Source organism: Streptomyces winkii (assembly GCF_032248595.1).
Classification (GTDB): Bacteria; Actinomycetota; Actinomycetes; order Streptomycetales; family Streptomycetaceae; genus Streptomyces; species Streptomyces winkii.
Genome location: NZ_JASTTH010000005.1, coordinates 57,308 through 172,650, shown reverse-complemented (window position 1 = coordinate 172,650; position 115,343 = coordinate 57,308). Strand labels below are relative to the sequence as shown.

92 protein-coding genes, 2 tRNA genes and 3 pseudogenes (2 of these 97 running past the window's edge) are annotated in these 115,343 nt (G+C 72.0%); 58 read left to right on the top strand and 39 right to left on the bottom strand.

Going from position 1 to position 115,343, the window contains the following annotated elements; translation table 11 throughout:
* A protein-coding gene (gene rsmI / locus QQM67_RS16505) for a 16S rRNA (cytidine(1402)-2'-O)-methyltransferase (protein WP_314174641.1) crosses the window boundary here: on the bottom strand, positions 1-199 show its beginning. The gene continues 653 nt to the left of window position 1, outside the view; the window shows 199 of its 852 coding nt (coding positions 1-199); its start codon is at positions 197-199; its stop codon lies off the left edge, out of view.
* A 187-nt stretch (positions 200-386) separates the two neighbouring features.
* On the opposite strand from rsmI, the gene QQM67_RS16500 reads away from it, so the two are divergent.
* The 11 genes from QQM67_RS16500 (at position 387) to QQM67_RS16450 (ending at position 17,008) form a co-directional block, all read left to right on the top strand.
* Complete coding sequence (locus QQM67_RS16500) at positions 387-2,237, top strand: dolichyl-phosphate-mannose--protein mannosyltransferase (RefSeq protein WP_314174640.1); 1,851 nt, start codon at positions 387-389, stop codon at positions 2,235-2,237.
* Positions 2,238-2,516: 279 nt separating this feature from the next.
* A complete protein-coding gene (locus tag QQM67_RS16495) occupies positions 2,517-4,148 on the top strand; it encodes a penicillin-binding transpeptidase domain-containing protein (RefSeq protein ID WP_314174639.1) in 1,632 nt (543 codons plus the stop codon).
* Between the two features lie 171 nt (positions 4,149-4,319).
* On the top strand, positions 4,320-4,832 hold the full coding sequence (locus QQM67_RS16490) for a YbaK/EbsC family protein (RefSeq protein ID WP_314174638.1): 513 nt from the start codon (positions 4,320-4,322) through the stop codon (positions 4,830-4,832).
* A complete protein-coding gene (locus tag QQM67_RS16485) occupies positions 4,829-5,755 on the top strand; it encodes a DMT family transporter (RefSeq protein ID WP_314174637.1) in 927 nt (308 codons plus the stop codon). The genes QQM67_RS16490 and QQM67_RS16485 overlap by 4 nt, the downstream gene beginning before the upstream one ends.
* Before the next feature lie 175 nt (positions 5,756-5,930).
* Positions 5,931-7,802 carry an ABC-F family ATP-binding cassette domain-containing protein gene (locus tag QQM67_RS16480; protein WP_314174636.1) on the top strand — a complete coding sequence of 624 codons (1,872 nt, stop codon included), beginning with the start codon at positions 5,931-5,933 and terminating at the stop codon, positions 7,800-7,802.
* 1,326 nt (positions 7,803-9,128) lie between these two features.
* Positions 9,129-10,925 (top strand): outer membrane protein assembly factor BamB family protein, encoded by a 1,797-nt coding sequence (locus QQM67_RS16475; RefSeq protein WP_314174635.1) that lies wholly within the window; start codon positions 9,129-9,131, stop codon positions 10,923-10,925.
* Positions 10,926-11,197: 272 nt separating this feature from the next.
* On the top strand, positions 11,198-11,881 hold the full coding sequence (locus QQM67_RS16470; RefSeq protein WP_314174634.1) for a response regulator transcription factor: 684 nt from the start codon (positions 11,198-11,200) through the stop codon (positions 11,879-11,881).
* A gap of 315 nt (positions 11,882-12,196) precedes the next feature.
* The gene (galT, locus tag QQM67_RS16465; RefSeq protein ID WP_314174633.1) at positions 12,197-13,408 is read left to right on the top strand and encodes a galactose-1-phosphate uridylyltransferase; all 1,212 of its coding nucleotides are present in this window, start codon (positions 12,197-12,199) and stop codon (positions 13,406-13,408) included.
* Entirely contained in the window at positions 13,362-14,408 is a 1,047-nt protein-coding gene (gene galE, locus QQM67_RS16460) for a UDP-glucose 4-epimerase GalE (RefSeq protein ID WP_314174632.1), read from the top strand. The genes galT and galE overlap by 47 nt, the downstream gene beginning before the upstream one ends.
* Positions 14,405-15,559 carry a galactokinase gene (galK, locus tag QQM67_RS16455; RefSeq protein WP_314174631.1) on the top strand — a complete coding sequence of 385 codons (1,155 nt, stop codon included), beginning with the start codon at positions 14,405-14,407 and terminating at the stop codon, positions 15,557-15,559. The genes galE and galK overlap by 4 nt, the downstream gene beginning before the upstream one ends.
* Before the next feature lie 513 nt (positions 15,560-16,072).
* Complete coding sequence (locus QQM67_RS16450) at positions 16,073-17,008, top strand: response regulator transcription factor (RefSeq protein WP_314174630.1); 936 nt, start codon at positions 16,073-16,075, stop codon at positions 17,006-17,008.
* Between the two features lie 246 nt (positions 17,009-17,254).
* Here QQM67_RS16450 and QQM67_RS16440 read toward each other — a convergent pair whose 3' ends face one another.
* Complete coding sequence (locus QQM67_RS16440) at positions 17,255-18,022, bottom strand: SDR family NAD(P)-dependent oxidoreductase (RefSeq protein WP_314174629.1); 768 nt, start codon at positions 18,020-18,022, stop codon at positions 17,255-17,257.
* Positions 18,023-18,168: 146 nt separating this feature from the next.
* Positions 18,169-18,666 (bottom strand): MarR family transcriptional regulator TamR, encoded by a 498-nt coding sequence (gene tamR, locus QQM67_RS16435; protein WP_314174628.1) that lies wholly within the window; start codon positions 18,664-18,666, stop codon positions 18,169-18,171.
* A gap of 26 nt (positions 18,667-18,692) precedes the next feature.
* Here tamR and QQM67_RS16430 point away from each other — a divergent pair, with 26 nt between their 5' ends.
* From QQM67_RS16430 to pip, 3 genes are all read left to right on the top strand, one after another.
* Positions 18,693-19,607, top strand: coding sequence for a methyltransferase domain-containing protein (locus QQM67_RS16430; RefSeq protein WP_314174627.1), 915 nt, complete (start codon positions 18,693-18,695; stop codon positions 19,605-19,607).
* The gene (locus QQM67_RS16425; protein WP_314174626.1) at positions 19,604-20,023 is read left to right on the top strand and encodes a VOC family protein; all 420 of its coding nucleotides are present in this window, start codon (positions 19,604-19,606) and stop codon (positions 20,021-20,023) included. Before QQM67_RS16430 ends, QQM67_RS16425 begins: the two co-directional genes overlap by 4 nt.
* A 66-nt stretch (positions 20,024-20,089) precedes the next feature.
* Positions 20,090-21,061, top strand: coding sequence for a prolyl aminopeptidase (gene pip / locus QQM67_RS16420; RefSeq protein WP_314174625.1), 972 nt, complete (start codon positions 20,090-20,092; stop codon positions 21,059-21,061).
* 49 nt (positions 21,062-21,110) lie between these two features.
* Here pip and QQM67_RS16415 read toward each other — a convergent pair whose 3' ends face one another.
* Together QQM67_RS16415 and QQM67_RS16410 are read right to left on the bottom strand one after the other, a co-directional pair.
* Complete coding sequence (locus tag QQM67_RS16415; protein ID WP_241058758.1) at positions 21,111-21,809, bottom strand: TetR/AcrR family transcriptional regulator; 699 nt, start codon at positions 21,807-21,809, stop codon at positions 21,111-21,113.
* Positions 21,806-22,816, bottom strand: coding sequence for an acyl-CoA desaturase (locus QQM67_RS16410; protein WP_314174624.1), 1,011 nt, complete (start codon positions 22,814-22,816; stop codon positions 21,806-21,808). Before QQM67_RS16410 ends, QQM67_RS16415 begins: the two co-directional genes overlap by 4 nt.
* Positions 22,817-23,085: 269 nt before the next feature.
* Between QQM67_RS16410 and ppc the strand changes: the two genes are divergently transcribed.
* Positions 23,086-25,881 carry a phosphoenolpyruvate carboxylase gene (gene ppc, locus QQM67_RS16405; protein ID WP_399066893.1) on the top strand — a complete coding sequence of 932 codons (2,796 nt, stop codon included), beginning with the start codon at positions 23,086-23,088 and terminating at the stop codon, positions 25,879-25,881.
* 136 nt (positions 25,882-26,017) lie between these two features.
* On the opposite strand, the gene QQM67_RS16400 is transcribed toward ppc, so the two are convergent.
* The 7 genes from QQM67_RS16400 to QQM67_RS16370 form a co-directional block, all read right to left on the bottom strand.
* Complete coding sequence (locus QQM67_RS16400; protein WP_314174623.1) at positions 26,018-26,563, bottom strand: hypothetical protein; 546 nt, start codon at positions 26,561-26,563, stop codon at positions 26,018-26,020.
* A gap of 150 nt (positions 26,564-26,713) precedes the next feature.
* Positions 26,714-27,352: an aminoacyl-tRNA hydrolase gene (pth, locus tag QQM67_RS16395; RefSeq protein WP_314174622.1), complete on the bottom strand. Its 639-nt coding sequence runs from the start codon at positions 27,350-27,352 to the stop codon at positions 26,714-26,716.
* Positions 27,353-27,609: 257 nt separating this feature from the next.
* Entirely contained in the window at positions 27,610-28,218 is a 609-nt protein-coding gene (locus QQM67_RS16390; RefSeq protein ID WP_314174621.1) for a 50S ribosomal protein L25/general stress protein Ctc, read from the bottom strand.
* Between the two features lie 319 nt (positions 28,219-28,537).
* On the bottom strand, positions 28,538-29,515 hold the full coding sequence (locus QQM67_RS16385) for a ribose-phosphate diphosphokinase (protein ID WP_314174620.1): 978 nt from the start codon (positions 29,513-29,515) through the stop codon (positions 28,538-28,540).
* A 96-nt stretch (positions 29,516-29,611) separates the two neighbouring features.
* On the bottom strand, positions 29,612-31,126 hold the full coding sequence (gene glmU, locus QQM67_RS16380; protein ID WP_314174619.1) for a bifunctional UDP-N-acetylglucosamine diphosphorylase/glucosamine-1-phosphate N-acetyltransferase GlmU: 1,515 nt from the start codon (positions 31,124-31,126) through the stop codon (positions 29,612-29,614).
* A 125-nt stretch (positions 31,127-31,251) separates the two neighbouring features.
* Positions 31,252-31,322 (bottom strand) — tRNA-Gln (locus tag QQM67_RS16375).
* Positions 31,323-32,024, bottom strand: coding sequence for a hypothetical protein (locus tag QQM67_RS16370; RefSeq protein WP_314174618.1), 702 nt, complete (start codon positions 32,022-32,024; stop codon positions 31,323-31,325).
* A gap of 196 nt (positions 32,025-32,220) precedes the next feature.
* On the opposite strand from QQM67_RS16370, the gene QQM67_RS16365 reads away from it, so the two are divergent.
* On the top strand, positions 32,221-33,741 hold the full coding sequence (locus QQM67_RS16365) for a histidine kinase (RefSeq protein WP_314174617.1): 1,521 nt from the start codon (positions 32,221-32,223) through the stop codon (positions 33,739-33,741).
* Between the two features lie 374 nt (positions 33,742-34,115).
* Here the strand turns inward: QQM67_RS16365 and QQM67_RS16360 are convergent.
* Positions 34,116-34,610 (bottom strand): annotated as a pseudogene (locus QQM67_RS16360) (SUKH-3 domain-containing protein); the annotation flags it as partial.
* Positions 34,607-35,245 carry a YwqJ-related putative deaminase gene (locus QQM67_RS16355; RefSeq protein WP_314174616.1) on the bottom strand — a complete coding sequence of 213 codons (639 nt, stop codon included), beginning with the start codon at positions 35,243-35,245 and terminating at the stop codon, positions 34,607-34,609. The gene QQM67_RS16355 and the pseudogene QQM67_RS16360, both read right to left, overlap by 4 nt.
* A 330-nt stretch (positions 35,246-35,575) precedes the next feature.
* On the opposite strand from QQM67_RS16355, the gene QQM67_RS16350 reads away from it, so the two are divergent.
* From QQM67_RS16350 to QQM67_RS16335, 4 genes are all read left to right on the top strand, one after another.
* Complete coding sequence (locus tag QQM67_RS16350) at positions 35,576-36,331, top strand: hypothetical protein (RefSeq protein WP_314174615.1); 756 nt, start codon at positions 35,576-35,578, stop codon at positions 36,329-36,331.
* A 222-nt stretch (positions 36,332-36,553) separates the two neighbouring features.
* Positions 36,554-37,624: an HNH endonuclease gene (locus tag QQM67_RS16345; RefSeq protein ID WP_399066884.1), complete on the top strand. Its 1,071-nt coding sequence runs from the start codon at positions 36,554-36,556 to the stop codon at positions 37,622-37,624.
* Between the two features lie 141 nt (positions 37,625-37,765).
* Positions 37,766-40,351 carry an SUKH-4 family immunity protein gene (locus tag QQM67_RS16340; protein ID WP_314174613.1) on the top strand — a complete coding sequence of 862 codons (2,586 nt, stop codon included), beginning with the start codon at positions 37,766-37,768 and terminating at the stop codon, positions 40,349-40,351.
* Between the two features lie 440 nt (positions 40,352-40,791).
* The gene (locus tag QQM67_RS16335; RefSeq protein WP_314174612.1) at positions 40,792-41,772 is read left to right on the top strand and encodes a cellulose-binding protein; all 981 of its coding nucleotides are present in this window, start codon (positions 40,792-40,794) and stop codon (positions 41,770-41,772) included.
* Positions 41,773-42,047: 275 nt separating this feature from the next.
* Here QQM67_RS16335 and QQM67_RS16330 read toward each other — a convergent pair whose 3' ends face one another.
* Together QQM67_RS16330 and QQM67_RS16325 are read right to left on the bottom strand one after the other, a co-directional pair.
* Entirely contained in the window at positions 42,048-43,664 is a 1,617-nt protein-coding gene (locus tag QQM67_RS16330) for a sodium/solute symporter (protein WP_314174611.1), read from the bottom strand.
* Entirely contained in the window at positions 43,661-44,122 is a 462-nt protein-coding gene (locus QQM67_RS16325) for a DUF485 domain-containing protein (RefSeq protein ID WP_314174610.1), read from the bottom strand. The genes QQM67_RS16330 and QQM67_RS16325 overlap by 4 nt, the downstream gene beginning before the upstream one ends.
* 600 nt (positions 44,123-44,722) lie before the next feature.
* Between QQM67_RS16325 and QQM67_RS16320 the strand changes: the two are divergent.
* The 15 genes and pseudogenes from QQM67_RS16320 to QQM67_RS16250 all read left to right on the top strand — a co-directional run.
* Positions 44,723-45,478: pseudogene (locus QQM67_RS16320) on the top strand (ABC transporter ATP-binding protein); the annotation flags it as partial.
* A gap of 239 nt (positions 45,479-45,717) precedes the next feature.
* Positions 45,718-48,300 (top strand): ABC transporter permease, encoded by a 2,583-nt coding sequence (locus QQM67_RS16315; RefSeq protein ID WP_314174609.1) that lies wholly within the window; start codon positions 45,718-45,720, stop codon positions 48,298-48,300.
* Between the two features lie 180 nt (positions 48,301-48,480).
* Positions 48,481-48,843, top strand: coding sequence for a hypothetical protein (locus tag QQM67_RS16310; RefSeq protein WP_314174608.1), 363 nt, complete (start codon positions 48,481-48,483; stop codon positions 48,841-48,843).
* 455 nt (positions 48,844-49,298) lie between these two features.
* Positions 49,299-52,883, top strand: a complete 3,585-nt coding sequence (gene mfd / locus QQM67_RS16305; RefSeq protein ID WP_314174607.1) for a transcription-repair coupling factor — start codon at positions 49,299-49,301, stop codon at positions 52,881-52,883.
* A 301-nt stretch (positions 52,884-53,184) separates the two neighbouring features.
* Positions 53,185-53,883: a SurA N-terminal domain-containing protein gene (locus QQM67_RS16300; protein ID WP_314174606.1), complete on the top strand. Its 699-nt coding sequence runs from the start codon at positions 53,185-53,187 to the stop codon at positions 53,881-53,883.
* Between the two features lie 93 nt (positions 53,884-53,976).
* Positions 53,977-55,029 (top strand): nucleoside triphosphate pyrophosphohydrolase, encoded by a 1,053-nt coding sequence (locus QQM67_RS16295; protein WP_314174605.1) that lies wholly within the window; start codon positions 53,977-53,979, stop codon positions 55,027-55,029.
* A gap of 260 nt (positions 55,030-55,289) precedes the next feature.
* Positions 55,290-55,670: a DUF6479 family protein gene (locus tag QQM67_RS16290; protein WP_314174604.1), complete on the top strand. Its 381-nt coding sequence runs from the start codon at positions 55,290-55,292 to the stop codon at positions 55,668-55,670.
* A 278-nt stretch (positions 55,671-55,948) separates the two neighbouring features.
* Positions 55,949-57,202 carry a cytochrome P450 family protein gene (locus QQM67_RS16285; RefSeq protein ID WP_314175110.1) on the top strand — a complete coding sequence of 418 codons (1,254 nt, stop codon included), beginning with the start codon at positions 55,949-55,951 and terminating at the stop codon, positions 57,200-57,202.
* Between the two features lie 347 nt (positions 57,203-57,549).
* Positions 57,550-58,491: a transglycosylase family protein gene (locus QQM67_RS16280; protein ID WP_314174603.1), complete on the top strand. Its 942-nt coding sequence runs from the start codon at positions 57,550-57,552 to the stop codon at positions 58,489-58,491.
* A 292-nt stretch (positions 58,492-58,783) separates the two neighbouring features.
* Entirely contained in the window at positions 58,784-60,064 is a 1,281-nt protein-coding gene (gene eno / locus QQM67_RS16275) for a phosphopyruvate hydratase (RefSeq protein ID WP_314174602.1), read from the top strand.
* A 212-nt stretch (positions 60,065-60,276) separates the two neighbouring features.
* Positions 60,277-60,735: pseudogene (locus QQM67_RS16270) on the top strand (FtsB family cell division protein); the annotation flags it as partial.
* A gap of 216 nt (positions 60,736-60,951) precedes the next feature.
* Positions 60,952-61,500, top strand: a complete 549-nt coding sequence (locus QQM67_RS16265; protein ID WP_314174601.1) for a DUF501 domain-containing protein — start codon at positions 60,952-60,954, stop codon at positions 61,498-61,500.
* 94 nt (positions 61,501-61,594) lie between these two features.
* Positions 61,595-62,521 (top strand): Ppx/GppA phosphatase family protein, encoded by a 927-nt coding sequence (locus QQM67_RS16260; protein ID WP_314174600.1) that lies wholly within the window; start codon positions 61,595-61,597, stop codon positions 62,519-62,521.
* A 431-nt stretch (positions 62,522-62,952) separates the two neighbouring features.
* The gene (locus QQM67_RS16255) at positions 62,953-64,374 is read left to right on the top strand and encodes an NAD(P)/FAD-dependent oxidoreductase (RefSeq protein WP_314174599.1); all 1,422 of its coding nucleotides are present in this window, start codon (positions 62,953-62,955) and stop codon (positions 64,372-64,374) included.
* 246 nt (positions 64,375-64,620) lie between these two features.
* Positions 64,621-65,961: a cyclopropane-fatty-acyl-phospholipid synthase family protein gene (locus QQM67_RS16250; RefSeq protein ID WP_314174598.1), complete on the top strand. Its 1,341-nt coding sequence runs from the start codon at positions 64,621-64,623 to the stop codon at positions 65,959-65,961.
* A gap of 121 nt (positions 65,962-66,082) precedes the next feature.
* Here the strand turns inward: QQM67_RS16250 and QQM67_RS16245 are convergent, their stop codons facing one another.
* Complete coding sequence (locus QQM67_RS16245; protein ID WP_314174597.1) at positions 66,083-67,261, bottom strand: ROK family transcriptional regulator; 1,179 nt, start codon at positions 67,259-67,261, stop codon at positions 66,083-66,085.
* 211 nt (positions 67,262-67,472) lie between these two features.
* Between QQM67_RS16245 and QQM67_RS16240 the strand changes: the two genes are divergently transcribed.
* The 4 genes from QQM67_RS16240 to QQM67_RS16225 are packed head-to-tail and all read left to right on the top strand — an operon-like array spanning position 67,473 to position 72,023.
* Positions 67,473-68,384: an ABC transporter permease subunit gene (locus QQM67_RS16240; protein WP_399066872.1), complete on the top strand. Its 912-nt coding sequence runs from the start codon at positions 67,473-67,475 to the stop codon at positions 68,382-68,384.
* A 28-nt stretch (positions 68,385-68,412) separates the two neighbouring features.
* Positions 68,413-69,360 (top strand): ABC transporter permease subunit, encoded by a 948-nt coding sequence (locus QQM67_RS16235; protein WP_399067095.1) that lies wholly within the window; start codon positions 68,413-68,415, stop codon positions 69,358-69,360.
* An 11-nt stretch (positions 69,361-69,371) separates the two neighbouring features.
* Entirely contained in the window at positions 69,372-70,760 is a 1,389-nt protein-coding gene (locus QQM67_RS16230) for an ABC transporter substrate-binding protein (RefSeq protein ID WP_314174595.1), read from the top strand.
* 51 nt (positions 70,761-70,811) lie between these two features.
* Positions 70,812-72,023, top strand: coding sequence for a Gfo/Idh/MocA family protein (locus QQM67_RS16225; RefSeq protein WP_314174594.1), 1,212 nt, complete (start codon positions 70,812-70,814; stop codon positions 72,021-72,023).
* A 178-nt stretch (positions 72,024-72,201) separates the two neighbouring features.
* On the opposite strand, the gene QQM67_RS16220 is transcribed toward QQM67_RS16225, so the two are convergent.
* Together QQM67_RS16220 and QQM67_RS16215 are read right to left on the bottom strand one after the other, a co-directional pair.
* On the bottom strand, positions 72,202-74,763 hold the full coding sequence (locus QQM67_RS16220) for an ABC transporter permease (protein ID WP_314174593.1): 2,562 nt from the start codon (positions 74,761-74,763) through the stop codon (positions 72,202-72,204).
* Positions 74,764-74,857: 94 nt separating this feature from the next.
* Complete coding sequence (locus QQM67_RS16215; RefSeq protein ID WP_314174592.1) at positions 74,858-75,649, bottom strand: ABC transporter ATP-binding protein; 792 nt, start codon at positions 75,647-75,649, stop codon at positions 74,858-74,860.
* A gap of 454 nt (positions 75,650-76,103) precedes the next feature.
* On the opposite strand from QQM67_RS16215, the gene QQM67_RS16210 reads away from it, so the two are divergent.
* Positions 76,104-76,189, top strand: a tRNA-Leu gene (locus tag QQM67_RS16210).
* 123 nt (positions 76,190-76,312) lie between these two features.
* Here QQM67_RS16210 and QQM67_RS16205 read toward each other — a convergent pair.
* Both QQM67_RS16205 and QQM67_RS16200 read right to left on the bottom strand, forming a co-directional pair.
* A complete protein-coding gene (locus QQM67_RS16205) occupies positions 76,313-78,748 on the bottom strand; it encodes a SpoIIE family protein phosphatase (protein ID WP_314174591.1) in 2,436 nt (811 codons plus the stop codon).
* 320 nt (positions 78,749-79,068) lie between these two features.
* Positions 79,069-79,395 carry a hypothetical protein gene (locus tag QQM67_RS16200; protein ID WP_314174590.1) on the bottom strand — a complete coding sequence of 109 codons (327 nt, stop codon included), beginning with the start codon at positions 79,393-79,395 and terminating at the stop codon, positions 79,069-79,071.
* Positions 79,396-79,685: 290 nt separating this feature from the next.
* Between QQM67_RS16200 and QQM67_RS16195 the strand changes: the two genes are divergently transcribed.
* On the top strand, positions 79,686-80,597 hold the full coding sequence (locus QQM67_RS16195) for a DMT family transporter (RefSeq protein WP_314174589.1): 912 nt from the start codon (positions 79,686-79,688) through the stop codon (positions 80,595-80,597).
* 129 nt (positions 80,598-80,726) lie between these two features.
* On the opposite strand, the gene QQM67_RS16190 is transcribed toward QQM67_RS16195, so the two are convergent.
* The 4 genes from QQM67_RS16190 to QQM67_RS16175 all read right to left on the bottom strand — a co-directional run bounded on the left by QQM67_RS16190 (position 80,727) and on the right by QQM67_RS16175 (position 84,892).
* Positions 80,727-82,295 carry an MFS transporter gene (locus QQM67_RS16190; RefSeq protein WP_314174588.1) on the bottom strand — a complete coding sequence of 523 codons (1,569 nt, stop codon included), beginning with the start codon at positions 82,293-82,295 and terminating at the stop codon, positions 80,727-80,729.
* Between the two features lie 190 nt (positions 82,296-82,485).
* A complete protein-coding gene (locus tag QQM67_RS16185) occupies positions 82,486-83,166 on the bottom strand; it encodes a DUF305 domain-containing protein (protein ID WP_314174587.1) in 681 nt (226 codons plus the stop codon).
* An 89-nt stretch (positions 83,167-83,255) separates the two neighbouring features.
* Positions 83,256-83,723, bottom strand: coding sequence for a DUF6153 family protein (locus QQM67_RS16180; RefSeq protein WP_314174586.1), 468 nt, complete (start codon positions 83,721-83,723; stop codon positions 83,256-83,258).
* A 146-nt stretch (positions 83,724-83,869) separates the two neighbouring features.
* Positions 83,870-84,892 carry a helix-turn-helix domain-containing protein gene (locus QQM67_RS16175; protein ID WP_314174585.1) on the bottom strand — a complete coding sequence of 341 codons (1,023 nt, stop codon included), beginning with the start codon at positions 84,890-84,892 and terminating at the stop codon, positions 83,870-83,872.
* A 51-nt stretch (positions 84,893-84,943) separates the two neighbouring features.
* On the opposite strand from QQM67_RS16175, the gene QQM67_RS16170 reads away from it, so the two are divergent.
* The 8 genes from QQM67_RS16170 (at position 84,944) to QQM67_RS16135 (ending at position 90,697) form a co-directional block, all read left to right on the top strand.
* Positions 84,944-85,414, top strand: coding sequence for a cupin domain-containing protein (locus QQM67_RS16170; RefSeq protein ID WP_314174584.1), 471 nt, complete (start codon positions 84,944-84,946; stop codon positions 85,412-85,414).
* Between the two features lie 110 nt (positions 85,415-85,524).
* On the top strand, positions 85,525-85,764 hold the full coding sequence (locus QQM67_RS16165) for a hypothetical protein (protein ID WP_314175144.1): 240 nt from the start codon (positions 85,525-85,527) through the stop codon (positions 85,762-85,764).
* Positions 85,761-86,303, top strand: coding sequence for a monovalent cation/H+ antiporter complex subunit F (locus QQM67_RS16160; protein ID WP_314174583.1), 543 nt, complete (start codon positions 85,761-85,763; stop codon positions 86,301-86,303). The genes QQM67_RS16165 and QQM67_RS16160 overlap by 4 nt, the downstream gene beginning before the upstream one ends.
* A complete protein-coding gene (locus QQM67_RS16155) occupies positions 86,296-86,580 on the top strand; it encodes a Na(+)/H(+) antiporter subunit B (RefSeq protein ID WP_314174582.1) in 285 nt (94 codons plus the stop codon). Before QQM67_RS16160 ends, QQM67_RS16155 begins: the two co-directional genes overlap by 8 nt.
* Positions 86,577-87,356, top strand: coding sequence for an MnhB domain-containing protein (locus tag QQM67_RS16150; RefSeq protein WP_314174581.1), 780 nt, complete (start codon positions 86,577-86,579; stop codon positions 87,354-87,356). Before QQM67_RS16155 ends, QQM67_RS16150 begins: the two co-directional genes overlap by 4 nt.
* A complete protein-coding gene (locus QQM67_RS16145; RefSeq protein WP_314174580.1) occupies positions 87,353-87,697 on the top strand; it encodes a sodium:proton antiporter in 345 nt (114 codons plus the stop codon). Before QQM67_RS16150 ends, QQM67_RS16145 begins: the two co-directional genes overlap by 4 nt.
* A gap of 15 nt (positions 87,698-87,712) precedes the next feature.
* Positions 87,713-89,614: a complex I subunit 5 family protein gene (locus QQM67_RS16140; RefSeq protein WP_314174579.1), complete on the top strand. Its 1,902-nt coding sequence runs from the start codon at positions 87,713-87,715 to the stop codon at positions 89,612-89,614.
* 210 nt (positions 89,615-89,824) lie between these two features.
* Entirely contained in the window at positions 89,825-90,697 is an 873-nt protein-coding gene (locus tag QQM67_RS16135; protein WP_314174578.1) for a Bax inhibitor-1/YccA family protein, read from the top strand.
* Between the two features lie 117 nt (positions 90,698-90,814).
* Here QQM67_RS16135 and QQM67_RS16130 read toward each other — a convergent pair whose 3' ends face one another.
* Complete coding sequence (locus QQM67_RS16130) at positions 90,815-91,042, bottom strand: DUF4287 domain-containing protein (protein ID WP_070013933.1); 228 nt, start codon at positions 91,040-91,042, stop codon at positions 90,815-90,817.
* A gap of 98 nt (positions 91,043-91,140) precedes the next feature.
* Here QQM67_RS16130 and QQM67_RS16125 point away from each other — a divergent pair, with 98 nt between their 5' ends.
* Positions 91,141-91,479 (top strand): hypothetical protein, encoded by a 339-nt coding sequence (locus QQM67_RS16125; protein WP_314174577.1) that lies wholly within the window; start codon positions 91,141-91,143, stop codon positions 91,477-91,479.
* Here QQM67_RS16125 and QQM67_RS16120 read toward each other — a convergent pair.
* The 3 genes from QQM67_RS16120 to QQM67_RS16110 form a co-directional block, all read right to left on the bottom strand.
* Positions 91,463-92,353, bottom strand: coding sequence for a hypothetical protein (locus QQM67_RS16120; protein WP_314174576.1), 891 nt, complete (start codon positions 92,351-92,353; stop codon positions 91,463-91,465). The two genes, QQM67_RS16125 and QQM67_RS16120, sit on opposite strands and share 17 nt — an antisense overlap.
* A 215-nt stretch (positions 92,354-92,568) precedes the next feature.
* A complete protein-coding gene (locus QQM67_RS16115) occupies positions 92,569-93,789 on the bottom strand; it encodes an acetyl-CoA C-acetyltransferase (protein WP_314174575.1) in 1,221 nt (406 codons plus the stop codon).
* Positions 93,790-94,152: 363 nt separating this feature from the next.
* Positions 94,153-95,181, bottom strand: a complete 1,029-nt coding sequence (locus QQM67_RS16110; protein WP_314174574.1) for an SGNH/GDSL hydrolase family protein — start codon at positions 95,179-95,181, stop codon at positions 94,153-94,155.
* 422 nt (positions 95,182-95,603) lie between these two features.
* On the opposite strand from QQM67_RS16110, the gene QQM67_RS16105 reads away from it, so the two are divergent.
* Positions 95,604-97,004: a cystathionine beta-synthase gene (locus QQM67_RS16105; protein ID WP_314174573.1), complete on the top strand. Its 1,401-nt coding sequence runs from the start codon at positions 95,604-95,606 to the stop codon at positions 97,002-97,004.
* Positions 97,005-97,445: 441 nt separating this feature from the next.
* Here the strand turns inward: QQM67_RS16105 and QQM67_RS16100 are convergent, their stop codons facing one another.
* The 6 genes from QQM67_RS16100 to QQM67_RS16075 are packed head-to-tail and all read right to left on the bottom strand — an operon-like array spanning position 97,446 to position 103,124.
* The gene (locus QQM67_RS16100; protein WP_314174572.1) at positions 97,446-97,886 is read right to left on the bottom strand and encodes a hypothetical protein; all 441 of its coding nucleotides are present in this window, start codon (positions 97,884-97,886) and stop codon (positions 97,446-97,448) included.
* 10 nt (positions 97,887-97,896) lie between these two features.
* Complete coding sequence (locus tag QQM67_RS16095; RefSeq protein ID WP_314174571.1) at positions 97,897-99,414, bottom strand: purine-cytosine permease family protein; 1,518 nt, start codon at positions 99,412-99,414, stop codon at positions 97,897-97,899.
* 32 nt (positions 99,415-99,446) lie between these two features.
* Positions 99,447-100,406, bottom strand: a complete 960-nt coding sequence (locus QQM67_RS16090) for an ABC transporter substrate-binding protein (RefSeq protein WP_314174570.1) — start codon at positions 100,404-100,406, stop codon at positions 99,447-99,449.
* A 28-nt stretch (positions 100,407-100,434) separates the two neighbouring features.
* Positions 100,435-101,106, bottom strand: a complete 672-nt coding sequence (locus tag QQM67_RS16085; protein WP_314174569.1) for an ABC transporter permease — start codon at positions 101,104-101,106, stop codon at positions 100,435-100,437.
* 3 nt (positions 101,107-101,109) lie between these two features.
* Complete coding sequence (locus QQM67_RS16080) at positions 101,110-101,847, bottom strand: ABC transporter permease (RefSeq protein ID WP_314174568.1); 738 nt, start codon at positions 101,845-101,847, stop codon at positions 101,110-101,112.
* Entirely contained in the window at positions 101,844-103,124 is a 1,281-nt protein-coding gene (locus tag QQM67_RS16075; protein ID WP_399066853.1) for an ATP-binding cassette domain-containing protein, read from the bottom strand. Before QQM67_RS16075 ends, QQM67_RS16080 begins: the two co-directional genes overlap by 4 nt.
* A gap of 136 nt (positions 103,125-103,260) precedes the next feature.
* On the opposite strand from QQM67_RS16075, the gene QQM67_RS16070 reads away from it, so the two are divergent.
* Together QQM67_RS16070 and QQM67_RS16065 are read left to right on the top strand one after the other, a co-directional pair.
* On the top strand, positions 103,261-104,769 hold the full coding sequence (locus QQM67_RS16070; protein ID WP_314174566.1) for an aromatic amino acid ammonia-lyase: 1,509 nt from the start codon (positions 103,261-103,263) through the stop codon (positions 104,767-104,769).
* Positions 104,770-104,839: 70 nt separating this feature from the next.
* Positions 104,840-105,700 (top strand): MurR/RpiR family transcriptional regulator, encoded by an 861-nt coding sequence (locus QQM67_RS16065; RefSeq protein ID WP_314174565.1) that lies wholly within the window; start codon positions 104,840-104,842, stop codon positions 105,698-105,700.
* 49 nt (positions 105,701-105,749) lie between these two features.
* On the opposite strand, the gene QQM67_RS16060 is transcribed toward QQM67_RS16065, so the two are convergent.
* Positions 105,750-106,445 carry a TIGR03086 family metal-binding protein gene (locus QQM67_RS16060; protein WP_314174564.1) on the bottom strand — a complete coding sequence of 232 codons (696 nt, stop codon included), beginning with the start codon at positions 106,443-106,445 and terminating at the stop codon, positions 105,750-105,752.
* A gap of 84 nt (positions 106,446-106,529) precedes the next feature.
* Entirely contained in the window at positions 106,530-107,915 is a 1,386-nt protein-coding gene (locus tag QQM67_RS16055) for an amino acid permease (RefSeq protein ID WP_399067093.1), read from the bottom strand.
* Positions 107,916-108,098: 183 nt separating this feature from the next.
* Here QQM67_RS16055 and QQM67_RS16050 point away from each other — a divergent pair, with 183 nt between their 5' ends.
* Both QQM67_RS16050 and QQM67_RS16045 read left to right on the top strand, forming a co-directional pair.
* Entirely contained in the window at positions 108,099-108,629 is a 531-nt protein-coding gene (locus QQM67_RS16050; RefSeq protein WP_314174562.1) for a pyridoxamine 5'-phosphate oxidase family protein, read from the top strand.
* 177 nt (positions 108,630-108,806) lie between these two features.
* Entirely contained in the window at positions 108,807-109,976 is a 1,170-nt protein-coding gene (locus tag QQM67_RS16045; RefSeq protein ID WP_314174561.1) for a 5-methyltetrahydropteroyltriglutamate--homocysteine S-methyltransferase, read from the top strand.
* A 23-nt stretch (positions 109,977-109,999) separates the two neighbouring features.
* Here the strand turns inward: QQM67_RS16045 and QQM67_RS16040 are convergent, their stop codons facing one another.
* The gene (locus QQM67_RS16040) at positions 110,000-110,263 is read right to left on the bottom strand and encodes a hypothetical protein (protein WP_314174560.1); all 264 of its coding nucleotides are present in this window, start codon (positions 110,261-110,263) and stop codon (positions 110,000-110,002) included.
* 174 nt (positions 110,264-110,437) lie between these two features.
* On the opposite strand from QQM67_RS16040, the gene QQM67_RS16035 reads away from it, so the two are divergent.
* Positions 110,438-111,361 carry a LysR family transcriptional regulator gene (locus tag QQM67_RS16035; protein ID WP_314174559.1) on the top strand — a complete coding sequence of 308 codons (924 nt, stop codon included), beginning with the start codon at positions 110,438-110,440 and terminating at the stop codon, positions 111,359-111,361.
* A 33-nt stretch (positions 111,362-111,394) separates the two neighbouring features.
* Here QQM67_RS16035 and QQM67_RS16030 read toward each other — a convergent pair whose 3' ends face one another.
* Positions 111,395-112,792: a type III PLP-dependent enzyme domain-containing protein gene (locus tag QQM67_RS16030; protein WP_314174558.1), complete on the bottom strand. Its 1,398-nt coding sequence runs from the start codon at positions 112,790-112,792 to the stop codon at positions 111,395-111,397.
* Positions 112,793-112,931: 139 nt separating this feature from the next.
* Between QQM67_RS16030 and hutU the strand changes: the two genes are divergently transcribed.
* Together hutU and QQM67_RS16020 are read left to right on the top strand one after the other, a co-directional pair.
* On the top strand, positions 112,932-114,674 hold the full coding sequence (gene hutU, locus QQM67_RS16025) for a urocanate hydratase (protein WP_314174557.1): 1,743 nt from the start codon (positions 112,932-112,934) through the stop codon (positions 114,672-114,674).
* A 221-nt stretch (positions 114,675-114,895) separates the two neighbouring features.
* Positions 114,896-115,343, top strand: partial view of an allantoate amidohydrolase gene (locus QQM67_RS16020; protein WP_314175108.1) — the 5' end (the start) only. The gene runs 794 nt beyond the window's last position; only the first 448 of its 1,242 coding nucleotides appear in the window; the start codon lies at positions 114,896-114,898; its stop codon lies off the right edge, out of view.

Genomic DNA, 115,343 nt, shown 5'->3' with positions numbered 1-115,343 from the left:
TGCGCGCCGCCTCGTTGCCCTCGAAGTAGGAGACGACCCGGCCCTGCGGACGTACGTCCAGCGCCTGCGCGAGACGCCGCAGCCGCCGGGTGTCCTCGGCGGCGACGATGTCGGCCCCGGCGAGTTCGCGTGCGAGGCGCGGCGGCGCGTCCGCGACGTCGCCGATGGGCGTTCCGGCCAGTACGAGCGTCCCTGTCACGGGCCCATCCTCGCAGGGGCGTGACGACCGCGGTGACGCCCGCCTCACCTCCGTCCCCGGCCGCCCCGCCCGCGCCCGGCGCGCACGGCCGCATCACGCCGGGCCCCCGAGCGGCGCGAACTCCGCACAATTGCGCGGAGTTCGCGTGGCGGCACTCGCGCGCGGGACGGTTCCTTACCATGGCCCGGTGACGACCAGCGACACCGCGGCGGAGAGCCCTCCCACGCAGACCCAGGACCCCGCGCCCACGTGGCAGGCCCGCCTGCGCCGCTTCGGCTACTCCGCGCGCCCCCGGGTCGGCACCCGCGAGCGGCTGCTGGCGCCCTTCCCGAAGCCGGACCTGCGCGTCGGCGCCGTCTTCGGCCTCTCGCCTCTCGCCGCCGTCCGGCTGGCGCGCTGGTCGGCGTGGGGCGCCCCGCTCCTGGTGGCGCTCGTGGCCGGAGCGCTCCGCTTCTGGCAGCTGGGCTCGCCGCACGCCGTGATATTCGACGAGACGTACTACGCGAAGGACGCCTGGTCCCTCTTCCGGTACGGCTACGAGGGCAGCTGGCCCGACAAGGCCAACGACCAGATCCTCGCCCCGCACCCGAAGATCCCCCTCTCCCCGGACGGCGCCTACGTCGTCCACCCGCCCGCCGGGAAGTGGATCATCGGCATCGGGGAGTCGGTCTTCGGCCTGGACCCCTTCGGCTGGCGCTTCATGACGGCGCTGCTCGGCACCTTGTCGGTGCTGATGCTGTGCCGCATCGGACGGCGCCTGTTCCGCTCCACCGCGCTCGGATGCCTCGCCGGTGCGCTGATGGCCGTGGACGGGCTGCACTTCGTGATGAGCCGTACGGCGCTGCTCGACCTGGTGCTGATGTTCTGGGTGCTGGCCGCGTTCGGCTGTCTGCTGCTGGACCGGGACAGAACACGGGCGAAGCTCGCGGACGCGCTGCCCACGGAGGCGTCGGCGGATCTGCCTCCGGGGGGCGCCGCCATTCCGTCCCCTCTCGCCCCGTCCCCTCTCACCTCGGCGTCCGGAGCCCCGTCGTCCGGAGCCCCGCCCACCGGTGCTCTGTCCGGCGCACCGTCCGGCGGCGCGGACGTACGTCCCGACCCGGAGACCGGAGCGCGCCTGCGCCTCGGCCTGCGCCCGTGGCGGCTGGCCGCCGGGCTCTGCCTGGGCATCGGCTTCGCGACGAAGTGGAACGGCCTGTACATCCTCGCGGCCTTCGGCCTGCTCACCGTCCTGTGGGACATGGGCGCCCGCCGCACCGCCGGGGCGCCGCGGCCCTTCGCGGCGATGCTCCGGCGCGACGCCCTCCCGGCGTTCGCCTCGACGGTCGTCGTGGCGTTCGGCACCTACATCGCGTCCTGGACGGGCTGGTTCGCCACCTCGGGTGGCTACTTCCGGGACTGGGCGGAGAAGGACGGCGCCGGCGGCCCGTGGGGCTGGCTGCCCGGGCCGCTGCGCAGCCTGTGGCACTACGAGTCGGAGGTCTACGACTTCCATGTCGGCCTGACCTCCGGTCACACCTACGAGTCCAATCCATGGAGCTGGCTGATCCTCGGCCGTCCCGTCTCGTACTTCTACGAGTCGCCGAAGGCGGGCCACGACGGCTGCACCTCACGGGCGGAGGGCTGCGCCCGCGAAGTGCTCGCGCTGGGCACGCCGTTGCTGTGGTGGGCGGCCTGCTTCGCGGTGCTCTACGCGCTCTACCGCTGGGTGCTGCGGCGCGACTGGCGGGCCGGTGCCGTGCTGTGCGGCATCGCCGCGGGCTATCTGCCGTGGTTCATGTACCAGGAGCGCACGATCTTCCTCTTCTACGCGGTCGTGTTCCTGCCGTTCCTGTGCCTCGCGGTGGCCATGATGCTGGGCGCGCTCGCCGGGCCGCCGGGCGTGGGGGAGCGCAGACGAACCGCCGGGATCGTCGCCTCCGGAGTCCTGGTGCTGCTCGTCGTATGGAACTTCGTGTACTTCTGGCCGATCTACACGGGGCAGACGATCCCCATGGACGCGTGGCGCAACCGGATGTGGTTCGAGACGTGGATCTGAACGTTCCGTACGCGACCCCCGAGTGACACCCGAGTGAAGCCAGGTGAACGTGAGTTGACTCAGAACTGGACATCGCGGCGGCCCACGTAACGTTCCTGTACGCTCCCGCCCCCTGATCCGGTGATTATTCGAATCAGCATCCCGTCCATATGCCCCCTAACAGGGATACCGGGGGCACGTGATGTTGCACGCGTGCTCTAGGGTGCCTCGGACAGGTCCTCGGCCGCATGGCCGAGGCGGGGTGGAGGGGCAGATTCTCAGATGCGTGACACTCAGAAGATGGCGCTTATCGGTGGCGCCGCGGCAGTCGTCGTCGGTGCGACCGGCTTCGGCGTCTACGCACTCGTCGGAGGTGACGGCAAGGCAGGCGGCAACGGGAGCGTCGCCGCAAGCGCGGACGGCAAGGGCGAGGCGAAGGTCGACAAGAGCCCGCCCAGCGCGGCCGAGGTCCGCACGACCGCCAAGCGCTTCCTGACGGCCTGGTCTTCGGGCGACGCGAAGAAGGCCGCAGCGCTCACGGACGACAAGGCGGAGGCGGCCCGCGCCCTCAAGGGCTTCCAGGACGACGCGCACGTCACGAAGGTCAAGCTGACGCCCGACACCGCTTCGGGCAGGCAGGTGCCGTTCGGCGTGACCGCGCAGGTCTCCTATATGCAGCAGAGCTCCACCTGGTCCTACCCCTCCTCGCTGGAGGTCGTGCGGGACGAGAAGACGGGCGACCCGGTCGTGGAGTGGAAGCCGTCGGTGCTGAACCCGAAGTTGAAGAAGGGTCAGGCCATAAAGACCGGCAAGGCGGGCACGCCGCCGATCAAGGCCGTCGACCGCAAGGGCGCCACGCTGTCGAAGGAAGAGCACCCGATGCTCGGCAGCATCCTCGACGACCTGCGCAGGCGCTACGGCGACAAGACCGACGGCACGCCGGGCGTCGAGACGCGCATCGTCGACGCCAAGGGCCAGGACACCGGCACCACCCTGCGCACCCTGTCCAAGGGCAAGCCCGGCACGCTCAAGACGACCCTCGACAAGGACATGCAGGTGGCCGCCGAGCAGTCCGTCAAGGGGAAGCCGAAGGCCTCGGCCGTCGCCGTGCAGCCCAGCACCGGCGAGGTGCGCGCCGTCGCCAACTCCCCGGCGGACGGCTACAACAACGCCTTCCGCGGCTCGCTCGCGCCCGGCTCCACGATGAAGGTGATCAGCTCCGCGATGCTGCTCGACAAGGGGCTGGCCTCGCCGGACAAGCCGCACCCGTGTCCCAAGTACGTGGAGTACGGCGGCTGGAAGTTCCACAACGACGACAAGTTCGAGATCAAGAACGGGACGTTCGCGCAGAGCTTCGCCCGCTCCTGCAACACGGCCTTCATCAGCCAGGCCAAGGAGCTCAAGGACGACGACCTGAGCAAGGAGGCCCGCGACGTCTTCGGCATCGGCGCCAACTGGCAGGTGGGCACCGGCACGTTCGACGGCAGCGTGCCCGTCCAGTCGGACGCGCAGATGGCCTCGTCGCTGATCGGCCAGGGCGGTGTGCGGATGAACCCGCTCAACATGGCGTCCGTCGCGGCGACGGTGCAGAGCGGCACCTTCAAGCAGCCCGTGATCGTCTCGCCGGACCTGGACGACCGTACGATCGCGAAGGCCGGGCGCAGCATGAAGCCGCAGGTCCACAGCGATCTGAAGGGCCTGATGAAGCTGACGGCCAACAGCGGCACCGCCGCGGAGCCGATGGCCGGGCTCGGAGGTGACGTCGGCGCCAAGACGGGCTCGGCGGAGGTCGACGGGCAGAAGAAGCCGAACGCGTGGTTCACCGCGTACAACGGCGACATGGCCGCGGCCGCGGTCGTTCCGGCCTCCGGGCACGGCAACGAGAACGCCGGCCCGGTCGTACGCAAGATGCTCGACGCGGCCACGGGCTGAACCGCCCCGCCCGTCCGCCCCGTCGCGCGAGCAGCGACACCACGAGCGGTGCCCTTCCGGTGAGGCCGGGAGGGCACCGCTCGTCTGTGTGGGAGGCGGGCGACGGGCGGCCCCGCGATGCGCTGGAAACGGCGTCGCGCGCCGCGCCGTCCGGCGGGTAGCGTCCGCCCCATGAGCAAGGCGCCCGCACCCCACCCCCGTTTCGCCGAGGCCCTCTCCGCCCTGGGCCTGCTGAACGGCACAGAGATCCGTGTCTTCCCCGATGCCACCCGCACCGCGGCGCAGGCCGCCGATGCGATCGGCTGCGAGCTGAGCCAGATCGTCAAGTCGCTGGTCTTCGACGCCGACGGCGAGCCCGTCCTCGTCCTGATGGACGGTGCGTCGCGCGTCGATGTCGCCCTCGTACGCGCCGAGTTGGGTGCTCAGGCCGTACGGAGAGCGAACGCGGACCTCGTGCGTGAGGCGACCGGCTACGCGATCGGCGGCGTGCCGCCGTTCGGCCACGTCACCGAGATGCGCGTGCTCGCCGACCGCGGGCTGCTGGCGCACGAGGTGGTGTGGGCGGCCGCGGGCACCCCGCACACGGTCTTCGCCCTCGCCCCCGGCGAGCTGATCGAGCACGCACGCGGCTCGCTCGTGGACGTACGCGAGGAGACCGCCGGCGACGCCGCCGTCGCTCCGTGACGCCCCTGGTCGTCGCGGCGGTGCTGGTCGCCGCGGTCACACACGCGTCGTGGAACGCCCTCGCGCACCACATCAAGGACCAGCTGCTCGCGTTCACCCTCGTCGGCGGGGGCGGCGCGCTGTGCGGCCTCGCGCTCGCGTGCTTCGTGCCGCTGCCGGCCCGCGGGGCGTGGCCCGCGCTGGTGGTCTCCGTGGTGCTGCACGTCGTCTACCAGCTGCTGCTGATGCGGTCGTTCGGGCTCGGCGACTTCGGGCAGATGTATCCGATCGCGCGGGGCACGGCGCCGCTCGTCGTCACGGTGCTCGCCGCGGTCTTCCTCCAAGAGCTGCCGGACGCCTGGCAGTTGACGGGTGTCGCCGTCGCCTCGGCGGGGCTGCTGGGCGTCGCGCTGTGGGGGATACGGCGGAGGGGCCCGGCCGCGGGCGGGCGGCGGCCGGAGCCCGGGAAGCCGGGGGAGCCCTCCGCGGGGCCGGCGGGGGAGCCCCGGGGGTCGTCCCGGCGTCCCGCGCTGATCGCCGCCGTGCTGACCGGCCTGGCGATCGCCTCGTACACCGTCGTCGACGGCGCCGGGGTGCGTGCCTCGCACTCCGCGGCCGGCTACGTGGCCTGGCTGATGCTGCTCCAGAGCCTCGCCATCCCCGCGTACGCGATCGCCACCCGGAGGGGCGTGCTCCTCGCGCAGCTGCGCCCCCTCGCACTGCGGGGCCTGACAGCCGGTGCGCTCTCCCTTGTGGCGTACGGCCTCGTGCTCTGGGCGCAGACCCGCGCGCCGCTCGCGCCGGTCGCGGCGCTCCGCGAATCGTCGATCATCGCGGGCGCGGCCATAGGCGCGCTCTTCTTCAAGGAGCGCTTCGGCACGCCGCGCGTGGCCGCGTCCGCCCTCATGGTCGGCGGCATCGCCCTGATGCTGCACGGCGGTTGAGCGCGGGGAGAGCCCAGGAGAGCCCGGGAGAGCCCGGGGACAGCGGGGGGGGGAAGGGGCGGGTCCGCGCCCCCGTTCACCTCAGTACCCTGGAGGGCTGATGCGGGGCCCTCCGGCCGGGGGCCGGGAGGGGTTCCCGCGCCGCAGGCCAGGGGAAGCGCGCGACAGGAGTGAGATGGCCGTCAACCTCGTGAATCTGGAAGCCGTGGGCAAGGTCTACGGCACCCGGGCGCTGCTCGACGGCGTCTCGCTCGGGGTGAGCGAGGGCGACCGCATCGGCGTCGTCGGGCGGAACGGGGACGGCAAGACCACGCTGATCCGGCTGCTGTCCAAGCTGGAGCCCGCCGACGACGGCCGCGTGACGCACTCGGGCGGGCTGCGCCTCGGCGTGCTGACCCAGCACGACTCCCTCGACCCGGCCGCGACCGTACGGCACGAGGTCGTCGGCGACATGGCCGACCACGAGTGGGCGGGCGACGCGAGGATCCGCGACGTGCTGACGGGGCTCTTCGGCGGCCTCGGCCTGCCCGGCTTCCCGCAGGGCCTCGACACCGTCATCGGGCCCCTCTCCGGCGGCGAGCGGCGCCGCATCGCGCTCGCCCGACTCCTCATCTCCGAACAGGACTTGATCGTCCTCGACGAGCCCACCAACCACCTGGACGTCGAGGGCATCGCCTGGCTCGCCGCGCATCTGCGCGCCCGCCGCTCGGCGCTGGTGTGCGTGACGCACGACCGCTGGTTCCTCGACCAGGTGTGCACGCGGATGTGGGACGTGCAGCGCGGCTCCGTCCACGAGTACGAAGGCGGCTACTCCGACTACGTCTTCGCCCGCGCCGAGCGTGAGCGCATCGCCGCGCAGGAGGAGGCCAAGCGCAAGAACCTGATGCGCAAGGAGCTGGCCTGGCTGCGCCGCGGCGCCCCCGCCCGTACGAGCAAGCCGCGCTTCCGCGTGGAGGCGGCGAACGCGCTCATCGCGGACGAGCCGCCGCCCCGCGACGACGCGGAGCTGATGCGGTTCGCCAACTCCCGCCTCGGCAAGACCGTGTTCGACCTGGAGGACGTCACGGTGCAGGCCGGGCCCAAGGTGCTGCTGAACCACCAGACCTGGCAGCTGGGCCCGGGCGAGCGGATCGGCCTCGTCGGTGTCAACGGCTCCGGCAAGACCTCGCTCCTGAAGGCGCTCGCGACGGCTGCGCGCAGCGGCGGCGAGCAGCAGTCCGAGCTGGTCACGGGAGGCCGCGTCAAGGTCGGCAGGACGGTGAAGCTGGCGTATCTCTCCCAGGAGGTCGACGAGTTGGGGTCGCCCGGCGGGAAGGGCGACCTCCGGGTGCTGGAGGCCGTCGAGCAGGTCCGCTCGCGCGTCGACCTCGGCAAGGGGCGCGAGATGACGGCGTCGCAGCTGTGCGAGCGCTTCGGCTTCGTCAAGGAGAAGCAGTGGACGCCGGTATCCGATCTCTCCGGCGGCGAGCGCCGGCGCCTTCAGATCCTGCGGCTGCTGATGGACGAGCCCAACGTGCTCTTCCTCGATGAGCCCACCAACGACCTCGACATCGAGACCCTCACGCAGCTGGAGGACCTGCTGGACGGCTGGCCCGGCTCGCTGATCGTCATCTCCCACGACAGGTACTTCGTCGAGCGCACCACGGGCACGGTGTACGCGCTGCTCGGAGACGGCGCGCTGCGGATGCTTCCGCGAGGCATCGACGAGTACCTCGAACGCCGCGCACGGCAACGGGAGTCGGCACCGGGGAGCGCCAACGCGCCCGACGCGCCCCGCACTTCGGCGCCCTCGCCCGCTCCGGCGGGACCGGGGCAGGAGACCTCCCGCAAACCCGCGGCGATCGCGCGGGCGGGGCAGAAGGAGATGCAGCGCATCGAGCGGCAACTGGACCGCATCGAGGACAAGCAGTCCGAACTGCACCAGGCCCTCGCCGACCACGCGACGGACTTCGAACGCGTCGCGAACCTCGACGCGGAGCTGCGCGAACTGGACTCCCAGCGCGAGGACTTGGAGTCCCGCTGGCTCGAACTGGCGGAAAACGGCTGACGCGGCGCCTTCCCGGGCACACGACGCCGCCCCGGGGGCGGGGCGCCCGCACCCGCCACGGCCACCTGCGAACTTCCGTCCCAGTCATCAACTCCCGGCGGCCGCATCCGGTTCGGCTCACCGGCCCGTCCGGGTTGCCCGGCCAGACGCGTGCCACCGCGCATCCCGCCCGGCCATCTCTGGATTCGGGCCCACGGGCCAACTCCCCGGCGGCCGCATCCGGTTCGGCTCACCGGCCCGTCCGGGTTGCCCGGCCAGACGCGTGCCACCGCGCATCCCGCCCGGCCATCTCTGGATTCGGGCCCGCGGGCCAACTCCCCGGCCGCCCCGGCCGGTTCGGCTCCGCGGCTCGCGTGCGGTTCCGTTGTGGTCTTGCGTCGTGCGGGCTTGGCTCTGGCCGCGCGTAGGCACCCGCGACCGGCAGCCCGTGCCGGGCACTGGGGAGGCGGCCGGGACCGGCCCTTCCTCGGGCAGCCCGGGTGCGCCGCTTCGCGGCCCGCGGCAGCTCCGGGCCCGCCCCCCCCCGCTAGCGGTGGCGCACTCCCGTGGACGCATGGGCGACCCGTGCGCGCGGCGGGGGCGACTCGCGCCCCGCCCAGCCACCTGCGGACTCCCCGCCCACGGGCCAACTCCCCGGCCCCCCGGGCGGTTCGGCTTCCCGGTGGTCGCGGGCGGGCGGAGCCCGGGCTGCCGCGGTTTGCGCGGTGCCGTCGCGGCGGCGCGCGTCCGCGTGGCGGCGGTCGATCGCGAGCGCGAGGGTCCCGCCGCGCGGAGGCAGCCGGGACCGGCAGGTCCGGCTGGTTCCCGTGGCTGTCGGCCGTCACGTCCCGACCGTCAACTCCCCAGCCGCCCGGCCAGTTCGGCTTGCCGCGGTCAGCGGCGAGGCGGAGGCTCGTCCGGTGGGGGTTCGCGGCGTCGCGGCGCATCCTGCGCCGGCGCTTGGGCGGTTGATCGCGGGGGCCAGACGCAGCGGTGCGGAGGCGGGGCGGCCCGGCCGCCCCGGCCGGCCGCCCCGGTCGGCACCCTCCGGCCGGTCTTCCCGGGCTTAGCCCGGGGGAGCCCGGAGGCCCAACCCCCGGGACACCAGCCCGGCTTTGCTGCGGGCCCGCCGGGCCCGCCCCGCTAACGGCGGCGCAACGGGTGCGTCTCGGGCGCGTCTCGGCCAGTGGTGCCCGGCTGGAACCGGACCGCCGGTTCGTGGTGTCCGGTGGTAGAAAGACATCCGCGTACAAGCCAGCCGAAGGCGGGCCTGATGTCCGATTCGCTCCGCCCTACGGGGGTTTGAGGGGCGGACGTCCGGTCTGTTCGTCAACGAGGGAATCGCTCATGTCGCAGCCGCCTCCGCCCCCCAGCCAGCCCCCTAGAGGGGATTCACCCGATCCGGAGAAGCCGGAAGGCACCGGATCGGACAACGAGGCGCCGCAGCAGCCGCCCGGCGGCTTCGGCGCCCCGCCGCAGCCCCCGGCCGGAGGCTATGGCTACCCCCAACAGCAGCCGCCCGCAGGCGGTTTCGGCGCGCCCCCGCAACCGCCGGGCGCGGGCGGGTACGGCTACCCGCAGCAACCGCCCCAGGGTCCTGGCGGCCCCGGCTATCCCCAACAGCCGCCCCCGGGCGGCGGATACGGCTACGGCTACGGACAGCAGCCGGGCGCGCCGGGGCAGCCCTACGGCCAGCCCGGCCCCGGCATGTACCCGACGGGGCCGCAGGGCGGCCCGTACGGACCGGGCGGTCCCGGCGGCCCGGGCGGGCCCGGATCGGGCGGCGGCAACGGCAAGGTGATCGCCGTCGTCAGCGCGGCGGTCGTCGCGGTGCTCGCCGCCGTCACCATCGGCTTCTTCGTCGTGAACCGGGACGACGACACCGAGGCCAAGGACAGCGGAGGGAGCGGTACGAAGGACGTCGGCGGCAAGCCCGCCTCGACCGAGGGCAAGGAACTGTTCAAGATCCCCTCGCCGAAGCTCACGGACGAGGAGACGGTCAGCACGACCGGCGCCTGGGCCACCGACAAGGTCTTCGCCAAGAGCACCGTCAACGGCATCATCGGCATGGACGCGGCCAGCGGGAAGCAGGCCTGGAAGCTCTCCCTCGACGGCCAGATCTGCGCGGCCTCCCGGCAGACCACGGACGACGGCAAGGCCGCCGTGGTGTTCGCCGAGACCAAGTCCTCCCGCGCGAAGTGCAATCAGATGGCCGTCATCGACATCGACAAGGGCAAGAAGGCCTGGCAGGAGAAGATGCCGAACAGCGACAGCGCCGTGTCGCTCGGCATGAATCTGGCCATCGGCGACGACGTCGTCGCGGCCAAGTGGATCGGCGGCTCGGTCGCGTACAAGATGTCCGGCGGCTCGCCGCTGTGGGCGTCCGAAGGCGGCGGCGCCTGCGAGGACGAGGGCTTCGCGGGCGGCAAGGAGCTGATGGCGGTCGTGCAGTGCGGCAGCTACAGCGATCCGAAGCTGAAGGTGCAGAAGCTCAACCCGCAGACGGGCAAGGCGAATTGGGAGTTCGACGTGCCCAAGGGCGTGCAGAGCGCCCGGGTCGTCTCCTCCGACCCGGTGGTGATCGCCGTGAGCGCGGGCACCAGCTCCGTCACCGACCTGATGACGGTCGGAGAGGACGAGAAGCTCAAGGCCAAGATCTCCCTGGGCGACAACAAGTACGACCCGGGGTGCAGCACCGGCGTCGAGTCGTGCTCGTCCGTGGTCGTCGACGACGACTACATCTATCTGCCCTCGGCGAGGCACCAGGGCGACACCGCGTCCACGAACGAGATCATCGCGTTCGACGTCGACAGCGGAAGCCCCAAGTGGAAGTCCGACGCGGGCGAGAAGCGCACCATCGTCCCCGTGCGCATGCAGGGCGACAAGCTCATCGCGTACAAGAAGCCGACGTACGACGCGGGCGGCCAGGTCGTCGCCGTCGACCCGGGCGCGCAGGGCAAGCAGGAGCTCTACATGCGCAACCCCGACGACACCGCGGAGATCGAGAACAACCTCGCCGGCATCACGCTGCGCGAACCGCCCCTCTACGAGAACGGACGGCTCTTCCTCCACCAGACGATCATCTCGAAGCGGAGCAGCGGCAGTTACGGCAAGTACCTCGGCATCGGGTTCGGCGCCCAGTGACCTGCCGGGGGCGCTTCCAGGGCCACCCGGCCCCGGAGGCGCCCCCGCCCCGGCCGAAGACCGAAGGGCCGCAGGCTTAAGAGCACGTCTGATCACCGTTCGTCCGCCGTTCCTCCCACTTCTCCCCCCGAAGTGACCCGGAACGGCGGGCGAACGTGTAGCTTCCGGGAAACAGGAGGGGCTGCTCCCGGGCGCCCCGGGCCGCCCGGGCCGCCGGGCCCCAGGGGCCCTGAGGGGACGCCCGCAGGGAGCGGCGGTGGGGGTTGTTGCGCATGAGCGTCCGGCTCATGGTGGTGGACGATCACAGACTGCTCGCCGAGGCGCTCGCCTCGGCGTTGAAACTGCGCGGCCACCGTGTACTGGCTGCCGCGGCGCCCAGCGCGGGCGCGGCGGATCTGGTGCTGAGCAGGGCGCCCGAAGTGTGTCTGCTGGGCACGGCCGTGCCCGCCGAGGCCGGGGTCTTCGATCCGGTGGTGCGGATCAAGCGGGAGAAGCCGCAGATCGCGGTCGTGGTGCTGGGGCCCGTGCCCAACCCGCGCGGTGTGGCCTCCGCGTTCGCCGCGGGGGCCTCCGGCTACGTACGGCACGATGAGCGGATCGAGGGCGTAGAGCGCGCGATGATGAAGGCACGCGCGGGGGACGCGGCCGTCGCGCCGCAGCTGCTCCAGGAGTCCTTCGCCGACCTGCTCGACCCCACGCCCGAGCCCGACGACGAGGGCGCCCGGCTGCTCCAGCTCCTCACTCCACGCGAGGTCGAAGTGCTGATGCGGGTCGCCGAGGGCGAGGACACCCGGCTGATCGCGACGGGGATGCGCATAGCGCCGAGCACCGCCCGTACGCATGTGCAGCGGGTGCTGATGAAGCTGGGCGTCGGGTCGCGGCTGGAGGCGGCGGCGCTGGCGGCCCGCACGGGACTGCTGGACAGGGCGTACGAGCCGGGCTCCGCCCTGGAGTGAGCCGCTTCCGGGGGTGAGCCGCCAGGAGCGAGCGGCCGGTCCCGGCCTTCACCCGGGTGAACTGTCCACGGGCGGCGCGGAGTTCACCGGTTTCGCGCCGGTTCGCGGTGAATCCCGCATGTAGCTGTGAATCCCTCATGTATGCGAACTGAGGCCCGGTACGGCCGATCTGCCCGCATGCACTCGGCCGTTGCTGTGCAGGCCTGTTGGGCTCTGAGTTCTTCTGTGCGATTATGTTGAGACGTATGGTGTGACGCCTATCGAGACGCCTATCGAGACGCCGGGACCGGCCCGACGGTGAGGAGAGCGGACGCCGTGAAGAAGACCTCCGGCCGGCTCGCCGACGGCCGCGAAATCATCTACTACGACCTGCGGGACGACGCGGTGCGCGACGCCGTCGACGCCCGCTCCCTCGGCAGCATCACGACGGCCTCGGAGATCCGCTACGACCCGCTGCTCGCGGAGTGGACGGCCGTCACCGCGCACCGGCAGGAGCGTACGTACCACCCGCCCGCCGACGCGTGCCCGCTCTGCCCGACCCGCGGCGCCAATCTCAGCGAGATCCCCGAACCCGACTACGACGTGGCCGTGTTCGAGAACCGCTTCCCCTCCTTCGCCGGCGGCCCCGGGCCTGAACCGGCCGGCCCAGCGGGAGCGGAGACCTCCGTACCGGACGGGCTGCTGGCGCACCGCCCCGGCGCGGGCCGCTGCGAGGTCGTCTGCTTCACCCCCGACCACCACGCCTCCTTCGCGTCCCTCACCGAGGAGCAGGCCGGGCTGGTGCTGGAGGCGTGGACGGACCGCACCGCCGAGCTCTCCCAGCACCCCGGGGTCGAGCAGGTCTTCTGCTTCGAGAACCGCGGCGCGGAGATCGGCGTGACCCTCCAGCACCCGCACGGCCAGATCTACGCCTATCCCTTCACCACGCCGCGCACCGAGCGCATGCTGCGCTCCGCCGCCCGCCACGCCGCCCGTACGGGAGGGCGCAACCTCTTCGACGACGTCGTCGCCGCGGAGCTGGCCGACGGCCGCCGCGTGGTGCACCAGAGCGAGCACTGGACGGCCTTCGTGCCGCACGCCGCGCACTGGCCGTACGAGGTGCACCTGTATCCCAGGGAGCGGGTGCCGGATCTGCCCGCGCTCAGCGAGGAGGCGAGGGCGGACTTCCCGGCCGTCTATCTGGAGCTGCTGCGCCGCTTCGACCGCGTCTTCGGGCCGGACGAGCCGCCCACCCCGTACATAGCCGCCTGGCACCAGGCGCCGTTCACGCTGCCCGCGCGCGGGCGGCCGCCGGGCGGCCGGGGGGACGGTGCAGCGGTGTCCGCCGCCCGCGAGGACTTCGCACTGCACCTTGAGCTTTTCACCATCCGACGGACTTCCGGCAAACTGAAGTTCCTCGCGGGTTCCGAATCCGGGATGAGCGTGTTCATCAACGATGTGCCGCCGGAGCGCGCGGCCGAGCGACTGCGAGAGGTAGCGAGTGACTGCCAGCCCCCGGGGGACGTCCCCCGCAGCACACACCGGTAAGTACCTGGTCACAGGCGGAGCGGGGTACGTCGGAAGCGTCGTGGCCGCCCATCTGACCGAGGCCGGGCATGCCGTGACCGTGCTCGACGACCTCTCCACGGGCTTCCGCGACGCGGTCCCCGAGGGCGCCGACTTCGTCGAGGGCCGAGTGCAGGACGCCGCCCGCGTGCTCGACGACTCCTACGACGGTGTGCTGCACTTCGCGGCCCACTCCCAGGTCGGCGAGTCCGTGCAGGACCCCGGCAAGTACTGGCGCAACAACGTCGGCGGCAGCATCGAGCTGCTCAGCGCCATGCGGGAGTCCGGCGTGCGCAGGCTCGTCTTCTCCTCGACCGCCGCCACCTACGGCGAACCGCTGAGCACGCCCATCCACGAGGACGCGTCCGAGGCCCCGACGAATCCGTACGGCGCCTCCAAGCTCGCGGTCGACCACATGATCAGCGGCGAGTGCCGCGCGCACGGCCTGGCCGCCGTCTCGCTTCGCTACTTCAACGTGGCTGGCGCCTACGGCCGTTACGGCGAGCGGCACGACCCCGAGTCGCATCTCATCCCGATCGTGCTCCAGGTCGCCCAGGGCCGCCGCGAGAGCGTCTCCGTCTTCGGCGACGACTACCCCACGCCCGACGGCACCTGCGTGCGGGACTACATCCACGTGGCGGATCTCGCCGAGGCCCATCTCCTCGCGATGTCGGCGATGACCGAGGCGGAGGGCGAGGTCCCCGCGGGCACCCATCTGATCTGCAACCTGGGCAACGGCAACGGCTTCTCCGTACGAGAGGTCGTGGAGACGGTGCGCAAGGTGACCGGCCACCCCGTGCCCGAGACCGCCGCGCCCCGCCGGGAGGGCGACCCGGCGCAGCTCGTGGCCTCCGCGGAACGGGCCGTTCAGCGCCTGGGCTGGCGGCCCTCGCGCGCCGACCTCGCCGAAATCGTCCAGGACGCATGGGACTTCACCAGGGAGCGGGCAGCGCAGGCCGCGCGCCCGGGGCAGACCGTATGACGGAAGGCTTCCGCGCGGTGTACGGGGCGGCGCCCGACGGCGTGTGGGCGGCGCCGGGCCGGGTCAATCTGATCGGTGAACACACCGACTACAACGACGGCTTCGTCATGCCGCTCGCGCTCCCGCACACCTGCCGCGTGGAGGCCGCCCGCCGGGACGACGGCGTGCTGCGGCTGCACTCGTCCGACGCACCCGGCGGCGTCACCGAGCTGCACGTCGACGCCCTCGCACCGCTGGGCGCCACCGGCGACCGCGGCGGCTGGGCCGCCTACCCGGCCGGCGTGGTGTGGTCGCTGCGCGCCGCAGGGCACCAAGTGGGCGGCGCCGACCTGCACTTCGAGAGCACAGTGCCCACGGGGGCGGGGCTCTCCTCGTCCGCCGCGCTGGAGGTCGCCACGGCCTTCGCCCTCGACGGTCTGTACGGGCTGGGCGTCGCGCCCCACCGCCTGGCCGAGCTGTGCCGGCGTGCGGAGAACGACTTCGTCGGCGTCCCGTGCGGTGTGATGGACCAGATGGCCTCCGCCTGCTGCACCGCCGGGCACGCCCTGTATCTGGACACCCGGGACCTCACCCGCCGGCAAGTCCCCTTCGACCTCGCGGAGTCGGGGCTGCGGCTGCTCGTGGTCGACACCGGCGTCAAGCACGCTCTGGGCGACGGCGCCTACGCCGAGCGCCGCGCGGGCTGCGAGGCTGCCGCCGCCGCCCTCGGCGTCCCGGCCCTGCGCGACGTGGCATACGAGGAGCTGCCCGCGGCGCTGGAGCGGCTTGAGGACGCGTCGCTCCGGCCGCTGGTGCGGCACGTCGTCACGGAGAACGAGCGCGTCGCGCGCACCATCCGCCTCCTCGACGCGGGGGAGACGCAGGCCATCGGGCCCGTACTGACGGACGGACACGCCTCGCTGCGCGACGACTTCGGCGTCTCCTGCGCCGAACTCGACCTGGTAGTCGAGGCGTCGAACGCGAACGGCGCGCTGGGCGCGCGCATGACGGGCGGCGGCTTCGGCGGCTCGGCCATCGTGCTCGTACGGGCGGACGCCGCGGAATCCGTCGCCAAGGCGGTCGTTGAGGCCTTCGCGGCCGCCGGTCACCGGGAGCCGCGGGTCTTCGAGGCCGTGCCGGGGCAGGGCGCCCGGCGGATCCCGGACGCTTGACGCAGACGCTTGAACGCAGACGGTCCGTCAGCGGCGCCGTAGCCGGAGCGGCCCGGCGTCGAACGTGCGGACCCCGAGGGGAACTTGGGATCTTCGGAATCCGCAGGTGTGCCGCGCGGCCCGCGCATCACCGGTGAGCTGCGCGAGCCGGTTTCGCCGGGAGTCCGTGCACGAGGCGGCCGTCTTCGCCCGTCGGTGCACGCCTTCCGGTGCGGAAAACGTCACTCAGTTCACGCCGTGCGCAAGCAGTTTCGTCAATCGGTTTCCGTTGTCATCTTCCGGCCTTACCCTGAGTCGTACGCATTGCACCGGTGGGGGCCGGTGCCAGTCAGGGGGCGGGGCGGCCGGGCAGGCCACGCCGGGCAGGGACGCCGGGCGGGCCGGCAAGGACGCGGCGGTGTCCTCCCACGATCTTCGGTGTGGGAGGGGCCCGGCGGGGCGAGGTGGATTCCCCCAGCCCGCGCATCTCCTCCCTCCGCCACGGGTGACGTACCCGCACTGCCAGGGGGCGGTATGCAACGAATCCGAGTGCTCGTCGTCGACGACCACCGCATCTTCGCCGAGTCCCTGGCCGCCGCGCTCGCGGCCGAGCAGGACGTGGAGGTCGCGGCGGCAGGCAGCGCTCAGGCGGCGCTGCGCAGTCTCGAGCGGGGCGCCGCGGACGGCCGGCGCTTCGACGTGCTGCTGGTCGACGCGGACCTGTCGGCGCCGTCCGGCGGAGCGGGCGCGGGACCGGCCGCGGGCACGAGCGCTCAGGCCGCCGGTACCGCCGCGGCCAACGGGTCCAACGTGGCGCTGCCGTCCGTCGTTTCGCGCGACGGAGCTCCCAACGGGCCCTCCGCACCCGCCGGTTCAGGCGCGGGCGCCGCCGCACGACCCTCCGGCGGCCAGGGCCCGCCCGTGAGCATGGCCTCACCGTCCGGCGGCAGGGCCTCACCGTCCGAGTCGGACCCGGGCGGCATCCCGCTCGTCGCCCGCGTGCGCACGGAACATCCGGACGTGCGCACGGTGGTGCTCGCCGAGCGCGACGACCCGCGGCAGGCCGCCTCGGCGCTCCAGGCCGGCGCCGGCGGCTGGGTCGCGAAGGACTGCTCGCTCTCCCGGCTGCTCCAGGTCGTCCGCGGGGTGCTGAAGGACGAGACGCACCTTCCTCCGGCCCTTCTGACGGGCGTGCTCAAGGAGTTGACGGCCTCGCGCAAGCACCGCACCGAGAGCGAGCGCCTCGTGGAGTCGCTGACGCCGAGGGAGCGGGAGGTGCTGCGCTGCATGGTCGCCGGGCTGGGCCGCAAGGCCGTCGCCGAGCGGCTGTATCTCTCCCCGCACACCGTCCGTACGCACATGCAGAACGTGCTCGGCAAGCTCGGTGTCCACTCGACGCTCGCCGCGGTCGCCCTGGCCCGTCGGGCGGGTGTCGGTCCGGTCGACCTGGAGCCGAGCGCCGCGCGCTGAGCGGGGTCGCTGCGCTGGGCCGAACTCCGGTATGGAGGGTGGGGGTTGGGCTGGGGTGTGGTGTGGGTGTGCACATGCAGAACGTGCTCGGCAAGCTCGGCGTCCACTCGACGCTCGCTGCGGTCGCCCTGGCCCGCCGGGCGGGTGTCGGTCCGGTCGACCTGGAGCCGAGCGCCGCGCGCTGAGCGGGGTCGCTGCGCTGAGCCGAACGACCCTGCGGGGGCGGGGACTTGGGAGTCCCGCAGGTCAGAGCGAGGTCTTGTACACGCTCCATCCGCCGTCGACGACGAGGCTGGTCCCCGTCACATACGAGGCGTCGCCGGAGAGCAGGAAGGCGATGGCCGCGGCCACCTCGTCGGGGTGCCCGTAGCGGCCCGCGACGGTCTGCGCGGCCGTCATCCGCGCGTCCTCCTCGCTGGTGCCCTCCCACGCGTCCGTGAGGATCGGCCCCGGCAGCACGCTGTTGACGCGGACGCCCGGCCCGTAGTCCACGGCGAGCTGGCGGCCGAGCCCCGTCAGCCCCGCCTTCGCCGCCGCGTACGCGGGCCGCTCCCGCAGCCCTACGAGCGCCTGCACGGACGAGGTCAGCACGACCGCTCCCCGGCGTGCGCGCAGATCCTCCAGGCAGGCCCTCAACCCGAGGAACGCTCCCGTCAGATTGACGCCCAACTGCCACTGCCAGTCGGAGAGCGGAAGCTCACCGGCCGGGCCGGGCAGCATCAGCCCGGCGTTGCTCACCAGCCCGTCGACGGGGCCGAACCCGTGGCGCGCGGTGCGCACGGCCCGCGTCCAGGCGGGCTCGTCGGTCACGTCTCCGAGCACGAACGCGGCACGGGCCCCGGACGCGGTGATCTCGCGGGCCGTGCGGTGGCCGTTCTCCTCGTCGCTGTCGAGGATGACGACGGCGGCGCCCTCATCGGCCAGCCTGTGCGCGGTGGCGGCTCCGATGCCCGCGCCACCGCCGGTGACCAGGACGGTCCGTCCCGCGAATCGATCCGAATGACGTCCGCCCATGCACGGATGTTACGGGCTCCGCCGCGCGCCTCGCAGCGGGGCACTCCGGCGGGCACCGCGACGTTCGGCCAACGGTGCGACGGCGACCGCGACTTGGCGCTCCGCGCGGCGGCGCGCGGTGCGAACGGACGGCCGCGGCGGGCCCGTCAGCCGGGGATGTTGTCGAAGGGAGCGGTCAACTGGCGCAGCAGCGAGGCGAGTTCGGCCCGCTGCGCGGAGGAGAGCTCGGCGAGGATCGCACGCTCCTGGGCGAGCAGCCCGGCAAGCGCGCTGTCGGCGCGGTCGCGGCCCTCGACGGTGAGCCGCACCAGCACACCGCGCCTGTCGCTCGGGTCGGGCAGGCGCTCGACGAGGCCCTTCTTCGCGAGCCGGTCGATACGGTTCGTCATCGTCCCCGAGGTCACCAGCGTCTGCGTGAGAAGCTGCCCGGGCGAGAGCTGATACGGCGTACCGGCGCGGCGCAGCGCGGTGAGGACGTCGAACTCCCAAGGTTCCAGGTTGTGTTCGGAGAACGCGATCCGGCGCGCGCGATCGAGGTGCCGCGCGAGTCTGCTGACGCGGCTGAGCACCTCCAACGGTTCCACGTCGAGGTCCGGGCGCTCGCGGCGCCAGGCTGCCACCAGTCGGTCGACCTCGTCCTCCATGTGATCAGTGTAGTAGTTGTGTCGACATGAAGTCTCTTGACATCGAGATATACGGGGTGGAGGCTGCCGCCATGACGTCACCCGTGTGGGATCCGCATCAGTACGAACGGCACTCCGGGCACCGCAGCCGCCCGATCGCCGACCTGCTCTCCCGCGTGCCCCCGCTGCCGCATGAGAAGGCGCCGCGCATCGCCGACCTGGGCTGCGGACCCGGCGGGCCGTCCCTGCTGCTCGCCGAGCGCTGGCCGGGCGCGCACATCACCGGCTACGACAACTCGCCGGCCATGCTGCACGAAGCCCGCGCCCACGCCGGAAAGACCTCCGCCGGCGGCACGCTCGAATTCACCCACGCCGACCTCTCCACCTGGCGCCCCGCGAGCGACGAGCGGTTCGACCTGATCTTCTCCAACGCGGCACTCCACTGGGTTCTCCCGCCCGACGGCAACGGAAGGGCCCCCGGTACCGGCGGAGCTCCCGGCCACACCGCCCTCTTCCCGGCCTGGGTCCGGGCCCTGCCGCCGGGCGGCGTCTTCGCCTTCCAGGTCCCGGGCAACTTCGACGCCCCGAGCCACGCACTGCTGCTGGAGCTGCGCAACTCACCGCGGTGGCGCGAGCGTCTGGGCACCGAGTCCCGCATCGGCTCCGTCCTCGATCCGGCCGACTACCTCGCCGAACTGGAGTCGCTGGGCTGTGACACCGACGCCTGGGAGACCACGTACGCACATCTGCTGCACGGCGAGGACGCCGTACTGGACTGGCTCATGGGCACGGGACTGCGCCCCGTACTGACGCTGCTCGCCGACGACCCCGAGGCGCGGTCGGCCTTCCTCGACGAGTACGGGCGGTTGCTGCGCGAGGCCTATCCGCCGCTGGGCGGTGACCCCGCGCGCGGGATCGTCATGCCCTTCCGGCGCGTCTTCGCCGTGGCGGTCAAGCGATGACGGACGCCGCGCCGGAACCCGCGCCCGGTTCCGCTCCCCGCATCGACGCGCTGGACCACGTCCAACTCGCCGCCCCTGCCGGGTCGGAGGACACACTGCGCGCGTACTACGGCGGCGTCCTCGGCATGATGGAGATCCCCAAGCCGCCGGTGCTCGCCGCGCGCGGCGGCTGCTGGTTCGCGGCCGGTTCCGTCGTCCTGCACCTGGGGGTCGAGGCGGACTTCCGCCCCGCCAGGAAGGCACACCCCGGCATCCGCGTGCGCGGCATCGAGGCCTTCGCCGCGCGCCTCGCGGGCCACGGAGCACAGGTGGTCTGGGACGCCGACCTCCCCGGCCACCGCCGCTTCTACTCGTACGACCCGGTCGGCAACCGCCTGGAGTTCCTGGAGCCCCAACTCGCTGAGCCGGCCCCGTAATTCGATTGCCCGCACTTCCCGCCGTCCGTAGGGTGCCGCTTCGCCCACGCCGGAAGGGACGCCCGCATGAGCACGCTCTACCCGCCCGTCGAGCCCTACGACCAGGGGATGCTCGACGTCGGCGACGGCGACCGCGTCCACTGGGAGGTGTGCGGCAACCCAGAAGGCAAGCCCGCACTCGTCGTCCACGGAGGCCCCGGTTCGGGCTGCGGCACGATCGCGCGCCGCCGGTTCGACCCCGACCGCTACAAGGTCGTCCTCTTCGACCAGCGCGGATGCGGACGCAGCACTCCGCACGCCGCCGACCCGTCCACCGGCATGGGCCACAACACCACCGCGCATCTGATCGCCGACATGGAGCGGCTCCGTGAACACCTGGGCATCCGGCGGTGGTTGCTCTTCGGGGGCTCCTGGGGCTCGACGCTGATCCTCGCCTACGCCCAGAGGAACCCGGCCCGCGTCTCGCAGATCGTGATCCCCGCCGTCACGACCACCCGCCGGTCCGAGATCGACTGGCTCTACCGGGGCGCCGGCCGCTTCTTCCCCGAGGAGTGGCACCGCTTCGCGGAGGCCGTGCCCGAAGCGGACGCCGAGGGCGGCGTCCCCGCGATCCTCGCGGCGTACGCGCGCCGCATGGAGGACCCCGATCCGGACGTACGGGCCCGAGCCGCCGACGAGTGGTGCCGCTGGGAGGACACGGTGCTCTCCATGGAGACCACCGCCGGCGCCCCGAAGACCTACGGGGACCGGCCGACGGCCGCCCGGCACGCCCTCGTGCGTATCGCCGCGCACTACTTCTCGAACGGCGCCTGGCTGGAAGAGGGAGCGCTCATCCGGGACGCGGGACGCCTCGCCGGCATCCCCGGCGTCCTCATCCACGGGCGCTTCGACATAGGGGGCCCGCTCGGCACCGCGTGGGAACTGGCCCGGGGCTGGCCCGGCGCGCGTCTCGTCGTCGTCGAGGACGCGGGCCATCTGGGCAGCGAGGCGATGAGCCGCGAGATCCGCGCCGCGCTCGACGGCTTCGCCTCCCGCTGAGAGCTTCCGCTGACCGCCCCCGAGGAGGCGCGGCCGTGACGTCGCCGTCTCAGCTGCGGCGGTGACCTATGAGACGCGGCCTGGCCTCCAGCCCGTCCAGGCCGTGCCACGCCAAGTTGACGAGATGCGCGGCGACTTCGGCCTTCTTCGGCTTGCGGACGTTCAGCCACCACTGCCCGGTCAGGGCCACCATGCCGACCAGCGCCTGCGCGTACAGGGGGGAGAGCTTCGGGTCGAAGCCGCGGGACTTGAACTCGCGGCCGAGGATGTCCTCGACCTGCGTGGCGATGTCGCTGATCAGCGACGCGAAGTTGCCCGTCGACTGCGCGACCGGCGAATCGCGGACGAGGATGCGGAACCCGTCGGTGTAGACGTCGATGTAGTCCAGCAGCGCGAACGCCGCCTGCTCCAGCAGCTCCCGCGGGTGCCCGCCCGTGAGGGCACCCGTCACCATGTCCAGGAGCTGCCGCATCTCCCGGTCGATGACGACCGCGTAGAGACCTTCCTTGCCGCCGAAGTGCTCGTACACCACCGGTTTGGAGACGCCCGCCTTCGCCGCGATCTCCTCGACGGACGTGCCCTCGAAGCCGCGTTCGGCGAAGAGGGCACGTCCGATGTCGAGCAGCTGCTCGCGGCGCTCCTTGCCGCTCATCCGGCGACGCGCTGCGCGCTTCTCCTTCTTGGCGGCCCTGGCCGCCCCTCTTGCGGGTTTGGCGGTGCTGTCATCGGTCGGCACAGACTCCATCATGCCGCTTGGCGGGACGCCTCCTTGCGGCGGGAGTCGATACGCGAACGGGCCGGCCAGCGCACGTCGTACGCCCACCCCGTCAGCTCCAGCCAGCGGATGATGCGGGCACTGGAGTCGAGCTGGCCCTTCTCCACACCGTGCCGCGCGCTCGTCGGGTCGGCGTGGTGCAGGTTGTGCCACGACTCACCGCACGAGAGGACCGCGAGCCACCACACGTTGCCCGACTTGTCGCGGGACTTGAAGGGCCGCTTGCCCACCGCGTGGCAGATGGAGTTGATGGACCAGGTGACGTGGTGCAGCAGCGCGACCCGTACGAGAGAGCCCCAGAAGAACGCCGTCAGCGCGCCCTGCCAGGACATCGTCGCCAGACCGCCGATCGCGGCGGGCAGCAGCAGCGAGACCGTCGTCCACAGCACGAACTGGCGCGAGACGGCACGGACCGCCGGGTCCTTGATCAGGTCGGGTGCGTACTTGTGCTGCGGCGTCTGCTCCTCGTCGAACATCCAGCCGACGTGCGCCCACCACAGGCCCTTCATCAGGGCGGGGACGGTCTCGCCGTAGCGCCACGGCGAATGCGGGTCGCCCTCGGCGTCGGAGAACTTGTGGTGCTTGCGGTGGTCGGCGACCCAGCGCACCACCGGACCCTCGACGGCCAGGGAGCCCAGGATCGCCAGCGCGATGCGCAGCGGCCGCTTCGCCTTGAACGAGCCGTGCGTGAAGTACCGGTGGAAGCCGATCGTGATGCCGTGGCAGCCGATGAAGTACATCGCCGTGAGCAGACCCAGGTCGAGCCAGCTCACCCCCCAGCCCCACATCAGCGGCACCGCCGCGAGCAGCGCCAGGAAGGGGACCACGATGAAGCCGAGCAGCGCGATCTGCTCGACCGAGCGGCGCTTCTCGCCGCCCAGCGTCGCGGACTCGGCGACGGGGGAGCCTGAGGCGTCGGAAGCGGTTTTCTTCTGGGCGTCGGGGGAGCTGTCGAGTACGTCCGGGGGGCTGGTGGTCATAGATGTCCCTTGTCAGAGCGGTAAGGGGCTTCGGCGTCGTGCACTTTTCGCTTCTCGTGCCCACGCAAGTCCTACGGAACCGTAACCTACGGCGTCGTAAGTATGGCAGCCCTCACCGGCGTATCAAGGGGGGCGTGAGGGAGGCGGGGCCATGCTCACCCATCGGACGGCACGCCGGTCGGGAAGCCGCCCGCGCATATCCTGGGAACCGTCGGACAGCGCGGTCCGTGACCTGCCCGAAGCAAATGCCGCCGCAAGGAGCCGCACCTGTGAGCAGTGCCGATGTGAGCCGTGCCGAGACCCGCCAGCACCCGGGCGGAAACGGGTCCGAGGCCGGCGACGGGACCGACGCCGCCGAAACCGAATCGACCAGCGCCCTGCGCGCCGACATCCGGCGCCTCGGCGACCTGCTCGGCGAGACCCTCGTACGGCAGGAAGGCGCCGAGTTGCTCGACCTCGTCGAACGCGTACGGGCCCTGACCCGCAGCGACGGTGAGGCCGCGGCCGCGCTGCTGGGCAGGACCGACCTGGAGACCGCCACCAAGCTCGTGCGGGCCTTCTCGACGTACTTCCACCTGGCCAACGTCACCGAGCAGGTGCACCGCGGCCGCGAGCTGCGCGCCCGCCGCTCCGCCGAGGGCGGCAACCTCTCCCGCACCGCCGACATGCTCAAGGACGCCGACCCCGCCCATCTGGCCGAGACCGTACGGAACCTCGGCGTGCGGCCCGTGTTCACGGCGCACCCCACCGAGGCCGCCCGGCGCTCCGTCCTCACCAAGCTCCGCAAGATCGCCGAACTGCTGGAGCACACCGATGCCGAGGACAGGCGCCGCACCGACCTGCGCCTCGCCGAGAACGTCGACCTCGTCTGGCAGACCGACGAGCTGCGCGTCGCACGCCCCGAGCCCGCCGACGAGGCCCGCAACGCCGTCTACTACCTGGACGAGCTGCACCGCGGCGCCGTCGGCGACGTGCTGGAGGACCTCGCCGCCGAGCTCGACCGCGCCGGCGCGCCCCTGCCCACCGGCAGCCGGCCCCTCACGTTCGGCACCTGGATCGGCGGCGACCGCGACGGCAACCCCAACGTCACGCCCGACGTGACCTGGGAGGTGCTGCTGCTCCAGCACGAGCACGGCATCGCCGACGCCCTCGAACACGTCGACGAGCTGCGCGGCGCCCTGTCCAACTCCATCCGCAACAGCGGCGCCACCACCGAACTCCTCGACTCCCTGAGCCGCGACCTGGAGCGGCTGCCCGAGATCAGCCCCCGCTACAAGCGCCTCAACGCCGAGGAGCCGTACCGCCTCAAGGCCACCTGCATCCGGCAGAAGCTCCTCAACACGCGCGACCGGCTCGCCTCCGGCTCGGACCACGCCCCCGGACGCGACTACCTGGGTACGGCCCAACTCGTCGACGACCTGATGCTGTTGCAGACGTCGCTGCGCGCACACCGCGGCGAACTCGTCGCCGACGGACGCCTGGAGCGCGTGCTGCGCACGCTGGCCGCCTTCGGCCTCCAGCTGGCCACCATGGACGTACGGGAGCACGCCGACGCCCACCACCACGCCCTCGGCCAGCTCTTCGACCGCCTCGGCGAGGAGTCCTGGCGCTACATCGACATGCCCCGCGACTACCGGCAGCGGCTGCTGGCCAAGGAGTTGCGCTCCCGGCGACCCCTCTCGCCCTCGCCGGCGCCCCTGGACGCGGCGGGCGCGAAGACCCTCGGCGTCTTCACCACCGTCCGCAAGGCGCTGGAGACGTTCGGGCCGGAGGTCATCGAGTCGTACATCATCTCCATGTGCCAGGGCGCGGACGACGTGTTCGCAGCGGCCGTGCTCGCCCGCGAGGCCGGGCTGATCGATCTGCACGCCGGCTGGGCCGACATCGGCATCGTCCCGCTGCTGGAGACCACGGACGAGCTGAAGATCGCCGACGAACTCCTCGACGCGATGCTCTCCGACCCCTCCTACCGCAAGCTCGTCTCGCTCCGCGGCGACCTCCAGGAGGTCATGCTCGGCTACTCCGACTCCTCCAAGTTCGGCGGCATCACGACCTCCCAGTGGGAGATCCACCGCGCACAGCGGCGGCTGCGCGACGTCGCGCACCGGCACGGCGTGCGGCTGCGCCTCTTCCACGGCCGCGGCGGCACCGTCGGCCGCGGCGGCGGCCCCACGCACGACGCGATCCTCGCCCAGCCCTGGGGCACTTTGGAGGGTGAGATCAAGGTCACAGAGCAGGGCGAAGTCATCTCCGACAAGTACCTCGTGCCGTCGCTGGCGCGGGAGAACCTGGAGCTGACCGTCGCCGCCACGCTCCAGGCGTCCGCGCTGCACACCGCGCCCCGCCAGTCCGACGAGGCGCTCGCCCGCTGGGACGCCGCCATGGACACCGTCTCCGACGCGGCACACGGCGCGTACCGTCGCCTCGTCGAAGACCCCGACCTGCCCGCGTACTTCTTCGCCTCGACGCCCGTCGACCAGCTCGCCGAACTCCACCTGGGCTCCCGGCCCTCACGGCGTCCCGACAGCGGCGCCGGCCTCGACGGACTGCGCGCCATCCCCTGGGTGTTCGGCTGGACGCAGTCCCGGCAGATCGTGCCCGGCTGGTACGGCGTCGGCACCGGGCTGAAGGCCGCCCGCGAGGCCGGGCTCGGCGGCGTACTCGAAGAGGCCCACGAGCACTGGCACTTCTTCCGGAACTTCCTCGCCAACGTCGAGATGACGCTCGCCAAGACCGATCTGCGCATCGCTCAGCACTACGTCGACACCCTCGTGCCGGACGGCCTCAAGCACGTCTTCGAGGCCATCCGCGCCGAACACGACCTGACCGTACGGGAAGTGCTGAGCATCACCGGAGAACGCGAACTGCTCGACGCCAGCCCCGTGTTGAAGCAGACCTTCGCCATCCGCGACGCCTACCTCGACCCGCTCTCCTACCTCCAGGTGACGCTGCTGCACCGGCAGCGCGCCGCCGCCGAACGCGGAGAGGAACCCGACCAGATGCTCAGCCGTGCGCTGCTGCTGACCGTCAACGGCGTCGCGGCCGGGCTGCGCAACACCGGCTGACGGGACGGGCCTCCGGCCTCCGGGACGCCTGGAGGCCGCGAACTGCGGCGCCGCGGCGGACACTTCGCCGCGGCGCCGTCGGCGTCTGCCGCCTTGTGCGTCTTCGTTTCCGGCGCGAGCCGTACCCGGGCCCGGCTCAGAACGTCAGCAGCGCCCAGGAAGCACCCACCAGCGCCACACCCAGCAGCCCCAGCGTCACCGCCGTCCGCTTCATCCGCATCCCGCCGAGGACGACCACCGCCGCGAGGATCAGCGAACCCCCGAACGGCACCGCACCGTAGAGCGCACCCGAGGGCCCCGTCCGTACGACCTCCTTCGTACCGGGACGCAACGCCACCTGGAGCCGCTCGCCGACCGTGCCCGAGACGGGCTCCGCGACCGTCACCTTCCGCACCTGCGAACTGCCGCCCGTGGTGGGGATGAACGTTCCGGCGCACCGTTCCTCGGTGCACTTCGCGACCCGCATCGTCCCCCGCACCTCACCGGTCAGCGCGGGCCCCGCCGTCTGCCACGACGTCCACCCGCCGGCGACGAGCAGCAGCAGCGCGACCAGAGTCAGAACGATGTTGCGCGCCAGCAGCAGCATCCCGAACATGCTCTCCCCGGCCCGGCGAGTACGGCTGCGCTTGGCGCGTCTGATGTTGACTGTGCTCGTCGTGCCGGTGCTCGTCGAGGAGGACATGGCCGAGATCCTTGGGCAAACCGCCCGGAGGGTCAACCTCCGCATCCTGCTTGGACGGTAAAAGGCGGATGCGCCCGGCTCCTCCCCGGAAGCACTACTCCACATCCGGGCCCTGCACGCGGAATCAGGGGCGGAACCCCCGCGCGGGCCTTACGAGTTGTACGTGCTCTGCGCCCGCTCCAGACCGTCCAGCACCAGCGACTCCACCGCGTCCGCTGCCCGGTCCGCGAAGTAGTCCAGCTCCTTGCGCTCCGCCGCGGAGAAGTCCTTCAGCACGTAGTCCGCCACCGGCATACGGCCCGGCGGCCGCCCCACACCGAACCGCACCCGGAAATACCCCGGACCCAGCGACTTCGTCAGCGACTTCAGCCCGTTGTGGCCGTTGTCGCCGCCGCCCTTCTTCAGACGCAGCACGCCGAAGCCGATGTCCAGCTCGTCGTGCACCACCACGATCCGGTCCACCGGCACCTTGTAGAAGTCCCGCAGCGCCGTCACCGGACCGCCGGAGAGATTCATGTACGTCATCGGCTGGGCGAGCACCGCCCGGCAGCCCGACGCCGACCCCGGCGCCCCGAACCGGCCCTCCAGCACCCGGGAACGCGACTTGTGCGCCTTGAACTTCCCGCCCATGCGGTCGGCCAGCAGATCCGTGACCATGAAGCCGATGTTGTGCCGGTTGCCCGCATAGCCCGGGCCCGGATTGCCCAGCCCCACGACCAGCCAGGGCCCCGACGGGCCGCCGCCCGCGCCCGTACCGCCAGCGCCACCCGTACCGGCAACAGTCGTCATCACAGGGGTCCTTCAGGAATCGGTGTACGGCGGTAGCCGTCGTCAGGGGTCGGGGAGTCGGGAGTCGGGAGTTGGAAGTTGGAAGTTGGAAGTGGATTACGAGGCGGGAGTACCCGGTCGGGAACTGGGAGCCGGGAGCCGGGAGTACGGCGCTGGGCCGCGCCGCGGCGGCAGTGCAACGACCGCCGCCGCGCTCACCCGGCCCGAGCAGCCAGGGAACGCGGCGGCAGCCGGAGAGCCGACCCGGAAGAACCGGATCACTCAGGGGCGACCTCGCTCGGGGCCTCCTCCTCGGCCTCGGCGGCCTCCTCGGCGGAGGGCTCCTCGGCCTGGGCGGCCAGCACCTGGATCACGACGTCGTCCTCCTCGACGGTCAGCGTCGTGCCCTTCGGCAGCTCGATCTGGCCCGCGGTGACCGAGTCACCCGCGTCCAGGCCCTCGACGGAGACCGTGACCGACTCCGGAATGTGCGTGGCCTCGGCCTCGACCGGCAGCGCGTTCAGCACGTGCTCCAGCAGGTTCTGCCCGGGAGCCAGCTCGCCCTCGACGTGGATCGGGATGTCCACGTTGACCTTCTCGCCGCGGCGCACGACCAGCAGGTCCGCGTGGACCAGGAAGCCGCGGATCGCCTCACGCTGCACGGCCTTCGGAATGACCAGCTGCTTCTTGCCCTCGACGTCCAGGTGGATCAGGACGTTCGGCGTCTTCAGCGCCATCATCATGTCGTAGCTGGGCAGCGCCACGTGGACCGGGTCCTCACCGTGGCCGTAGATCACCGCGGGGATCTTCTCCTCGCGGCGCAGACGACGGGCAGCGCCCTTGCCGAACTCGGAACGGATGCTCGCGGAAAGATTGACGTCAGCCATGCTGCGCTCCTCGCACTCGAAACGGATCCCGCATCTGGGGTGTCACTCGGTCCGTCCACGACAGACCGGCCACGCCGCAGAGCCGACCGCGGACGGAAACTCCGCGGGGACCCTGGCGAAGAGCGCGCGTCGATAACGGATGAGCCGGACCGTGCGACCAGCGCACGAACACGGCCTCCCTCGCCGAGCGACACCGGGAGTGTACGCGGCGAGAAAGGCCGTGCGGAAATCGATCACCCAGGGACGGAAGCCCCTCGGGCTCACAAAACCGCCCCAACTCCCCGAGCGCGGCCCCGGATCTCAGGAGCCGCCCGCGCCCTCAGGCCTGCTCGTCGAAGAGGCTCGTCACCGAACCGTCCTCGAACACCTCGCGCACCGCACGGGCGATCGTCGGCGCCATCGACAGCACCGTGATCTTGTCCAGATCCTGCTCGCCCGGCGTCGGCAGCGTATTGGTGAAGACGAACTCACTCACCTTCGAGTTCTTCAACCGGTCCGCCGCCGGGCCCGACAGCACACCGTGCGTCGCCGTCACGATGACGTCCTCCGCACCGTTCGCGAACAGCGCGTCCGCGGCCGCACAGATCGTGCCGCCCGTATCGATCATGTCGTCCACCAGGACGCACACGCGGCCCTCGACGTCGCCGACCACCTCGTGCACCGTCACCTGGTTCGCCACCTCCGGATCGCGGCGCTTGTGCACGATCGCCAGCGGCGCACCCAGCCGGTCCGCCCACCGGTCCGCCACCCGGACGCGGCCCGCGTCCGGCGAGACCACCGTCAGCTTGTTCCGGTCCACCTGCTCGCCCACATAGTCCGCGAGAACCGGCAACGCGAAAAGATGATCCACCGGACCGTCGAAGAACCCCTGAATCTGATCCGTGTGCAGATCCACCGTGAGAATCCGGTCCGCACCCGCCGTCTGAAGCAGATCCGCCATCAGCCGCGCCGAAATGGGCTCACGCCCACGGTGCTTCTTGTCCTGACGCGCATAGCCGTAGAACGGCACGATCACCGTGATGCTGCGAGCCGAAGCACGCTTCAAAGCATCGATCATGATCAGCTGCTCCATGATCGACTTATTGATCGGAGCCGTGTGGCTCTGCATCAGAAAGCAGTCGGCACCACGCGCCGACTCCCGGAAACGGACGTAGATCTCGCCGTTCGCGAAGTCGAAAGTCTTGGTCGGGACAACACCGATACCCAGCTGATCCGCGACCTCCTCCGCAAGCTCGGGGTGGGCGCGGCCGGAGAAGAGCATCAACTTCTTCTCGCCGGTCGTCTTGATCCCGGTCACTGCACCGTCTCCTTGAGTTCCGCGGGGCGTGCGTGCCTCTTAACCGTACGCCCCGGCCCACGGCCACGCGCACCCGGCAGGAGGCGTCCCCGCTCGTCAACCACCCAGCGGGCCCTCGGCGCCCTTCACATCACGCGCTCCGGCGGCGCCCGGGCCGGCTCCCTCGGCGGCCTCCCCGGCGGCGCCCTCCGCCGCCCGAGCCGACGCACTGCCCGGCCTCTTACGCGCCACCCACCCCGCGATATTGCGCTGTTGACCACGCGCCACCGCCAGCGAACCCGGCGGCACATCCTTCGTGATCACCGAACCCGCCGCCGTATAGGCACCGTCCCCGACGGTGACAGGCGCCACGAACATGTTGTCCGCACCCGTCTTGCAGTGTGAACCGATAGACGTGCGGTGCTTGTTCTCACCGTCGTAATTCACAAACACAGACGCAGCACCGATGTTGGAGTGCTCACCGACCGAAGCGTCACCCACGTACGACAGATGCGGCACCTTCGAACCCTCGCCGATCTCCGCGTTCTTGATCTCGACGAAGCTCCCCGCCTTCACCTTCACACCCAGCTTCGTGCCAGGCCGCAAATACGTGAACGGGCCCACCTTCGCGCCCGGACCGATCTCCGCACCAGAGGCCACCGTGTTGCTCACCGAAGCGCCCGCGCCCACGGCCGTATCCGACAGCTGTGAATTCGGTCCCACCTCACAGCCCTCTGCCAGATGCGTCGAACCCGTCAACTGCGTGCCCGGAAGCACCGTCACGTCCTGCTCGTACGACACCGACACGTCCAGCCACGTCGACCCCGGATCGACGACCGTCACGCCCGCGAGCATCGCCCGCTCCAGCAGACGCGCGTTGAGCAGCCGCCGCGCCTCCGCGAGCTGCACACGGTTGTTGATCCCGAGGATCTCCTGGTGGTCCCCCGCCACCGAAGCCCCCACCCGGTGCCCCGCGCTGCGCAGAATGCCGAGCACGTCCGTCAGATACTCCTCGCCCTGGCTGTTGTCCGTACGCACCTTGCCGAGCGCGTCCGTCAGCAGCTGCGCGTCGAACGCGAACACACCCGAGTTGATCTCCGTGAGGGCACGCTGCGCCGGCGTCGCGTCCTTGTGCTCGACGATCGCCGTCACCGCGCCGCTGTCCGGATCGCGCACGATGCGGCCGTAGCCCGTCGAGTCGGGCACCTGGGCCGTCAGCACCGTGACCGCGTTGCCCTCCGCCTCGTGCGTCCCGGCCAGCGCCCGCAGCGTCTCCCCGGTCAGCAGCGGGGTGTCGCCGCAGGTGACGACCACGGTGCCGTCGAGCGCCACGCCGCTGCGCGACAGCTCCTCCAGAGCCATGCGGACCGCGTGACCGGTGCCGTTCTGCTCGTGCTGGACCGCCGTACGCACCTCCGCGTCCACCTCCGAGAGGTGCGCGGTCACCTGCTCGCGGGCATGGCCGACCACGACGACCAGATGCTCGGGGGAGAGGCTGCGGGACGCGGCGACGACATGGCCGAGCAGGGAACGGCCACAGATCTCGTGCAGAACCTTGGCCGTCGCCGACTTCATACGGGTGCCCTCACCCGCTGCGAGTACGACGACGGCTGCCGGGCGGTTGGCGCTCACGGGGTGTGCCCTTCGGCTACGGGGTCAGGGGGAACACCCGCAGGATACCGGTGGGTTACCGAGGGCTTGAGCTCCGGACACAGCGGGGGCTCTGACCTCGGGGAGGCGAGGATTCGAACCTTGAGCTCCCGGGGGAGGATTCGAACCCCCATCATTGGATCCAAAATCCAAGGACTTGCCCTTAGTCGACCCGGGATCAATCTATGCCCGAATTGCCCCTCTCGGGGTCTCGGGCTCCACATACTATGCCCGACCACCAGCCCTCGATGCGACGGTATAGATCGGCGCCTTGCAGAACCCGGACCACGAGGCAGCCTCGGTAGCCGGCCCCTACATTCTTACGGACCGTCTTCGGGTTGTGCCGCTTGAGGGTCGTCTTCCCGAACGCGCCCGGATCGGCTCCGGCAAGATCCGCCCAGTAGCGTTCCGCGGCCTTCACGTCAGCCGATTCGTGGATCATCACCGAGAACCGCAAGCGGTCAGGCGCGACCTTCAGCAAGGCCAGCCAGGCGAGATACACGCGGATCATGTCGGAATCGCTGTTGACGAAGGTGACGACTTCGCTGGGCCGGTGGGGCTTGCACTTCGTCCCCTCCGCCCAGTAGACGCCGACGCCCAGTACGAACAGGTCCCGCTCGGTCAGGCGGCCGAACGCGCGGCGCGCGTGCTCGGTGGTGTGCCTGCGGGTCAGCTCGCGTTCGCGGCGGAACGGCTCCCACCTGGCCTGAGCCATCCTGCGAGCGTGCTCGACGGAACGCCTGGGCGTGGGCAGATCCCGTACCCACAGGGACACCGAGCTCTTCGCCACTCCCAGCTCCGCCACGATCTCGTCGTACGTCTTTCCCGCGTGCCGCAGCTCCCGCGCGCGGGCCTTGAGTTCTGATTTCGGTCGCACCATGTCGGCAGCTTTCGCCAACTCCGTGCCGAGTGCGGCGGAATCAGGTGCTATTCGCCAGTTCGAGTGGGGAACGGGCGTTGCCCTTGCGCGTGACGACTGTGCTTGCTGTGGCCGGAATGTTGGGTTCCGGCGACGGAGTGTTCGGTTCCTGTACGAGCCGGAAAAGAGCTTGGCACCCGGTCGTACGCTGGTCGGTATGACCGAGACGGGGGAGAGGCGGACCGTCGGCGGGCCATGGTGGTGGACGCGCCGGCGGAGCGCCGTGCTGGACATCATTCTCGGCCTGGTATCCGCCGTGGAGTGCGCCGTGCAGGGCGTGGGGTTCGCGGACGAGGCGGGGCTGCCCGCCGCGTCCGGGGTCGCTCTCGGGCTGGTCGCCGGGTCGACGCTGGTGCTGCGGCGGCGGTGGCCGATCGCGGTGGTGCTGGTGTCGATCGCGCTGTCGCCCGCGGAGATGGGGTATCTGCTCGGCTTCGTCGGGCTCTACAGCCTCGCGGTCGCCGCGAACGTGCCGCGCCGGATCACGGTGCTGCTCACGGGGATGCAGGCGGCCGCCGCCGTGGTCATCACGGTGATACGGATGCATCAGAGCATCGGCCAGGACGCCGGGTTCAACCCTCCGGCGTGGTTCATCCCGCTGATGTCCGTCGTGGTCGCGATCGGGCTGACGGCGCCGCCGGTGCTGATGGGCTTGTACGTGGGTGCGCGCCGGCGTCTCGTGGAGTCGCTGCGGGAGCGGGCGGACGGTCTGGAGCGTGAGTTGGCGCTGCTGGCGGACCGGGCGGAGGAGCGTGCGGAGTGGGCGCGCAGCGAGGAGCGGACGCGGATCGCCCGTGAGATGCACGACGTGGTGGCGCACCGGGTGAGCCTGATGGTCGTGCACGCGGCCGCGTTGCAGGCGGTGGCTCTGCGGGATCCGGAGAAGGCTTCGAAGAACGCCGCGCTCGTGGGGGACATGGGGCGGCAGGCGCTGAACGAGCTGCGGACGATGCTGGGGGTGCTGCGTTCCCCGGAGGGCGGGCCGGAGGAGTCCGTTTCCGGGGGTGCGTCGGTGCGGCTGGCGGAGTTCGCGGTGGCCGCGGCGGGGTCGGCGAAGGACGACGCGGGCGGGCGCGAGTCCGGGCGGGAGTCCGGGCGGGAGCCGCGGGAACCGGCGGCCGGTGCCGCGGCGCCGGCGGGCGGCTCCGCTCAGGCGGCTGCGGCCGGTTCGGCGGGTACGGCGGGTACGGCGGCGAAGACGGGTGCGGCCGGTGCGGCCGGCCTGTCCGGCGGTGCGGCGGAGGACCGTGGCGCGGCCGAGGGGCCGTCGCTGTCGGAACTGGATGTGCTGGTGGGGCAGTCGCGGGAGGCGGGGATGTCCGTCGACTTCTCGGTGGACGGTTCGTCGCCCGGCTACGGGGCGCGGGTTGAGCAGACGGCGTTCCGTGTGGTGCAGGAGGCCCTGACGAACGTCCACAAGCATGCGCCCGGTGCCCGTACGAGGGTGCGGCTCGCGCACCGCGAGGGGGAGGTCGCGGTGCAGGTGGAGAACGAGCGCCCCGTGGACGGCGACGGTGCGGCGGCAGCTGGGCTGCCGAGCGGCGGCAACGGGCTGGTGGGGATGGAGGAGCGCGTCACGGCGCTCGGCGGCGGCTTCGTGTCCGGGCCTACGGCTGTGGGGGGCTTCCGGGTGTCGGCGGTGATTCCGGCGCGGCGGTCGGAGTCCGCGGGGTCTTGAGGGGCTGGCGCCTGCCCGCGGTGGCGGGCCGTGGCGCTGTCGGCTCTGTTGCCGCCGGGTGCCGCCCCGCGCGGTCTGTCAGGCGGTCTCCGTCGGTACGGACGGGGTCAGGCGGTCTCCGTCGTACGGACCGGGTCGGGTGGACGGCGGGGTCCGGGCGGCCGGCTGGTGTGGACGGGGCCGCTCGTGGAGGCGGCGCCCGCACCCGTACCCGTGTCCGGACCAGCGCCCGTACCCATGTCCGGACCCGCGCCCGTACCCATGTCCGGACCCGCGCCCGTACGCGCGCTCATGTACGCGCCCGGGCCGATGTGATCCGAGCCGTCCGGACCCTCACCGCCCGCGGCCGTGCCCTTGTCGGCGTCGAGCGGTCTGGTGAGCCGTTCGGGGCGGGCGCCGGTGAGCAGTGCGGAGAGTGCGGTGTCGAAGTCGCGGCCGAGGTACCAGTCGCCGGTGTGGTCGAGGCTGTAGACGCGTGCCTCGGTGTCGATGGCGAGGAGGGCGGCGTCGGCGCCGTCGGTGCCGAGCGGGCAGATCTCGGTCCGCAGCGCCCGGCCGAGGTCGGCGAGGGTGCGGGCGGCGTGCAGGGCGTGCAGGGGGTCGACGCGCACGCTGCTGGGGGCGATGGTGCGTCCGGGGCCGGTGGGGTCGATGGGCAGGTTGCCGAATTCGGCCCAGACTTCGACGGCGGCGGGGAAGACGGCGTGCCGGTGGCCGCCGGGGGAGATGTGACCGCGGAGGGCGTCGGCCCACTCCTCGGCCTGGCGCATGTCCCATCGTCCGGGCTGCCAGCCCGCGTTGCGCAGCGCGTCGTCGACGGCGACGGGAAAGCGGGTGGTGGAGGTGCGCTGGTGCGGGGGCCGGTTCACCTGTGCGCCTTTCCGCCGGCGGCTCCGGGGTCGACGGGGCGCACGCCGAAGTGGGCGAGGAGCGCTCCGCACGCCCGGCAGGGCGGGGCGTAGTGCCCGTGCAGCGGGTCGCCGTGTTCGCGGATGTGGCGGGCGGTGAGTCTGGCGTTCTTCAGGGCACGCTTGGCCTCGCTGTGGGTGAGGGGCTTGGGCTTGGTGCTTCCGGTGCGGCGGGCGCCGCGCTTGGCGGCGCGTGCGGTCTCGGTGGTGGTGAGGTAGCGGGAGAGCAGGACGGTCTCGGGGCAGCGGCCGGTGTGGCGGGCGCGGTGCTCGGTGGTGAGGGTGTCGAGGAAGTCCTGCACAAGGGGGTGCGGTGCGGGGGGCTGGTCTCCCTTGTTGCCGGTGGAGGTGAGGGTGCGTCCTCGTACGGAGAGGGCGGCGGCGACCGCCGGGAGGATGCCGTCGCGGCGTTCGTGGAGCGGCGGTGTGGTGTCGTCGGGCGCGATGGTCCAGCCGACGCGGGGGTCGTCGGGAGTGCGCTGCGCGGTGGGCGCGGACGCGGTGGCTCTCGCGGACGTGGCGGATGCGGCAGGTCCGGTCTGTGCGACCGGTGCGGCCGGTGTGGACGCAGGGGAATTCAGCGACGCGGTGTTCATGTGGTGGTTCCTCCCCGCACGGCCCCTTCTGCCGTTTGTGTCGCGGTGTGTGCTGTGTGCCGGGCCAAGTATGCAGTGTGGGGGGAGAGTCGATCATGCCACCGGCCTTGTCATCGGGATGTGATGGTTTCCCGAGGGGTGGTGAATCGGGGGTGGTGGGTGGGGATAGTTGGGGCCAGCATCGGGCGTACATCGTTTTTTCGAGGCAGGAGTTCCGTGATGGGCCGCACCTCTCTTCGTTGTCGCAGTGATGGTGACCGACACAGTCGCACGTGTGGTCGCAGGGGTAGTCGTCTCGGTACGCGTGTCCGGCGTGCGCTGGGTGTGGCCGTGGTGGTGCCGGTGCTGGCGGTGTCGACGGCGGCGTGCAGTGGCGGCGGTGACGGCGGCGGCGCCGACGGCAAGAAGGACGGCCAGGAGCAGGGTTCCGGCGACGCCGCGGGCGACGGGGGCAAGGGCGCGGGCGGCTCCGACTCCGGTGACGACGCCGCGGGCGGCGGCGTTCCGCCCCTGGACCAGAAGCAGTTGGAGAAGGCGCTGCTCAAGTCCGGTGATGTGAAGGGCTATCGGGCGCAGCGCAACAGCGAGGACGCGCTCCCGGAGCAGAACACCCTGGAGTCGCACGATCCCGAGTGCGCCCCGATCACCGACGTCGTGGACTCCAAGCCGGACCACAAGCGCGTGGCGTACACGAGCGGTGTGCTGATGAAAGGTTCACTCAGTACGGGCGGCGCGGTGCAGCAGGTGCTGCTCTCCTCGTACGAGGACGGCGAGGCGCAGCAGTGGCTCGGGGAGTTGAAGAAGGCGCTGAAGCGCTGCGGTTCGTTCACCGGGCAGATCGGCACGGGCCAGGAGACGCGGCTGCGGATCAAGCCGGACGCGGGCGTGGGCGTCGGTGACGACTCGGTGCGTTTCACGATGGAGGACGCGAAGGGCAAGGACTCTCCGACGGTCTTCACCATCGTCCGTACGGGCGGCAATACGGCGTCGTTCATGTCGGTCTCGCTGTCGGGCAAGCCGCACGCCGTGGCCAAGTCGCTGGTGGAGAAGCAGGACGAGAAGCTGACCGAGGCAGCCAAGAACTAGGCGGCGAAGAACCGGCCGGCCAAGAACCGGCCGGCCAAGAACTACGCAGCCGCGAACTACGCAGCCCAGAGCCGGGCGGCGAGGAACCGGGCAGCGCCGGGGCGCATGCCGCGCCGCGCCGCGCCGCGCCGTCCGCTCCGCCGCATGTCGGGCGGACGGGCCGCACCGTGCGGGCGTGCTGCGGTGTCGGCGTACCGCATAGGCTGTCCCAGTCAGCCAGATGTGCAGCAGGGGGCTTCCGCGATGACGACAGGCCGGCTCGAGGGGGCGCGCCCCGACACTCCTCCCCCTGGCTTTTCCGGGGGGTACTCCCAGGCGGGATCTCCGCCGGGCCCGCCGGGCGTTGGAACGCCCGCGCCACCGAACCGGGCCTACGCAGGGCAGGTCGTGAACTTCCCCGATCCGGTGCGGGCCGCCCGCCACCCGGGCGGGGTGCGGGTCGACGAGAACGGCCTGCCGCAGTTCTCCCCGTACGCGCGCGCGGCTGCCGAGATCGCGGAGCCGCCCGAGGGCTTCGGCGGCGACGAACTGCGCCTGACGGACTACGTGTCGGCCAACGCCGCGCTGCACGCGTCCGGGCACGAACTGTGGGCGGATCTGCCGCCGGTGGCGACGCCGCACGGCTGGACGTGGCACCACGCGCCGTACTCGCGCCGCATGGAGCTGATCCCCGTCGAGGTGAAGGTGCTGCTGAGGCACCACGGCGGGCTGGCGACGGCCAACGTCGACCACGCCAAGGGCGGTACGCGGCCGTTGCAGGAGACCCGGCCGGTGCACTTCGAGGTGCCGCACTCGGTCGCGGTGACCGAGTCGCAGGTGCTGGAGGTGGAGGAGCGGCTGGGGTACCGGCTTCCCTGCGCCTACCGGGCGTTCCTGAAGGCGGCGGGCGGCTGCGCGCCGCGCGGGGTGGCGCTGGACGCCGAGTTGGGGCTGCTGGTCGACCAGCCGTTCTTCACGGTGCGGGAGGACGCGGCGGTCAACGACCTCGTCTACATCAACAAGTGCCTGCGCGACCACTTCACGAAGGACTTCCTCGGGGTGGGCTTCGTGCAGGGCGGCCTGATCGCGGTGAAGGTGAAGGGCGAGGGCGCCGGTTCGGTGTGGTTCTGCGCCTTCGACGACGCGCGCGATCAGGACGGGCTCGATGTGCAGGCGCGGGTGGAGCGGCTTCTGCGGCCGTGCGGCGCCGACTTCGACGAGTTCCTGCTGCGGCTCGCGGGCGACCCGCCGGAGCTGGAGACCGTCGCGAACCTGATGGTCGACGGCGGCTTCGCACGCGCGGTCCCGGTGTGAAGGGCCGGCCGGAGTGTGAAGGGTCCGGGTGCGAACGGTCCCGGCGAGAACGGTCCGGGCGAGAACGGTCCGGGCGAGAACGGTCCGGGTCTGAACGGCCGGGTGTGAGGGCGACGTTGAGGGTTGAGGGGTGAGCGCGCGATGGTGACCTTCGCACAGGCTCAGGAGCGCGCGGAGCGCTGGGTCAACGGCGATGTTCCCGTCGACCGCCGACACGAGGTGCGGGTACGGGAGTTCGACCTGGGCTTCGTGGCGTGGGCCGAGCCGCCCGCGGGCGAGGGCGCCGGGTCCGGGGCCGGGCCGGGAGCCGAAGTGCCCCGTGCGCGGCTGGTGATAGCGCGTGACAGCGGCGATACGACGCTGTGGCCGGGGCTGCCGGTGGGCGAGGTCATCCGCCGTTACGAGGAGGAGTACGGCGCGACGAGTGCGGCGCCTGCTCCGGGCGCGGCCTCGGCGCCGCAGCGGCTGGACCTGGAGGCCACGTCGTTCCTTCTGACCCCGCCGGAGTGGCTTCAGCAGGCCGCCGATCAGATGGGCGTGCCGGGCAGGAGGGGCGCAGGCGCGGGTGCCGCTGCGGGTGCTCCCGGGGCCGGTGCCGGGGCCGGGGCAGGCGCGAGCGCGCCGCACGCCGCCGGAGTCAGCCCGTGGGACGCGGCGGACACCAGCAGTTCGGGCGGCGGTGAGGCACAGCTGCCGCCCGCGACGGTCTTCGCGCCGCCTCTCGCCGACGGCGGGGACGCGGCGTCGCCGGACGCCAAGACGGAGCTGATGCCCGAGGGCCCCTCCCTTCCGAGGACCGCGGTCTCCCCCGCGGTCGACGGCCAGGACCAGCAGGCCGGGCCGCCCGGGCAGGGCCCAGGGCAGGGTCAGGCGCCCGGCGGTCAGGGTCAGGCACCCGGCGGTCAGGGTCAGGCACCCGGCCCGGCAGTGCCGCCCCCGCCGCCCATGCCGCCGAACGCACCGCCCCCGCCCCCGCCCCCGGGTTCGGGCCCGGGCGGCGGCGACAGCGGCGGCGGCGATGTGCACCATGCGGCGACGATGCTCTCCGGTCCGCCGACGGGCGGCTCGGCGCCGTCCGGCCCCTCGCGGGGCAGCGGGCCGTCCGTTCCGCCGCCGCCCGGTGCCCCCGGCACGCCCGGTGCGAGGCCCGGCGGCTCCGCACCCGGGACTCCCGGAGCGCCAAGTGGCGGCTACGTACCGACGCAGATGGTCTCCGCCGACGAGCTGGCGGGTGCGCCCGGCGGCGCCGACGGCCCTGGCGGGCCCGGCGGTTCGGACGGTTCGGGGTCGGGTGGCGACGGCGCCGGCGTGCACCACGCGGCGACGATGCTCGCCGACCCCTCGCAGGGCGGTCCCGCCGGCCCCGGCGCGCCTCCTCCGCCGCCCGGCGCACCGGGGCAGTCCCCGGGTTCGGGCCCGGGCGGCGGCGACAGCGGCGGCGGCGATGTGCACCACGCCGCGACCATGCTGGCCGACCCGTCGCAGGGCGGTCCGGGCACACCGGCACCCCCGAGGCCGCCGGGTCCGCCGCCCGCGCCGCCGGGCGCACCCGTCGGCGCCCCGCCGCAGGGCTACGGCTTTCCGCAGCAGGGGCCTCCGGCCGGTCCGCCGCCCGCCGCGGCGCCCCCGCCCGGAGCTCCCGGGGTTCCCGGGGTTCCCGGAGCCCCCGCCGCTCCCGCGCCGCCCGCGTACGGCTACCCGCAGCAGCAACCGCAACAGCAGCATCAGCAGCCCTCGGGCGTGCCCACGGTCGGCCCCGGCTACATGGCGGTTCTCCGCTACCGCGCGCCGGACGGCTCGGAGCAGCAGCTGATCAGGCGCTCGGCGCCCGGCGTCCCGCACCCGGAGTGGCAGATCCTGCACGAGCTGCGCGGCATGAACGTACCGCCGCAGCAAGTGCTGGAGCTCCACACGGAGTTGGAGTCGTGCGAGCTGCCCGGCGGCTACTGCGCCCGCATGATCCGCGAGACCTGGCCGCAGGTCCGGGTGACGCACACGGCGTCGTACGGACGCGACCACGCCTCCCGTCAGCAGGGCATGCGCCATCTCCTGGAGCACCAGGGCGAGTTGCACCAGGTCGCGGACGGGCCCGCGCGCCCCGCCCCGTGCCGGGTGCCGCTGCCGCCGCAGCATCAGATCCCGCCGGTGCCTCCGGTGCCGCCGGACGCCATAGGGCAGGAGCTGCTCCAGGCGTTCGGGCCGCAGGGGGTCTTCCGCTTCGATCAGCACGCCGTCTCGCGTCAGGGCGTGCCCGACATCGTCGGGCAGACGCTGGTGTGGGCCGGTCTGCCGGTGGAGGTCGGCCCGTTCTTCTGGGGGCAGACCCAGCCGGGCCGTCCGGTGCCGACGCTGGCCGAGCTGGCGCAGGAGCGGGGCGTGCAGCCGGGCTCCGATGCCGGTTCGTATCTGGTGATGGGCAACGACTTCGGCAAACAGATGTGCGTGCAGTACGGCACGGCGAACATCGTGGCCGTACCGCTGGAGGGCGGCCCCGAAGGGCAGCCCGCGCAGCCGCAGTTCGTCAACACCGGGCTGCCGGAGTTCGTGCGCGTGCTCGCGCTGCTCGGCCGGATGTGGCCGCTGCGGTACGGGCTGACGCAGGAGCAGGCGGGCCGCTGGACGGTCGACTTCCAGGCTCAGCTGGCCGCGCTGGACCCGGCGGCGTTCTCCTCGCCGGAGAACTGGTGGGCGGTGCTGCTGGAACAGATGTGGGACGGCCTCTTCTAGCCACGCGGCACCGCGGAGCCCCGTAGACAGGTTCCAGCCGCAAGGCGCTTCGGGCGCGGCACATGGCCGCGCCCGCACCGGCGTATGCGCGCCCACCCCCAGGGCGGCGCCCACGGGCGTCCCCAAGTGCCGTGCCCAAGTCCCCCGCCTCGCCCTGCCGTTCACCCTCCACGGCGTTACCGCCGCCCGTCGCCCGTCACTCGCACGGATGGTCCGCAGCGTCCGTGAGGTGACGCGCGGCGGGAACCGCGCCGTGCGGGCATCGCCGCTGGTGCCGCCCGCGAAACCCGCCGACTCCGGCCCGTCTCGCCCCCGCCCCGGGTGACATGACGCGCCGTTCGTGGCGCACTCGTAGGGAGTGTCGGGTTATGACCGCTTCGCTCCCATCAAGAAGGATGTGCGTCCGCCGTTGAGTGTGTCGCCGAGGTAAGGGGCTCGATATGGGTGCGTCGCCGCATGCGTTCACCGTTGTACGGGGCCGTGGCTACCGGCCCGAGCAGGTCGACCGGGCCGTGGCCGGGCTGATCGGGCAGCTGGACGAGAACCGCCGGCGCGTCGCCGAGCTCACCGGCTTCGAGGAGGAACTGGCCGCGGAGGCCGAGCGGTTGAGGTCCGTCGCCGAGTCGCTGCCGCCGCAGTCGTACGAGTCGCTGGGCGAGCGCGCCCGGCGGCTGCTGTCGCTCGCCGAGGCGGAGGCCGCGGACGTACGGGAGGCGGCCGAGGCCGACGCCCGGCGCACCGAGTCCGAGGCCGAGGCGCACGCGCGGGCGGTCCGCGAGGCCGCGGAGGAGGAGGCGGAGCTGCTGCGCACCGAGGCGTGCGCTGCCGCCGCCCGCAGGGCCGAGGCGGCGCGCAGCGAGGCCGGGGCCGTGGCCGAGGCGGCGCGCGCGGCGGCCCGGGAGACGCGCGCCGAGGCGGACGAGGCCCTGCGGGAGACCGAGGCGCACTGCGCCGGGGCGCTCGCGGAGCAGGAGCGGGAGCAGGCGGCCGCGGCGGAGGAGGCGGAGCGCGAACTCGCCGACCGGAGGCGCGCCGTCGAGGCGTACACGGGCGAACTGGCCGACCGCGGCGAGGAGTTGCTGGACGCCGCGCGGCGCGAGCGCGCCGAGGCCGAGGAGGACGCGCGACGCTGGCAGCAGGAGGCGCAGGCACGCGGCGAGAAGCTGCTGGCCGGTGCGCGCGTACGGGAGGACGCCGTCGAGCGCGAGACCGAGCGGGTGCTGTGGGAGCACGCCGAACGCGCGACGGAGATGAGACGGCACATGGCGCGGGTGCGCAGCACGCTCGCATCGCTGACGGGCCGTACGTCGGGGGACGCCGGCGAAGGGCAGGCCCGTACCGCCGAGGACGAGGCGGACGCGGACGCCGGCACGGGCGATGCGGTGACGGTCCCGGGCCAGGTCAGGGGCCGCGACCGCTGACAGCCCGCACCGGCGGGCACGGGCCGCGCGCTGCCAAGTCCCGCTCCCGCAAGGGGCTTCACGGCTCTACGTCCGGGGCCGGGCCCGGCCCCGGGGGTGCGTGCGCCTCAGCGGCGCCTGGCGCCGGCCAGCAGCTGCGGCTCGGCGATCCCGTACTCCGTTCGTGCCCGCCGCGGCGCCGACAGCCCGCATCGGAGGCATGGGCCGCGCGCTGCCAAGTCGCGCGTCCCAAGTCCCCATGCCCGCAGGGCCCGGCCCCCGGAGGCCCGTGCGCCTTATCGGCGCCTGGCGCCGGCCAGGAGACGTGGTTCGGCGATCCGGTACTCCGTACGTCCTCGTTCGCGCCTGCGGCGGCCGCTGAGGAAGGTGCCCATCCAGCCGAGCAGGAAGCCGACGGGGATGCTGATCATGCCGCTCGTGGTGAGCGGGAAGACGTCGAAGTCCCGGTCGGGGAAGAGGGATTGGGGCGTGCCGGAGATCGTCGTGGAGAAGGCCGTCACCGCGATCGCGGTGGCCGTGCCGCCGATGAGCGTGCCCAGCAGGCCGAGGCGCGTGAAGCGCCGCCAGAACAGGTTGTAGACGAGCGCCGGTGCGATGGCTGACGCGGCGATGCTGAACGACAGGATGATCAGCGAGCGCAGCGCCTTGTCCTGGACGAGGACGGCCAGCGCGATCGCGGGCGCTCCGACGGCGAACGCGGCGAGGCGTGCGATGAGCAGTTCGCGGCGCGGCGAGGGCTCGCCGGTGCGGGTCATCACGTGTGCGTACAGGTCGTGGGCGAGCGAGTTGCCGCAGGCCAGGATCATCCCGGCCACCGACGAGAGCAGCGTCAGGAAGACCGCCGTCGAGACGGTGGTGAAGACGAATGTCGAGAGGGCCGCGGAGTCGCCGAGGATGCCGCGTGCCAGCCGGAGGATCGCGGTGCTGCCCTCGGGGTCGCCCGCGGCGAGGGCCTCGCGGCCCAGGAGGGCCGTCGCTCCGGCGCCGATGACGGCGATGAAGAGCGCGAAGACCGCCATGATCATGACGGCGTACGACATGGCGCGGCGGATGTCGGGCGCGTTCCTCGCGGTGTACATGCGCATCGTGACGTGCGGCAGGCAGGCGGCGCCGAAGACGACGGTCAGGGCGCTGGCCACCAGGTCGGCCTTGCCGACGGACGTGGGCTCGATCAGCAGCCCGGACCGCGAGTAGGCGGCTCCGCGTCCGCTGCCGACGTCGGCGAGGGTGATGAGGCGGGAGGGGTCCCAGCCGACCTTGTCCAGGACGAGGAGGGCGAGCATCAGCGAGGCGCCGAAGAGCACCACGAGCTTGATGATGTGGATGAGGGCGGTGCCCTTCATGCCGCCGATCGCGGCGTAGCCGATCATGAGCGTGCCGAGGGCGACGATGACGACCGTACGGACGGAGGAGCCCTCGAAGCCCAGCACGAGGGTGACGAGATGGCCCGCGCCGGAGAGCTGGAAGACCATCAGGGGGAGCAGCGCGGCGAGGGTCACGGCGGTCGCGGCGAGACGTACCAGGCGGCTGGGGGCGCGGTGGGTGAGGGCGTCGCCCATGGTGAACCGGCCCGCGTTGCGCAGTGGTTCGGCCAGCAGAACCATCAGCAGCAGCAGGGACAGGGCCGTGCTGAGGGCGAGTACGAGCCCGTCGAAGCCGGCGAGGGCGATGATGCCGATGGTCGACAGGACGGTCGCGGCGGAGATGTAGTCGCCGGCGATGGCGAAGCCGTTGCGCAGCGGGGCGAGCGTGCGGAAGCCGGTGTAGAACTCGTCGAGGTCGTCGCGTTCGGCGCTCGTCATGATGCACAGCAGCAGCGTGACGCTGACGAGGGCGGCGAAGATGGCGAAGGACAGGGACTGCGAACCGGCGTCCACGGAGCTCGGGTTCACCGGCGGCCCTCCTCGTCCTCGCGCCGTTCCTCGTCGGCCACGCGAACCCGGTGCGAGATCGGGTCGACGGTGACGCGCGCGAAGAGCTCGTAGGTCACGATCGTCACGAGCGTGATCGGGATCACCAGCAGCCCGAGGAAGACGCCCAGAGTGACGGAGCCGAACAGGGACCTCCCCATGAGGTCCGGCAGATAGGCGGCCATGCACAGCCAGGCGGTGAAGTAGCCGAGCACGGCGACCGTCATGCCGCGGCGCAGCCAGCGGTAGGCGGAGCGCAGCCGGACGAGTTCGGTGTCGGCGTGCGCCGGAACGCTCGGGGCGTGTGCGGGCGGCGGCTCGTAGGAGGGGCGTGGCGGGTGGTACGGACGGGGCGGATAGGAGGGAGAGGGCGGAGGTGGCGGCGGATACGTTCCGTAGTCGTCGTAGTACCCGTCCCGTCCGCCCGTGTTGAACGCCATGCGCGCCTCCCCTCCGTACGGGGCCGAACGCCCGAGGTTGAGCGCACGTTACTGGCGAGTGTCGGTACGTAGGAAGGGCCGCGGGGAAACCTGTCACATTTCCAACATCGTCACAGCAGGTCACAGCAGGTCATGGCGGTTGACGGCGCTTACCGGCCCAGGCGCCGGCCCTGTTTCCCCGAGGTCTCCCCGAGCCGCCCCCTAGGGGCACTCCGGCGCTTCCCTGTGCTGCGGAATCGTCCCGGAGCAGGAGGAGGACGCCGCTGCCGCCGCATAGGCTCCTGGCACGGAGCCGGTACGGGGGGTTCCGTCCCACCGGTGCCGCCGGCCGGGGGTGGGGGCAGCCCCAGCATCCGGAGAGGTACGGGCACCATCGCGCCGCGCACCCGCGCACCGGAAGACTCGGAGCGAAGTCATCCGGGCGCGGCGGTCGGGCGCCGTCCGGCGCGGGCGTACGGCGCGCGAGAAGCCGGACACCGACGCCCCAGAGCCCTACCGAAGCCCAGAGCCCAAGGCCCAGAGCCCGAAGCCCAACCGAAGCCCAGAGCCCAAAGCCCAGAGAAACGCCTGCAACACCCGACGGGGAGAGGAACACACATCATGACGACGGCTGTAGCGGATCCCAGGAGCGGGGGCAGCGGGGCGCATACGGCCGTCGCGGCCTCCGCCCGTCAGCTGGTCAAGTCGTACGGTTCGGGCGAGACGCGGGTCATCGCGCTCGACCACGTCGACGTGGACATCGCACGCGGCGCCTTCACCGCGATCATGGGCCCGTCGGGCTCCGGCAAGTCGACGCTGATGCACTGCCTCGCCGGTCTGGACTCGGTCACCGAGGGCCGCATCAAGATCGGCGAGCAGGAGATCACCGGTCTGAAGGACAAGAAGCTGACGCGGCTGCGGCGCGACCGGATCGGCTTCATCTTCCAGGCGTACAACCTGCTGCCGACGCTCAACGCCCTGGAGAACATCACCCTTCCCATGGACATCGCGGGCCGCAAGCCCGACAAGGCGTGGCTGGAGACGGTCATCGCCACCGTCGGCCTGGAGGGGCGGCTCAAGCACCGGCCGAGCCAGCTTTCCGGCGGGCAGCAGCAGCGGGTGGCCGTCGCGCGGGCGCTGGCGGCACGGCCCGAGATCATCTTCGGCGACGAGCCGACCGGCAACCTCGACTCGCGTGCGGGCGCCGAGATGCTGGGCTTCCTGCGCCGCTCCGTCGACGAGCTGCGGCAGACCATCGTGATGGTCACGCACGACCCGGTGGCCGCCGCGTACGCGGACCGCGTCCTCTATCTCGCCGACGGGCGCATCGTCGACGAGATGAACCGGCCGACGGCCGAGGCCGTGCTGGACAAGATGCTGCGCCTCGCGGAGCCGTCCGGGGCGGGCGCGTCCCCGCACGGGGCCCCCGACGGCGCCGCGCGCGGAACTCCGTACGCGGCCCCGCACGGGACCGCCGACGGAAACCAGGACGGACTCGCCGCGTTCGGGAGCCTCGACGACGGATACGACGACGGATTCGACGACGGCGGCGCCGGGCCTCACGGCTCCCGCCGCGACGCCGGGTTCGACGCCTTCGGCGCCAACGGGAGCCGGTCGTGACCGTGTTCAAGGCGTCCCTGCGCAACTTCTTCGCGCACAAGGGGAGGATGGCGCTCAGCGCCGTCGCCGTTCTGCTGTCCGTGGCGTTCGTGTGCGGCACGCTCGTCTTCACCGACACCATGAACACCACCTTCGACCGGCTCTTCGCGTCCACGTCGGCCGACGTGACCGTCAGCCCGAAGAAGGCGGAGGAGGCGGCCGGATCGGGCAAGAGCACGGCCAGGCCCCGCACGCTGCCCGCCTCCGCGCTCGCGAAGGCCCGCGAGGCCGAGGGCGCGAAGTCCGCGGAGGGCGTGGTCTCCAGCGAGCAGGTCACCGTCGTCGACGGCGACGACAAGAACATCGGCTCCACCACCGGAGCGCCCACCATCGCCGCCAACTGGACGGCGGGCGACCGGAAGACGATGAAGATCACCTCTGGGCACGCGCCGCGCGGCGCGTCCGAGGTCATGGTCGACGCCGACACCGCCGAGAAGCGCCATCTGAAGCTCGGCGACGAGCTGCGGACCGTCGCCGCCACCGGCGACTTCACCGCCCGCGTCTCCGGCATCGCGACGTTCCAGGTCACCAACCCCGGTGCGGCGATCGTCTACTTCGACACGGCCACAGCCCAGCGGGAGCTGCTCGGCGGCTCCGGCTCGTACACGAACATCGCCGTGACCGCCGAACAGGGCGTCACACACGCGCTGTTGAAGAAGAACGTGACCGCGTCGCTGGGCGAGGGCCGGTACACGTACCAGACGCAGAAGGAGGCGGCGGACTCCAACCGTGAGGAGATCGGCTCCTTCCTGGACGTCATGAAGTACGCGCTGCTCGGCTTCGCGGGCATCGCGCTGCTCGTGGGCATCTTCCTCATCGTCAACACCTTCTCGATGCTGGTCGCGCAGCGCACCCGCGAGATCGGCCTGATGCGGGCCATCGGATCGAGCCGCAGGCAGGTCAACAGGTCCGTACTGATCGAGGCGTTGCTGCTCGGCGTCGTGGGATCGGTGCTGGGCGTGGGCGCCGGAGTCGGGCTGGCCATCGGCCTGATGGAGGCCATGGGCAGGCTCGGGATGAACCTGAGCACGTCCGAGCTGACCGTCAAGTGGACGACGCCCGTCACCGGCCTCGTGCTCGGCATCCTCGTCACGCTGCTCGCGGCGTATCTGCCCGCGCGCCGCGCCGGCAGGGTCTCCCCGATGGCCGCGCTGCGCGACGCGGGCACTCCCGCGGACGGCAAGGCCGGAGCGGTGCGCGCCGTCCTCGGCGTGCTGCTCACCGGCGGCGGCGCGGCCGCTCTCTACGCCGCCACACAGGCGGAGAAGGCGAGCCAGGGCTCGCTGTATCTGGGGGCCGGAGTCGTGCTCACGCTGCTCGGCTTCGTCGTCGTCGGGCCGGTCCTCGCGGGTGTGCTGGTGCGGGTGCTGTCCGTGGTGACGCTGCGGCCGTTCGGCGGCCGGGTGGGGCGCCTCGCGGAGCGCAACGCGCTGCGCAATCCCCGTCGTACGGGCGCCACGGCCGCGGCGCTGATGATCGGGCTGGCGCTCGTCGCGTCGCTGTCGGTGGTCGGCTCGTCGATGGTCGCCTCGGCGACGCAGGAACTGGACCGCTCCGTCGGCGCGGACTTCATCATCCAGTCCGGCAACGGCCAGCCGATCACTCCGGCAGTGGAGAAGAAGCTCAAGGCGTCGACGTCGCTGGAGACCGTGACCTCGTACAAGATGGTCGCGGCCGAGATCACCACGCCGGACGGCGCGAAGGGCAAGGAGCAGCTCTCCGCGACCGACCCCTCGTACATGCGGGATCTGCGGCGCGAGGTGACGTCGGGCGATCTGACGGCGGCGTACGGCCGCGACGCGATGTCCGTCGGCGCGGGCTACGCCAAGGAGCACGGCGTCAGGACGGGCGACACCCTGAAGGTCGCCTTCGCGGGCGGCGGTACGGCGAAGCTGCGCGTGGCCGCCGTCACCAAGGAGGAGACCAGCGTCGACAAGGGGGCGATGTACACGGACATCGCGACCGCCAGGCGCCACCTCCCCGAGGCCCAAGTGCCGCCCAGCGTCATGATGTTCGGCTCCGCGAAGGACGGGCAGGAGGACGCCGCGTACTCGGCGCTGAAGAAGGAGCTCAAGCCCTATCCGCAGTATCAGGTGCGCGACCAGGCCGACTTCAAGCAGACCTTGCAGGACCAGGTCGGGCAGATGCTCAACATGGTCTACGGGCTGCTGGCGCTGGCGATCATCGTCGCCGTCCTGGGAGTGGTGAACACCCTCGCCCTCTCCGTCGTCGAACGCACCCGCGAGATCGGCCTGATGCGGGCGATCGGCCTCGCGCGGCGCCAGCTGCGGCGCATGATCCGGCTGGAGTCGGTCGTCATCGCGCTCTTCGGCGCCATGCTCGGGCTGGGGCTGGGCATGTTCTGGGGGGCGGCGGCGCAGAAGCTGCTGGCCCTGGAGGGCCTGAACGTGCTGGAGATCCCGTGGCCGACGATCGGCGCGGTCTTCGCCGGGTCCGCCCTGGTGGGCCTGGTGGCGGCGCTGGTCCCGGCGTTCCGGGCGGGCCGGATGAACGTACTGAACGCGATCGCCACGGAGTGACGGCCCGTGCCGTGGCCGGTTCCGTCCCCGCGCGGGTGGGACGGGCCCGGCTACGGCGAAGGCGCGACTATGCGAAGCTCGCACGTGTCTGCGGCCTTCTTTCTGAATGTCCACTTGATACTGATTCGAGCCCGGCGCCTGCCGGGCTCGAATCAGTAAGGACCAGAAAGAGAGGCACAGATGAGAAGGAACCGGATCCTCAGCGTGAGCGCGCTGGCCCTGGCGCTGGTGGCCGGAGGCGGCTGGACGGCGCAGGCCGACTCCACGGACGCGCACAAGCCCATGGGCGGCCACGACAAGATCCACGGTTACGAGGTCGTACGGCTGCCGAACAGGAACGTGGACAACTTCGAGCGCCGTACCGTCTGGTGCCCCCCGGGCAAGAAGGTGCTCGGTGGCGGCGCCGAGGCGCGCGGCGACGGAGCGATCCTGGTCGGCAGCTTCCCGACCGACAACAACCGCGGCTGGATCGGCCTCGGCCGGCAGGACACCGACGACAACGTCGGGATCAGCGTCTTCGCGATCTGCGCCTACCCGCACTGAGCCGCGCAAGGCTCCGGGCTCTGATCCGGGCCCTGGTCCGGGCCCTGGTCCGGGCGCTCGTCCCGGACGCGTGACGCGTCACGTACGACCGGTCACGCACGACGTACGGCCCGGCCACGCACGACCTGGCATGCACGACCGGTCACGCACGACGCACGAGCACGAGCACGACGCACGAAGCACGAGCACCGTGCGCGACGTACGACGGCGGCACCGGCGGCCCCACCGACCCCGCGAGAGCGCAGCCCTCCGAGGTCGCGGGGCCGCCGGTGCCTGCTGCTGCCGAGGCCGCCGCCTCCGTGCCCCGAACGCCGCCGAACCGTGAAGCACCCCGCGGGAGATCGCGGCCACGCCTGTCCTCGCGTCGCCGTAGGCTTGGAAGCCCCCCGGAACGTCCGCGCCGCGCCGTTGCGGGGCGTTCGCGTTGCCCACCCCCCGACGGGAAGCCACCCCAGATGAGTCTCACCGGACTGCTCGACGCGCTCTCGTACGACCCCGCGCTCCAGGAGGCCGTCGAGGCCGCCGCCGACGGCAACCGGCACCACGTCGACCTCGTCGGCCCCGCCGCCGCCCGGCCCTTCGCCGTTGCGGCGCTCGCCCGCTCCTCCGGGCGCCCCGTGCTGGCCGTGACCGCCACCGGCCGGGAGGCGGAGGACCTGACGGAGTCGCTGCGCTCGCTGCTGCCGCCCGAGGGCGTCGTGGAGTACCCGTCGTGGGAGACGCTGCCGCACGAGCGGCTCTCGCCCCGCTCTGACACCGTCGGCCGCCGCCTCGCCGTGCTGCGCCGCCTCGCGCACCCGGACGAGTCGGGCGAGGCCGGCACGGGCCCCGTCAGCGTCGTCGTCGCGCCCGTACGGTCCGTGCTCCAGCCGCAGGTCAAGGGCCTGGGCGACCTGGAGCCCGTCGCGCTGCGGCAGGGGCAGAGCGCCGACATGGACGAGGTCGTGGACGCACTGGCCGCGGCGGCCTACTCGCGCGTCGAACTCGTCGAGAAGCGCGGCGAGTTCGCGGTGCGCGGCGGCATCCTCGATGTCTTCCCGCCCACCGAGGAGCACCCGCTGCGCGTGGAGTTCTGGGGTGACGAGATCGAGGAGATCCGCTACTTCCGCGTCGCCGACCAGCGGTCCCTGGAGGCCGCCGAGCACGGCCTGTGGGCGCCGCCCTGCCGTGAGCTGCTGCTGACGGACGACGTCAGGCGGCGGGCCGCCGCCCTCGCCGAGGAGCACCCCGGGCTCCGCGAGCTGCTCGGGAAGATCGCCGAGGGCATCGCCGTCGAGGGCATGGAGTCGCTCGCGCCCGTACTCGTCGACGACATGGAGCTGCTGCTCGACGTCGTACCGAAGGGGACGATGGCGATCGTGTGCGACCCGGAGCGGGTGCGCACGCGTGCGGCGGACCTGGTGGCCACGTCGCAGGAGTTCCTCCAGGCGTCCTGGAGCGCCACGGCGATGTCCGACGGCGGCGAGGCGCCCGTCGACCTGGGTGCCGCGTCCCTGTGGGGCATCGCCGACCTGCGTGAGCGCGCCCGCGAACTCGGCATGATGTGGTGGTCGGTCAGCCCCTTCAGCCCCGGCGCCGGCACCGGCGAGGACGACGAGGCGCTGTACGAGGAGTCCCTCGCCGAGGGCGCCGACGTCCTGCGGCTGGGCATGCACGCTCCCGAGAGCTACCGCGGCGACACCGCCCGCGCCCTCGCCGACACCAAGCAGTGGCTGTCGGCGGGCTGGCGGTGCGTGTTCGTCACGGAGGCGCACGGCCCCGCCGTCCGTACCGTCGAGGTCCTCGGCGGCGAGGGCATCGCCGCCCGCCAGGAGAGCGACCTGGGCGAGATCGAGCCGTCCGTGGTGCACGTGGCCCGCGGCTGCCTCGACAACGGCTTCGTCGACCCGGGGCTGAAGCTCGCGGTGCTCACCGAGACCGATCTGTCCGGGCAGCGGGCCGCGGGCCGTGAGGCCGCCCGCATGCCGGCCCGGCGGCGCAAGCAGATCGACCCGCTCACGCTCGTCCCCGGCGACTTCATCGTCCACGAGCAGCACGGCGTCGGCCGCTACGTCGAGATGGTCCAGCGCACCGTGCAGGGCGCCACCCGCGAGTATCTGCTCGTCGAGTACGCCCCGGCCAAGCGCGGCCAGCCCGGCGACCGCCTGTTCGTGCCCACGGACCAGCTGGAGCAGGTCACCAAGTACGTCGGCGGCGAGCAGCCGTCGCTGCACCGCCTCGGCGGCGCCGACTGGACGAAGACGAAGGCGCGGGCGAAGAAGGCCGTCAAGGAGATCGCCGCCGACCTCATCAAGCTCTACTCGGCGCGCATGGCCGCCCCCGGCTACGCCTTCGGCCAGGACTCGCCGTGGCAGCGCGAGCTGGAGGACGCCTTCCCGTACGCCGAGACCCCGGACCAGCTGACGACCATCGGCGAGGTCAAGGAGGACATGGAGAAGTCCGTCCCGATGGACAGGCTCATCTGCGGCGACGTCGGCTACGGCAAGACCGAGATCGCGGTGCGGGCCGCGTTCAAGGCCGTGCAGGACGGCAAGCAGGTCGCCGTGCTCGTTCCGACGACGCTCCTTGTCCAGCAGCACTTCTCGACGTTCACCGAGCGGTACGGGCAGTTCCCAGTCAACGTGCGGGCCCTGTCCCGCTTCCAGAGCGAGTCCGAGGCGCGGGCGGTCGTCGACGGGCTGCGGGACGGGACGGTCGACGTCGTCATCGGCACGCACCGGCTCTTCTCCTCCGACACCAGGTTCAAGGACCTCGGCCTGCTCATCGTCGACGAGGAGCAGCGCTTCGGCGTCGAGCACAAGGAGCAGCTGAAGAAGCTGCGGGCGAACGTCGACGTGCTGAGCATGTCCGCCACTCCCATCCCGCGCACGCTGGAGATGGCGGTCACCGGCATCCGCGAGATGTCGACGATCACCACGCCGCCCGAGGAGCGGCATCCGGTGCTCACGTTCGTCGGTCCGTACGAGGAGAAGCAGATCGGCGCCGCGGTCCGGCGTGAACTGCTGCGCGAGGGCCAGGTCTTCTACATCCACAACCGTGTCGAGTCCATCGAGCGCGCGGCGGCTCGGCTGCGGCAGATCGTGCCGGAGGCCCGCATCGCCACGGCGCACGGGCAGATGTCGGAGCAGGCGCTGGAACAGGTCGTCATCGACTTCTGGGAGAAGAAGTCCGACGTGCTGGTCGCCACGACGATCGTCGAGAACGGCATCGACATCTCCAACGCCAACACCCTCGTCGTCGAGCGTGGCGACAACTTCGGCCTCTCGCAGCTCCATCAGCTGCGCGGACGGGTCGGCCGCGGCCGTGAGCGCGGCTACGCCTACTTCCTCTACCCGCCCGAGAAGCCGCTGACCGAGACCGCGCACGAGCGGCTCGCCACCATCGCCCAGCACACCGAGATGGGCGCGGGCATGTACGTCGCGATGAAGGACCTGGAGATCCGCGGCGCCGGCAATCTGCTCGGCGGCGAGCAGTCCGGCCACATCGCAGGCGTCGGTTTCGACCTGTACGTACGCATGGTGGGCGAGGCCGTCGCCGACTACCGCAACGCGCTGGAGCAGGGCGGCGAGGTGGAGGAGGCCCCGCTGGAGGTCAAGATCGAGCTGCCCGTCGACGCACACGTGCCGCACGACTACGCACCGGGCGAGCGGCTGCGCCTCCAGGCGTACCGGTCCATCGCGTCGGCCAATTCGGAGCAGGACATCACCGCCGTACGGGAGGAACTGACCGACCGCTACGGCCCGTTGCCGGAGCCGGTGGAGAACCTGCTGCTGGTCGCCGGGCTGCGCATGCTCGCGCGCTCGTGCGGCATCTCGGACATCACGCTCCAGGGGAACAACGTGCGCTTCAGCCCCGTGGAGCTGCGCGAGTCGCAGGAGCTGCGGCTGGCGCGCGTCTATCCGCGGTCGGTCGTCAAGCAGGCGACGCGGCAGGTACTGGTGCCGCGGCCCAAGGCGGGCGGCATCGGCGGGAAGCCGGTCGTCGGGCGCGAACTGCTCGCGTGGGTGGGCGAGTTCCTGACGACGATTCCGGGGTCGTGAGGGGCGTGGCGGCTCATGGGGGTTGTGGGGGAGTACGGGTGGGGAGGACCCGGTGACTGGGGCTCGGGGCCTGTGGGCCCGGCGGGGCAGGGCTTCGGGTCCGCGGAGGGTGCGCAGTGCCCGGAGCCGGATCAGGCCCGGCCGGAGCCGGTATCGGGGCCCGAATACCCCGGTTCACCCCGAATCGTTGCCGGGATGAGAGCGGAAGCGGTGGTCTCCACCACCTCCGCTGCCTAACATCGATCAACGCCGAGGTCGTGCACAACCGCCGCACGCCCCTAGCCGCCGTCCGGGAGAGCCGATGCACAGCAGCACCAGAGCAAGCCGTCGTCGCAGGTCCGCGCTCACCGTCAGTGGTGCGGCCGCGCTGCTCGTCGCAGCGCCGCTGCTCACCGGGTGCGGCGACGACGCGCACCCCGGCGCCGCCGCCGTGACCGGCGGTGAGCGCATCAGCATGGGGCAGCTCCAGGCGAAGGTCGAGGCGGTACGGGACGCGCAGCGCGCGGCCCCCCACGGCGCAGAGATGATCAAGGGCAGCGGGCAGCTGACGCGGGCCGCCCTCGACGGCATGATCCGCGAACGCGTCGTCGACAAGGCCGCGAAGGACGCAAAGGTGTCCGTCACCCGCAGCGAAGTCGGCAAGTACCGGGCACAGTTGCGCAAGCAGGCGGGCGGGGAGAAGAGGCTGAAGGAGGCCCTGCTCCAGCAGCAGGCCGTGGCGCCCTCGCAGGTGAACGACTGGCTGCGCATGCAGGTCGCCGTGGACAAGATCGCGAAGGCCGAGGGCATCGACCCGCAGACCCCGAAGGGCAACGCGGCGCTGCTGAAGAAGTTCTCCGACACCTCCAAGGACCTGCACATCACGGTCAATCCGCGCTACGGGAAGTGGGACGAGAAGGCGTCCACGCTCGGCAACACCTCGGAGCCGTGGCTGCGGGACATCACCGGCAAGCAAGAGGACCGCCGGCAGCAGCAACAACAGCAGCAGCCGCAGATGTAGCACCGCAGAAGTAGCACCCGCGGGTGCGGGAGCCGCGGGTGCAGGACGGCGGCCGGAGGCGGTGCCCTCCGGCCGCTGCGTTACGTTCGACGCGTGAACGCTTCCGACGGCACCGGCCGCATCGTCCTCCTCACCACCAGCCACCGCGTGGCCCCCGGGCTGCTGTCCTGGCCCGCCTGGGAGGCGCTGCGCGACGCCGACCGCGTCGTCTGCGGCGATCCGGAGCACCCGCAACTGCCGTACGTGCGCGAGGCCGGCGTCGACGTCGGCACCGGAACCCTGCCCACCGCCCGCGAACTGGTCGACGACTGCGCGCAGGGCCGTACGACAGTCGTCATCGCCGCCGCCGAGGGCGAGCCACGGCTGACCGACGGGCTGGCGGCGCTCGCCGGCTCGGGCCGCACGCCCATGCCCGAACTGGAGCTGCTGCCCGGCTCCTACGACCTGCCCGGCGCACGCTTCCTCGACCTCGTGGAGGTCATGGACAGCATCCGCACGGACTGCCCATGGAGCGGGGCCCGGACGCACGAAGGGCTCGTCAAGTACGGCATCGAGGAGATGTACGAACTCGTCGAGGCCATCGAGGAAGGCGACCGGGCCGCCCTGTGCGAGGAGTTGGGGGACGTCCTGCTGCAAGTGGTCTTCCACGCCCGCATCGCGCAGGAGGACCCGGAGGAGCCCTTCTCCATCGACGACGTGGCGGGCGCCATCGTCGAGAAGCTCATCCACCGGCACCCCCATGTGTTCGGGGAGGAGCAGGCGGCGACGGCGGAGGAGGTCCGGGAGCACTGGCTCCGCACGAAGGCCGTCGAGAAGCGCCGCGACTCGGTGACGGAGGGCATCCCCCTCGGCCAGCCCGCCCTGGCGCTGGCGGCGAAGCTCGCACAGCGCGTACGGCTGGCGGGGCTGGACGTGCCCGTCACCCGGGACGGCCGGAAGGACGGGCGGCAGGGGCGGCACGGGCAGCACGGGCCGCAGGGTGAGGACGCCAGGATCGGCTACGAGCTGCTGGCTCTGGCCGTGCAGGCGGAAGCGGAGGGCATCGACCCCGAAACGGCCCTCCGGGCCGCGTCCCGTACGTACCGCGACGCCATCCGCGCAGCGGAGGGCCTGGACGCGGCTGCGGAGAGCAGCGGTACGGAGTGAGAGCGGTGCTCTCCTCCCGCGCCGGGCTCCCGTAACGGAGCGGCGATACGGGGCCAGAGCGGTGCTCTCCCCTCGCCTCCGGACGCGGGTGAGAGCGCCGCAGCGGAACGAGAGCAGTGCTCTTCGCGCCTGCGAGGCGAGCCGTGAGCACTGCTCACGGCTCGGAGCGGTGATCGCCTACCGGCCTCAGGGCACCAGCACGGCACCTCGCGAAACAGCGCTCACCGGCATAGCGGCCGAGGCCGGGGTACCCGAAGCCCATGTTTGGAGCACTAGCCGCTTTCGGCTCGCTTCCGGCGCTTGCCGCGGAGCACGACCTGCTCGTCGGCATCGCGCCGCTCATCGCGGGCATCGTGGTGGTCGCCGGCCTGATCGCGGCCGTCGCGTACGGCATCCGCCTCCGTGTGCGGGGGGAGCAGCGCCCTTCCAGTCCGGGCGAGAAGGGCCCGGAGACGCCTCAGGAGTACGAGACCAGGCACCGGGTCCCGGACGAGGTCCCGCACAACGGTGAGCGCCGCATGCCGTACGACCTGCACGACTACGACTCGGACAGCCACCCCGGCGAGCACGAGCGTCCGCGGCGCAAGTGGGACGAGGGCGGCAGCGGCGCGTTCGGCAGCGGAGGCCCCGGGCACACCTGACCGTCTCCGGCCCGTCCCCGGCTTCCAAGAGTGCCGCCGCCCCCAAGGGCGCGCCCGCACCGACCCGTTAGCGTCGACGCGTGCAAGAGAAGAACGACGGCACCGCGGAGCCCGCGCCCGGCTGCCCCCACGACGACGGCACCGGCACCGGAACCGGAACCGGAACCGGAACCAGCGCCGGCACCAGCGCCGGAAACGGAGCATGCGCCGGCAAAGGCAACGGCAACCGCACCGGCACCGCTGGCCGTCCCCAGGCGCACGCCGCGCCCACCCCTCCCATGCCTCCGCTCTTCGACTGGGAGTTCGCAGCCGACCCGTATCCCGCCTACGCCTGGCTGCGCGAGCACGCCCCCGTACGCAAGACGGAACTGCCCAGCGGCGTCGAGGCCTGGCTCGTGACCCGGCACGCCGACGCCCGTCAGGCCCTGGCCGATCAGCGGCTGAGCAAGAACCCCGGGCACCACCACGAGCGTTCGGCGCACGGCAAGGGCAAGGTCGGCATCCCCGGCGAGCGCAGCGCGAACCTGATGACGCACCTGCTCAACATCGACCCGCCGGACCACACGCGGCTGCGGCGGCTGGTGTCGAAGGCGTTCACTCCGGCTCGGGTCGCCGAATTCGAGCCGCGCGTCAGGGAGTTGACGGAACAGCTCGTCGACGGCTTCGCAACGCGCGGCGAGGCGGACCTCATTCACGAGTTCGCGTTCCCCCTGCCGATCTACGCGATCTGCGACATGCTCGGCGTACCGTCGGAGGACCAGGACGACTTCCGCGACTGGGCGGGCATGATGCTCCGCCACCACAAGCCGGGGGAGCCGGGCCCTCCGCGCGGCGGCGTCGGCCGCGCCGTGAAGAAGATGCGCGACTATCTCGCCGAACTCATCCACCGCAAAAGGGAGATGCCCGGCGAAGACCTCATCTCGGGGCTGATCCGCGCCAGCGACCACGGCGAGCACCTCACCGAGAACGAGGCCGCCGCGATGGCCTTCATCCTTCTCTTCGCCGGATTCGAGACGACGGTCAATCTCATCGGCAACGGTACGTACGCCCTGCTCACCCACCCCCGGCAGCGCGCCCTGCTGCACGACGCGGTGTCCGCGGGCGACGAGGACGGGCTGCCGGCCACGGCGGTCGAGGAACTGCTGCGCTACGACGGGCCGGTGGAGATGGCGACCTGGCGCTTCGCGACGGAACCGCTCGACATCGGCGGCGTCCGTATCGCCGAGGGCGAGCCGGTGCTCGTGGTGCTCGCCGCCGCGGACCGCGACCCGGCGAAGTTCGCCGATCCGGACGTGCTCGACCTCCGGCGGCGCGACAACCAGCACTTGGGCTACGGCCACGGCATCCACTACTGCCTCGGCGCACCGCTCGCGCGGCTGGAGGGCCGGGTCGCGCTGACGGCTCTGCTGCGCCGGCTCCCGGACGTCGAACTCGCCGTCCGGCCGGACGACCTGCGCTGGCGCGGCGGTCTCATCATGCGCGGACTCCGCACGCTGCCCGTGGAGTTCACGCCGCGAGGACGTATGGGATGACGCTGTGTGACGGGAGTGACACGAGGTCACGGGTGTGACGTTCACGTGATGTACGCGACACCGCCTTGTGATGATGAAGCTCGGGAAGCTACCTTCAAGCGCGACCGCGCGGGCTCAGTTCTCCCGCGCGGCCCGGCACTTGTGTGCCACCCCGCAAGAGCACCACGACACCACTGCACCACCCGCTCCACCGCGCAACTGCGCAACTGCGCAACTGCGCAACAAGGTTCAGGCGCACCACGCCCAGGCACCGCAACACCCCGCACGCGCACCGCCCTCGCACCACGCAAGCGTTACGCCCCACCCCCACCCGCAACGTCGTGTGTCCCTACGAGAGGTCACCCCGCATGCCGCCCCTGCTTTCCGGGAACGGACGCCACCGCCGCCCCCGCCAGGCCCCCAACTTCGTCGTCGCGGCAGGCGTGACGGGCGCGGGCCTCGCAATCCCACTGCTGGGAGCGACGGCAGCGAGCGCGGCGGACAACACGACGTGGGACACCGTCGCCGACTGCGAGAGCGGCGGTCTGTGGAGCGCCAACGAGGACAACGGCTATTACGGCGGGCTCCAGTTGGACCAGCAGACCTGGGAGGAGTACGGCGGCACCGACTACGCCGAACGTCCCGATCTCGCCAGCCGCGACCAGCAGATCACCATCGCGGAGAAGGTCCTCGACGCCGAGGGCACCGACCCGTTCGGCGACTGCGCGCAGGCCGCGGGCCTCTCCCAGGACTCGCCAGGCTCACCGGACGTCGACCCCGACGGAACCGAGGACGTGGCGGACGGCCCCGTGGCCGAACGCCCGTACCCCACCACGCCGTCGACGGACGCCCCGGAGGACGAGGGCGGCGCGCCCGGCACCTCCGCCCCCGACGTCCCGGACCCGGGCGCCTCCCACCCCGGCGGCTTCGACCCCGGTGCCTCCGATCCCGGCACGTCCGACCCGAACGGCTCGGACGGCTCGGCCAGTTCAGGCGGTTCGGGCGAGCAGCCCGCGGACGAGGGTGCCGGCGACTCGTACGAGCCGGCTGATCCCGGCGACGGCGGCGACTCGGCGGACCGTCCCTCCCGCGGCGACGGCGCCGACGGACGCGACGACGCCGGCGACGCCGGCAAGGACGGCGCGAACGGCGAGGACGGCAAGTACCGCGTCTCCCACGGGGATTCGCTCTACAGCATCGCCGACGAGGAGGACGTCGAGGGCGGCTGGCGGAAGCTGTACGAGCGCAACCGCGACGTCGTCGGCTCCGACCCCGGCCTCATCCTGCCCGGCCAGGAACTCAGCCTCTGACGTACGGAGCAGCGGCGGCCCCGGTCCGCACTCGCGGATCGGGGTCCACCTACGCACGCCCACCCGGATCGCCCCGCCGCACCGCCCAGGGCGCACGTCCGCACCGCCGGGCCGGTTCTTTTCTTCCCTTCCCAAACAAACCCGGGAATCCCTCCCGCGGACCCCTGAGCTGGCCTCCTCCGCTCCCCGTCACCCGCTGTTCCACCGCCCGACACGACTGGCCGGCGGGGGCACGACCCCGCGCCCGTTAGGCTCTGGGCAGTAAGCCAGACACTTGACGAAGGAGTTCCTCGTGCCGTCCATCGACGTCGTCGTAGCCCGCGAGATCCTCGACTCGCGAGGCAACCCCACGGTCGAGGTCGAGGTCGGCCTCGACGACGGCAGCACCGGCCGTGCTGCCGTTCCGTCGGGCGCCTCGACCGGAGCCTTCGAGGCACTGGAGCTCCGCGACGGTGACACGGGCCGCTACGGCGGCAAGGGCGTGGAGAAGGCCGTGCTGGCCGTCATCGAGCAGATCGGCCCGGAGCTGGTGGGTTACGACGCCACCGAGCAGCGCCTGATCGACCAGGCGATGTTCGACCTGGACGCCACGGCGGACAAGTCCTCGCTCGGCGCCAACGCCATCCTCGGCGTCTCGCTCGCCGTCGCGCACGCCGCCTCCGAGGCGTCCGACCTGCCGCTCTTCCGCTACCTCGGCGGCCCGAACGCGCACTTGCTGCCCGTGCCGATGATGAACATCCTCAACGGCGGCTCCCACGCCGACTCCAACGTGGACATCCAGGAGTTCATGATCGCTCCGATCGGCGCGGAGTCCTTCTCGGAGGCGCTGCGCTGGGGCGCCGAGACGTACCACGCGCTCAAGGCCGTACTGAAGGAGCGCGGCCTGGCCACCGGCCTGGGCGACGAGGGCGGCTTCGCCCCGAACCTCGGCTCGAACCGCGAGGCCCTCGACCTCATCATCGAGGCGATCCAGAAGGCGGGTTACACCGTCGGGCAGGACATCGCGCTCGCGCTCGACGTCGCCGCGTCCGAGTTCTACAAGGACGGCGTCTACTCCTTCGAGGGCAAGGACCGCACGGCCGCCGAGATGACGGACTACTACGCCGAACTCGTCGACTCCTACCCGCTCGTCTCCATCGAGGACCCGCTGTACGAGGACGACTGGGACGGCTGGCAGACCATCACCGAGAAGCTCGGCGGCAAGGTGCAGCTCGTCGGCGACGACCTCTTCGTCACCAACCCCGAGCGGCTCTCCCGCGGCATCGAGGACGGCGCCGCGAACTCCCTGCTGGTGAAGGTCAATCAGATCGGCTCGCTCACCGAGACGCTGGACGCGGTGGAGCTCGCGCAGCGCAACGGCTTCAAGTGCATGATGTCGCACCGCTCCGGCGAGACCGAGGACGTCACGATCGCCGACCTGGCCGTCGCCACCAACTGCGGCCAGATCAAGACGGGTGCCCCCGCCCGCTCCGAGCGCGTCGCCAAGTACAACCAGCTGCTGCGCATCGAGGAGATCCTGGACGACGCCGCCGTGTACGCGGGGCGCAGCGCCTTCCCCCGCTACAAGGGCTGACGAAACGCGGGCTCCAGGCCCGTGCCCGCGGCGTCGACCGGCCGTCGCTGCGCCCGTCCCCGCCGCCGTTCCCGTACGGTGGCGGGGGCCGTTCGGCCTCCGGGGAGCACGCACGGGCGCGGGCCCTCTCGGCGCCGACCGGTGGGCCGGGACAAGGCCCGCAGCAGCACCACGTACAGCGGAGAAAGCGGAGAAGGGGACAGGGGAGGAACGTGCCCGCGGATCGGTTCTCCACCGCGACCAGGCTCAGGGCGCTCGGCACCCGGGCCGCCGAGCGCGTCTACCGTGCTCGCGGGCGCACCGTGCGCGCACCGCGCCGCAGCCGGCTCACGGGGAGGGCCGCGGTGCTGGCGCTGGTCGTCTGCTCGCTCGTGGTGGCCCTGGCCTATCCGATGCGTCAGTACGTCTCGCAGCGTACGGAGATCGCGGAGCAGCAGCGCCAGGCGGAGCACGCGCGCCAGCAGGTCAAGCGCCTGCGCGAGGAGCGCGCCCGCTGGCAGGACCCGGCGTACGTCGAGCAACAGGCCCGCGAGCACCTGCACTTCGTGCGCCCCGGAGAGACGGGCTTCACCCTGCCCGACGGCACGGGCGGTGCGCACAGCCCCTCGGACCGCGGCCCCGACCGCGCCTGGTACCAGAATCTGTGGGACGGCGTCGACAAGGCGGACCAGGCGGATCGGTCCGACGAGTCCGACCGCTCCGACCGGTCCCACCGGTCCGGTCGAGAGGCCAACCCCGGGGGGCCGCCCGGCGGTTCCGCCGCGGACCGCTGAACTCCCGCCCGCCCACCGCCGGTTCACCCCTCTCCCGCTTCTCCCGCTTCTTCCGCCCCGCGTCCCGACACGCACTCCCGAACTCACCACCCCACCCCGAAAGAGCCCGCACCGATGGAAGAGCCACCGCCGCAGACCGAGCTCACGCCGCCCACGGACGCCGATGTGGCGGCGGTCGAGGCGCAGTTGGGCCGCTCGCCGCGCGGACTGCGCGCGATCGCGCACCGCTGCCCCTGCGGCCTGCCGGACGTCGTGGAGACGGCCCCCCGGCTGGAGGACGGCTCCCCCTTCCCCACCACGTACTACCTGACGTGCCCGCGCGCGGCCTCAGCCATCGGCACCCTGGAGGCCGACGGCGTGATGCGCGAGATGACGGCGCGGCTCGCCGAGGACGACGAGCTGGCGGCGGCCTACCGGGCCGCGCACGAGGACTATCTCGCGCGCCGCGACGCCATCGAGGTGCTGGCGGGCTTCCCCAGCGCGGGCGGCATGCCGGACCGGGTCAAGTGCCTGCACGTACTCGTCGCGCACTCGCTCGTCGCGGGCCCCGGAGTCAACCCGCTCGGCGACGAGGCGCTGGCGATGCTCCCGGAGTGGTGGTCCAAGGGCCCCTGCGTCTCGCCGGAGCCGCCGCCCGCCGCCGCGGACCGAGGCGCACATTGAGCCTTTACCGGGGCCGGGCCCGGGCCGGCACCGGTGCGGCCCGGCCCGCATACGCTGGGGCCGACCCGTCGTGTGAGGAGCGTGAGGAGAGCGCATGACCCGCGTCGCCGCCGTGGACTGCGGTACCAACTCGATCCGGCTGCTGGTCGCCGACGCCGATCCGGCCGCCGCCGAGCTGCGGGACCTGGAGCGGCGGATGGAGATCGTCCGCCTCGGCCAGGGCGTCGACCGTACGGGCCGCCTCGCGCCGGAGGCGCTGGAGCGCACCTTCGCGGCGTGCCGTACGTACGCGCGGGCCGTGGAGACGCACGGTGCGCGGCGCGTGCGCTTCGTCGCTACCTCCGCCTCGCGGGACGCGGAGAACCGGGACGAGTTCGTGCGCGGCGTCGTGGACATCCTCGGCGTCGAGCCCGAGGTGATCACGGGCGACCAGGAGGCGCAGTTCTCCTTCACCGGGGCCACCAGGGAGCTGGCGGGACGCCGGGATCTGGACAAGCCGTATCTCGTCGTGGACATCGGAGGCGGCTCGACCGAGTTCGTCGTCGGCGACGACTCCGTGCGGGCCGCCAGGTCCGTCGACATCGGATGTGTGCGGCTCACCGAGCGCCACGGCCTCTCCGGGCCCGTCATCTCCGAGCAGCACGAGGCGATGCGGGCGGACATCGAGGCGGCCCTGGACGAGGTGGAGCGGAGCGTCCCGCTCGCGCAGGCCCGTACGCTCGTCGGCCTCGCGGGCACGGTCACGACAGTCGCCGGCATCGCGCTGGACCTGGAGGCCTACGACGCCGCCGCGATCCACCACTCCCGCGTCCCGCGCGAGCAGGTCGCCGGGATCGTGGAGCGGCTGCTGGCCTCGACGCACGACGAGCGGGCCGCGATCCCGGTCATGCACCCCGGGCGCGTGGACGTGATCACGGCGGGCGCCGTCATACTGCTGACGATCATGGAACGTACGGGGGCGGAGGAGGTCGTCGTCAGCGAGCACGACATCCTCGACGGCATTGCGTGGAGCCTGACTTGAGCCCTGCCGGGACCCCGGCCGGGAACCCTCTTGAGAGCCTCACTTGAGCAACGGCGCTCTCCTTTGAAAGGGTCTTCCGGCACCTCTCGGCAGCCCTCTGGAAGAAGTCTCGTGAAATAATTCACGTGGAAAACCGCCTCGTCGGACGCACATCACACCGGTAAGGCCCCCGCGAGGGGGTGCGCGGGGCGCGGGCTTCTGTGAACGCCGTATTCCGGCCACGCTAAGGCTGAGCACCGGCTCGGGTGCGCTTCTCGTGGAGCGGGCGATAAATGCAGCTCAGCGTGGGGATGGCCGCGTCGCGGTTGCTGCCGGATGAACGGGCGTCGGGGGTGCTCCCGAGTGTGGCGGCGCAGTGTAGCAGGGGGTGGGACCATGCTTGTGAAGCCCCTCACGAGGTCGCCCCCGGGTCCAGGTGGATACTCGATGACATGAGCACCACGGAGCGTCCCCGAATCCTCGTAGTGGGTGGTGGGTACGTCGGTTTGTACGCGGCGCGGCGCATCCTGAAGAAGCTGCGCTACGGCGAGGCGACGGTCACCGTCGTCGACCCGCGCTCGTACATGACGTACCAGCCCTTCCTTCCCGAAGCCGCGGCCGGAAGCATCTCTCCGCGCCATGTCGTCGTGCCGCTGCGGCGTGTGCTGCCCAAGGCCGAGGTCCTCACCGGCCGTGTGACGACCGTCGACCAGGAGAGCAAGGTCGCCACGATCGCGCCGCTCGTCGGCGAGGCGTACGACCTGCCCTTCGACTATCTGGTCATCGCGATGGGCGCCGTCTCCCGCACCTTCCCGATCCCCGGCCTGGCCGAGAACGGCATCGGCATGAAGGGCGTCGAGGAGGCCATCGGCCTGCGCAACCACGTGCTGGAGCAGCTGGACAAGGCCGACTCGACGACCGACGAGGACGTACGGCGCCGCGCGCTGACCTTCGTCTTCGTCGGCGGCGGCTTCGCCGGCGCGGAGACCGTCGGCGAGGTCGAGGACATGGCCCGCGACGCGGCGAAGTACTACCCGAGCGTCCGGCGCGAGGACATGCGCTTCATCCTCGTCGACGTCGCGCCCGGCATCCTGCCGGAGGTCGGCCCGAAGCTGGGCGAGTGGGGCCTGGAGCACCTCAAGAGCCGCGGCGTGGAGTGCTACTTGAGCACCTCGATGGAGTCCTGCGTCGACGGGCACGTCGTGCTGAGCAACGGTCTCGAGGTCGACTCCAGCACCATCGTGTGGACGGCCGGCGTGAAGCCCAACCCGGCGCTCGCCCGGTTCGGCCTGCCGCTCGGTCCCAAGGGACACGTGGACGTCGACGCGACCATGCAGGTCCGCGGCACCGACCACATCTGGGCCGCCGGTGACAACGCGCAGGTGCCCGACCTGGCCTCCGGCAAGGACGGCGCCTTCTGCCCGCCGAACGCTCAGCACGCGCTGCGCCAGGCCAAGGCGCTCGGCGACAACGTCATCTCGGGCCTGCGGGGCTTTCCGCAGGGCGAGTACAAGCACGCCAACAAGGGCGCCGTCGCGGGGCTCGGGCTGCACAAGGGCGTCGCGATGATCGTCTTCGGCAAGACCCGGATCAAGCTCAAGGGCCGCCTGGCCTGGTACATGCACCGCACGTACCACGGCCTCGCCGTCCCCACCTGGAACCGCAAGATCCGCGTCTTCGCCGACTGGACGCTCGCGATGTTCCTCAAGCGCGAGGTCGTCTCGCTCGGCGCGATGGAACACCCCCGTGAGGAGTTCTACGAGGCCGCGTCGCCCGTGACCGCCGCCGCGACGGAGGAGGCCGCGGCCGAGCGCAAGACCCGGATCAAGGAGAGCCGCGCCGCGAACCACCGGGAAGAGGCCAAGGCTTCCTGAGCCCGCCGTCCCGCCGTCCGGATCCGGCAGATCCGAGAGATCTGCCTGACCGGCGCGAGGACGGTGCACCGAAGACCTCCGTGAAGGGGGCGTCCGCCATCCGTGGGGCGGGCGCCCCCTTCGGCGTTCCCGCACCTTCGCGCGAGGTGATGCGGGGACAAACCGGTGTGTGCGTCGGCATAGTTCGCACGACAATCGTGTTGCATGTACGGGGATTCCACCCCTTCCGTCATGGAGGTGTGTGCAATGACCGATGTCGCGTCACGACTCAGCGCGCTCACCGAGCGGCTGCTCGGGGCACCGCTCCCCGTACGCATCCGCGCGTGGGACGGCAGCGAAGCGGGTCCGCCGGGCGCTCCCGTCCTCCGCGTCCGCCACCGGCGCGCGCTGCGGCGCATCCTGTGGCGACCCGGCGAACTGGGCCTCGCCCGCGCCTGGGTGGCCGGAGAGCTCGACACCGACGGGGACGGCGAGCTGTACGGACTGCTCGACCGGCTGGCCGGTCTGATGTGGGAGCGGAACCAGGACGAGGAGAAGGCGCAGCCGCGGGGCCTCCGCTCGGCCCTCGCCCGCGTACGCGATCCCGGCCTACGGGCCGCAGCGCGCGAACTGGTCGCGCTCGGCGGTGCGTTGCCGCCGCCGTCGCCGCCCGCGGAGGAGCGGCGCACGCGGTTCGGCGGCCGGCACACGCGCCTGCGCGACCGCAAGGCGATCAGCCACCACTACGACGTGGGCAACGACTTCTACGAGCTGGTGCTCGGGCCGAGCATGGTCTACTCGTGCGCTTACTGGGAGCCCGCGGCACCCGGCACCGCCCCCACGCTCGACGACGCCCAGCGCGCCAAGCTCGACCTCGTCTGCCGCAAGCTGGCGCTGCGCGAGGGGCAGCGGCTGCTGGACGTCGGCTGCGGATGGGGCTCACTCGTGCTGCACGCGGCCCGTGAGTACGGGGTGAGCGCCGTCGGCGTCACGCTCTCGCAGGAGCAGGCCACGTACGCGCGGAAGCGGGTGGCGGAGGAGGGCCTGACGGGCCAGGTCGAGATCCGCGTGCAGGACTACCGCGAGGTGCGTGACGGCCCGTACGACGCGATCGCCTCCGTCGGCATGGCGGAACACGTCGGCAGGGAGCCCTATCGCCGGTACGCGGACGCTCTGTACGCGCTGCTGCGGCCCGGCGGGCGGCTGCTCAACCACCAGATCGGGCGCCGTCCGGTGCCGGACGAATCGGCTTACAGGGTCGACGAGTTCATCGACGCCTACGTCTTCCCCGACGGCGAGCTGGCTCCGGTCGGGCAGACGGTCGCGGTGCTGGAGGAGGCGGGCTTCGAGGTGCGCGACCTCGAATCGCTGCGTGAGCACTACGCGCTGACGCTGCGCGCCTGGGTCGCCAATCTGGAGGCGGCGTTCGAGACGGCCGCGCGACTCAGCTCGTACGGGCGCGCACGGGTGTGGCGGCTCTACATGGCCGCGTCGGCGCTGGCGTTCGAGCACAACCGGATCGGTGTGAACCAGATCCTCGCCGTCCGTACGCCGCAGGACGGGGCGTCCGGACTTCCGCTGCGTACCCGGGAGTGGCTCGCGGCATGACGGCGTGACGGCACGACCGGGAGACGGGGTGACCGGCGGGAGGGCGCTGCCACGGCGGCGCCCTCCCGCCGGTCACTTCGTGCTGTGGCCCCGGCTACTGCCCAGCCGGGGTGAACTCCCGTCAGTCGCCGGTGTCCTCGCCCAGCACCAGCACCTGGATCGCGAGCACCGCGGCGCCGCGCGCCCAGTCGTGGAAGTCGGAGACCTTCGTCTCCAGGTTCACCGGCTTCGCGCGCGGATTGCGGTGGGCGGCGATGGTCTCGAAGACCGTCTCGCCCGCGACGTCCATGAGCCCGACGCCCTCACCGGCGAGCAAAATCTTCTCCGGCAGGGCGAAGTTGGCGATGTGCGCGATGAGGATGCCGAGCCCGCGGGCGGCCTCGCCGATGACGCGTGAGGCGGCCGGGTCGCCCCGCCCGGCGAGGCGGAGGATCTCCTCGTAGCCGGCGGAGGTGCCGGTCGCGGCGCGGACCTGGTACTCGATGCTCTGGACGGTGAGCAGCGACGTGGCGCTGCCGCGCTCCCCGTCGGGCGTCAGCGGGCCGTTGGGGTCGAGGATCCAGCGCTCCGCCGTGCCGCTGTAGTGCTCGTCGGAGGTGCGGACCGGCTCTCCGCCGATCACCAGCCCGTAGCCCACGCCCGCGCCGATGGTGAGGATCGCGAACCGGTCGAGGCCGCGCCCGGCCCCGAACCAGGTCTCCGCCTCGACGAGCGCCGCGAAGTCGTTCTCCACCACCACCGGGAGCCCGGTGCGCTGCTCCAGGAGCGAGGCGAACGGCACTTCCTGCCAGCCCAGATACGGGGAGTCGACGACCACGGACCGCTCCCGGATCTGGCCTCCGAGGCCGACGCCGATGCCCGCGAGGTGCGGGAACTCCTCGGCGAAGGACCGCACGATCGAGTGAGCCGCGTCGGCCACGGCGTCGGGCTCCGGTGAGCCGAGCTTCCGGTCCTCACGCCGGACCACGGTGCTCTTCAGCGTGCTGACCACCCCGTAGACCGTGTCGGCGGTGATCTTCAGACCCACGAAGTGCCAGGGGTCGGTGACGATGTCCAGCGGCCGGCCGGGGCGGCCCTGCCCGGCCGTGGCCACGGGCGTGAGCCCCTCCAGCAGCAGGCCGGAGTCGATCAGCGGCTTCGCGAGACGGGTCAGGCTGCCGCCGGACATGCCGAGTCGCCGGGCGATCTCACTGCGGGACGTCGGACCGTTCGTGAGCACCTCGATGGCGACCGCCCGCTCGGCGGGCGTCAGCGGCCTCCAGCTCGGGGCCGGACGGCCCGGGCTGCTCGATCCGTTCAATCACGGCCTCCGCAAAGGGTCTTGGACCTGGGGCTCTCAGCTTAGGCGAGCCCCGGATAACTTCCGCCTGGAACTATGAACGCTCGATTCCGGCACTGAATCTCCCATGTTCCGCGCCTTGACACCCAGAATAACTTCCACGTAGAAGTAAATCCATCGTGATGTGACCGGGGGACGAACCAGAGGACGACGCGGACAAGGAGGTCTGCCGGTGGCCCTGATCAAACCGACGACTGTGAGCCCGCCGTCGAGCCGTGCTCTCGGCGACGCCCGCACCGCCGTCCTCTTCGTCGCCCCGGCGCTGCTGGGATATCTGGTCTTCCTGGTGTGGCCGACGCTGCGCGGCGTCTACCTCAGCTTCACCAGCTTCGATCTGCTCTCCGCGGAGAAGTGGGTCGGCCTCGACAACTACCGGCGCCTCGTCAACGACCCGGTCTTCTGGGACTCGTTGGGCGTGACCGTGCAGTACGTCGTGATCAACATCGGCGTGCAGACCGTCGTCGCGCTGCTGATAGCCGTGCTGATGCACCGGCTGACCCGCTCGACCGTCCTGCGGGGCATCGTCCTCGCGCCGTATCTCGTCTCGAACGTCGTCGCCGGGATCGTGTGGCTGTGGATCCTGGACACGCAGCTCGGCGTGGGCAACGAGATCATCGCGTGGCTCGGGTTCGACCGGATCGCGTTCTTCGGCGACGCCTCGTGGGTGATACCGACGATCGCCCTCGTCAACGTGTGGCGGCACGTGGGCTATACGGCGCTGCTGATCTTCGCGGGGCTTCAGTCGATACCCCCGACGGTCTACGAGGCGGGCCGGGTCGACGGGGCGAGCGAGTGGCGGATGTTCCGCTCCATCACGCTGCCGCTGCTGCGTCCGGTGATGTCGCTGGTCCTGATCATCACGGTGATCGGCTCGTTCCAGGTGTTCGACACCGTCTCCGTGACGACCGACGGCAAGCCGGCCAACGCCAGCAACGTGCTCCAGCTGTACATCTACGACCTCGCGTTCGACCGCATGCAGTTCGGCTACGCCTCCGCCATCTCCGTCGCCCTGATGCTCGTACTGACCGCGATCACCGTCGTCCAGTACCGGCTCATGAGGGCCGGCCGGTCGGACCTCGGCTGAGAAGGGAGGACCCGCAGTGACGGCAACGATGACGCACGCCGGGACCGGCAGCGGGGCGGAGCCCCTCGGGTTGCCGGCCGGCGGCAGGCGCGAGCGGCGGGCACGGCCGTACGGGCGCTGGCTTGCCTGGGCGGCGATGGCCGTGATCACTCTGATCACGCTGTTCCCGTTCTACTGGATGCTGAGGACGGCCTTCTCCACGAACGCCGCCCTCGCCACGGCCCCGGCCTCGCCGCTTCCGGTCGACTTCAGCCTCGGCGGGTTTCTGCGGGTCTTCGGGCTCCAGAGCACCCGCGAGGCTCTCGCGGAGGGAGGCTCCGGCGGCTCGCTCGACTTCTGGCGCTACCTGGCCAATTCGGTGCTGGTCTCCACGCTCGTCACCTGCTGCCAGGTCTTCTTCGCCGCGATGGCCGCCTATGCCTTCGCGCGGCTGCGATGGCGCGGCAGGGAGGCGGTCTTCGGGTTCGTCCTGGGCGGCCTGATGATCCCCGCCGTCTTCACGCTGCTGCCGAACTTCGTACTGATCAAGGAAGCCGGCCTGGTGGACAGCCTGGCCGGCGTCACGGTGCCGATGGTGTTCATGACGATGCCGTTCGCCGTGTTCTTCCTCCGCCAGTTCTTCCTCAACATCTCCCATGAGGTGGAGGAGGCCGCGCTCATCGACGGAGCGGGCCGGATCCGCGTCTTCTTCCGGCTGATACTGCCGATGTCCACGGCGCCCATCGCGACGCTGGGCATCCTCACCTACATCACGGCGTGGAACGAGTACTTCTGGCCGTTGATGGTCTCCTACAGCGGCAGTTCGCGCGTGCTCACCGTCGCGCTGAGCGTCTTCCGGGCGCAGACCCCGCAGACCGGCACCGACTGGGCAGGGCTGATGGCGGCCACCTTCGTCGCCGCGCTGCCGATGGTCCTGCTGTTCGCCCTGCTGGCCAAGCGCATCGTCAACTCCATCGGCTTCAGCGGCATCAAGTGAAGGAGAGCGGGATGAGTACCGAAGCACGCGGCACCCGGCGCCGCCTGCTCACCACGGCCGGCGCGGCCTCCCTCGCGGCACTGGCTCTGACGCTTCCGGGCCTCGGCTGCGCGCCGCAGAAGACCACGGGCGCCGACAAGAGCACGGTCTCGTACTGGATGTGGGACGCCGCACAGCAGCCGGCGTACGAGGCGTGCGCGAAGGAGTTCCACAAGAGGAACCCCGGGCTGCGCGTGGAGATCACCCAGATCGGCTGGGACTCGTACTGGACGAAGCTCACGGCGAGCTTCATCGCCGGCACACAGCCGGACGTCTTCACCAACCACGTCGCCAAGTACCCGCAGTACGAAGGGCTCGGCGTGCTCAGCCCGCTGGACGAGCTCGGCCCGACCCGCGGCATCGAGGCGTCCGACTTCGAACCGAGCCTCGCCCGGCCCTGGACGGGCCGGGACGGCCACCGCTACGGCGCGCCCAAGGACTGGGACACCATCGGCGTCTTCTACAACAAGAAGATCACCAGGGCGGCGGGCGTCAGCGACGCCGAACTGCGGGAGATGAGCTGGAACCCGCGCGACGGCGGCAGCTTCGAGAAGGTGCTCGCCCGGCTGACGGTCGACGCGAACGGCAAGCACGGGGACGAGCCCGGCTTCGACAAGGACAAGGTCGTCCGCTACGGGCTGGCGACCAACGACGCGGGGGGAGACAACCACGGCCAGACACAGTGGAGTTCCTTCGCGGCGTCCGCCGGCTGGCACTACACGGACAAGAACCCGTGGGGCGAGCACTACAACTACGGCCAGAAGCGCTTCCAGAACACCATCGACTGGTATTTCGGCCTCGCCGAGAAGGGCTACATGGCCCCGCTCGAGGACTACTCGGACACCAACCACCCCGAGACACAGCTCGGTTCGGGCAAGGCCGCCCTCGCCATGCACGGCTCCTGGATGCTCAGCACGTTCGCCGGCCTCAAGGGCGTCGACCTGGGCATCGCCCCGACGCCCAAGGGCCCGACGGGCAAGCGCGCCTCGATGATGGGCGGCCTCGCCGACTCCATACCGAAGCAGGCGAAGAACAAGGCGGGCGCAGCCAAGTGGGTCGCCTTCCTCGCCTCGGACGACTGCCAGAACCTGGTGGGCAAGAACGCGATCGTCTTCCCGGCAACCTGCGAGGGCACTGAGAAGGCCGTCGCCGCCCACCGCAAGAACGGGCTGGACGTCTCGGCCTTCACCCGCCACCTGAAGGAGGGGACCACCTTCTCCTTCCCGGTGAGCGACCACGCGGCCGACGTCAACGCCATCATGATCCCCGCCATGCAGGACATCTACGCGGGCGAATCCCCGGCAAGCTCCCTCACGGAGACCAACAGGCAGATCAACTTCCTCTTCCAACAGGACCATTGAGCCAGCAAGACAATTGACGTAACGACGGCACGCACAGGAAAGGCTTCGCCCGTGCCCTTCTCCATCGGAATCGTCGGCGCCGGACAGTTCGCCGGCTCCTTCGCCAAGCTCTTCCGGCTGCACCCCGGCGTCGGCGAGATACACGTCACCGACCTCCTCCCCGAGCGCGCCGAGCGGCTCGTCGCCGCGGAGGGGCTGACCGGCACCGTGGGCTCGTTCGAGGAGCTGCTCGCGACGGACGTCGACGCCGTCGCGCTCTTCACCCAGCGCTGGACCCACGGGCCGCTCGCGGTGCAGGCGCTGCGCGCCGGCAAGCACGTCTACTCGGCCGTTCCCATGGCCGTCTCGCAGGAGGAGACGGCGGCCGTGATCGAGGCCGTCAAGGAGACCGGCCTGACGTACATGATGGGCGAGACCAGCCACTACAACCCGGCCACCGTCTACGCGCGCGAGAAGATCGCCCAGGGCGGCTTCGGCCGCCTCTTCTACGCCGAGGGCGACTACGTCCACGACATGGACCTCGGCTTCTACGACGCCTACCGCTACAGCGGCGGCGAGCGGTGGAAGGAGACGGCGAGCTATCCGCCGCTGCTCTACCCCACACACAGCATCGGCGGGGTGCTGGGCGCCTGGCGGACGCATGCGACGAGCGTCAGCGCCGTCGGCGTCCGTGACGAGCGCGGCGACGGCGTCTTCGACCGGGAGATCAGCCAGTTCGGCAACGACATCTCCAACGCGACGGCGCTCTTCGAGGTCGACGGGGGCGGCTCGTTCCGTACGAACGAGTTCCGCCGGGTCGGATACCCCTCGCACATCCGTGAGTCCCGCTTCCGCTTCTTCGGCACCGAGGGCAGCTTCGAGCAGCTGGCCACCGTCAGCCTCTGGCAGGACAAGAGCGGCGTCACGGACGTCTCGGAGCATCTGCAAGCCGTGCCGACCCTGCCCGCGGACGACCCGTCACTCGCGGACGTCTCGCCCGCTCTGCGCGACGCGTTCATCTCCGGTACGGCGCCGGTGCACGACCGGGCCCGGCTGCCGGGGGAGTTCGCCCACGCGCCCAACGGGCACGAGGGCAGCCACCACTTCCTCGTCGACGACTTCGTGACCGCCGTCAACGAGGGCGCTCTGCCCTCCGTCAACGCCTGGGTCGCGGCCCGTTACACGCTGCCCGGCATCGTCGCGCACGACTCGGCGCTGCGCGACGGCGAGCGGCTCGCCGTCCCCGACTTCGGGGACGCACCGGGCACGGCACCGGCGGCCTGACACGGAGCACGCACAGCCTCGTACGGACAACAAAGCCGCGGCCCGGCCCTCGTGAAGAGGACCGGGCCGCGGCGTGCGCACTCGGGCTGAAGCCTGGCTGATCGTGCCGGCTCATCGTGCCCGGCTCATCGGGCCGAGCCGAACGTGCCGAGCCGAACCGGCCCGAACGTGCCGCGCCCTACTCGGTCTTGATCGCGGTGAGCATGTTCAGCTTGGCGGCCCGCCGCGCCGGCCACAGCGCCGCGAGCATGCCCACGAGCGCCGCCAGCCCCAGGAAGATGCCCATCCGCTCCCACGGCAGCACCAGCGTGTACGTCGACAGCGACAGCCCGACGACCTTGCCCGCGGCCCATCCGAAGAACACGCCGAGACCGATGCCGAGCACTCCGCCGAAGAGCGAGATGACGAGCGACTCCAGCCGCACCATCCGCTTGATGCCCCGCCGGTCCAGGCCGATGGCGCGCAGCATCCCGATCTCCTGCGACCGTTCGAAGACGGACATCGCAAGGGTGTTGACCACGCCCAGCACCGCGACGATCACGGCCATCGCGAGCAGCCCGTAGAGCATGTTGAGCATCAGCGTGAAGACCTGGGCGATGGACTCCGAGACGTCCTTCTCGTCCTGCACGAGCACGGCCGGGTTGTTGCCCATGGCCTTCTCCAGGGAGGCCTTGACCGCGTCACCCGCGCCGTCCTTCGTCTTGACCATGACCTGCATGCTGGAGATCTGCCGCATGTGCGGATCGAGGGTCCCGGTGTCGACCATGATGCCCTTGATCATCTCGTTGCCCTCGTAGACGCCCGAGACGGTCATCCGGCTCTTCTTGCCGTCCTCGAAGGTGACGGGGAAGGTCGAACCGGACTTCCAGCCCTTGGACTTGGCGGTGTCCTTGTCCACCACGGCCTTGTTGCCGGACAGCCCGTCCCAGCCGCCCGAGACGAACGGCAGGTCGGTGAGGTCGCTGATCGACTCGCCCTTGACGCCCGTCAGGAACTCGGTCGAACCGCCCACCTTGGCGGCGGAGTTGCGCAGCGGGCTCAGCGACTCGACCTGGTCCGTCCCGGCGAGCTTCCGCTCCACCTGCGGGGAGAGCGGCGTGTGGTTGGCCATGCTGACGGTGTAGTCGGCCTTCAGCGAGTCGGTGGCCAGCTTCTCGATGGCCTGCTGCACGCTTCCCGCGATCACCGTCATGCCGGTGATGAGGGTCAGGCCGATCATCAGGGCGGACGCCGTCGCGGCGGTGCGGCGCGGATTGCGTACGGAGTTCTGACGCGCGAGCTTCCCCGAGACCCCGAAGACCCGCATGAACGGCGCGGCTGCCGCGATCAGCGGACGCGACAGCAGCGGCGTCAGCACGAAGACGCCGATCAGCAGCGTGGCCGCGCCGGCCGAGAGCGGGATCTTGGCGGTGTCGCGGTCGTCCATGCCCGCGCCGTAGAGCACCAGGGCGGTGCCCGCCCCGGCGAGCAGCACGCCGATCGTGTTCCGTACGACGAGCGAACGCGTCGTCGCCGCGGCGTGCACGCTGCTCATCGCCGCCACCGGCGGGATCTTCGCGGCCTTGCGGGCCGGCAGCCACGCGGCGAGGACGGTCACCACGATGCCCGTGGCGAGCGACGCGGCGACCGCGGTGCTGTCGACGATGAGCGGCCCGTCCGGCACCGTCGCGCCGAACCTGCCCATCAGCGAACGGAGCGCCGCGCCGATGCCGACGCCCGCGCCCAGCCCGGCCACGGCCGCGACGGCACCCACGACGAGCGCCTCGATGAGCACGGAGCGCGTGACCTGGCGCCGTCCGGCGCCGACGGCACGCAGCAGCGCCAGCTCCTTGGTGCGCTGCGCGACGAGCATCGTGAAGGTGTTGGCGATGATGAAGATGCCGACGAACAGGGAGATGCCCGCGAAGACCAGCATCGCGGTCTGCATGCCGCTCATGCTCTTCTTGATCGTCTCCGACTGGTCGGACGCGAGCTTCTTGCCGGTGACGGCCTTCGCACCCGCCGGAAGGACGTCCTTCGCCTGGGACTTCAGCTCGCTCTGCGAGGTGCCCGCGGCGGCCTTCAGCGTGATCTGGTCGTACTGTCCCGGCTGGGCGAAGAGCCGCTGGGCGGTGGGGGTGTCGAAGAGCACGAGGGTGCCGCCGGCGGCCACGTTGCCGTCGTCGGTGGTGAAGATGCCGACGACGCGCTGCTCGAGCACGGGCCCGTCGACCGACATGCGGGCGGTGTCGCCGACCTTGAAGCCGACGCGCTTCGCGCTCGCCGAGTCGATGGCGACCTCGTCCGAACCGTGCGGCGCCCGGCCCTGTTTCATCGGGTAGCGGGCGTCCTCGCCCCGGCCGCCGCGGCCGGCGTCGTAGTTGCCGCCCGTGGTCTGCCAGCCCTCGCCGACGAGCTTCCCCTTCTTGTCGGCGAGCGCGGTGAAGCCCGTGACGGAGCCGCTGGCGCTCTCGGTGCCGGGCAGCTCGCGGGCCTTGTCGAGAGTGGCCTGCGTCAGCTTCTTCTCGTCGCCCTGGCTGCCGCCGGGCGGGCCGGGAGCCGCCGCGGAGCCGGAGGGCGGCGTGATGGCGAGATCGACGTTGCTGTAGCCCTTCTCCGAACTCTTCTGGTACGCGGCGGAGATGGTCGAGGTGAAGACCAGGGTGCCGGAGACGAAGGCCACGCCGAGCAGTACGGCGAGCACGGTCATCAGCAGCCGGGCCTTGTGCGCGAAGACGTTGCGCAAGGCGGTACGGAGCATCGAATGAGTCCTGAAGTCCTGAAGTCCTGAAGTCCTGGTTACTGCTTGGCGGTTGCGGCTCGTGGCGAGCCGCCGGGCGCGCCGGGGGCGCGGATCAGCTCGTGAGCACTCGGGCGTCGAGGTTCTTCATGCGCTCCAGCACCGACTCGGCGGTCGGCCCGGACATGTCGTCGACGATGCGTCCGTCGGCGAGGAAGACGACGCGGTCCGCGTAGGCGGCGGCCACCGGGTCGTGGGTGACCATGACGATCGTCTGGCCCAACTCCCGTACGGAGTTGCGCAGGAAGCCCAGGACCTCCGCGCCGGCGCGGGAGTCGAGGTTGCCGGTCGGCTCGTCGCCGAAGATGATCTCCGGGCGGCTCGCGAGTGCACGGGCCACCGCCACACGCTGCTGCTGCCCGCCGGAGAGCTGGCTGGGACGGTGCTTGAGCCGCCCCGACAGGCCCACGGTCTCGATGACGCGGTCGAGCCAGCCCTTGTCGGCCTTGCGGCCCGCGATGTCGAGCGGAAGCGTGATGTTCTCCAGGGCGTTCAGCGTCGGCAGCAGGTTGTACGCCTGGAAGATGAAGCCGATCCGGTCGCGCCGCAGCCGCGTCAGCTTCTTGTCCTTGAGCCCCGTCAGTTCGGTGTCACCGATCCGGGCGCTGCCGCCGGAGACCGAGTCGAGCCCGGCCATGCAGTGCATGAGCGTCGACTTCCCGGAGCCCGACGGCCCCATGATCGCGGTGTATTCCGCCCTGCGGAACTCGACGGAGACGCGGTCCAGGGCGACCACCTTGGTCTCGCCCTGCCCGTAGACCTTGGAGAGGTCCGTGGCGCGCGCTGCGGCGACGCCGGGGGGCGCTGGTGCAGCGGCCGGTACGCGGGAGGAGTAGGTGGTGGTCACGGAAGTGCGCTCCTGTCGGGACGGTGTGCGGATCTCGGGACCACACCATGTTGTCCTCCCGTGCGCCCCCACGGATCAGCCCCCGTGCCCGTATCGGGGCCAGCCTTCTGAGGTATGCCGGTGGCGTGCGGTCATCCCTGGGTATGACGGCCGCCCTGAGAGCGGGGGCGGGGGCCGGTCCCGCGGCGGACGCCGGGGCGGCGGTCCGGCGGCGGAATGCGAATTCCAGTGTCCGGACGGCGACTTTCCGTCATTTCCCGTGACAGGGACGTGATCGGGGCGACGCTCCGAAGTGGGCCACGCGGCGCTGACGCCTCGTCAGTTGCCCATAAAATAAGACAACATCGAGCTCACGCCCCGCAGTTGGGGGCCTGACGCTGGATAGGCTCTACCTGCACCCTGGGGTAGGAACCTGCACGCTCTGCGTAACCGATCTGCGGGTCCTGGAGCCGGTGCCCGGATGGTGGAATGTAGACACGACGAGCTTAAACCTCGTTGGCCCTGAGGGCCGTGCCGGTTCAAGTCCGGCTCCGGGCACCACCCGTGGGGTGCGCCGACGGCGCGTACGTGAGTGGTACGAGGCGGCATGGCCCGGTGCCGATCCGCGCAACTCCCGGTGAATTCCCCGTACTTCCGGCTCCGGCTGCCCGACCGCCCGACCGCTCAGGGCAGCGCCTGCTCCGTCCAGATCGTCTTGCCGGAGGTCGTGTAGCGGGTGCCCCAGCGCTGCACCATCTGCGCGACGATGAACAGCCCGCGTCCGCCCTCGTCGTCGGTGGCGCTGTGCCGCAGGTTGGGCGAGGTGTGGCCCTTGTCGGAGACCTCGCAGTGCAGGCTGCGGTCCCGGATGAGGCGGAGATAGACGGGGCCGACTGCGTGCCGGATCGCGTTGGTGACGAGCTCGCTGACGACCAGTTCGGTGGTGAACGCCATTTCGTCCAGGCCCCATTCGGCGAGCTGGTCCAGGACGAGCGTGCGTGCGCGCCCGACCGCGCTGGGCTCGGCGGTCAGCTCCCAGCCGATGACCTGGTCGGCTCCCAGTTCGTGTGTACGGGCCAGCAGCAGGGCGGCGTCGTCGGTGGCCGGGCCGTCGGGCTGGAGTTCGTTCAGAGCCCGGTCGCACATCTCCTCCAGCGTGCCCTCGCGGTCGCTGAGCACGCCCTTGAGCTTCGCGACGCCGGTGTCGATGTCCCGGTCGCGGTCCTGGACGAGGCCTCCGGTGAACAGCGCCAGGAGGCTGCCCTCCGGCAGCTCGATCTCCATGGACTCGAAGGGCAGCCCGCCCACGCCCAGCGGCGGACCCGGCGGGATGTCGAGCAGCGTGAAGTTGCCCTCGGGGTCGACGCTGGCGGCCGGCGGATGCCCGGCGCGGGCGGCTGTGCACACCCGGGAGACCGGGTCGTAGACGGCGTAGAGGCAGGCGACGCCGAGCCCCTCGTCGGTGCCCGGAACGGCGCCGGGCTCCTGGTCCTCGGCGCCCTGGAGCACGAGGTCGTCCAGCCGGGAGAGGAGTTCGTCGGGGGTGAGATCGAGCCGGGCCAGGGCCCTGACGGTCGTACGCAGCCGCCCCATCGTCGCGGCGGCGTTCACCCCGTGGCCCACGACGTCGCCGACGACCAGGCCCACGCGCGTGCCGGACAGCGCGATCACGTCGAACCAGTCGCCGCCGACGCCCAGTCCGACATCGGACGGCAGATAGCGGTGCGCCACCTCGACGGCCGACTGCTCGGGCAGGCCCCTGGGCAGCAGGTTGCGCTGGAGCGTCAGCGCGGAGGCGCGCTCCCGCGTGTAGCGGCGGGCGTTGTCGATGGAGAGCGCGGTGCGGGTCGCCAACTCGTTGGCGAGCGCGAGCTCGTCGTATTCGAACGGGGCGGGATTGTCACTGCGCAGAAACGTGACGAGGCCCATCGTGGTGCCCCTGGCACGCAGCGGCACCGCGAGCGTGGAGTGGACGCCGGCCTCGGTCTCCTCCTCGTCCGTGTCCGCGCGGCGCTGGCGGTCCACGGTGACGGCCTTGCGCGAAGCGAGCGAGGTGAGCTGTGGCGAGCCGGTTTCGTACTCGACGGGGTAGGGACCGGCGGAGGGCGTGTCCTCGCTCGAACCGTCCGCGTACGGGGTGCCCACGCGCTCCACCACTCGTACCAGCGACGGGGAGGCCCCGTGCGGACGGGGCTCCTCGCCCTCCAGCACCCCCTCCACCAGGTCGACCGTGACGCTGTCGGCGAAGGCGGGGATGACGACCTCCGCGATCTCCCTCGCGGTGGTGATCATGTCGAGCGTGGTGCCGATGCGGACTCCCGCGCGGACGGTCAGCGCGAGCCGCTGCTGGGCGCGGTAGCGGTCGGTGATGTCGAGGGCGTCCTCGCACACGCCGATCACGTGCCCGTCGCCGTCCATCAGGCGGTAGTACGCGCAGGACCAGACGTGGTCGTGTTCCGGGTCGGCGGGCGGCCGGGCCTCGTAGAGCACGCCGAAGACCGGCTTGCCCGTGTCGATCACGGACTGCATGACGTCTTCGAGCGCGGCCGGATAGCCCTCCGAGATCACCTCGCCGCCGCCGTACAGCTCGTTCACGCGCTTGCCCGCGTACTCGCTGAACTTGCGGTCTATCTCGCTCTGGTACTTGGCGTTTATCCACGTCAGCCGCAGATCGGTGTCGTAGATGCCCAGGCCGATGGGCGACTGCGTCGCGAGGCCGCGAAGCATCGCCTGGTGCGCCTCCCAGGAGCGCAGCGGCTCCAGCGCGGCGGCGACCATGATCTGCGGTGATCCGTTCTGTCCGGCCAGGGAGCAGACCGTCGTCGCCAGCTCCATGCGGTGGCCGTCGCGGTGGCGGGCGAGGCGGGCTTCGCTGCGGCATGCCGGACCGGCGGACCGGTCGAGGAGCTCGATGAGCGGCTGTTCCTGGGACGTACGGCCCACTATCAGCGTCTCGAGCGGCCGGCCCAGAATCTCGCGCGGTTCATAGCCGAAGAGCTCTTCGGCGGCTTCGCTCCACCCGATGACCACGCTGTCGCTGTCGAGCAGCACCGTGGCCGCACTCGTCACGTCGAGTGGCCCACGGAAGTCGATGGTCTCGGCCTCGCTCCACGCATTCATGGCACCAATCCAGCCCGGATACGTTTCTTACAGGGTCGATCCATAACCGAGCAGATACAACCGCAGTCGGCGGATGCGCGCTCCTGTGATGAAAGCGGGACATAAAGGTGTCCTGGGGTGTACGGAGGGCCCTCGGCCGCTCATGGCGGCGCGTGCGGGAAAGGCTGGAATTCGCGGGCGCACGCGATGGCTGAGGGGGCGCACCGATGTCTGCGCGTGCTCGGGGTCACGGGCGGAGCGTGCACGGAGCGTGGTGCGCGGCCCGTATCGGCGTACGGACGGTGACCGGGTGCGGTCGCGGGCAGGGGTGCGGCTGCCCGCTACTGCGGGCCTCTGGTGTCCCGGCGCTGGCGGCGCGAGACATTGCGGCGGCCCGGCCTGGACGGGGTGGGGCGCTGGGACCGGGGAGTGGAACAGGTCGGGCACCAGTAGCCGATGCCCCGCGTGAACGTCCAGCCCTGCTGCTCGATGTACGGGGCCGCTCGTGCGCTGCTGTGCAGGATGTGCCCGAAGAGGTCTTCCTCGATCGGCGGCGGAGCCTCGTTGATCACAAGGTCGAACACGGCACGAGCGGGGCAGCCGATGTCGTCGCAGGCCAGGTAGAACCGCACGGGTCCCGGCGCCTCGCCCTCGGTCATCAGGCTCATGACTCAACGCTAAGCAGCACGCGCCGGAGCGGTGGGAGCTGTTGCAGAAGCGAGGTCCGCGGCGCCGGCCGGTGCGGCCTTTCCGGCCACCCCGGATCCGTACGGCGGGTGTTCGGCCGGTGGGGCCGCCTTGGTCCGCCTTGGTCCGCTCCGTGGTCAATCGCCTGTGTCGCGGCCTCGCAGCCATCGGGCTTCGGACATTTGGGAGATGCTGAGCTTCATCAGTCGAATCTCCCGATCCGGACGGCCCGCAGTGCATCGCGGGGCCCGCTCAAGCGCCGTGGAGTGGCATGCCGATCTTGGTCTATGTGTACGGCCTGGTCGGGGCCTGTTTTCTGGGCCTCGGGTTCGTACTCCAGCAGGACGCCGCAGCGCGCGCCCCGCTCGCGGACATCCTCTCGTTCCGGCTGCTGCTCGACCTGATGAAGGTGCCGCGCTGGCTGTGCGGCATCGGCTTCATGGTGGTCGGCCAGATCCTCAGCGCCCTCGCGCTGGCACAGGGCGACGTCTCACGGGTCGAGCCGCTGCTCGCCACCAACCTGCTCTTCGCCATGGCGCTGGCCCGCTACATCAGCGGGCAGCGTCTCGGACGCGTGGGCTGGGCCGGTGTGGTGCTGCTCAGCGGGGGCGTCGCGCTGTTCGTGGCGGTCGGCTCGCCCGAGGGCGGCAGCGCGGACCACATCAGCGCCCTGCGGCACTGGCTGGTGCTGGGGTCGGTCGTGGCGGTAGCCCTGGTGCTCGTCGTCATCGCGCGGCACTTGCGGCTCGTGGAGGAGCCGCCGCTGCTGGCCGCGGCGGCGGGCGTCCTCTACGGGCTTCAGGACGCGCTGACGCGGGAGTCCAGCAAGATCCTGGACGACTCCGGCATCGTCGGGCTGGTCACGAGCTGGCAGCCGTACGTCGTCGTCGCGTCGGCCGTCGTCGGACTCGTGCTCGTGCAGAGCGCGTTCGAGGCGGGGCAGCTGCGGCAGTCCCTGCCCGCGCTGACGGCGGCCGAGCCGCTGGCCGGGATCGTGTGCGGGATCGGGTTCCTCGGCGACACGGTACGGGTGACGCCGCTGGCGATCACCGGGGAGATCCTCGGGCTGGGGGCGGCGGTCGGCGGGGTGTTCGTCCTGGGCCGGCACCCCGCGATGCCGACGGGGGCGGCGGCACCCACCGGCGAGAAGGCGGCGCTGGACGACAGCCGCCGCCCGCGGTAGCGCGGCGGAGCCGCCGGGGCGGCGCGCGGTCGTTCGTGCAGGTCCGCGTCCGGGGTGCTGGCGGTCCGCCGTTCTGGTCCGGCGTTCCGTTTCGGGGTGCTGGTCCCGGGTTCCGGCATGGCGTCCTGATCAGGGCTCCGGGTGGGAGACGCCGCCGTGCGGGGTCGGGGCCGGCGGCTCCGCGTCCTTGCGGGACACCCAGACGTCGGCGAGCGCCGCCGCCAGCGCGACCAGGACGAAGACCACGGAGAGCATCAGCCCGTGCTGGTACGCCGCGCGCCAGTCGTCCGGCGTGGGGGCGCCGTGGTCCGCGTTGAGGCGGGTGAAGAAGAGCGACCCGACGCCCGCGATGCCGATCGACGCCCCGATGCGCTGCGCGGTCTGGAGCACGCCGCCGGCGCTGCCGCCCCGGGCGACCGGAACCCGGGAGAGGGTCAGCGCCTGGTTCGGGGCGATGACGAAGCCGCTGCCCAGACCGGCGAGCAGCAGCGGCACCAGCAGATACCAGCCGGCGTCGTGGCCTCCGGCCTCGTGCGCGGTGAACGCGGTGCCCGCCAAACCGACGGCCGTCATGGCCAGCCCGCCCGCCACGAGCCTGCGCCCGTACCTGTCCACGTACCGTCCCCCGATCTGCGCGGTGGCCCCGGAACCCAGCGCGAACGGCGTGATGGCGAGGCCCGCCTGCAACGCGCTGTAGCCCAGCCCGCTCTGGAGGTAGAGCGTGGTGATGAAGAAGATCGACGTGAATCCCGCGAAGTGGAAGAGGATCAGCAGGCAGCCCGTCCAGTACGAGCGGATGCGGAACAGCGAGAGCGACACCAGCGGTTCCGTCTGCTTCCGGTCGCAACGCGACTCCCACCGTACGAAGCAGACCAGCAGCACCGCCGCGAGGACCAGCAGCAGCCACTTGCCGTCGCCGTGCCACTGCTGGGACTGGACGAAGGGCAGCAGAACCGCCAGGACCGCGGCGCCCAGCAGCGCGACGCCGACCGGGTCGAGGCTCTGCGAGCGCTGCTCGCCGGCGGTGGGGGTGTCGGGCAGCAGCCGGTGGGCGAGGAGGAAGCAGACGACGCCGATCGGGAGGTTGACGTAGAACACCCACCGCCAGCCCTCGTCCGCCCCCGCGGCCTGGATGATGACGCCGCCCAGCAGCGGCCCCACGGCGGTGGAGACGCCGACGACCGTGCCGAACATGCCGAACGCCCTGGCGCGTTCCCGCCCGGAGAACATCTGCTGGATGAGCGCGGAGACCTGCGGCGCGATCATCCCGCCGCCCAGGCCCTGCACGAGCCTGGCCCCGACGAGCCATGCGCTCGTACGGGCGGCTCCGCACGCGGCGGAGGCCAGTGTGAAGAGCAGGAGGCCGGCCATGAAGACGATGCGGCGGCCGCGGGCGTCGCCGAGCCGCCCCGAGGGGACGAGGAAGAGGCCGAAGGAGAGGGCGTAGCCGGAGAGCACCCACTGGAGTTCGGACTCGGTGGTGTGCAGGCCCGTCCGTACGGACGGCAGCGCGACGTTGACGATCGAGACGTCCAGCAGCGTCATGAATCCCGCGACGAGACAGACGGCCAGGGCCTGCCACCGGCGTGCGCCGCCCGGGCCGGTGTCCGTACGGGTGCCGGGGCCGGGGCCGGGGCCGGGACCGGGCTCGGGGTCCGGGCCGGGTCCTGGGCCCCCGGGCGGTCTCTCTTCGGGCACTGACGCTCCTCGCTCTGCGCACGCGGATCGCGGGCGCGGGTACCCGCGACGCGGCGTGATGCGCACACGTACTGCCTCAGGTGCGCACGCGTCCGGCGTCACGCACGCTGCCGGTGGGGCGGACGCCCGGCCGCCCGGACGAGAGCGACCGGCCCGCCCGGGGAGGACGAGCCGGTCGCGGATGCGGCGGTTACTTCTTCAGAAGCTCGCGCATCTCCCTGATCTCACCGGTCTGCGCGCGCCGGATGTCGCGCGCCATGTCCTTCGCCGGCTTGTACGAGCCCTTGGACTCCTCCGTACGGGCCATCTCCACCGCGCCCTGGTGATGTGCCGTCATCATCTCCAGGAACTGCCGGTCGAACTTCTCCCCGGACGCCTTCTTCAGCTGCTCCATGTCCCCGGAGGTCATCATCCCGGGCATCGAGTGGCCGGAGTGCTCCGAGTGCTCGGCGCCCCCTCCCGCCGCGGGGACCTTCTCGCCCCACGACTTCAGCCACCCGGACAGCTTCTCGATCTCGGGCTTCTGCGCCTTGCCGATCCGCGAGGCGAGCGACTTCACCTGCGCCGACTCCGCGCGGGACGAGGCCAGCGCGGCCATCTCGAGGGCCTGCCGGTGGTGGGGGATCATGCCCTCCGCGAAGGAGACGTCGGCGGCGGCACCCTTCGCGGGCTTCTCTCCCTTGTCCTGGGCCGCGCCGTGTGCGGATCCGTGGCCCTCTCCGCCGCCCTTGGCCTGGCTGTCCCCGCTCCCGCAGGCCGTGAGGGCCAGTGCCGCCACCGCTGCGGACGCCGCGGCGAACACCGCGCGATTGAGAGCCGAGCGGGGAGAGACGGACGAGCGGGCAGAGTCGATCGAACGGTATGTGGTCATGGCTGTACTGCTCCTGCGTTTCTGAGAGTTGACGGTTTCGGAGTGCGCCGGTCACGGCGGCGGCCCGGTGGCCGCACCGTGAGGCGCCCCTATATGCGCAGGAGTTGGAGCCGGTGCAGCGAGGGCGGCGGCCGTTCGCCGTCGGTGCGCGGCCGGTGGACCTCGGAACCTCCGGCGGTCTGCGGGCCGGGGGCGGTCACGGCGGCGGGGCCGTCCATGCTGGGCGAGCCGCTCGTGCCGCTGGCCGAACATGTCGCATCGGCGTGCGCGACGTGGCCGTCCGTACCGCCGCACTCGCACTCGACCACGTACTGACTCCCGGACATGGGACGGGAGTCGTGGGCGTGGCCCTGTGCGGCCTGGCCGTGGCCGGATTCGCCGGCCGCCGGTGCGGAGTGGGACATCGACCCGTGCCCGTGGGCCTCCGGTGACGGCGCCGATCCGATGCCGTGCATCGCGAGCACTCCGCACAGCACGGCCATGACCAGCAACGGCAGCACCCAGGCGCGCCCCTGCGGGGAGCGCGCGGAAGACGCCTGCCGGCGGTTGCTGATCACGGACGCATCGTACGGGTGCGGGCGCGGCCGCAGGCCGAGTTGTGTCCGATGGCCGAAGTTCCGGGGCGGAACCGCGCGGAGCAGCGCGTTCGCCCCGCCGCGCTCCGCCCCGGTCCTCGCCGCGACGTCGACGCGGCGAGGAGCCGTCAGGCGGTGCGCGCGCTGAACTGGCGGCGGTACGCGCTCGGCGAGAGGCCCGTGCGGCGTCGCAGTTGTGCTCGGAGATTCGCCGCTGTCCCGAGCCCGCTGAGGCGGGCCACCGTCCCGAGCGCGGTCTCGCCGCGCTCGATGAGGCGGCACGCCAGCGCGACGCGTTCCCCCGTGAGCCACGCGAGCGGCGTCGTGCCCAGCTCGGCCTGGAACCGCCGGTGCAGCGTCGCGGAGCTGACCGCGGCGTGCGCCGCGAGTCCGGCCACGGTCAGCGGCCGGTCCAGCCGCTCCCGCGCCCAGTCGAGTACGGGCGCGAGCGAGGCGTCCCGCGTGACCGGCACGGGCCGCTCCACGAACTGCCGCTGGCCGCCGTCGCGGTGGGCCGCGAAGACGAGACGGCGGCTCACGGCGTTCGCCACCTCGGCGCCGTGGTCGCGTGCGATCACATGGAGGCCGAGATCCAGGGCGGCGGCGCTGCCCGCGGCGGTGAGGACGCCGTCGTCTTCGACGAAGAGGACGTCCGGTTCCAGCCGTACGCCGGGATGGCGGGAGGCGAAGAGCTCCGCCCAGCGCCAGTGCGTCGTGGCCCGGCGCCCCTCCAGCACACCGGCCTCGGCCAGGGTGAACGCGCCCGTGCAGAAGCTGATCAGGCGCGCTCCGCGGGCCGAGGCCCTGCGGATCGCGTCCAGCACGGCGCCTCCCGGCCGTACTTCCGGATCGGGACGGTTGGGCACGACGACGGTGTCCGCCTCGTCCGCCGCCGCGAGGTCCGCCACGCCGCCGAGCGTGAACATGCCGCCGTGCATGGAGACTTCGCGGTCCGCGGCGCACAGAGTGAACTCGTACCAGGGCCGCTCCAGTTCGGGCCTGCGCAGCCCGAACAGCTCGGTGGCGACGCCCAGTTCGAAGGGGTTGGAGCCCTCGTCGACGATGACGGCGACGCGGTGCGGACAGTGCGCCCCGCCGCTCCGTCCCTCCTGCTGCTCGCCCCGTGCCGGCTGCGAGGATTCTTGCGACATATGCGATTCCTAGCAGTCCCGGGCCCGGCACACCAGGGCCACGATGGCGGCATGAGAGACGACCCCATCGATCTGCGCTCGGCGCTGGCCGCCTTCGACCAGCTGTGGAGCCCGCGCATCGTGACCAAGGTGAACGACTACGACGTCCGCGTCGCGAAGGTGGCGGGCGAACACGTATGGCACGTGCACGAGGACACCGACGAGTTCTTCCTCGTACTCGACGGAGAGCTGAGCATCGCGCTCCGCGACGGCGTCGAGTCCGGCCACGACACCGGCCATGAGACCGGCCATGAGACCGGCCATGAGACCGGCCATGACACGAGCGAGGACGGCTGCGGCCGGAGCGTCGTGCTCGGCGCGGGCTCCGTGTTCGTCGTCCCGCGCGGGGTGGAGCACAAGCCGTCCTCGGCGGGCGGCGCGTCGATCCTCCTCTTCGAACCGTCGGGCACGTCCTCCGTCGGCGACCGGCACGATCCCGTCCCCGCCCACGTGGACGCCACCACGGGCCACGCCCTGGACTGAGAGCCGGGCACGGCCCGGCCCGGGGCACGGCGCGCCGCGCCCCGCCGTGGAGCACGTGTGCGCTCGCCGCCGCGTGGTACACACACGCCCATGGCGGCGGAGGTGAGGGCGTGTTCGCGGGTTGGTTCGCGGGATTGCTCGCGGGTTCGGGACGGCTCGGCGCCGCGGAGGGGCTGAGGGCGGTCCCCGAAGTGCTCGCGTGGTGGGCCGTGCTGACGGGGCTCTGGCTGGTGCTGATCTCGACGGTCGACGCCGTCGAGATCGCGGTGGGCGCCGTCCTCGCGCTCCCCGCGGCCGTCGCCGCACGGGCGGCGCGACGGGCCGCGGGCAGGGCGGTGCGGTCCCGATGAGCACGTCCGAGGGCTGGCTCGCCGCCGCCATGGCGCCGCTGCTGTGCCTGCTGCCCGTCCTGTGGTACGTCGCGACGAGCGGCCCGAGCACGCGGCTCGTCGCGCAGAACCTCGGCCAACTCCTCGCCGCGCTCACGCTGTTGCTCGCCGCACAGGGCTTCCGCCGTCCCGACTACCTGGACCTGGCGCTCGTCCTCGCCGTCCTCGCGCCCGCGGGCACGCTGGTGTACGGGCGGTTCCTGGGCGGCCTGCCGCCCGCCCGCGTCGTGCGCTGGACCGCGCTGCTCGGGGTCCCCTCGGCGGTCGTACCGCTGTGTGCGGCGGCCGGTCCGGGGCGGCAGGCCGTCAAGCTGCTCGTGATCGGGGCGCTGCTGCTCGCGGGCGCGCTGGTGACGAGCGGAGGCTCGCAGCCCAGCACGGAGTCCGGCGCACCGCCGGACGCGCCCGAGCCCCAGCCGTACGTTCCCGAGCCCCGGCCGGACGAGGCCGGGGAGCCCGGAGAGAGCGGGCGGCGCGGAGGGGACGGGCCCCGTGACTGACGCGCTCATCGCCGTCGCCCTGCTCCTCGTCGCCGTGACGGCGACCGCGGCCGTGCTGAACCACGAGCCGTTGCGCCAGGCGCTCGTGCTGTCCTTCCTCGGCCTCGCGCTCGCGCTGCTCTTCGCCTTCGTCCAGGCTCCGGACGTGGGCCTGTCGCAGCTCGCCGTGGGCTCGGCGGTGACGCCGCTGATGATCGTGCTGACGGTACGGAAGGTGCGGCGCGGGCCGGGCGGCGGCGAAGCCCGCCGGGACGACCGCGGCGAGGAGGACCGGTGACCCGGCGCGGCAGGCTCGTGCTCTTCCTGGCCGCGGCGGCCGTCGTCGCGGCGTTCCTCGTCGCCGCGTTCGCCGTGCTCCCGCACTTCGGCGGCGGCCACCACCCCTACGGCGACCGGTCCGTGCACGCGGCGTTCGCGCACCGCACGGCCAACGTGGTCAGCTCCGTCAACTTCGACCAGCGCGCCCTCGACACGCTCGGAGAGGAGACGATCCTCTTCGCCGCCGTGCTCGGCGCCGTCGTGCTGCTGCGCCAGATCGCGGGGGAGCGCCGCCGCCCGCCGCGCCGTGCGAAGGTGTCCGCCGCGATCCGCCGCCTCGGTGTCCTGCTGCTGCCCGTCGCGCTGCTCGTCGGCCTGTACGTCGTGGCGCACGGCCAGATCACTCCCGGCGGGGGCTTCCAGGGCGGAGTCGTCGTGGCCACGGCGCTGCATCTGCTCTATGTGGCCGCGGACTACGGGGCGTTGGAGCGCATCCGGCCGCTGTCGCTGTACGAGGCGGGGGACGCGGCGGGCGAGGCGGCCTTCGCCGTCACGGGCATCGCGACCGTACTGGCCGGGTCGGCGTTCCTGGCCAACGTCCTGCCGTGGGGGACGTTCGCCACGCTGAGCTCCGCCGGCACGGTCGTCGTGCTCAACGCCGCCGTCGGCATGGAGGTGGCCTGCGGCATCGTCGTGCTGCTCGCGCACTTCCTCGACCAGGCCGTGGAGATCGAGGAGCCGCCCGGCCGCGGCGGCGCCCGCACCGGGGGCGGCGCGGAAGGCGGCGGCGGATGACGCTTCTGCCGTACCTCGTCTCCGCCTGGATCTTCCTGATCGGCGTGTACGGGCTGGTCACCAGCCGCAACCTCATCCACGCCGTCGGCTGTCTGTCCGTGACCCAGTCCTCGACGTACGTGCTGCTGCTCGCGATCGGCTACCGGCACGGCGGCACGGCGCCCGTGTACGCGGCCCTGCCGCGGGACGCCGTCGTCGTCGACCCCGTCGTGCAGGCGCTGACCCTGACCGACGTCGTCGTCGGCGCGACCGTGACGGCGCTTCTGCTGGCCCTCGTCATCCAGCTGCACAAGCGGCACGGCACCGTCGACCCCGACGAGCTGTCGGCGCTGAAGGGCTGACGGGACGGTGGCGCGGTGAATGTTGCGCGGCTGCTGCCGCTCGTCGTCGCGGTGCCGCTGGTGGGCGCCGCCGTGCTCGCGGTGGGCGGGCGGCGGGTGCCACGCGTCGTCTCGGACTCGGTGAGCGTCGTCTTCGCCGGGATCTCGGCCGCGCTCGCGGCGCTGGCGCTGCTGGGCGGTGCGCACGGCCACCCGTACGCCGTCGAGTGGCTCGGCGGCTGGCGGCCGGGGCCGGGCGGCCACGGCGTGGGGATCGTGCTGGTGGGCGATCCGGTGTCGCTCGGGCTGGCGCTGTTCACGTCGCTGCTCGTCGTCGCCGTACTCCTGTACTCCTGGCGCTACTTCGAGGAGCCGCCGCCGCGCAGCAGGGGCACCTTTCCGGCGCTGATCCTGCTCTTCCAGGCGGGGATGTGCGGCTTCAGCCTCACGGGAGACCTCTTCGACTCGTTCGTCTTCTTCGAGCTGATGGGCGTCGTCGCGTACGCGCTCACCGGGCTGCACGTCGAGGAACCCCGGCCCGTGCAGGGCGCGTTGGCCTTCGGCATCGTCAACTCCCTCGGCGGATACGCCATGTTGCTCGGGATCGCGCTGCTCTACGCGCGCACCGGCGAACTGGGCCTCGCACAGACCGGGCGGCAACTCGACGGGCAGCAGCCGGACGCCCTCGTCCTCGCCGCCTTCGTGCTGGTGGCGGCGGGGCTGCTGGTGAAGGCGGCCGCCGTGCCGTTCCACTTCTGGCTGCCGGACGCGCACGCCGTCGCGCCGACGCCCGTGTGCATGCTGCTCTCGGGCGTGATGGTGGAGCTGGGCGTGTTCGGCGTCGCCCGCCTCTACTGGACGGTGTTCGCGGGCCCCGGCGGCCTCCCGCCCCACGCGGTCACCCGGACCCTGATCACCTTGGGCGTGGTGACGGCGCTGCTCGGCGCGGCCATGAGCTGGCGGCAGCGGCATCTCAAACGGCTGCTGGCCTTCTCCACGGTGGCGCACACCGGCCTGTTCCTGATCGGCGTCGGCCTGCTCACCCCCGAGGGCACCGCGGGCACGGCGCTGTACGTACTGGCACACGGCGCCGTGAAGGCCGCACTGTTCGCGTGCACGGGCATCCTGCTCGACCGCTATGCGTCCGTCGACGAACGGGAGTTGTACGGGCGGGCGCGCGAACTGCCCTTCACCGGCGCCCTGTTCGTGTCGGGCGGGCTCGCGGTGTGCGGGCTGCCGCCGTTCGGCACGTCGCTGGGCAAGGCGGTCGCGGAGGAGGCCGCGGGCCACACGGGACACTGGCTGACCGCGGTGTTCGTGCTGGTGTCCGCGCTGACCGGCGGCGCGGTGCTGCGGGCGGGGCTGCGCGTCTTCGCGGGAGCGGGGCCGCGGCCGCACGACGGCGACGGCGCCCCGGCCGAAGCGGGCACCGGCCCGGCCCCGGGCACCGGTACGGCGGGGGACGACTCCGCACCCGGCGCCCGCACCCCCGGCGACGAGCAGCCGGAGACCGGCGGCCGGCTGCGCCGCATCCCCGGGCCGATGCTCGCGGTGCCCGCCGTACTGCTCGCCGCGGCCCTCGCGGCGGGCGTCGTCCCGGAGTTGACGACGGCGATGGGCGACGCCGCGCATCTCTTCGCGTCGCACGGCGTCTACGAGGCGGCGGTGCTGGACGGCGTCACTTCGCCGCGCGCGGCCGGACCCCCGGCGCACTGGACCCTCACAGGCGTGCTGCTGGGCCTGTTCTCTACCGCGCTGGGCGTGGGTGTCGCTCTGCTGGGCGTACGGCGGCGCCCGTACGAGGGGGCCACGGAGCGGCTGCTCGGGCCACTGCGCCGCCTCCAGTCGGGCCACATCGGCGACTACGTGGCCTGGGCCGTCGCCGGCCTCGCCCTGCTGGCGCTGCTCACCGCGCCGGGCACGCACACCCTGTACTGACTCCGCCCGGACCGGGGCGCGATGACCGTCGCCGCCGTCCGTCCGGGCCCGGAACACGGGTGTGGAGAGCGCCCCTGGCGGTACAAGAACGGAACCAAGACGGAACCAGGACCCGCTTTTCTTCGTTTTCGACTCTGGAGTAGCGTGCTGGTTTTGCTAACGCATTACTCTGAAGGCTAGTGCCGTGCCGTGCGGCCATGGAGGAGTGAGATGAGGAGCAGCAACCCGGTCTTCTCGCGACGGGGGTTCAGCCGCTCGGGCGGCTACGCCGGCTTCGACGCCGGCCAGCAGCCGCAGGCCGGGAACCCGTACGCGAACACCGCCTACGCGAACAACCCTTCCGCGAACAACCCTTACGCCCAGCAGCAGCCGCAGGCGGTGGGCCAGCCCTACGCGGCGCCGCCGGCCGCGCCGCCGCAGACCGGCCGGATGACGATGGACGACGTCGTCGCCCGCACCGGCATGACGATCGGCCTCGTCGTCGTCATGGCGGCCGTCGCCTGGATCACCGACCTGGCGCTTCCGATCGCGATCGGTGCCGGGCTCGTGGCGATGGTGCTGGCACTCGTCCAGTCCTTCAAGCGCAAGGCAGTTCCTGCGCTGATCCTGGCGTACGCCGCCCTGGAAGGTCTCTTCCTGGGCGCCATCAGCAACTTCGTCGACAGTTACATCGCGAACGGCGCTGCGATGCAGGCCGTGCTCGGCACCATGGCGGTCTTCACCGCGGTGCTGGTGATGTACAAGACGCGGATCATCCGCGTGAACCGGAGGTTCTACCGCTTCGCGATCGCGGCGGCCGTCGGGTTCATCCTGCTGATGATGGTGAACCTGCTGTTCGCGGTCATCGGCGGCGGTGACGGCCTCGGCTTCCGCAGCGGCACGATGGGCATCCTCTTCGGGATCGCCGGCATCGTGATCGGTGCGCTCTTCCTGGCGCTCGACTTCAAGCAGGTCGAGGACGGCATCTCCTATGGCGCTCCCCGCGAGGAGTCCTGGCTGGCCGCCTTCGGCCTGACCCTGACCCTGGTGTGGATCTACCTGGAGTTCCTGCGCCTGATCGCGATCCTGCAAGGCAACGACTAGCAGGACGGCTGACGACACGACGAAGGGCCCGGGAGGCGGTCGACGCCTCGCGGGCCCTTCGCGTGTACGAATCCGGAAATGCTCCGGGAGACATCCGAGAAGTCGTAGAGGGGCCGGCTACAGATGGCGCGCAGCGCGCCGCAGGTCGTACTCGTGGATGATCGCTTTCGCGTGGCCGTAGGCGAGGTTGTGCTCGCCTCGAAGCCAGCTCACCTTCTCCTCGAAGCGGAAGAGGGAAGGGCCTTCGTCGACAGTCCGCAGCCAGTCGGATACTTCACGGCCGGTGCATTGAGGGATGCGGGTGAGCATGTTCCGGTGGGTCTCTTCGGAGAAGATCTGGGACATCGGCGCCTCCGGACGCTGCCTTAAGGAGTCCTTCCCGCCAAGGTGCCTGAGTAACGAGACGATGGCAACAGTGTGTCGGGGGCGCATACGCTTGCGAGGTGCTCGATACAGCCTCTCTGATCACCGCGGTCCAGCCTGCGGCGGACCGTCTGCGCACGCTCCCGGAAAGCGCTCTGCGCAGGGGCGCAGCGGCTGAAGGGCTGGCGCTGGCCCGCGAGTTGGCGGTCCGCGCGCAGCGTCTGGAGTTTCCGGGGCACACCCCGCTGGAGCTTCCGGACGTCGGTGTTTTCGCCGTCGGCGATCAGGTGCTGGTCGCCGCGCACGATCTGGCGGAAATTCTCCGGGACGTTGACGCCGATCATGAACTCGCCGACGCCGTAGGGCTCGTACAGCTCGCCACGGCCCGTATCGCGGCGGGCGCTACCGGGAAGCGATGACGCGGTCCGCCAGCAGATAGGCGGTGCGGCCCTCCCCGTACGCGAAGGTGAGCGCGTACGCACCGGAGACGGTGGAGCCTCCCATCAGCACCGGCACGTCTCCAGCGCGCAGCGCCGCGCACAGCGCCTCGGCCGTCTCGCGGTGGCCCGGCGAGAGGCACACGGTCGTGCCGTCCTGGAAGAGGTAGACGTCGAGCGTGCCCAGCGGGCCCTGCCGCACGTCCGAGAGCGGGGTGCGGGCGTCGGCCAGCTCCGCCAGCCGCCCCACGGTCCGCTCATGACCGGCTGCGCTCCGCGAGGGCGGCGGTGCCGGTGCGGGCACGGCCGGTTCGCCGTGCAGCGTGAAGTCCGGCTCCGAGGGGTGGCGGCGGCGGGCCGACGCGATACCGGGGTGCTCCTGGCCGTCCTCGGGAAGCGGCTCGACGGGGTCCGCGGACTCCAGGTCGCGCTCCATCTGGCGCGGTACGAAGACGCCCTGCGGGGGCGTGTCCTCGTCGCGCAGCTCGCGCAGGCTCCTGAGGACCTCGTCGTCGACCCGCCCCCGGAGCAGGGCGTCGAGGAAGGGCGCGATCTCGTACTCCGTGCCGCGTCCGGCCAGCGCCGCACCGTCGTCGGAGCCGCCCGCACGCGACTCCCGCGCGGCCCACATGGCACGGGCCTCGGCCAGTTCGCGCTCACGCTCCTCCGCGATCGCCTCCGCGACGATGCTGCGGACCTCCTCGGCGGAGCGCGCTCCGGGAACGCGGGCGCCGTGTGTGCTCTGTGCGCACTCGTCGAGCCGCCGGCGCAGGTCGCGCGCCGAGTGCAGGGCGGCACCGCCGACCGCGGCGGCGGCCACGGCGGTCGCGAGCAACAGCAGAGATATGGCGCTCACTGGCGTACTCCTGGTTCCGTTCGTATCCCCGCGACGAGTGGGGCCTCCCCGGGCGAGGCCTCCGAGCCCCTTGTACCGAGCGTGGGGGAGAAGCCCGAAGAGAAGAGTCGACCGTAGTCCCAAACGGCGTGAATAGGACAGAGGTGTACTGCTGCCTCCGTCGCCTCTGCCGCCGTGAGCAGGAGAAACCCACGGCGGCAGGGGGATAAATCACATCAGCTCAGGCGCTCCAGCACCATGGCCATGCCCTGGCCGCCGCCCACGCACATGGTCTCCAGACCGAACTGCTTGTCGTGCCACGTCAGGGAGTTGAGCAGCGTGGTGGTGATGCGGGCGCCCGTCATGCCGAAGGGGTGCCCGACGGCGATCGCGCCGCCGTTGACGTTGAGCTTGTCGAGGTCGATGCCGAGGTCCCGGTAGGACGGGATGACCTGGGCCGCGAACGCCTCGTTGATCTCGACCAGATCGATGTCGCCGATCGTCATCCCCGCGCGGGCCAGCGCCTGCTTGCTGGCCTCGACCGGTCCGTACCCCATGATCTCGGGGGAGAGACCGGAGACTCCGGTGGAGACGACGCGCGCCAGCGGCGTCAGGCCCAGCTCGCGCGCCTTCGTGTCGGACATGACGACGAGCGCCGCCGCACCGTCGTTGAGCGGGCAGCAGTTGCCGGCGGTGACGAGTCCGTCGGGGCGGAAGACGGGCTTGAGCCCCTCGACGCCCTCCAGGGTCACGCCGGCGCGGGGCCCGTCGTCCTTGGAGACCGTGTCTCCCTCGGGCGTGGTCACGGGTGTGATCTCCCGCTCCCAGAAGCCGTCGGCGATGGCCTTCTCCGCGAGGTTCTGGGAGCGCACGCCGAACTCGTCCATGTCCCTGCGCGTGACGCCCTTGAGCCGGGCCAGGTTCTCCGCGGTCTGGCCCATCGCGATGTAGACGTCGGGCACCTGGCCGCTCTCCCGCGGGTCCTCCCATCCGGCACCGCCCTTCTCGGCGCGCTCGGCGGTACGGTCCTCGGCGTCGGCGAAGAGGGGGTTGTGCGTGCCGGGCATTCCGTCCGAACTCCCGTTGACCGAACGGGAGACGGTCTCCACGCCCGCCGAGATGAACACGTCGCCCTCGCCCGCCTTGATCGCGTGCATCGCCATGCGGGTCGTCTGGAGCGACGAGGAGCAGTAGCGGGTGATGGTGCAGCCCGGCAGGTGGTCCATGCCCAACTGCACGGCGACGACGCGGCCCAGGTTGTGCCCCTGCTCGCCGCCGGGCAGACCGCAGCCGAGCATCAGGTCGTCGATCTGCGCGGGGTCCAGCTGGGGCACCTTGTCGAGGGCCGCCTTGACGATGTGCGCGGTCAGGTCGTCCGGCCGCACGTCCTTGAGCGACCCCTTGAAGGCGCGTCCGATGGGCGAGCGGGCGGCAGAGACGATCACTGCTTCGGGCATCACGGCTCCAAGCGGGTCGGCGGGGTCACGGAGTTGGGGCTCCGTACGGGAGTTTCCTTGCGGAAGCTACCTGTACGTAGCGCCGGGGTCACGGGCCGGAGCGTGTGATGCGGGACTCTTTTCTAAGCGCTTGCTTGGCCCGTGTCTCCAGTATGCGCCCACGGGGGCGGTGGCGGGAGGGCCCGGGGGCGGCGGTGGCCGGTGGGGGTCGGTGGGGGCCGGAGCGGGCCGCTCCGGCGTACGCGACCGCGTAGCCGCCGGCCCCGCCTCAACTGCCCCAATCCGGCAGGGGGTTCGGGTCCGCGGTGGAGGTGTCCGGCGGAGGCCCTGGCCGGAACGTTCGGCCGGTCCGCCGGACACGGCTCAGAGCGCCTCGGAGCGTGCCGCTTCGATCTCTTCCGCCGGAGGCAGCCGGCGGCGCCGGCGGTGCTTGAGCAGGGCCCACGGGCCTCGCACTCCCGCGACCTCGGTGCCGCCCTCGGCGACCGCCTCGGCCGCGGCCCGGGCCACCGGCAGGATGCTCTCGCGCCGTGCCGCGTCGGGACGCTCGTCCTCCGTCGGCCAGAGCCCGAGCGATGCGCACAGCGTCGGCAGGATCGCCATCGCCGCGGTCGCGTAACCCTCCGCCGAGGGGTGGTAGTTGTCCGGCCCGAAGAGCTCGCGGGGGTGTGCCGCGAACTCGGGGCCGAGCAGGTCGCCGAGCGAGACCGTACGGGCGCCCTCCTCGACGACGGCGATGGTCTGCGCGGCGGCCAGCTGGCGGCTCAGGCGCCGTGCGACCCAGCGCAGCGGCTGGCCGACCGGCTCGATGGAGCCCAGGTCGGGGCAGGTTCCGACGACCACTTCGCATCCCGCGGTACGCAGCCGCGCCACCGCGTCGGAGAGAAGCCGCACGGCGCGGGAGGGCGGCATCCGGTGGGTGACGTCGTTGGCGCCGATCATGACGACGCAGACGTCGGGTGCGAGGTCGAGGTCGTGTTCGCTCAGCAGCAGCGTGACCTGGCGCTCCAGGTCGTCGGACTGGGCGCCGGGCAGGGCCACGTTGCGCAGTTCCACGGGGCGTTCGGCGACGGCCGCCAGCGCCGATGCGAGCAGCGCGCCCGGAGTCTGGCGGGGCAGCTGCACGCCCTGGCCGGCGGCGGTGGAGTCGCCCAGGAAGCCGAGCCGGACCGGGCGCCCGGGGTGCTGCCCTGCGAAGGCGGCGCCGTAGACGCCGTCGGCCTTGGGGGGTTCCTCGTCCGACCCGCCGATCTTGCGCTTGGCGAGCTGGGCCTCGGTGAACAGCAGTCCGACCGCGGCGCCTCCGAGCAGGCTGAGGCCACCGCTGCCGTACGCGGCCGCGGTCGCGATCCGCCGTGCCACTCTTGCGCTCGCCGCCTTCGACATCGGCATGTTTCCGGTCCGCCTCCTGCTGATGGTTCGTGAGTGCTGGCTGTTCCCGTTGTTCCGGTGGTGCTGGCCGTGCTCGGTGTGCCGGGTGTTCCGTCGGTGTGCGACGGGGGACGCGTGTGCCGCCGCGGCTTCGCGTCCACCGAGATCCTCCCCCAGGGGCCGCCGGTCTGGGTCCCCGGCGGAGCGTGGGGAGCCCCACGGTCGATGGTGCCGGGGTGCATGAAGAGGCACCCTGGTTGGGTAGTCGCTGTGAGCGCTCGGTGCGCGTCGTGTGACGCGCGGGCTGAGCGCCCTTAACACTGTGTTGCCCCGTGGGGACCGCTCTGCAACCTTCGCAACGGGCCTCCGGTGTGCGCGTGTTGCGCAATATCGTGACGGTAAGGGCATGCAACGACGCTGCCCACGGACGCGCGGAGACCACGTTGCAGTATCACGAGTCCATGATCGACCTTGTCGGCGACACCCCGCTGATCAAGCTGAACAGTGTCACGGAGGGTATCCGTGCCACGGTTCTCGCGAAGGTCGAGTACTTCAATCCCGGCGGTTCGGTGAAGGACCGGATCGCGCTGCGGATGATCGAGGCGGCGGAGGCGTCCGGCGAACTCCGTCCGGGCGGCACCATCGTCGAGCCCACCTCCGGCAACACCGGTGTGGGGCTGGCCATCGTCGCCCAGCAGAAGGGCTACCGCTGCCTGTTCGTCTGCCCGGACAAGGTCTCGACGGACAAGATCAACGTGCTCCGCGCGTACGGTGCGGAGGTCGTCGTCTGCCCGACGGCCGTCGACCCGGAGCACCCCGACTCGTACTACAACGTCTCGGACCGGCTGGTGCGCGAGACCCCGGACGCCTGGAAGCCCGACCAGTACAGCAACCCCAACAACCCGCGCTCGCACTACGAGACGACGGGTCCGGAGCTGTGGGAGCAGACGGAGGGCAGGATCACGCACTTCGTCGCGGGCATCGGCACCGGCGGCACGATCTCCGGAACGGGCCGCTATCTCAAGGAGATCAGCGAGGGCCGGGTGCGGATCGTCGGCGCGGACCCGGAAGGCTCCGTCTACAGCGGCGGTTCCGGCCGCCCCTATCTGGTGGAGGGCGTGGGCGAGGACTTCTGGCCCGAGGCGTACGACCGCGGCGTGGCCGACGAGATCGTGCCCGTCTCCGACAAGGACTCCTTCCAGATGACGCGCCGTCTGGCCAAGGAGGAAGGCCTGCTGGTGGGCGGCTCGTGCGGCATGGCCGTCGTGGGGGCGCTGGAGGTCGCCAAGCGGCTCGGCCCGGACGCCGAGGACGCAGTCGTGGTCGTGCTGCTGCCGGACGGCGGTCGCGGCTACCTCAGCAAGATCTTCAACGACGAGTGGATGAACGACTACGGCTTCCTGGAGGAGGGCGAGGCGACGGACGTACGCGTCGGGGACGTGCTGCGCCACAAGGAGGGCCCGATCCCCTCGCTCGTGCACATGCACCCCGAGGAGACCGTCGGGGAGGCGATCGAGGTGCTGCGCGAGTACGGCGTCTCGCAGATGCCCGTCGTCAAGCCCGGTGCCGGCCATCCGGACGTGATGGCCGCGGAGGTCGTCGGGTCCGTCGTCGAACGGGAGCTGCTGGACGCGCTGTTCGGGCAGCGCGCCTCGCTCGGCGACCGGCTGGAGAAGCACATGAGCGAACCGCTGCCGCACGTCGGGTCCGGCGAGTCGGTCGCCGACCTGATGCCGGTGCTCGAAGCGGCGGACGCCGCCGTGGTGTTGGCGGAGGGCAAGCCGGTCGGGGTGGTCAGCAGGCAGGATCTGCTGGCGTATCTGGCGAGCGGCATCAAGAAGTGACCTGCCAAAAGTGACCGGCCGGGCCCGTCGGGAGACAGAGCCCGGGATCGTCGTCCTCCCGGCCGTCGTCGCCGGGTGCCGTTCTACGGGCGTCATGTGGTCGAGGGGGGTCGAGGGGAGACGTGAGCGGGCCGTGACGCCTGGGAGTCCTGTTCGCCATGAGCCGGTGGGAGAGTGTCACCGCGCCGAAACGTGTGGTTGACACGCGTAGCCCACAGTGGTGTGTGTCGGCGTCGTGGAACTCCGGAGCGGCTCCCGGACCCGGACGCCCTGGACGCGACCGGTCCTGACCCGGCGCGTATCCCCCCGGGGGGCTGCCGTTCGTCCCGCCCCGGTCCTCGGACCGGGGTGCGGCGGCCCCCCGGCGGCGGGCCCGGCCGCGCAGCGCGCGGCATCAGCGCGCACACCCTCTCGCGCCCGGCCCGCACGCCTGCCCGCGGGCTACTCCCAGTCGTCGTCCTTGCGGTGCCTGTCCCGCTCCCGGTTGAAGGAGAACGGATTCCCCTTCGCCTGCACGGCGTTGACCCCGACGATGCCCGCCCAGCACACCAGCAGCCCCGGCAGACCCGTGTTGACCGCGGCGATGGCGGACAGCGGCACGGCGAGCACCAGCGAGGCGACCGCCAGCAGCCGCGCCCCCATGCCCTCCGGATACGACGGCGATCCGCCCCCCGACTGAGGCCGGGCGTTGCCTCGCGCCACGACCATCTGCTGCTCCGCCATCTGCCGGCGCATCCGCTTGTCCACGACCGTCTCCAGCCTCTGGTCGAACTTCTCCAGGAAGGAGGCGATGAGCTCCTCCTCGTACTCCTGGCCGAGTTCTCTGCGGGTCTGAAGCGTCGCGTTGAGTTCTCGCGTCAGCTCCGGGTCGCGGGCGTCCATGGGCGGAACGCTATGTGCGCGGGCCGCCCGTGGCAGTGGTGCTAGCACCCGTATCCGTCTGCGGCTGTGCCCCACCTGCCGCCTCGGGGCCGCCCGCCTGCGCCGCCGGACCGAGGATCGTACGGTCCGGGACGTGCGCGGTGTCGTTCCGCGCGAGCAGCCAGTACGCGGCCGCCGGCACGGCCAGCCCGACGATCCAGGAGACGTCGGCGCCGCCCAGCGCCCCGACCAGCGGCCCGGTGTAGAAGTGCGTGGCCAGGAAGGGGAATTGGGCGAGCAGGCCGATGACGTACACGGTCAGCGCGCGCCACCGCCAGGCGCCGTAGCGGCCCGCGGGATCGCTGAACGCGGGCAGGTCGTAGCGCTCCTTCGCGATGAGGTAGTAGTCGACGAGGTTGATCGCGGACCAGGGCGTGAAGGCGGTCAGCAGGAAGAGCAGGAAGTCCTTGAACGAGGTGAGGAAGCTGTCCTTGCCGAGCAGGGCGATCACCGTGCCCGCCACCATGATCCCGCCGATGTACGCGGCACGGGAGCGCTGTGAGAGCACGGCCTGGCCGCGGAATCCGCTGACGCTGGTGACCAGCGACATGAAACCGCCGTAGGTGTTCAGCACGTTGATCGTCAGCTTGCCGAGCGCGATGACGAAGTAGAGCGCGGACGCGATGATTCCGGTGCCGCCGAGCCCGACGACGAACGTAACCTCGTGCCCGCTGAACGCCCCGCCCGCGGCGGCCGCCGCCAGCGCCCCGAACGTCATCGACCACTGCGAGCCCAGCCCGGTGCCCGCGAGCGTCCACCAGAAGGTGGCGCGGCCGGACGTCGAACGCGGGAGATAGCGCGAGTAGTCGGCGACGTACGGGCCGTAGGCCAGCTGCCACGACGCGGCCAGCGCCACCGCCAGGAGGAAGACCGGCAGTTCGAAGGCGCGGTCGGCGAGCAGCGCGCCCGGATCGGCGCGTTGCAGCAGCCGGAAGCCGAGATAGACGAAGGCGAGCGCGCAGATCAGCGAGGCGAGCCGGCCGAGGGTGTGGATGAGCCGGTAGCCGACGGCGGCGGCGACACCGGTGACGAGCGCGAAGACGACGATGCCGGGTGTCTCCCCGAGCCCGGTCAGCTCGCCGACGGCCTGCCCCGCCAGGACGCTGCCGCTCGCGAAGAAGCCCACGTACATCACGATGACCAGCGCCAGCGGGACGATCGCTCCCCGCACCCCGAACTGCGCCCGCGAAGAGATCATTTGGGGCAGGCCGAGCCGTGGGCCCTGCGCGGAGTGGAGTGCCATCACGGCGCCGCCCAGCACATTGCCGAGGGCGAGCCCGATCACCGCCCAGAACGCGCCCGCCCCGAAGACGACGGCGAGCGCACCCGTGATGACAGCGGTGATCTGGAGGTTGGCGCCCAGCCACAGCGTGAACTGGCTGAAGGCGCTGCCGTGCCGCTCGCCGTCCGGTACGACGTCGATCGAGCGGCGCTCGACGAGGGAGACCGCGCGGGATTCCGCGCGGGGTTCAGCGGGGGATGCGGCCATCGTGCTCGTCCTGCCCTTCGGTCCGGTTCCGGTCACTTGCCGCCGAGGTGGTGCGCGCTCGCCCACTCCGCGGCGACGTCGTCCGGGTCCTTGCGGTCCACGTCGACCAGCCTGTTGAGCTTGCTCAGTTCGCCGGTCGTCAGTACGCCGCCGAGGCGGGCCAGCGCCTTGCGCACCGGTGCGTCGGCCACGGCGCTGCGCACGACCGGGACGATGTGCTGGGCCGGGACCATGTGCTCGGGGTCGCTCAGCACCACCCAGTCGTTCCTGGCGATGTCGGCGTCCGTGCTGAAGAGGTTGGCGACGTCGACGTCGCCCTTCTTGAGGGCGCCCTTGACCAGAGGTCCGGAGGCGTCGAGCGCCTTGAACTCCTTGAAGGTGACGCCGTATCGCTTACGGAAGCCGACGAGCCCCACGACCCTGGTCTTGTCCTCGGCCGGGCCTCCGAAGACCAGCTCGCCGTCGGCCTTCCGCAGGTCCGCGTAGCTCTTGAGGCCGTGCTTGCGGGCGGTGGCGCGCGTGACGACGAAGACGTCCTTGTCCTCGGCCGCGGCGTACGGCAGCGCCTCCAGCGACTCCGGGAGCCTGGCCGCGAGGGCGTTCTGGAGCTCGCCCGCCCCGCTCTCCTCGGCCTTCTTGTCGAAGTGCAGCAGCAGATTGCCCTGGTACTCCGGCAGCAGGTCGATGTCCCCGCCCTCCAGCGCCGGGACGACGACCTCGCGGGAGCCGAGGCTCGGCTTGACCGTGGCCTTCACGCCGGCGCCGCGCAGGGCCTCGGCGTAGAGGTACCCGAGTATCTGGTTCTCGGTGAAGTTGGCCGTGCCGACGACGAGTCCGCCTCCGCTGTCGGCGGCCCCGGAGCCGTCCGTGCGTTCGCCCTTGAGCGAGGTGATGCCGCTGGAGCAGGCCGCGACGGCGGGGGCGGCGGCCACGGCGAGGAGTCCTGACAGTACGGCCCGGCGGTGCGGGCGCGGGCGTTGAGTGCTGGGCATGGCGTCTCCGTAGAGGTGGAACGGGAAGTCAGCGTGCGTCGGCGGGCCGGTTGCGGAAGAGCGAGCGCTGTACGCCGGCCATCGCCAGGTCGAGCAGCACCGCGACGACGGCGACCAGGACGGCGCCGCCGAGCACCTGGACGAGGTCGCGCTGGGCGAGCCCGTCGAAGATGTAGCGGCCCAGCCCGCCGAAGCTGACGTACGCGGCGATGGTCGCCGTGGAGACGACCTGGATCATCGCCAGCCGGAGCCCGGTCATCACCAGCGGCAGCGCGAGGGGGAGTTCGACCTTGAACAGCACCTGCGGGCCCGTCATGCCCACGCCCCGGGCGGCGTCCGTGACGTCCGGGTCGACGGCGGTCATGCCCGCGTACGTGTTGGTGACGATGACCGGGACGGCGAGGGCGACCAGCGCGACGTAGACGGGCCACATGCTCAGCCCGCCCGCGAGGAAGACCAGCGTGACGAGGCCGACGGTCGGCAGCGCCCTTCCGAAGCCCGCCAGGTTGATGGCGAGGAACGCGAAGCGCCGCGTGTGCCCGATGACCAGGCCGAGCGGGAGCGCGAGCGCGGCCCCGGCGAGAGTGGCCAGCAGGGAGTACTGGAGGTGTTCGAGCAGCCGCACGGCGATGCCTCCGGTGCCCTCCCACTGGGCCGGGCTCGTCAGCCACCGCGCGAGGTCGGCGAGGAGCTGGATCATGGGTCAGACCTCCTCGGCGGCCGTCGTACGGGCGGTCGTGGCGCCGTCCGTCTTCGTGCGGGTGCGCTTCGTACGGGTCGTCTTCGTACGGGCGGGGCCGGTGCGGTGCCGGGTCCAGGGCGTGCAGACGTACTGGACCGCGACGAGAAGCCCGTCCGCGAGCAGCGCGAGCAGCAGGGTCAGCAGCACACCGGCGATCACGGGCGTGGTGTAGCTGCGCTGGAAGCCGTCCGTGAAGAGCTGCCCGAGTCCGCCGTAACCGATGTAACTGGCCACGCTCACCAGGGAGATGGTCATCACCGTGGCCACTCGCACCCCCGCGATGATCACCGGAAGGGCCAGCGGCAGCTCCACGGTGAGCAGGGTGCGCAGCGGCCGCGAGCCCATGGCGAGGGACGCCTCGCGGGCGTGTGCGGGAACGCTGTCCAGCCCCTCCACCGAGTTACGGATCAGCACGACCAGCGTGTAGATGGTCAGGCCGGTGATCGCGGTGCTGCGGGTGAGCCCGGTGACGGGGAGCAGCAGGATGAAGAAGGCCAGGGACGGGATGGTGAACAGGACGTTGGACGCGCCGAGGATCAACCCGCGGAGCCTGCGCACCCGGTGGGCGACGACCGCCAGGGGCAGCGCGATCACCAGGCCGAAGAAGACCGCGGGCACGGCTATGGAGAGGTGGTCGAGGGTCAGCGTCGCCATGTCGGCGATGTGATCGCCGAACCAGCTCCAGTCGACCGCGGTCATGAGGCCGCCTCGCTGGTGCGCACGCTTCCGCCGCCGGACCCGCCGGAGTCCCCCGGACCATCCGAGTCCTCCGTCCCGTCACGGCCCGACTGGCCGCCGCCGGCGCCCTTTTCGCCGTCCCCGACCGATCCCTCCGTCGCCGCCGCGGCGTGCCGCACGGCGGCACCCTCGTGCAGCGCGGCCTGCCTCGTGATGCCGGTGAGCACCCCGTCGCCGTCCACGCGGGCGACCGCCCTCGCGGGTGAGGTGACGGACTCGTCGAGCGCGGCGAGCAGCGAGTCCTCGTCCCGCAGCGGCCGCAGCGGCAGCAGTTCCGCGTCGGCCGCGGTGCCGCTCGCGGGCAGGGCGCCCGTGTCGAGCCAGCCGGCCGGCGATCCGTCGGGGGCCACCGCCACCCGCCAATTCCCCTCGTGGGCCTCGCCGTTGCCCGTGCGGATGCCGCCGACCGGTTCGTCGGTGCGGACGGGCGTGACGGGCTCGCGCGGCACGTCCGCGTCGCCGAGGGTGGTGAGCGAGAGGAGCTTGAGCCCGCGCTCGGCTCCCAGGAACCCGGCGACGAACTCGTCGGCTGGCCGCGTCAGAAGCTGCGCCGGCGGTGCGCACTGCACGAGCCGGCCGCCCGTACGGAAGACGGCTATGCGGTCGCCGAGCCGTACGGCCTCGTCGATGTCGTGGGTGACGAAGACGACCGTCTTGCGCAAGTCCCGTTGCAGCCGCAGGAGTTCGTCCTGGAGCTGGGTCCGTACGACGGGGTCGACCGCGCCGAACGGCTCGTCCATCAGCAGCACCGGCGGATCGGCGGCGAGCGCGCGTGCCACGCCGACGCGCTGCTGCTGACCGCCGGAGAGCTGGTGCGGGTAGCGCTCGCCCGACCCGGCGTCCAGGCCGACCCGTTCCAGCAGTTCGGCTGCGCGGCTGCGCGCCTTGCGGCGGCCCCAGCCGAGCAGCAGCGGAACGGTGGCGATGTTGTCGAGGACGGTCCGGTGCGGGAAGAGCCCGGACTGCTGGATCACATAGCCGATGCCTCTGCGCAGCTCGGCGGCGTCCGACTCCCGTACGTCGCGCCCGGCGACCCGGACCGTGCCGGCGCTGGGATCGACCATGCGGTTGATCATGCGCAGCGTGGTGGTCTTGCCGCAGCCCGACGATCCGACCAGGACCGTGAGGCCGCCTTCCGGGAGTTCGAGTGTGAGGTCGTCCACGGCGGTGGTGCCGTTGGGGTAGTGCTTGCTGACCGCGTCGAAGCTGATCATCCGGAGTCCCTTGCCCGACTGCATATAGTCATGCACAGTCGTTTGGGAGTGAATAGATGTCAAGGGTCGGGTGTGAAATGCACGTAACCAACGCCCGCCATGCGGAATGTGAACCAACGGTGACCGTGCCGGAAGCCATGGTGGGAGGAGGTTGACGCGAATGTCGTCTCATATCGTGGACTCTCCGCCGAGAGTGGTTCCGGACGGCCGGACGCTGAATACCGCGGCCGTCGTCCGACTCGCCCACGGCTCCGCCGACTTGGGCGACCCCGGCCCCGACGCGCTCGCCCGCGTCGAGCGCTCGTGGCACGCGGCCCGCGAACTCGCCCTCGCCGGACGGGTCTACGGCCGCACCACCGGCGTCGGCGCCAACCGCACCGCCGCCGTGCGCGCCGACGGAGACGTCGACGTCGACGCCACCGCCGAGGGCCACGGACTGCGGCTGCTGCGCAGCCACGCGGGCGCCGCCGGCAGTCCGCTGCCCGCCCGCGAGGTGCGGGCCATGCTCGCCGTCCGCGCCAACCAGCTCCTCGCGGGCGGGGCCGGACTCAACCCCCGGATCGTGCTCGCGCTTCTGGAGGCCGTACGAGGCGGCGCGCACCCCGTCGTGCGGGAGCACGGCGCCGTGGGCACCGGAGACCTCGCGGCGCTGGCCCAGACCGGACTCGCCCTGCTCGGCGAGCAGCCCTGGACCGGCGGGCCCGCGCCGCAGACCGTCGCCCTGGACGGCAACGACGCGCTCGCCTTCATCAGCAGCAACGCCCTGACGCTCGGCCAGTCCGCCCTCGCGCTCGACGAGTTGCAGAGGCTCCAGAACGCCTCGCTCGTCGTCGCCGCACTCTCCCTCCTCGCGGTCGGCGGCTCCTACGAGGCGTACGCCGAACCCGTACACCGAGAGCGCCCGCACCCCGGATCGGTCGCCGCGGCCGCCCGGATGCGGCGGCTGCTCGGCGCACCCGCACGGCCCGGGCCGCCCAGCGGCCGCATCCAGGACCCGTACGGATTCCGCTGCGTCCCGCAGATCCACGGGCCCGCGCTGGAGGCGGCCGACACCCTGGCCGGCGTGCTCGCCGTCGACCTCAACGCCGCCGCCGAGAACCCCCTGATCAGCGCCGACTCCCAGGGCGTGTACGGCGCGCTGCACCACGGCAGCTTCTACGCGGCGCACGCCGCCGCCGCGCTCGACGGGCTCCGCCTGGCCGTGCTCCAGACCGCCCGCCTCTCGACCGCTCGGCTCGTCTCGCTCGTCGAGCCCGGCATCACAGGTCTGCGTCCGTTCCTCAGCGAGGACACCCCCGCCAGCTCCGGGGTGATGATCCTGGAGTACGCCGCCGGGGCCGCCCTCGCGGAGATGACCTCCCTGGCCCAGCCCGCCTCGCTCGGCCACGCGGTGCTCTCCCGCGGCGTGGAGGAGGTGGCCAGCTTCGCCTCCCTCGCCGCCCGGCACGCCCTGCGCATGCCCGAGCACCAGCGGCAGGTGCTGGCCTGCGAACTGACCGCGGCGGTACGGGCGTTGCGCCAGCGCGGTACCGTCCCCGACCCCGCGCTGCCGGTCGGCCGGGCCTACGAGCTGGCGGCGGCGGAGCTCGACCCCGAGATGGCGGACCGTCCGCTGTCCGATGATGTAGACGTGGCCGTCGGTCTGCTCGACCGGCTCTGCGAACTGTGACCGCGTGCCGCCGGCCGATCGACAGCGGTCGATCGGCCGGCAGCCGACCCACCGACAGCGGGAGGACCGGATGAGCAGCGCGAGCGCGCGGCTGCTGAAGATCTTCGAGGGGCACCGGCTCACGCCGACCCAGCGCCGCATCGCGCACTGCATGGTGCGCCAGGCCGGCGACGCGCCGTTCCTCTCCAGCGTCGAGCTGGCCGAGCTGGCCGGAGTGAGCCAGCCGTCCGTCACACGGTTCGCCGTGGCCCTCGGCTTCGACGGCTATCCGGCCCTCCGCAGGCACCTGCGCGAATCGGCACCGGAGGCGGGGACGGGAACGGCTGCGGCAGGCGGGCAGGACACCGAGCCCGACCTGTACAACGCCTACCAGCAGGCCGTGCACGCCGAGATCGACAACCTGCGGCACCTCGCGGCGCTGCTCGCCGACCCCGCTCCCGTGGAGCGGGCGGGCCGACTGCTCGCCGCGAGCCCCACGCTGCCCGTGCTGGGGCTGCGCGCGGCATCGGCGCAGGCGCGCGGCTTCGCGTACTTCGCCGCCAAGGTCCACCCCGACGTGCGGCTGCTGGACGAGGGCGGAAGCATGCTCACCGACCGCATCGACGGATGCGTGCGGGCGGGCGCAGAGGTGCTGCTGTGCTTCGCGCTGCCGCGTCACCCGAAGGAGGTCGCGGCGGCTCTCGCGCATGCGCGCGACGCGGGGCTGCGGATCGTCACGGTCGCCGACAGCGCCTTCGCGCCCGTCGCACACCCGGATGACCTGCTGCTTCCGGCGGCCGTCGGCACGGGCCTCGTCTTCGACACCGCGTGCGCGCCGATGCTGCTGGGGCGCGTGCTGCTGGAGGCCATGTGCGACGGGCTTCCGGAGGCGCAGGCCAGGCTGGAGGAGTTCGACACGGGGGCGGCGGAGCGCGGGCTGTTCCTGGAGTAGAGCGGGCTGTTCCTGGAGTAGAGCGGACGCTCCTCGCGCCGCCGCCCGGTCACCTGCTCCGCTCCTCCGTCCCGCCGCCTGCCCGGCCCCGCTCCCGCCCGCGCCACGACCCGTACGGATCGCGGCCGAGAAACGCGACGAGGCGGTCGCTCGGGTCGGCCTCCGCGCACACCGTGAGCGGCGGCCCGAAGAGCGGGCCGCGCGCCGCCGGGCTGGGCACCAGGTGCCGTGCGGTGCGCATCAGCGCGGTGGCGAGCGCGGCCGGTACGGGCCGCGGCAGGCCGGTGGCCTGCGCGATGTCCCACCCGTGCACGGCGATCTCCAGTGCTCCCGTACGGACGAGGGCCGCGGCCGTCAGCGGCAGGTCGTCGATGACCACGAACCGGTCGGCGGGGCCGTCGGAGGCGGCCCACGCGCCCAGGAGCCGGGTGGCGCGGGCGCGGAAGACCGCCGCCGGGTCGTCGCCGCCGCCAGGCCGCGGGTCACCGCCCGGTCGCCGGTCACCCTCCGGCCGCCGGTCACCGTCCGGGGCCGCCCGCTCCGGGCAGACGTGGCCGTGCTCGACGCCCTCGTACAGCGCCGCGAGCGAGTCGTTGGTGTGCCACAGCAGCGCCCGCAGGTCCCAACGGGCGCACGGCGTCGGACGGTTGAGCGCCTGCGGGGTCACGGGCCGCACCGAGCAGAGCGCATAGCCGAGCGCCCGCTCCAGCAGCGCGGTCCCGGCGTCCTGTGCGGCGTCGTCCATCGCCCTCCCGCCTGCCCCTCTGCGTCTTGTCGGCGGGCCGGTGTGCCCGGCCGTCGTAATGACGACCGGGCCGGAGGGGCGAACTCATCGGCGGCGGGCGCCGATTGCCAGAACGGCCCTGTTCACGGCCCACAGGACGACGCCGAGCGCGACGAGCAGTCCCGCGCGTACGTACACGTCGGCGGCGCGGTCGGCGAGCGGGCTGGCCAGCAGCGCGGTGCCGAGCGCCCCGACGACGGGCAGGACTGTCGGGGTGCGGAAGTGGCGGTGTTCCACGCGATCCTTGCGCAGCACCAGCACCGCGACGTTGACGACGGCGAAGACGCACAGCAGCAGGAACGACGTCGTGTCGCCGAGCCCCTCGATCTCTCCCGTCGAGACGAGCGCGACGGCGAGCAGGGAGACGAAGACGATGCCCGCCACCGGTGTGCGCCGGGTGGGCAGCACCCGTCCCATGACGGCGGGCAGGATGCTCTCGTTGGCCATGCCGTAGCACAGCCGCGACGCCATCATGATGTTGATCAGCGCCGAGTTGCTGACCGCGAACAGCGCGATGACGGCGAAGAGTTCGGGCGGGAAGCTGACCCCGCCCGCCTTGACCACCTCCAGCAGCGGCCCGGTGGACTTCTCCAGCACCCGGAAGTCCACCAGCAGCGAGGAGACCAGCGCGACCAGCACGTAGACCGTGCCGGTGAGGGCGACGCCGATGAACAGGGCACGGGGGAAGTTGCGGGCCGGCTCGATCGTCTCCTCGGCCATGTTGACCGAGTCCTCGAAGCCGACGAACGCGAAGAAGCCCAGCGCGGTCGCGCCCATCACACCCGTCAGGAGCGCGTATCCGGTGCCGCCCGAGGCGTGGACGTCCCCCAGCCGTCCCGCGTCCCCCTCGCCCGCGAACACGGCGAAGACGCCGATCCCGACGATGATCAGCAGCCCGGCCAGCTCGACGAGGGTGAGCACCACGTTGGTCTTCACCGACTCCGAGACGCCGCGCAGATTGAGCGCCGCCAGCGCCAGTACGAAGAGGATCGCGACGAGCGTGGGCGGCACGTCCACGAGTTCGGCCAGATAGTCGCCCGCGAAGGCGCGGGCCGCCGCGCTCGCCGACGACAGGCCTGAGCACACCACCATGAACGCCACGATGAAGGTCAGGAACGGCATCCTGAACGCCCGCTGCGTGTAGAGCGCGGCGCCCGCGGCCCGCGGATACTTGCCGACCAGTTCGGCGTACGAGGCGGCCGTGAGCAGCGCCACCGCGAACCCGATCACGAACGGCAGCCACAGGGCGCCGCCGACCTTGCCGGCGACCTTGCCGGTCGTGGCGTAGATGCCGGTGCCGAGGATGTCGCCGACGATGAAGAGGATCAGCAGCTTGGGCCCGATGGCCCGCACGAGCGGCGTTCCTCCGGAGGCCGTGCCGCCCGGGCCGCCGGGACCGGTCGTGTCGGTGGTTTCGTGAGAGTCCGGCATGCGCTGTTCCGTCATGCGCTGTTCCTTCCCATCGGCGTGCGCGTCGGCACGCCGATGACTTCCGCACGTTCATGCGGTCTTCCCTTCGCGGGCGGCAACACCGCCGCACCGCCGCACCGCCGCACCGCCGCACCGCCGCACCGCTGCACCGCCGCACCGCGACCGATCACGAAGGAGACGCGCATGCGCGACCAGGAGCCCGTCACCGCGCTCGACGCCCGCTACAGCGCCCCCGGCGCCGAGCCCACGGACTGGGAGACCGCCCGCGACCGGCTCGCCCGCGCCGGGATCTACTGGCTGACGACGGTGCGCCCCGACGGCCGTCCGCACGTCACCCCGCTGCTGGCCGTCTGGTACGACGGCGCGCTGCACTTCTGCACCGGTGAGGAGGAGCGCAAGTCCCGCAATCTGGCTGCCAGTTCGCACTGCGCGCTCACGACGGGCAACGACACCGTCGACGAGGGGCTCGATCTCGTACTGGAGGGCGACGCCGTGCGCGTGCGCGACGACGCCAGGCTGCGGCGGCTCGCGGACACCTGGGTGGAGAAGTACGGCGAGGAGTGGCGCTTCGAGGCCCGCGACGGCGCCTTCCACCACGCCCACGGCGGCAGCGCGCTGGTCTACGAGGTGGCTCCGTCCACGGTCTTCGGCTTCCGCAAGGGCCACTACAGCCAGACCCGCTGGCGGTTCGGCGCTCCGGCCGCGTCGCGCTGAATCCGGCGCGGGAATACGGACAGCTACGTCCGGCCCGGGAATCCGGAACCGCGGGAACCGCGGGAGTCGCGGGAGTCGCGGGAACTGTGAACCGTACTTCCGGACACCGGAACTCCTGGTTGAGGAATGGACCATTCCGGAGCAGGGTGAGTCTCCCGACCTGGAGGAGGGACACCCATGACGTCAGAGCCGACTTCCCCCGCCGCCACCGCGACCACCGGTCCGCGCACGCTTCCGCCCTTCCGTGCCGACCACGTGGGCAGCCTGCTGCGGCCAGCGGTCCTCAAGCGCGCCCGCGAGGACCACGCCGCGGGGCGCACCGGCGCCGCCGAACTGCGGGCCGCGGAGGACGAGGCGATTCGCGAGGTCGTCGCGCTGCAACGGGACGCCGGGCTGCGCAGCGCGACCGACGGCGAATTCCGGCGGCAGTCCTGGCACATGGACTTCATCTACTCGCTGGGCGGGATCAACAAGGTCCAGGACGGCAACCTGCGGGTGAAGTTCCACAACGCCGACGGCGACATCGAGTGGGCGCCGCCCTCCGCCCACGTCGACGATCGGGTGCGGCTCGAAGAGACCATCTTCGCCGACGCGTTCGCCTTCCTCCGCGACAACGCCGGGGAGGGCGTGACCCCGAAGCTGACCATCCCCTCGCCGAGCATGGTCCACTACCGGGGCGGTCGGGCGGCCATCGACGAGAGCGTCTACCCGGACATGGAGTCCTTCTGGACGGACCTCACCGCCGCCTACGCGGCCCAGGTCCGCGGCGTCTACGACCTCGGCTGCCGCTATCTGCAACTCGACGACACCAGCCTCGCGTACCTCAACGACCCGGAACAGCGGCGCCACGTCGCGGAGATCGGCGGCGACCCCGAGCACCAGCACGAGACGTACATCGCCAACATCAACCGCGCCCTCGCCGACCGCCCCGCCGACCTGCGTGTCACGACGCACATGTGCCGTGGCAACTTCGCCTCGTCGTGGGTGGCTTCCGGCGGCTACGACTTCGTGGCGGAGGCACTCTTCGGCGACCTGAACGTCGACGGCTTCTTCCTGGAGTTCGACGACGAACGCTCCGGCGGCTTCGAGCCGTTGCGCTTCGTGCCCAAGGGCAAGCAGGTCGTGCTCGGGCTCGTCACCACCAAGCGGCCCGAGCTGGAGAGCAAGGACGCGCTGAAGCGCCGCATCGAGGAGGCCTCCCGGTACGTCGACGTCGACCAGCTCTGCCTGTCGCCGCAGTGCGGGTTCTCCTCGACGCTGGAGGGCAACGACCTGACGATCGACGATCAGATCGCCAAGCTCCGGCTGATCGTGGAGACGGCGGAGGAGGTCTGGGGCGGGGCGTGATCTGCCGGTTCCGGCAGGGCGGTTCAGCACTCGGCGCGCGTCTCCGTCTCCGTCCGCGTCCGCGCATCCGCCGGAGTCTCCGCGGGTGTCTCGGCCCGGGGCTCCGCCGGGGCGTCCGCGGGCCTCCCTCTCGTCACGATCTTGAGGACGCCGGACGTGAGCAGCCGGGCCTGGAGGGAGCCGCAGGCGCAGCGCGTCCAGACGAGGACGCCCTCGCCCGTCGGGTGCTGTGACAGATCCCGGACGGGCTGGTCGTCGGGCCATCCGCAGTAGGGGCAGCTGGACAATCTGGGCCTCCCGGCTCGCTGTTGTGCACGCGGTGGAGCACGTGGCGGTGCTCTCTTCGGTGCACGTGGCGGTGCGCTTGCTGCGTCGCTGACGCCTTCGTACGACCAGCCTGCCGGGAGCCGATCGTTCAGGTCCAGGTTCGATTTCTGCACTGAACCGTGTACAACGGTTACATGATTGACTTGCGCCGTCTCACCGTGCTGCGCGCGATCGTGCAGTACGGCACCGTGACCGCCGCCGCCGAGGCCGTGCATCTGACGCCCTCGGCGGTCTCCCAGCAGGTGCGCCAGCTCGGACGGGAGCTGGGCGTCACGCTGCTGGAGCCGCACGGTCGGCGGGTGCGGCTGACGGAGGCCGCACAGGCGCTGCTCCGGCACGCCGACGCCATCGAGGAGCTGTGGCAGCGCACCGAGGCCGAGCTGCACGCGGCCGCCGGGGAGCCGAGCGGTGTGCTGCGCGTGGCCGGATTCCCGACCGCCGCCTCGGCCCTGCTCGCGCCCCTGGCCGTGCAGCTCCAGCGGGAATGGCCCGCGCTGACCGTCCAGCTGAAGGAGGCCGAACCTCTCGACTGCTTCGACCTGTTGTTCTCGGGCGAGGTGGATCTGGCGGTCGTCGAGGCGATGTCCGAGGCGCCTCCGCTCAACGACCGGCGCTTCGACCAACGGCCGCTGCTGGACGATCCGTTCGACCTGCTCACCACCGCCGGGCACGAGCTCGCCGGGGAACCGGGCCCCGCGCTGGAGGATCTGGCCGCCGAGCCCTGGGTCCTCGACAGGCCGGGCGGCCGCTGCTCCGCGCGCCAGCTCGTGCTCGCCGCCTGCCGCAGCGCGGGATTCGCGCCGTCGGTCGCGCACGAGGCGCGCGAGTGGAGCGTCGTCGCCTCGCTCGTGGCGCACGGGCTGGGCGTCGCCCTGGTGCCGCACCTGGCGCAGCTGCCGCCGCATCTGGATCTCGTCCGTACGCCGCTGACGGGCCGGTACGTGCCGCGCAGGCGCTTCCTCAGCGTCGTCCGGCGCGGGAGCGACGGCCACCCCGCCATCGCCGCCGCCCTCGCTCTGCTCGACGAACTCGCCGCGAAGCAGGGCCGGTTGGCCTAGCGCCGGCCCGACTTCCCCCGGCGGCACACGCGTTCACACCTCGCGGAGCGTGTCCCTGTGTGCGACGCCCGAGTCCGCCACGATGTCCGCGAGCGGCTGCGGCTCCCGTACGGGCACGAAGCGCACCTTGCCCTCCGGCTGTCCCGCCCCGCCGGTCACGGTGAAGCCGTAAACCCCGGGCCGCGGCAGCGAGTTGTAGCCGAACGGGTTGGAGAAGTAATACGCCCCGGTGTCCAGGAGCGCCGCGAAGTCGCCCTCCTCCAGGCGCGGCAGCATCCGGCCGCGGGCCACCAGGTCGCCCGCGAAGCAGCACGGCCCCGCGATGTCCTGGGTGACGGCGTCGGCCTCCCCGCCGCGCTTGGGCTCGCCGTCCGCGCCGTACGCGGCCACCCGCAGCGGCCACGCGTCCGGAGCGAAGACCGTGCGCACGGCGATCTGCGCGCCCGCATGGGTGACCGCGATGGCCCGCCCGCCCGCCGACTTCGCGTACTCCACGCGGGCGAGCACCGTGCCCGCCTTCGCCAGCAGCGCCCGCCCGAACTCGGTGACGATGCCGTACCGGCCGTCGAAGAGCCCCGGCACGGTCGCGGAGAGCAGCCGCGCGTACTCGTCGAACGTCGGCGAGATCTCGTCGCCGCCGAAGTTGACGGGGAGGCCGCCGCCCAGGTCGAGGGTGTCGACCTGGCGCCGGCCGACCGCGGCGTTGATCTCCTCGGCCAGTTCGTACGTGGCCCGCGCACCCTCCGCCATCAGCTCCAGCGGCATGCCCTGCGACCCGACGTGCGAGTGCAGCCGCGTCAGCCAGGGGCGCTCCCGGTACGCGCGTACGACCCACTCGCGGGCGCCGGGGTCGTGGAGAGCGACGCCGAACTTCGAGGTGGCGGTCGCGGTGCTCATCGCACCGATGGCGCCCTCGCCGATCTGCGGATTGACGCGCAGGCCGAGCGGTGAGGGCGCCGGCCCGCCCGGGGTGATCAGCTCGTCGAGACGGGCGAGTTCACGGGGGTTGTCGGCGTTGAGGGCGATGCCGAGGGCGAGCGCCTCGCGCAGTTCGCCCACGGTCTTGGCGGGGGAGTCCAGAACGATCTGTCCGGCCGGTACGCCCGCGGCCCGCGCCAGGGCCAGTTCGCCGGGGCTGGCGACCTCGCAGCCGATGCCCTCGTCGGCGAGGAGCCGCAGCACGGGCACGAGCGAGGCGGCCTTCACGGCGAAGGTGTGCTGGACGGGCCGCCCGGGGGCGCGGACGCCGTCGAACGCCGTGCGGAGTGCGTTCGCCGCGTCCCGTATCGCCTGGACGTCGAGCAGGGCGGCGATGGGCTGCCGGTCGTCCGTGACCAGGCCCTGCTCGACGGCGGCGCGTACGGCCAGGTCGCGGCGGGCGGCGATCGCGGAGGCGTCCCGGGAGGCGGGGCTGCTGCTGGAGTCGTGCATGCCACAAGCCAAGCACGTCCGCGCTCGGCGGGTGCACGGACCACCCGCGATGTTGACTAGGTCTATTCACTCCGTAGAGTGTGTGAATAATTGACCGTCGGGGGAGTCGGGACGAGCACACGGCAGGGAGGCACGGGAGATGTCAGGACCGCGACCCGTACGGGCGCCGCGCGGCAGCGAACTGAGCGCCCGGGGATGGCCGCAGGAGGCCGCCCTGCGGATGCTCCAGAACAACCTCGACCCGGAGGTCGCCGAGCACCCCGACAAGCTCGTCGTCTACGGCGGCACCGGGAAGGCGGCGCGCGACTGGGAGTCGTTCGACGCCATGGTCCGCACGCTGCGCACTCTCGGCGACGACGAGACGATGCTGGTGCAGTCCGGCCGTCCGGTCGGCGTCATGCGCACGCACGAGTGGGCACCGCGCGTGCTGCTCGCCAACTCCAACCTCGTGGGCGACTGGGCGAATTGGGAGGAGTTCCGGCGGCTGGACGCGCTCGGGCTGACCATGTACGGGCAGATGACGGCCGGTTCGTGGATCTACATCGGCACGCAGGGAATCCTCCAGGGCACGTACGAGACGTTCGCGGCGGTCGCCGCCAAGAGCTTCGGCGGCACCCTCGCGGGCACGGTCACGCTGACCGCCGGTCTCGGCGGCATGGGCGGTGCCCAGCCGCTCGCCGTGACGATGAACGACGGCGTCGCGATCTGCGTCGAGTGCGATCCGTCCCGCATCGAGCGCCGCATCGGCCACGGCTATCTGGACGTGCGGGCCCACTCCCTCGACCACGCGCTGGAGTTGGCGACCGCCGCCCGTGACGAGCGCCGCCCGCTCTCCATCGGCGTGCTCGGCAACGCGGCCGAGGTGTTGCCGGAGCTGCTGTCGCGGGGCGCTCCCATCGACATCGTCACCGACCAGACCAGCGCGCACGACCCGCTCTCGTACCTGCCGGTGGGCGTCGACTTCGACGACATGGCGCAGTACGCGGCGGACAAGCCCGCCGACTTCACTCAGCGGGCGCGCGAGTCGATGGCCCGGCACGTCGAGGCGATGGTCGGCTTCATGGACGCCGGCGCCGAGGTCTTCGACTACGGCAACTCCATCCGCGGCGAGGCGCAACTCCACGGCTACGGGCGGGCGTTCGACTTCCCCGGCTTCGTACCGGCGTACATCCGGCCGCTGTTCTGCGAGGGCAAGGGCCCCTTCCGCTGGGCAGCGCTCTCGGGCGATCCGAAGGACATCGCGGCGACGGACCGCGCGCTGCTCGACCTTTTCCCCGCGTCCGAGTCGCCCGGGAACGAGTCGCTCGCCCGCTGGCTCAGGCTCGCCGGCGAACGCGTGCACTTCCAGGGGCTGCCCGCCCGCATCTGCTGGCTCGGTTACGGCGAGAGGGACCGCGCGGGCGAGCGCTTCAACGACATGGTGGCGAGCGGCGAGATCTCGGCGCCTCTGGTGCTGGGCCGCGACCATCTGGACTGCGGCTCGGTCGCCTCCCCGTACCGGGAGACGGAGGCGATGCGCGACGGTTCGGACGCGATCGCCGACTGGCCGCTGCTGAACGCCATGGTCAACGCCTCCTCCGGAGCCACCTGGGTCTCGATCCACCACGGCGGCGGCGTCGGCATGGGCCGCTCGCTGCACGCCGGGCAGGTCACGGTGGCCGACGGCACGGCGCTCGCGGGCGAGAAGCTGCGCCGGGTGCTGACGAACGATCCCGGCATGGGCGTCGTGCGCCACGTGGACGCCGGATACGAGCGTGCCGAGGAGATCGCGGCCGAGCGGGGCGTGCGGGTGCCGATGCGGGAGGGCCCCGGGGGCCCGGAGGGCCAGGAGGCCCAGGAAGGCGGGGCCCCGGAAGGCAGGGAACGCGGGGGCGCCGAGTGACCGCAGGGGACGCGGGGAGCACCGGCGGCGCGGACCGTACGGGAGACGACGGCCGCACCGGGGACGGGGGCCGCACCAGAGAGCCGGATGCGGAGCGCTCCGCCCTGCGGTCCCTCGTCGGCAGCCCCGTGCCGGACCTCGGCCGCCGGGGCCGGGGCGCGGACGGCGAGGGCTCCGGCGGCCCCGGCGGACCGGTGGCCGAGCCCGCCTCGTTCCACGAGATGTGGCGGGAGCTGGCCGCCGTCGGCCGGAACCGGGAGAGCGGCGGCTACCGCCGCTACGCGTGGACCGGCGCCGACTCCGACTGCCGTGCCTGGTTCCGCGCCCAGGCCGAATCCCGCGGCCTGGCCTGCGAGTCGGACCGCAACGGCAACCAGTGGGCCTGGCTCGGCGTGACATCCGTGGAGGAGATCGCCGCCGGGAACGCCGTCGTCACAGGCTCCCACCTCGACTCCGTCCCCGACGGCGGCGCGTTCGACGGCCCGCTCGGCGTCGTCTCCGCGTTCGCCGCCCTCGACGAACTGCGCGCCCGCGGCGCGCACTTCACCGCACCGGTGGGCATCGTCAACTTCACCGACGAGGAAGGCGCCCGCTTCGGGCTGGCGTGCACCGGCTCCCGGCTCAGCGCCGGCGGGCTGACGCGGGAGCAGGCGCACGCGCTGCGCGACG

Excerpts from the sequence above, each read along its gene's own strand:
- QQM67_RS16185 (WP_314174587.1), bottom strand. The coding sequence starts at position 83,166 with ATGACCACATACCGTTCGATCGACTCTGCCCGCTCGTCCGTCTCTCCC.
- QQM67_RS16160 (WP_314174583.1), top strand. The coding sequence starts at position 85,761 with ATGAGCACGTCCGAGGGCTGGCTCGCCGCCGCCATGGCGCCGCTGCTG.
- QQM67_RS16200 (WP_314174590.1), bottom strand. The coding sequence starts at position 79,395 with ATGAGCCTGATGACCGAGGGCGAGGCGCCGGGACCCGTGCGGTTCTAC.
- QQM67_RS16340 (WP_314174613.1), top strand. The coding sequence starts at position 37,766 with ATGGTGACCTTCGCACAGGCTCAGGAGCGCGCGGAGCGCTGGGTCAAC.
- QQM67_RS16100 (WP_314174572.1), bottom strand. The coding sequence starts at position 97,886 with ATGGACGCCCGCGACCCGGAGCTGACGCGAGAACTCAACGCGACGCTT.
- QQM67_RS16490 (WP_314174638.1), top strand. The coding sequence starts at position 4,320 with ATGAGCAAGGCGCCCGCACCCCACCCCCGTTTCGCCGAGGCCCTCTCC.
- QQM67_RS16030 (WP_314174558.1), bottom strand. The coding sequence starts at position 112,792 with ATGCACGACTCCAGCAGCAGCCCCGCCTCCCGGGACGCCTCCGCGATC.
- QQM67_RS16250 (WP_314174598.1), top strand. The coding sequence starts at position 64,621 with ATGACCGATGTCGCGTCACGACTCAGCGCGCTCACCGAGCGGCTGCTC.
- hutU (WP_314174557.1), top strand. The coding sequence starts at position 112,932 with ATGTCAGGACCGCGACCCGTACGGGCGCCGCGCGGCAGCGAACTGAGC.
- tamR (WP_314174628.1), bottom strand. The coding sequence starts at position 18,666 with ATGGAGGACGAGGTCGACCGACTGGTGGCAGCCTGGCGCCGCGAGCGC.
- QQM67_RS16170 (WP_314174584.1), top strand. The coding sequence starts at position 84,944 with ATGAGAGACGACCCCATCGATCTGCGCTCGGCGCTGGCCGCCTTCGAC.
- QQM67_RS16230 (WP_314174595.1), top strand. The coding sequence starts at position 69,372 with ATGAGTACCGAAGCACGCGGCACCCGGCGCCGCCTGCTCACCACGGCC.
- QQM67_RS16290 (WP_314174604.1), top strand. The coding sequence starts at position 55,290 with ATGTTTGGAGCACTAGCCGCTTTCGGCTCGCTTCCGGCGCTTGCCGCG.
- QQM67_RS16070 (WP_314174566.1), top strand. The coding sequence starts at position 103,261 with ATGTCGTCTCATATCGTGGACTCTCCGCCGAGAGTGGTTCCGGACGGC.
- QQM67_RS16370 (WP_314174618.1), bottom strand. The coding sequence starts at position 32,024 with ATGGTGCGACCGAAATCAGAACTCAAGGCCCGCGCGCGGGAGCTGCGG.
- QQM67_RS16300 (WP_314174606.1), top strand. The coding sequence starts at position 53,185 with ATGCACAGCAGCACCAGAGCAAGCCGTCGTCGCAGGTCCGCGCTCACC.
- QQM67_RS16260 (WP_314174600.1), top strand. The coding sequence starts at position 61,595 with ATGACCCGCGTCGCCGCCGTGGACTGCGGTACCAACTCGATCCGGCTG.
- QQM67_RS16390 (WP_314174621.1), bottom strand. The coding sequence starts at position 28,218 with ATGGCTGACGTCAATCTTTCCGCGAGCATCCGTTCCGAGTTCGGCAAG.
- QQM67_RS16080 (WP_314174568.1), bottom strand. The coding sequence starts at position 101,847 with ATGACCGCGGTCGACTGGAGCTGGTTCGGCGATCACATCGCCGACATG.
- QQM67_RS16365 (WP_314174617.1), top strand. The coding sequence starts at position 32,221 with ATGACCGAGACGGGGGAGAGGCGGACCGTCGGCGGGCCATGGTGGTGG.
- QQM67_RS16095 (WP_314174571.1), bottom strand. The coding sequence starts at position 99,414 with ATGGCCGCATCCCCCGCTGAACCCCGCGCGGAATCCCGCGCGGTCTCC.
- pth (WP_314174622.1), bottom strand. The coding sequence starts at position 27,352 with ATGACGACTGTTGCCGGTACGGGTGGCGCTGGCGGTACGGGCGCGGGC.
- QQM67_RS16475 (WP_314174635.1), top strand. The coding sequence starts at position 9,129 with ATGTCGCAGCCGCCTCCGCCCCCCAGCCAGCCCCCTAGAGGGGATTCA.
- QQM67_RS16410 (WP_314174624.1), bottom strand. The coding sequence starts at position 22,816 with ATGACCACCAGCCCCCCGGACGTACTCGACAGCTCCCCCGACGCCCAG.
- QQM67_RS16085 (WP_314174569.1), bottom strand. The coding sequence starts at position 101,106 with ATGATCCAGCTCCTCGCCGACCTCGCGCGGTGGCTGACGAGCCCGGCC.
- QQM67_RS16090 (WP_314174570.1), bottom strand. The coding sequence starts at position 100,406 with ATGCCCAGCACTCAACGCCCGCGCCCGCACCGCCGGGCCGTACTGTCA.
- QQM67_RS16175 (WP_314174585.1), bottom strand. The coding sequence starts at position 84,892 with ATGTCGCAAGAATCCTCGCAGCCGGCACGGGGCGAGCAGCAGGAGGGA.
- QQM67_RS16415 (WP_241058758.1), bottom strand. The coding sequence starts at position 21,809 with ATGATGGAGTCTGTGCCGACCGATGACAGCACCGCCAAACCCGCAAGA.
- QQM67_RS16285 (WP_314175110.1), top strand. The coding sequence starts at position 55,949 with ATGCCTCCGCTCTTCGACTGGGAGTTCGCAGCCGACCCGTATCCCGCC.
- pip (WP_314174625.1), top strand. The coding sequence starts at position 20,090 with ATGAGCACGCTCTACCCGCCCGTCGAGCCCTACGACCAGGGGATGCTC.
- QQM67_RS16440 (WP_314174629.1), bottom strand. The coding sequence starts at position 18,022 with ATGGGCGGACGTCATTCGGATCGATTCGCGGGACGGACCGTCCTGGTC.
- QQM67_RS16115 (WP_314174575.1), bottom strand. The coding sequence starts at position 93,789 with ATGCCCGAAGCAGTGATCGTCTCTGCCGCCCGCTCGCCCATCGGACGC.
- QQM67_RS16130 (WP_070013933.1), bottom strand. The coding sequence starts at position 91,042 with ATGTCCCAGATCTTCTCCGAAGAGACCCACCGGAACATGCTCACCCGC.
- QQM67_RS16065 (WP_314174565.1), top strand. The coding sequence starts at position 104,840 with ATGAGCAGCGCGAGCGCGCGGCTGCTGAAGATCTTCGAGGGGCACCGG.
- QQM67_RS16220 (WP_314174593.1), bottom strand. The coding sequence starts at position 74,763 with ATGCTCCGTACCGCCTTGCGCAACGTCTTCGCGCACAAGGCCCGGCTG.
- QQM67_RS16075 (WP_399066853.1), bottom strand. The coding sequence starts at position 103,124 with ATGCAGTCGGGCAAGGGACTCCGGATGATCAGCTTCGACGCGGTCAGC.
- QQM67_RS16205 (WP_314174591.1), bottom strand. The coding sequence starts at position 78,748 with ATGAATGCGTGGAGCGAGGCCGAGACCATCGACTTCCGTGGGCCACTC.
- QQM67_RS16470 (WP_314174634.1), top strand. The coding sequence starts at position 11,198 with ATGAGCGTCCGGCTCATGGTGGTGGACGATCACAGACTGCTCGCCGAG.
- QQM67_RS16325 (WP_314174610.1), bottom strand. The coding sequence starts at position 44,122 with ATGGCGTTCAACACGGGCGGACGGGACGGGTACTACGACGACTACGGA.
- QQM67_RS16310 (WP_314174608.1), top strand. The coding sequence starts at position 48,481 with ATGAGAAGGAACCGGATCCTCAGCGTGAGCGCGCTGGCCCTGGCGCTG.
- QQM67_RS16335 (WP_314174612.1), top strand. The coding sequence starts at position 40,792 with ATGGGTGCGTCGCCGCATGCGTTCACCGTTGTACGGGGCCGTGGCTAC.
- QQM67_RS16195 (WP_314174589.1), top strand. The coding sequence starts at position 79,686 with ATGCCGATCTTGGTCTATGTGTACGGCCTGGTCGGGGCCTGTTTTCTG.
- QQM67_RS16400 (WP_314174623.1), bottom strand. The coding sequence starts at position 26,563 with ATGTCCTCCTCGACGAGCACCGGCACGACGAGCACAGTCAACATCAGA.
- mfd (WP_314174607.1), top strand. The coding sequence starts at position 49,299 with ATGAGTCTCACCGGACTGCTCGACGCGCTCTCGTACGACCCCGCGCTC.
- QQM67_RS16035 (WP_314174559.1), top strand. The coding sequence starts at position 110,438 with ATGATTGACTTGCGCCGTCTCACCGTGCTGCGCGCGATCGTGCAGTAC.
- galK (WP_314174631.1), top strand. The coding sequence starts at position 14,405 with ATGACGGAAGGCTTCCGCGCGGTGTACGGGGCGGCGCCCGACGGCGTG.
- QQM67_RS16110 (WP_314174574.1), bottom strand. The coding sequence starts at position 95,181 with ATGCCGATGTCGAAGGCGGCGAGCGCAAGAGTGGCACGGCGGATCGCG.
- QQM67_RS16050 (WP_314174562.1), top strand. The coding sequence starts at position 108,099 with ATGCGCGACCAGGAGCCCGTCACCGCGCTCGACGCCCGCTACAGCGCC.
- QQM67_RS16480 (WP_314174636.1), top strand. The coding sequence starts at position 5,931 with ATGGCCGTCAACCTCGTGAATCTGGAAGCCGTGGGCAAGGTCTACGGC.
- QQM67_RS16235 (WP_399067095.1), top strand. The coding sequence starts at position 68,413 with ATGACGCACGCCGGGACCGGCAGCGGGGCGGAGCCCCTCGGGTTGCCG.
- QQM67_RS16355 (WP_314174616.1), bottom strand. The coding sequence starts at position 35,245 with ATGAACACCGCGTCGCTGAATTCCCCTGCGTCCACACCGGCCGCACCG.
- QQM67_RS16425 (WP_314174626.1), top strand. The coding sequence starts at position 19,604 with ATGACGGACGCCGCGCCGGAACCCGCGCCCGGTTCCGCTCCCCGCATC.
- QQM67_RS16255 (WP_314174599.1), top strand. The coding sequence starts at position 62,953 with ATGAGCACCACGGAGCGTCCCCGAATCCTCGTAGTGGGTGGTGGGTAC.
- QQM67_RS16145 (WP_314174580.1), top strand. The coding sequence starts at position 87,353 with ATGACGCTTCTGCCGTACCTCGTCTCCGCCTGGATCTTCCTGATCGGC.
- QQM67_RS16135 (WP_314174578.1), top strand. The coding sequence starts at position 89,825 with ATGAGGAGCAGCAACCCGGTCTTCTCGCGACGGGGGTTCAGCCGCTCG.
- QQM67_RS16280 (WP_314174603.1), top strand. The coding sequence starts at position 57,550 with ATGCCGCCCCTGCTTTCCGGGAACGGACGCCACCGCCGCCCCCGCCAG.
- QQM67_RS16265 (WP_314174601.1), top strand. The coding sequence starts at position 60,952 with ATGGAAGAGCCACCGCCGCAGACCGAGCTCACGCCGCCCACGGACGCC.
- QQM67_RS16045 (WP_314174561.1), top strand. The coding sequence starts at position 108,807 with ATGACGTCAGAGCCGACTTCCCCCGCCGCCACCGCGACCACCGGTCCG.
- QQM67_RS16430 (WP_314174627.1), top strand. The coding sequence starts at position 18,693 with ATGAAGTCTCTTGACATCGAGATATACGGGGTGGAGGCTGCCGCCATG.
- QQM67_RS16060 (WP_314174564.1), bottom strand. The coding sequence starts at position 106,445 with ATGGACGACGCCGCACAGGACGCCGGGACCGCGCTGCTGGAGCGGGCG.
- QQM67_RS16495 (WP_314174639.1), top strand. The coding sequence starts at position 2,517 with ATGGCGCTTATCGGTGGCGCCGCGGCAGTCGTCGTCGGTGCGACCGGC.
- QQM67_RS16055 (WP_399067093.1), bottom strand. The coding sequence starts at position 107,915 with ATGCCGGACTCTCACGAAACCACCGACACGACCGGTCCCGGCGGCCCG.
- QQM67_RS16450 (WP_314174630.1), top strand. The coding sequence starts at position 16,073 with ATGCAACGAATCCGAGTGCTCGTCGTCGACGACCACCGCATCTTCGCC.